The following is a 108,557-nucleotide window of genomic DNA, read 5'->3' as shown; positions in this document are numbered from 1 at the left end:
GGATGGGGTGACATTGATTCCAGAAGGACGGGCAAGAACCTGCTCACTGTTGATCTGGAACTGTCCTGAGTGCTCCTTGATCCCATCATTGTAGGTGTACTGATAGGTGCCTGTGACGGGGGGCGTGTCCACATTGAAAGTCATGGAACGGTTGGTTCTGGGATTGAAACTGTTGACAAAGGTCTTGTTGTCGTTCCAGCCGGAAGGTCCAGTGATCACGAAATTTTTCTGGGTGGTGCCTGCAGGAGGCAGGGCTCCCACATAATTGATGCGGAAAGCTGTTCTGGATACAGGGAAGATCTCATTGTTGCTCTTGGCAAAGTCTTCAGAGGTCCCGCCTGCCATCTTGAAGGTGCTGGGAATGCCCAGGGTGTAGGTCTGGTTCACTTCTCCCTGTTCAAGCAGGGGATTCAGGTCTGCCATGCAGCCAATCACGTAATGCTGCTGAAGATTGACAAAATAAGGGTGCAATTCCGTCCAGCCGTTGGTGACGTTGTACATGCGCAGGTCACTGGCATTTTCAGTCTCTGCTGGGAAGGAGATTTTCATGCGAAAACCTGTTTCACACCCGGGAAGTTCTGGCAGGTTGACTTCCTGTTTGTTGATGGCAGGTCGGGTGGCAACACTGCCCACTTTGATGCGCAGGGCGGTGAACCCACCCGAAACCCCTGAGGGGGGATTCCCAGGGTTGGTTTTGACAATGGAAACGATGGCATCCTTGGCGAGTTTGTCTTTGTCAATTTGCAATTCACCATCGGTGCCAGCAGTGACAGTGCCAGGCTGGCCTTTTTTGATGAGTTCTCCAGCGGGTGGGGGTGGGGTCTGGGGGGAACATGCGGCCAGGGCCAGGGCTCCAAGTGCAATCCATGAACGGTATTTCATCTCCATCCTCCTGTTTTCACATTTTTCTTATTATGATCCTTTTTCGTTTTCATCATGTGACGGCAGTCGTAGCAAAAACGCTTTTCTGTGCATTGTGGGCTGTGAAGCGAAAGAATCAGGTAAAGTGGGCCTCAGATTCAGATGAATGGCCTACAGATTCACATTGTCAGACCCGGCATGCAGACCCTGATTCAGGACACTGGGCGCTCTGGGTATCGGCAACACGGCATTACCCCAGGGGGAGCAGCAGACTTCTACAGTTTTCACATTGCCAACCTGCTGCTTGGCAATTCTCCAGATGCTGCAGCCCTGGAAGTGACGCTGGGTGGCCTGCTTCTGGAGGCCCTGCAAGATGGCGTGGTTGCTGTTGCAGGCACAGGGGCACAGGTCCGGGTGCATGGAAAGGTCCTCAAGGGCCAGCGCAGAATCCAACTGCATCAGGGCGACCAGATGGAAGTGGTGTATTCACCCGCAGGTGCCCGCACTTATGTGGCTTTTGCAGGTGGTCTGGATGTTCCTGCAGTTCTGGGAAGCCGCAGCACGCACACCAGAAGTGGCCTGGGTCCAGCGCCCGTCCATGCTGGAGTGACCTTGCAGGCGAAACAACCCAGTCCACACCTGAACACACGGGTGGTTGTGCCTGCCTTCCCTCTGCCTGCTTTGCTGCCCATTCGCGTGCTCAGAGGGCCTGAGTGGGAAGAGCACCATGCGTTCCAGCAGCCTTTCAGGGTCACGGCCCAGTCGGACCGCATGGGCATTCGGCTGGAAGGTCCACAGGTGCAGCTTCAGCGCAAAGCAGAAATGTACAGTGTGGCCGTGATGGCCGGAACCGTACAACTTCCCGCCGGAGGACACCCCATCATCCTGCTCAGTGACGCCCAGACCACCGGAGGATACCCCAGGGTGTACCAGGTCATTCAGGCCGACCTGTGGAAACTGGGGCAGGTGCTTCCCGGGCAGCAAATACAATTCTCGGAAGTGGATTTTGAGGCTGCAGAGAAGGCCCTGATTGAGCAGGACAGACAGCTTCACACCCTCGCTCGCACCTTGCAGTTCTACCGCTGAAGGTGCTTTTCGGCCCATCTCAGGGTAAAGTCTCAGCATGGACCTGAACTGCGACCTTGGAGAAGAGGCCCCTTTTGACCGTGAATTGATGCCCCTGATCACCAGTGCCAACATCGCCTGCGGATTTCATGCAGGAAACCCATCCCTGATCCGTGAAACGGCCATGCTGTGCCTGGACCACGGGGTGCATATTGGCGCACATCCTGGATTTCTGGACCGTGAAAACTTTGGACGGCTTGAACAGCCGGTCACCCCTCAGGAGGTCTATGACCTCGTGACGTTTCAGGTGGCCGGGATGCTGGGCATCCTGAACCCACTGGATTTGCCCCTCCACCATGTCAAGCTGCATGGTGCCCTCTACAACCAGACGGCCAGAGACCTGAAGTTGGCGCGGGCTGCAGTGCACGGCATTCTGGAACAGCATCAGGATGTGATTTTTTACGGTCTGGCAGGCAGTGCCCACATCCAGGCGGCCAGAGAGATCGGCATGCAGGTGCACCAGGAGGCCTTTCTGGACCGCACCTATCAGGACGATGGCACCCTGACCCCCAGAAGTCACCCCCGTGCCCTGCATGAGTCCACCGAAGCCGCACTCCGGCAGGCCCTGGAGATTGCCTCGGGATCGGTCACCACCCTGAGCGGAAAAACCATCCCACTGCATGCAGACACCCTCTGTGTGCACGGGGACGGACCCCATGCACTGGATTTTGCCCGGGAACTGCGGGCCACCTTTCAATCAAGAGGCATTGGTATTGGGTCTTAGGCCCCTAAAGAAAAAACCGCTGCGCTGTTAGGATGAGAGCTATGCCGATCTCTGACCTCTTCCAGCTGGCCCTGCGCGGCCTCACCCGCCGGGCGGTAAGAACCACCTTGACCGTTCTGGGCATTGTTGTGGCGGTGGCCAGCATGGTGATCTTCCTTTCCCTGGGGGAGGGCATCCGCAGGGTGTTCACCCAGGAACTGGGCAACATTGGCCCGGACGTGCAGATTTCACTCAACGGAATTGAGGAGGGTCTGCCCCGCACCCCCGACCTGCCCCAGTCGCTGGTGCAGAAAGTGCAGGACCGCAAGGACGAATGGGGCATCCGCAGCATCATTCCGGTGGTGATCTCTGCCAGGGGAGGATTTGACCCACGCCAGTCCTTCCTGATTTACGGTTACCCGACCGCAGAGAACGTGCTGGACATCTCTCCCGGGGTCAAAGTCAAAGAGGGGAGACTGCTGGGTGCAGAAGATGAAGGCAAACTCGTTGCGGTGCTGGGAAGCAAGGCCGCCGAGAATGCGGGACTGAAGCTCGGGCAGGACGTGCGTTTCAACCGCCGCAGTTTCTTCAAGGTGGTGGGCATCCTGCAGGAAGAAGGTGGATTCACCGACTCCTTCATTTTCGTGCCCAAATCCACCTTGCAGAAAGCCATGGGTGTGGAGGACCAGATTTCTTTCATTGCCATCAAACTGAATGATCCCTCCAAAGCGCGCAGCACCGCAAAAACCATTTCTGAGACGCTGGATGTGGAGGCCCAGACCCAGTCGGACTTCCTGAAGGTGCTGGACCGTGCGGTCAGCATCAGCGATGCCGTGCGCTTCGGAATCAGCCTGATTGCCCTGATTGTGGGCGGGCTTGCCGTGGCCAACACCGTGATGATGGGCGTTTTCGAGCGCACCCGTGAATTCGGCACCATGCGGGCCATCGGGGCCAAACCGGGCTTCATTCGCAATCTGGTGCTCCTCGAAAGCCTGCTGCTGGCCTTCATGGGGGGCATCGGCGGCATTCTGCTGGGTTTTGTGGGGATTCAGGTGGTCAACCTCTACACCCAGAACCTCGCCAACATCAGTGCTGCTGCCCTCACGCCCAGGCTCACCCTGCTGGCTTTTGCAGTGAGTTTCGCACTGGGGCTCCTGTCCGGTCTGCTTCCGGCCCGCAGTGCAGGCCGCATCGTCATCACCGAAGCCCTGGGGAGGAACTGAATGCTTCGCGTCGAGAACCTCAGCAAGATCTATCCGTCTGGAGACAGCAAGGTTACGGCCCTCGGTGGGGTCAGTTTTGACTTCGAGGCAGGCCGGGTGACCGCCATCATTGGCCCATCGGGCAGCGGCAAAAGCACCCTGCTCAACCTGCTGGCCGGATTTGACCGCCCGAGCAGTGGCCGCATCCTGCACGACAGCACCGAGATCTCGAAACTCAGTGACGCCGAGCTTGCAGACTACCGCCTGCGGCATTTCGGGTTTGTCTTCCAGAACTACAACCTGGTCAGCATCCTGAACGCTTCAGAGAATGTTGAGTTCCCGCTCACCTTGCAGGGGGTCCCCAGGGCAGAACGGACCAGACGCTCAAAAGCCCTGCTGGAGCAACTCGGGCTCGGTCACCGCCTGACGCACTACCCTTCGCAGCTTTCTGGAGGAGAGCAGCAACGGGTCGCCATTGCCCGTGCCCTCATCACCAACCCTTCGGTGATTCTGGCGGATGAACCCACCGGAAACCTCGACACCCGAACAGGAAAGAGCATCCTGGACCTGCTTTTGAAACCCGCCACCGAGGGCAAAACAGTGGTGCTGATCACCCATGATCCTGCAGTGGCCGAACTGGCCCACACCATTTTGCGCATCCGGGACGGTCAGGCCCTCACCGGCGAATTTTGATGAGACCGTGAAAAACAGTGCCTGAAGGCAGATCCCATCTGTCCTGAAGTCTCGTTTCCTACTCTGGAATCATGAGGGCCTACCTGAAAAGCTTCTGGATGTGGAGCATCCCTATCGCATGGCTGCTGCTGGAACACCTGACCATGCGAACCCGGGTGCGTCTTGAAGTGCCCTTCCTGGCAGGAGGACAGACCACCGTCAGCTTTTATGGTTTTCCCCTGCCCTTTCAGCATTACAGCATGATCAGTTCCAAGACCTTCAACGTTTACCTGCTGCCTTTTGCGCTGGACCTGCTGGTTTACCTGGTGGTGGTGGGCCTCCTGACCTACCCCCTCAGACACTGGATTTCACGCATCTATGAACCCTACCGCTACGGCATTTTTCTGTTTTTGTGGGCCTGGGTCCTCTGGACGGTCTTCGTGAACCACTCGCTGGATCACCTGGCCCTCACCCCCAAATACCAGATTCTGCAGGTGATGGACCAGGAGTTTTACATCGGGGTCCCCAGAGGGCACTGAGTCAAATGTGCACAGCAGAAAAAGGCCTGAGCATTTGCTCAGGCCTTTTTGGATGGGTAATGGTCTACTGTTTCGTTCTGATCACGAATTTCTGCCCAGTCCAGCTCAGAGAGAACATCCGCTCGTCATAACGGTTCCAGACTTCCACAGCATTTCCCTCCTCGGGCATCTGCAGGTGGTAATCGAGTTCCTCGCCACCTTCCGAGGCGGTTTTTCCGGTGGTTTCCATGTAGGCTTTCGCCAGAACACTTGAGGTGAGGGCAGGGAGCAGGCTGTCTGTGCGGTCCTTCCAGACTTTGCCCTGCTTTTCGACCACCAGGATGGTGGTGTCGCATCCCGGCACGTAACAGTGCTGTTTTTGCACCAGAAACACCCTTCTGCCTTCACTGGAGTTGAAAGCCCGCAGGGTGTAGCTGGTGCTGGACCCGGGCTGGACCACGAAGACGCTGAGGTACTGGGTGTTGACGTTTTTGCGGACTTCGATGTTGGCTTCTCCCCAAGGCATCTCCCGCTTTTCTGTGCGCTGGGTGCTGCCGATGATCTGTTCGCGGGGAAGCCCGGGCTGGGCTTCCAGCATTTTTTCGGGAAGTTCCAAAAAGGCCTGGAAGACACTTGGAGCAGAAGATGTGGCAGGCAGGCCGTTGGAGAGGAGCAGCATGGAAATCACGCTGAGGGGGCGTTGCATATCCCCAAGTCTATTCCTGACGCCCCTGGTTTTGCGTGTGCAAATCCCGTCATGGACCTTAAGAAATGACAGGAAGTGCTCTAAAACGCTCAGCTCAAGTTCAGATGACTGGACAGGAAAGCGCCTGGATTGGGCTGTTTCTCTGTCAGGCAGAGGCTTCAGGAGACGTTGACCAGAAAGCGGTGCCATCCGGTGGAGCCACCCGGAAGGGGGTCGGCTGTGGCCTCGGTCTGCAGTTTTCCGGCAGCGTAGGCCCGCACCACCACCTCATGGATGCCTGTTTCTGGGGTCCAGGGCAGGGACCACAGGGTCCAGGCATGAACGGAGCGTCTGGCAGAAAGTTTTGCCTCCTGCCAGTTTTTGCCCCCATCCACAGACACCTCAACTTTCGTGATGGGAACCCTGCCTGCAAAAGCCACCCCTTTCATCAGGATTTCCTGACCGGCAGGGACAGGTTTTCCTTCTTCTGGAAAATCAAAACGGCTGGAGGGTTTGATCAGGGCTTCTTTGTCCCAACCCCTCTGGCTCCAGTAGGAGGGAATGTCGGTTCTGGACAGTTCAATTTCGGTGATCCAGCGGGGCTGTTTCATGCCATACCTGCCCGGAATCAGCACCCTCAGGGGAAACCCGTGTTTCGGGGTCAGGGGTTCACCGTTGATGCTGTGGACCAGCAGCACGTCCTCTTCATGGGCCTCCCCGAGGGGCAGCGACTCGACGTACCCATCTGCAGCTTTCCAGATGATGAATTTCGCTCCCTGCTTCACGCCCACCTGGTTCAGGAGGTCCCGCACGGTGAAGCCCGTCCAGATGGCGTTTCCGATCAGGAAACCCCCCACAGGATTGGAGATGCAATTCAGGGTCAGTTCCAGGTCCCTCTGTTGAAAGCGTTTGAGGTCATCAAGGCTGAAGTTTGTCGGGCGCTCCACCAGACCTCCCACTTTGAGGGTCCAGGCCTGCGCCTCGATCACCGGGTCAAAGCCTTCCAGATTCTTGCTGACGTAATAGAGGTCCTCTTGCGAAACAATCCCTTCTGGAAGTGCAGAGCCTGCTTTGAATGCAGAGGCACTGGTCTGGTCGGTGCCCTGCAGGACATTTTTGAACAGGCCTCCTGTCGCGCCCAGCGTCAACAGGGCAGACCCGGCACCCAGGGTGGTCAGGGCCTTCCTGCGCCCCTGCTCAAAGCTGCGGGTTGCAGGTTGCAAGGCCAGACGGACCAGCAAGTAAAGCAGGGCATGGGCCAGTGCCCAGGGGAAAGGAACCAGGAGCACCAGAACCAGCAGAATCACGGTTGCAGCAAGGATGGGAGAGAGAACCCCAAGCAGGGAAAGCCCACCAAGCCACATCAGCAGGACCCCCACAAAAGCTGCAATTTTGCCTCCCTGACCGACCCCGAGCAGGTCGTGGATCAGGTTGAACATGACAGGTGTTCCCAGAAACTGGGTGATGCGGTCAAAAATCACCTGTGGAGGATAGGGAAGTTGCCCCCACACCCTGCCTGCCAGACCAAGCACACTGAAAATCACCGCTGCACTGAAACCCGAAACAAACCGATGCATGCACACCCCGATACAGATCAGGGCCAGGGAGTGCCCCTGACCCAGGAAGGTAGGACGGTTTTTGCACCGTCGGATGAATTGCTGTTGGATCACTTGCCAGACATGGAGCCCATCACCACTTTGTCCTCAGTGGCCACAAGGTCAAAAGCCTGGGTGCCTGTGCCGCCCACCAGACCCACAGCGAACACACTGTAGGTCTTGCCTGCATTCACGCTGATTCCACTGAGGTTTTTCACCACAGGGGTGGTTTTCATGGCCGGCACGATGTTGAGGTTCACACCCATCGGGCTCACCATGGCCTTGAACATGCGGCCATAAGACAGGTTGGGCACGATGCGGGCATTGTCATAATCGGGAGCGATGGCGTCCACCCTGGGGCCGTTGGGGGAGAGGTGGAAGACGTTCACCTGGGCCTTCTCCTTGTCCATGTTCAGGCTGTTGGCCACAAAGATCTTGGGTTTCAGGGTCTTCAGGTAACCGATGGCGGCCACAGTGTAGTACTTGCCTGCCCTGAGGGTCACATCCCCTTCAAAGACCTTGGCATTCTTGTCGCCCGCAGCGGTGATCACCACGCGGTGCTTCCCTGCGGGAACATCACCATAGGGGGTCACGGCCTTGAAAGGAGCATTGCTGACGGTGCGGGTGCCGTCCACATACACGTCCACTGCAGGAGCATCAGGAACCGCGTGAACCACGCGCACAAAAGCGTTCATGTCGGCGGCAAATGCAGTCATGCCAAGGGCCAGAGCAAAAGTGGTGGAAACGGTCAGAAACTTTTTCATGGTGTTCTCCTTTTGAAGCTGCCTCCAGAGACAACAGTTCACCTGCCTGAGAGATCCACATCTTCAGGGGCCCTGGTCTGCCTGTGCAGTTTCGGTGAGGGGTTCCCTCACGTGTGCTTCTGATGACTGATCTGCAGGTCTGGTGGATTTGGATGCATCAGGAATTTTGAACTGAGTTCAGAGTTTTGAACGGCTTGAGGCTTTCACCTTGCCCCCGCCTTTTGCCCGAATGCGCTACCATGTTGCACATGACACCCCGGGTCATTGCTGAAATTCACCTTGCCCATCTGCACGCCAACCTGCAGGCCCTTGCCAGACATGCAGGGTCTTCCCATGTGTTGCTGCCCATCAAGGCCAATGCGTACGGCCACAGTGCTGCATTGGTTGCACAGCACACCAGCGACTGGAAGCTGATCTGGGGTTATGCGGTGGCGGCACCTGAAGAGGCCCTGGAAATCCTGCCCCTCACCCGCAAACCGGTGGTGCTCTTCACCCCCTCTGCACTGGATGAATCTGCACAACTGGCCCGCATGGGGGTGAGGCTCACCATCAGCAGCCTGGAAGAGTTGCTGTACCTGCCTGCCGGGTCCCGCATCCACCTGAAGGTGAACACGGGCATGAACCGACTGGGCATGCGGCCCGAAGAGGTGGTGCGCGTCGCCCAGACCGCACAGCATCGGGGGGTGATTGTGGAGGGGGTGTTCTCTCACTTTGCCAGTGCGGATGCACCCGAACCGGAGAGCGCCAGACAGCAGCTTGCACTCTTCAGGGAAGTCAGGGCAAGTCTGGAACAGGCAGGACTGCCTGGCCTGATTTACCACATGAGCAACTCCGCTGGCATCGAGGCTTTTGGCCCAGAGGCGGCCTTCAACCTGATCCGCCCCGGAATTGCAGCTTACGGATTCACCACCCGACCTGAAGCAGGCGTGCCGCTGAAGCCCGTCATGCGCCTGATGGCCCGCATCGGTTACCTGCACACCATGCACCCCGGAGAAAAAGTGTCTTATGGTGAGCTCTGGACAGCCCAGCGGGAAACCCTGGTCGCCACCTTGCAAATTGGTTACGCAGATGGTTACCCCAGATCGGCCACCGGGCATGCCAGAGCCAGGCTGGGCAGCGACTGGCGCGACATCATCGGGCGCATCTGCATGGACCAGTGCATGATGGATGTCACCGGCCTGAAAGCGCAGGTCGGAGATTACGTCGAGGTGATGGGTTTCGATCAGGTGACCGCGACCGATCTGGCACCGCACGCCAACACCATCGAGTACGAGGTGCTCACCGGAATCAATGCCAGAAGGGTGCAGTACCGGGCGATTCCTGCACCAGAACATGTGCAGATCCCATGACCACTTATGTGCTGGCCCTGATTCCCCCTGAACCCATTTACGGACAGGTGCTGCAGTATCAGCTTCAATACAAGAGGCCCAACATGGAGCCCCACATCACCATCAAGTTTAAAGCAGGCCTCACAGACGATCTGGAGTGGCTTCCGAGGGTGCGAGAGATGTGTGCAGAGGTGAAACCTTTCTCGGTGCACCTCTCAGGCACCCGCACTTTTGGCAGACGGGTCCTGTTCTGGGATGTGGTGTCCCCGGGTGCAAAAGACCTCCACCTGAAAACCCTGCAGGCGGTGGGGCATCCCCCTCAGACAGACCTGTTTGAAGGAGAGGCCTACCAGATGCACATGACCCTCCTGTATGACCCGAAACCTGTTCAGCTTGCAGAGGCTGCGGACCTTTTCCGGGAGGCAGACTTCACCGCCACATTTCTCCGTCTGGCAGTCAAGAAACCCCACGGCAGATATGAGACTGTGGAGGATCTGCCTTTTCTGGGGTGAAGGGAAAAGCCGAGGGCAAAGAAGTCCGGGGTCATGTCTTTGCTCAGCCAAACAAAGCGCAGGGTTGCTGAAAAAATGAAAAGGCCAGAAGCAACATCTGGTCCTTTCCTGTCTAAACTTTTTTGTTTTGCTGATGGCTGAAAGCCGACCGCTCTCAGAGCTGAACGGTCTGCTGCTCGGCCACAGAGGCCGCGAAGCCATTTGCAGCCCGTTCCAGCATGGTCCAGACCACCTGGAAGTCCTCATCGGTGCCGTAGTATGGGTCAGGCACAGCACCCTTGCCGAGAGGATCGAAATCCCGGATCATTTTCACACGGGCTTTTGAAGTGGTGGGTTGCAGTTTCTTGACGGTTCTCAGGTTCTGCTCGTCCATCACCAGAATGTGATCAAAATCGGAGAAGTCCTGTGCAGAAAGCTGTCTGGCCGGGTGGGTCAGGGCGATGCCGTGATCTGCAGCCACCTTGCGGGCCCTGGGGTCCGGCAATTCCCCGAGGTGCCAGTCTCCGGTGCCAGCACTGTCCACTGTGGCTTCGATTCCAGCGTCCTGAAACGCTTTGCGGACCAGCACTTCGGCCAGTGGAGAGCGACAGATGTTTCCAAGACAAACCGTAAGAACCTTCATGCTTTCCTCCCTCATACAGGCGGCAACCTGTTTCAACGCCCATGAATTTTAAACGCTTCCAGAAGGAAGCGCATATTCATGCACCTAGAGCACCCTGATCGAAAGGGTTCAATTCGCTTGAAGTGCAGCCAAACGTCCTGGCCTCCATCGGTAAAATAATCAGATTGCTCGAAAATATGGCATTTGCCCAGCCACAATCCAGAAGGAACCATCATCTGCTGCACACAGAAGAATCCCTCCTGATGTGCCAGAATGAGGCCGATGATTGTCTGCATTGGAGACCTACACGGAAGATACGACATCCTGGAACAGATCCTCAGGCATTACCCCGAAGACACCCATTATGTTTTCCTGGGCGATGTGATTGACCGTGGCCCCCAGAACCGGGCCGCCATGAAAGCCGTGACCGAACTGCACCAGCAAGGTCGGGCCACCCTGATCCGGGGCAACCACGAAGAAATGGCCCTCATGCCATACAGGCATTACCAGAAATACCTTGAGAGCAAGAACATGCGGGAGTACCAGCAGGCTTTCGAAAGCTTCCGCAACTGGCGTGAGGCAGGCGGGGAGACCGTGATTCGTGAGTATGAGCGGTTCACCATCGAAAACTACCCTGAAGACCTGCTGGAATACCTGCAACTCGGGCGCATTGCCATGTTCTCAGGTCCAGAAGGCATCACCGATTACCCCCAGCAGGGAAGTGTGCTGCTCTCCCACGCTGCCCCTCCACACGCCAGAGGCAATTACAGCCCTGAAGATGTGGCCCTTTGGATTCGTCCCTATGAAGGCCCATTCCCCTTGCCAGAAGGGGTGATCATGAGCATTCACGGTCACACCCCCACCTTGGAGCCCGTGATGTTTGGCAAGCACCTGTTCATCGACACCGGAGGGTACAACACAGGCCGCATCTGTTGCGTGCGTCTGGACGGTTTTGATCCCCAGTCCCCAGAGATCAAGGTTTTTCAGGGTGCCATGCGAAAAACCGGGAAGCTCCACCACTTCGGGCGTCCGGTGCAGTACCAGACGGTGCGGTTGTAAAAGAATGCCGAGAGCCCATGTTGTGTAAGCAAATTCACCCACTCGCTTGTTTTTGCGTTCCCCTCACACTATGATGGGGGCAATGTTCAGTCACAGTGTTTACAACCTGCTACTACACCGTCAGGGGTAAACTGGCGAACATTGACCTATGCCAATACACCCCGAAACCCTTGCAACAGGTTTCGGGGCTTTTCGTTGGACGAAGGAGGAACGAAAAGATGGGTATGACGATTGCAGAAAAGATTCTGGCCGCCCGAAGTGGGAATGAGAGTGTGGTTCCCGGGCAACTCATCATGTGCGACACCTCATGGGTGCTCTGCCACGAGATCACCACCCCCGCAGCCCTGCGCATGCTGGAAGAGCGCGGGATGGACAAGGTGTTCAACCCTGACCAGATTGTCGCGGTGCCCGACCACTCTGTGCCTGCCATGAACATCAAGGCCGCCAAGATGTACCAGAAGCTGAAAAGCTGGGTGCACGAGAAGGGCATCAAGCACTTCTTCGATGTGGGCCGTGGCGGCATCGCACACGTGGTCCTCGAAAACACTGGCCTCGTGAAGCCCGGCGACACCCTGGTCTCCGGGGACAGCCACACCTGCAATGCAGGAGCCCTTGGCGCATTTGCCACGGGCGTGGGTTCCACCGACCTTGCTGGAGCGATCTACTCCGGTAAAGTCTGGTTCAAGGTGCCCGAAACCATGCTGATCAAAGTCACCGGCCAATTCAAGCCCGGTGTGACCCCCAAAGACCTTGTGCTTGAAGTCATCAAGCAAATTGGCGCAGACGGCGCAAACTACATGGTGATGGAATGGGTCGGCGAAACCATCGACAACATGGACATGGAAGGCCGTTTCACCCTCACCAACATGGCCATCGAAGCAGGCGGCAAGACCGGCATCGTGGCCGTGGATGACGCCACCCGCGCTTACCTCGCTGCCCGTGGCGTGACCCCCGACCAGTACACCGAATACCAGTCCGATTCTGACGCCAAATACAAGGTCGTCATTGAAATCGATGCAGGTGCTCTGGAGCCCACTGTGGCTTACCCCCACATCCCCTCCAACGGCAAAGTGGCCGGAACCGACAAAATTGCTGTGACCCACGCTTACGTGGGAAGCTGCACCAACGGACGCATCTCCGACCTCCGTGAAGTCGCCGCCATTCTCAAAGGCCGTAAAGTGGCCGATGGGGTGCAGATGATCGTGGTGCCCGCCACCCAGGCCATCTGGAAACAGGCTGCACAGGAAGGCCTGATGGAAATCTTTGTGGACGCCGGAGCCAGCGTGTCTTACCCCTCCTGCGGAGCCTGCCTTGGCATGCACTCCGGGGTGCTCGGTCCGAACGACGTGTGCATCTCCAGCTCCAACCGCAACTTCGTGGGCCGCATGGGTGACCCGAGCGCCCAGATTTACCTTGCCAGCCCCGCAACAGTGGCTGCAAGTGCGGTGAATGGGTACATCAGTGATCCCCGCGACTTCATTGGTGCGGGTTCCGCTGCAGACTGAGCTGGATTTGAGCTTGTTGTTCTTCTCAGCTGACGGCTGATTGCTGACAGCTGACCGCTTTCTCAAGGAGTTATCAATGCCGAAAGTGCATGTATTTGGTCGTGACCACATCAACACCGACGAAATCATCCCTGCCCGCCACCTGACCACCGACGTGGAGTCCGAACTGGCAAAGTATGCGATGGAAGATTATGACAAAGACTTCGTGAAGCGCGTACAGCCCGGTGACATCATCGTGGCCGGAGCCGACTTCGGTTGCGGAAGCAGCCGTGAGCACGCCGTGTGGGCCATCCGTGGTGCAGGTGTGGCCGCTGTGCTGGCCCCCAACTTTGCCCGCATCTTCTACCGCAACGCCATCAACAACGGCTTTTTGGCACTGGAATGCGAGAACATTGTTTCTGCTTTCCAGGATGGGGACGAGGCCGACCTGGACCTCAAAGCGGGTGTGATCACCAACAAGCGCACCGGTCAGGTCGTGACCTTCGTGCCCGTGCCCCAGTTTGCCCTCGATGTGCAGAAATCGGGTGGCTGGCTTGAGTACATGAAAGAGACCTTCAACTGAATTTTTTCGGGGCGCTTTGATTGCGCCCCTCTGTTTTAAAGGAGGTGCAAATGCCCAAAATTGTTGTTCTGCCCGGTGACGGAATCGGCCCCGAGATCGTCGCCAGTGCCATTGAAGTCTTGAAAGTGGTCGCCCCTGACCTCGAATACGACGAGCACAAATTCGGTGGAGCGTCCATCGATGCTTATGGTGAGCCTTTCACGGCTGCCACCCAGGAAGCTGTGAAGAATGCAGATGCAGTGCTGCTTGGCAGCATTGGTGGAGCCCAGGATTCCCACTGGAACACCCTGCCCCGTCACTTGCGCCCTGAGTCCGGTCTGTTGGCCCTGCGCAAAGCCCTTGGGGTGTATGCCAACCTGCGTCCCATCAAGGTTTACGAGGGCATGGAGCACCTGTCTCCCCTGAAGCCCGAACTGGCCCGTGGGGTGGATGTGCTGGTGGTTCGTGAACTGCTCGGGGGCGTGTACTTCGATCCTGAACGCTGGATCAACGAGATGGAAGGCTTCAACGCCATGCGTTACAAGAAGCACGAAGTCGAGCGCATTGCCCGGGTGGCCTTCAAGGCCGCCCAGGGTCGCCGCAACAAGGTCACCAGTGTGGACAAGGCCAACGTGCTCGAGGTCAGTGAATTCTGGCGTCGTGAAGTGGTCAGGGTGCGTGAATCAGAATACAGCGATGTCGCTCTGAACCACGAGTACGTGGACAGTGTCGCCATGCTGCTGGTCACCAACCCCAGCCGTTATGACGTGATCGTCACCGAAAACCTCTTCGGAGACATCCTCTCTGACCTGGGTGCGGTGCTGCCCGGCTCTCTGGGCCTGATGCCCTCTGCCTCTCTGGGCGATGGTGCGGGTCTTTACGAGCCCATTCACGGCTCTGCGCCTGACATTGCAGGTCAGGGCATTGCCAACCCCACCGCCACCATCCTCAGTGCTGCCCTGATGCTTCGCTACAGCCTGAACCGTCCTGAGGCTGCAGACCGCATTGATGCAGCCATCCTGCGCGCCCTCAACGAGAACCCCACAAAGGACCTTGGAGGCAGTGCTGGAACCCAGGAATTCACCCAGACCGTCCTACAGTTGCTGAAGGAGACCGTCTCCGCGTAACAGGTGCTGTTGACCTGCGGTGGCGAGTCTCAGGGCTCGCCATCTTTTTTCTTTTTGCGGCGTTTCTCCAGCAGTGCCCGCTGGTCGTGCTCATTGAAACGCTTCGGGGTGGCAAAAAAGGTGGTGACCACCCAGATGAACCCCACGGGCAGCACGAGCGCAAGTCCCAGCAGCAAGAACGCCTTCAGATCAAATTCCATGCTTCAAGCATAGCTTTTTCTCTCTGACAGACTGTCTCAAAAAAGAATGTGACCGTTCAGAAAGGACATCCCATGAATCCCAAAAGCACCGTTGAAGAAATCCGTGCCCGTTTTGACACTGATGTCGAGCGCTTCTCAAACCTCGACACTGGACAGGCCAGTTCCATTGATGCTCCCCTCAACATGGACCTGATCACCCGTGCTGCAGGGACCATGACCCCCCATGCAAAAGATGTGATGGACATTGGGTGTGGGGCAGGAAACTACACCCTTAAGTTTTTGCAGGTGGTTCCCAACTGCAATTGCACCCTCATTGACCTTTCCCAGCCCATGCTGGACCGGGCAAGGGAGCGTGTTGGAGCAGTGACTTCGGGCCAGATCACCTGCATTCAGGCAGACGTGCGGGAACTTGACCTTGGGAGGGAACGTGTCGATGTGATCATGGGTGCAGCGGTCTTCCACCACCTTCGCACCGATGAAGAGTGGGAGCAGGTTTTCCGCCAGTGTTTTGATGCCCTGAGGCCTGGAGGGTCCTTCTGGATTTCGGACCTCATTGAGCATTCGATTCCTGCGGTTCAGAGCCTGATGTGGGAGCGGTATGGAGATTACCTCACAGGGCTCAAGGATGAGGCCTACCGGGACCATGTTTTCAATTACATCGCCCAGGAGGACACGCCCAGACCCCTGATGTTCCAGATCGACATGCTCCGCAAGGTGGGTTTCCGTGAGGTGGAGATCCTGCACAAGAACAGTGTGTTTGCTGCCTTTGGTGGCGTGAAGTAACAATCAGCTTCTTTAAAAACCTCCTGTGTTTTGCAGGAGGTTTCTTCTTCAGCCAAATTGCCATTCTGCAGGTGCATGGATGGGAGGGTGCAAGAGGTCCATCCATTCATCTGTCTCTGCGTACTGCAAGATGGCATTGTTGCGGTAAGACAGGAAACGCTGGAAGTACCGGGTCAGAAACACGCGTTCTGCAGCGCTGCCCATGAAACCCAGCGGAAGTTTAAACTCAAAAATCTCTTTCATCTCAGTTTCGCCATTTTTCAGAATGCGAAAGCGGTGCTCATGCTTCAGGGACTTGAAAGGGCCACTCACCAGCTCACTGACAAAATAATAAGGTCGCTCCAGACGGGTCACGCGGGTGCTCAGCGTGAAAGGGAGGCCGAAATGGGTGGCTTTCCAGGTGACATCCTCTCCCAGGCCGATCAGGCCACTGGTCCTGCCTGCGATGGCCCTTTCACGGGTGTGCGCAGCACCGATCATGTGAAGATCAATGCTGCGACTCAGATCGAACACCACGTCGATCGGTGCATTGATGGTGCTGCTCAGGATGATGGTGGGCATGCCTCAGCGTAGCATCAGGAAACGCACAAAAATCTTAAAGCCAGCTGAATGGAAAGGGTCCCAGAACAGGAAAATTGCATGACAACAGAATTCCATGGACGAATTTTGTTGATGGACTTGCTTCCGGTTATGATGGTTGCATGCAAACCGTCACTGAACTCAGAGAACATTGCCTCAGCAAACGAGGCACCACAGAAGATTTTCCATTCGGATTTGAAACGCTGGTGCTCAGGGTCAGGGGCAAAATTTTCGCCCTCACTGACATCACCAAGGACCCCATTTCAGTGAACCTCAAATGCAACCCTGAACGGTCCATCAAACTCAGGGAAGAGCATCCAGACCACATCCTGCCGGGTTGGCACATGAACAAACGTCACTGGAATACAGTTTTGCTGGACGGCACCCTTCCAGAAACCCTGATCCAAGAACTGATCGACCACTCTTATACGCTGGTGGTGCGCTGTCTACCAAAACAGGACAGAGAAGATCTGGGAATGCTGGTGCCTGCCCAGATTGTAAGTGACTGATTCATGTGATCCGGTCACTTTCACTAGACTGATGCCATGCCTGAGAAACAAGCCCCTGCCTGGATTCGCCCCCTGTGGATTGCAGCAGGCTTCATCTGTGTGGGCCTGGGATTTGTGGGTTTTTACGCCCCTGGTATGCCGGGGACAGTGTTTTTTCTGCTGGCCGCAGCATGCTTTGCTCGCAGCAGCCCCAGATTTCACGCCTGGTTGTTGAATTTGCCCATCGCTGGCCCCCTGATCCGGGACTATCAGGCAGGCCTGGGCATGCCCAGACGGGCCAAAGGGCTTGCCATCAGCATGATTGTGCTCTCCTGCCTCATCAGCAGTGTGCTGGTCCACGGACGAATCCTCAAACGCACGGGGAACCCCGATTACGCCCTGCTGATTGCAGCCTGCATTGTCGGGCTTGGACTTGTGGGGATCTGGTACATCAGCCTGAAAGTGCCCACCCGCGAAAACGTCATTGCGAACTGAAACCCACCAGGGGCACCAGAAAAACCGCATTGTACGCCGCATGAATCGCCACGGCATTCAGGAACCCCATGCGGTGTCTGACATAGCCGAACGTCAGACCTGCCAGAAATTGCGGGATCACCAGCAGCAGCATCGTGAAGACATTCAGGGATTTCAGCCCTTCATTGTAGTTGCTCAGGTGGACCAGGGCAAAAATGAGAGCGAACAGGTAGAACATCACAGGGAACGCCCTGCGCCACACGTCCCTCAGCATGTCCTTGTAATCGTAATGCAGCCCCAGGATGCCCAGCACAAAGAGGCCCATCCCGAAGGCGATCACCACCTGCATCCACAGCATCGACTTGAAGGCCCAGCCCAGCAACACCAGCATCAGGCCACCAGGAATCAGATACCGGGACCGGTAAGGCCCGATGGGAAGCCGGAAGATCACCTCCTCCACAAAAGCTGCCCCCAGAATGGTCCAGATCAGACCGGACTGTTCTATCATCTTGCGAACGTCGTTGTCATCGGCAAGCTTTTCAAAATTGGGAATCAGAGCGTTTGGAATCAGGAGCGAAAGAAACGACAGCAGGCACTGAAACACCAGCAGCAGGAAAAAGGTGTGGTTCAGATGCAAAACAGGTGTTTTCTCAAAAGAGGGCCGCAGCAAAAACTGCCACCATTCGCGGATGGGCTGGAACATGGTGGTTTCATCTTAGCTGAGAGCCGAGGGCCAAGGGCCGAGGGCAGCACCTGAAAGCTTTTGCATCAGCGAACAGTTGACAGCCTGCCCTGGCTCCAGCACTGTATGCTCTGGGCTCTGGGCTCTGGGCAAAAGCAAAGCCCCTCCAGAAATCTGGAGAGGCCCACCTTGCTTAAACTCTTAAAGTGTTCTGTTCCTGTACCGCCCAGCAAGCTCCTGCACCAGTTCGGCCAGAGGGACGTTCTTGCGTTCCCCCTTGTGGCGTTCACGGACGCTGAGCTCCTGCTTCTCGGCTTCCTGATCGCCCACGATCAGCACGAAGGGCACCTTGCGGAGTTCAGCGTTGCGGATCTTGGCGTTCATGCGTTCGCCGCCATCGTCCACTTTTGCGCGGAGGTCGTGCTTGCGCAGCTCTGCCTCGACCTGCTGGGCGTATTCGAGGTGACGGTCTGCGATGGGGACCACGCGAACCTGCTCGGGGGCAAGCCAGAAGGGGAAATCTCCGGCGCAGTTCTCGATCAGGAAGGCGGTCATGCGTTCCATCGTTGAGATGATGCCCCGGTGGATCATCACGGGTCTGGAGCGGCCCGATTCCTCGTTCACGTATTCGAGTTCAAACTTCTGGGGCAGCAGGAAGTCCAGCTGAACGGTGGAAATGGTCTCGTCCTTGCCCAGGGCACTCTTCACCTGCACGTCCAGCTTGGGGCCATAGAAGGCTGCGTCGCCGGGAGACTCGTAGTATTCGAGACCCATGTCGTCCAGGGCCTGACGGAGCTGTGCCTCGGCGCTGTTCCACATTTCATCGTCCTGGAAGTACTTTTCGGTGTCTTCTGGATCGCGCAGGGACAGCCTCCACTTGTACTCCTTGAAACCCAGAATCTCGTACACGTCACGCACCAGTTCCACGACTTTCTTGAATTCCGCCTGGATCTGGTCGGGGCGCACAAAGATGTGGGCGTCATTCAGGGTCATGGAGCGTACGCGGCTCAGACCGGTGAGTTCTCCAGACTGCTCGAAGCGGTACATGGTCCCGAGTTCGGCAATCTTGATGGGGAGGTCCCGGTAGGAACGCTGGGTGTGCTTGTAGATCTGGATGTGGTGGGGGCAGTTCATCGGGCGAAGCACCAGTTCTTCCTGGTCGATCTTCATCACCGGGAACATGTCCTCCTGGTAGTGGTCCCAGTGCCCCGAGATCTTGTAAAGCTCGGTCTTGGCCATCTGGGGGGTGTACACGTGCTGGTAGCCCTGACGCAGCTCCAGATCCACAATGAAGCGTTCCAGTTCACGGCGGATGGTGGCCCCGTTGGGAAGCCACAGGGGGAGACCCGGACCGATCACTTCACTGGTGAAGAACAGTTCCAGGTCCTTGCCGATCTTGCGGTGGTCGCGGCGCTTGGCCTCTTCCAGCATGTGCAGGTAATTGTCGAGTTCCTGTTTGGTCCCGAAAGCCACCCCGTAGACGCGCTGCATCATGGGGTTCTTTTCGCTGCCCCTCCAGTACGCCCCACTGGTGGACATCAGCTTGAAGTGACGGGGAATCACGCCCGTTCTGGGCACGTGAGGGCCACGGCAAAGGTCCGTGAAACCCTCCTGCACGTAGAAGGTCAGCACTTCGTCTTCGGGAAGGTCGTTGATCAGTTCGACCTTGTAAGGGTCATACCCGAATTCCTGCAGGGCCTCAGCGCGAGTCACTTCCTTGCGGGACAGTTTCAGGTCGCGGGTGATGATGTCGTTCATGATCTTCTCGATTTCGGGAAGGTCTTCTGCCCTCAGGGGTTCGGGAAGATCGAAGTCATAGTAAAAGCCGTTCTCGATGGCGGGTCCCACACCCATCTTGATGGTGTTTGCTTCATGACCACGGGCACCATAAAACTCGCGCACCGCCTGGGCCATCACGTGGGCCAGGGTGTGGCGGAAGAAGCCAGGGATTTCCTCGATGTTCTTCTTGGTGACGATGCTGACATCGGCACCATCTTCAAGAGGGGAGAGCAGGTCTTTCAGTTCACCCTGAACCTTGATGGCAACAGCATCCTGCGCCAGTCTGGGACCGATGGCCGCAGCCACCTCCAGACCATTTGCGGCATGGTCAAATTCCAGTTTTTTTCCATCGGGGAGCACAACGTGCATGGGTCACGACCTTTCAGAATCAGGGACTGTGTGGATGTCAGTCTTTCAGCAGTCCATTCTACGGGCTTCAGGTGTCTGGGATGCAAACTCACCCTGACAACCGCTGGCTTCTATTCTTCTGTGGTGGGGGAAATAAAAAGTCTACCGCCTAAGCGGTAGGGGTTGTGGTGGTCACAGTGCACAGTCTGATGTCTGGGGATTGTGCAGGTGCCTTCATGGGAAGCAGTTTAACAGAGAAGGTTCAAATTGCAAAGACACAGAACTCCAGTTTAGAGCTCTGCTGCACCTAAAAAAGCAAAGGGAATCCCACGGCTCCCTTGATGCTCTGGTAAATCCCCCACATCACCCAGCCCACAGCAAGTGCAGCAACCAGGGCACTGCACACCTGAATGTTGGCAAAAGCACGGGCATTTCTCCCACGGGCGGCCAGAAAACTGAACAGCAACATGATGATGCCCAGCAACCATCCTGCGTAGGGGTGCAGAAAAAGCATGCTCTGCAGCTCAGGACTCAGGTTCTGGCCGGCCTTGCGAACGAACCCCACCCACTTTGGCAGCTCAATGCTGTACCACCACAGCACCAGACCCCACACCAGAACATTGCATAAAGCACTGACGATTCTCTGTGCATTCGATGATCTTTGAGGCGTACCCATCAGTGACAGTTTGGCACAGGATGGTGAAAAAAAACCATCAGGAGGGAGCAAAAGGCAGAAAGCAGAAGGCAGAAAGCCATCCTGTAACTGCTGCCTGGTTTTTGCTGTTCCTGGGTGGTGTCTGCTCCCTTACAGCTTCAGGACCCTCCACTCCTCATCCAGGTATTCACCGTTTTGTTTGACGGCCTGTTTTTCAATGCCGAAGATTTCAAATCCGAGGCGGGTGTAAAGCTTCTGGGCAGCAACCTGGGTGTGGCTGACCCCAAGCTGGATCTGTTCCACATCCCCATAGCTGCGAACACGCTCAATCAGGGTTTCCATGAGTTTTCGTGCGACCCCCTGTCCTCTGGCTTCTGGGGCAACATACACGGCCACCACCTTCCCCTTGTGGCGGATTTTGGGATGGCTTTCCCTGATGAAGGTGCACATGCCCACCAGTTTTTCATCCAGGAAGGCACCCAGTGTGAATTTGCCGTCTTCTTCACTGGAGAGCTGTCCTTCAATGGTTTCAAGGGGCATTTGACGGTACTGGTCTGGGTCGACCAGAAACGCATTGGGATCATGGGTGAGGGCCTGGAGGCGCAATTCACGGTAGATGGGGGCATCACTGGCATTCAGAACACGAATTTCAGGCATTGAAATCCACCTCGAAGTAAGGATGATCGGGGTGTGAGTTTTCGACTCCAGTCACACCCAGTTTTTCGTAAAAAGGGATGGCACCTTTGCTGGCATACCAGTAGAAATAACGCACAGAGCGGGATCTGGCCCATTCCCTGGCTGCCTCCACCAGGGCTTTTCCCGCGCCCTGTCTGCGGTGTTCTGGGAAGACAAAAAGATCATGCATCTTGCATTCGCGGTGGGTGTCTCCAGAACGGAAATCGGTCCCATAGTCCTGTCCTGCTGTGTAACCAATGATCTTCCCATTCTGTTCGGCACCGAACAGAAACCAGTCTTCCCGGAAGCAAAACATTCGAAACCGTTCATGCACCTGTTCTTTTGAATCGATGTGTTTCATTTCTTCGAGCATGGGCCAGATGTGGTCAAAATCATCGGGATTCAATTTCCTTACGGTGATCATGCCGAAAAGCATAGACGGATGTGGTGTGTTCCACATCCGCCATCTGGACGTTGCTGTTTGGCAAGTCACTTGTGAGTTACCCCAAAAGCATCAATCTCGCTGTGAACTGTTCACTGTAAACTGTGAACCTCCCAAACGAGGTTTCCTGCGAGGAGTCCTGACTCCACTTACTGCAGTCCGACGCGTTTCAGGTAGGTGTCCAGTTTTTCCCGTGAAAAACGGCTCATGGACTCAGCCACGCCGTTGTACTCCAGGGTGGGAACGCTGCGTTTGCCCCCATTGACCTGCATCACGTAATCTGCCGCTCCTGCAACCGTTTCAATGTTGATTTCCTCAAAAGGAATGCCTTTTTTCTGCAGGACGGCCTTGGTGACGTGGCAATCGGGGCACCAGGACGTGGTGTACATCTTGATCATCTTGAACCTCCAAACAGTCGTGCGAGCAGGCTCAGCACCACACTGACCACGATCATACTGGTGATGGGAACAAACACCGTTACGTTGTCACTTTTGTAGCGGATGTCTCCCGGAAGGTGACCAAACCAGCTGAGGGCTTTTGGAAAATACACCCACAGCACCCCCAGTCCCACCAGAACCAGACCGATCACAATCAGTGTTTTGCCCATTTACTCCTCCTGCAGCCCTTCGATCACCTGTTCTGCATTCTGCAGCCATTTCAGGTAAAGCTCTTCCAGCTGAATGCCGAATTTCAGGGTGAGGTACTGCAGCTGATGCGCACGTTTCAGGGGATCTTGCGGGCGCTTTTCAAATCCCTGCTCGAAGTAATCCCTGATTGCAAAATACTCGTTCAGGCGCTCACTGTGCTGTTGTTTCTGATACCGAATCTGCTTGAGGATTTCTTCATTTGTCAGGCCATCTGAAAAATACAGCTGCATCAAAAAAGGTTCTTTGAAAACAGGAAGCTCCTGGGGTTCCCGCAGCCATTTCAGCAGGACCTCCCGGCCACTGTCGGTCAGATGGTAAACCTTGCGGTTGGGTTTGCCTTCCTGGATTTCAAGGTCACTTTTGATGTGGCCTTCCTGCTGCAGTTTCTCGAGGGTGCGGTAAATCTGGGCCTGGTCGGCACTCCAGAAGTAGCGCACGCTCTGGTCAAAGCACTGGGTTTTCAGGTCGTATCCGGTGAGGGGTTCAAAGCTCAGAAAGCCGAGTATTGCGTGGGGCAGTGCCATAGGTCTCCTTGACAGGGTCCAGCTTACCCTGTACTCTGAATTTATCATATATATGACTTTACATATATATGACTGCGAGGAGGACTCATGGTTCACACAGAGCGCATCACCACCGAGATCACCGAGCCCATCACCGTGTTCCTGATTGGCATGCGGGTCAACAAACTGCTCCCCTTCAGCAAATGGTGGAAAGTGGCCATGGCCATGCCCCCCATGATTGCAAGCCTCATGAAACACCCCGAAAAAGGCATGCTCCACGCCGAAAGCTTCTTCCGTTTCGGCCCAATGACCACCATCATGGTCAGTTACTGGAAAAGTCCGGAACACCTCGAAAACTTCGCCCGCAACCCCAGCGACCCTCACTTTCAGGCATGGCAGGACTTCTACAAACTGGTGGGAACAGATGGCAGTGTGGGCATCTGGCACGAGACCTATGTGATTGAACCAGGTCGGGTCGAATGCGTTTATGCCAACATGCCCATGTTCGGACTTCTGGGAGCAACCAAAAATGCCATCCCCGCAAAGGGGCACCGCAGCACATTCAGAAAGCGCCTGCAGGGCAAAGAAGCCGTCACGGGTCACTAGCGTCAGGGGTGGGCTTGCAAAAAGATGGAATTGCATGTACCATACTTAACGCTTGGCGTTGTAGCTCAGCTGGTTAGAGCGAACGACTCATAATCGTTAGGTCCGCGGTTCAAGTCCGCGCAACGCCACCAGAATCCCGGAAGGAGAAATCCTCCGGGTTTTTTGTTTGACTTTTGTTTCTGTTGTCTTCTGGTAACCTTTTGACAACCCTTGATTCCATAGAGTGGAAAAGATCTGCAAGGAGTGTGCGATCAAAATAGATCCCCAGGGCAACCTGGGGCTTTTTGATGTTGTGCCCCGGAGCATGCAGCATTTGCAGATGTTTCTGAATTCAAACTGAAGAACTCTGACGGAATTCTGACAGGACATATGAAAGGTTTTTAACAGACATTTTGAGTCATTTTGTTTTCTGAACGGTGTTTTACCTGGATGTGGTCGGCTGGAATTCAAGATTTTCACCGAAGAAAGCTGCAATACTCCTGAGTGCAAACTGAAGTCAGTCCATTTGTGGCTGTGCCATCATGATTGAACTCTGGAGTGACGCATGGAACATTCCTTTCAGGGACAGCAAAATTCAGCAGCGTATCTGATCCGGGACCCCCTGACCGGAGCCTATTCAAGAGGGCTGCTGGAATCCCGTTTGATTGAAGAAACCGCCCGTTCCGGGCGTGAGAAGATCCCCCTCACCCTGTGTGTCTTCACCCTTGACCGTTTTCAGACCCTCAGAGCGCAGTGGGGGCCAAGGCGTGTGGACCAGATTTTGCGTGAACTCACCAGCCTTGTCCAGAAGAAAATGCGCAGTTCGGATGTGCTTTTCCGGTCTGGTGCAGAGGAATTTGTTTTGATGCTGCCCTCAACCAGCAAGAAGAACGCCATTCAGGTCTGTGAACGCCTCCTTGAACGGGTGGCAGTGCATCCCTTTGCTGGAGAACCTGTGCTTTTTCAGTCCATCAGTGTGGGTCTGGCCTCTTACCCTGAAGACTCGGGGAGGGTCAGTGAACTGATGCAGGTGGCCCGCAAACGCAATGCCTGGGCCAGCGAACAGGGCAGAAACCGCTTCGTCACCGAAGACCTGCGGGATGTGCCCCTGGTGCATTTCGATCACCTGACCCATCCCATCGAGAGGGAAGACCACCTGGAAGCCTTCCAGGCCTTTCTGGACATGCTGGAGATCAAACAGAAGGGCCTTTTCACCCTGGCCGGACAGCCTGATTCTGGACGCAGCTTTTTCCTGAACTACCTTGCCCAGACTGCGCGTGCTCAGAATTACGCTGTGTTGATGCTGACCCCTTCGGAAAGCCTGCAGGCCATCCCGCATGGCGTGCTGCAACAGGCCAAATGGGACCACCCTCTGCCTGTGCATGAAGGCCCTCGCTCGGTGGTTGCGGCCCTGCAACAGGGCTGTCAGGGCAAGATGGGGCTGATCATCACCATTGACGAGGGTACGCTGCTCGACCCCACCACCTGCCGCACCTTGCAGCAGATTCTGGATGGGCTTTCCTTGCCTGTGGCCCTGATGATGTCCTGTGGCATCAAAACCCTGCTCAGTCCTTTTCAGGTCCCACTGGAAACCCGGGTGTCCCTGACCCCCCTGAGCCGGGAAGGCATGAAAGCCTGGCTGACAGAGGTCCTCAACTGGGAAGCCCCCTTCCAGTTGCAGGACTGGTGTTACCGGCAATCGGATGGATACCCTGGCCGGGCGAAAAAGACCCTCGGTCTGCTGATGTCGCAGGGAGTGCTCAGACCTCTGCATTCAGGGTGGGAACTTGCTTCTGGCTGGGAAACCCGTCTGGACCAGTGGCAGAACCAGTGAGACCAAAAGATCAAGAGCCCCGATCAGGGGCTCTTTTGCGTTCAGAAAGCTGTGGTTGGCGAAAGAATGCTGAACCTCAAAGGAGAATCAAACGTTTCGGTCCGCCATGCCCTGGCAAAAGAGAACTCTCCTTTGCTGAAAGCAATTTACCAGCGACCGCCGCGAGAAGGGGTGCGCTCAGCCTGCACAGGAGCAGCCTTGGTCACAACCACGTTTTTGGCCTGGGGACCTTTGCCGTTCTGGCCGGGTTCGATTTCGAAGCTGACTTCGTCACCTTCGTTCAGTTTGCGAAATCCCTTGGTGTTGATTGCGGAGTAATGTACGAAAACATCCGGGTTACCGGGGTGCTCAATGAATCCGAATCCTTTTTCCGCGTTAAACCACTTGACTTTACCTTCTGCCATACTGCTGACTCCTACATCCCGTTAAAGTGATAACCCGGTGCTGAACCCGACTCTGGGGCGCATACACCCTTTCGGCTACCTTAGGGACTCCCTCATTATGCTCACGCAATGTCTACAAGTCAATTTGCGCCGTCACCGTGCAACTGGCCCGATCCGTTACACTGGGGGCATGAATGCTGTTTTGGGAGCAGGTGGACTGGTCTTTTCCGACCAGAATCAGGTCTTGATTGTGCAATACCAGGATGGCTCCTGGACGTATCCCAAGGGCCACATTGAGGAGCATGAAGAGATGGAGGTGACCGCCTGCCGAGAGGTCCTGGAAGAGGCAGGGGTTGAGGCCACCATTGAACGGAAACTCGGGGTAAGTCAGTATGTCAACCATAAGGGAATTCCCCGAGAGATTCACTGGTTTGTGATGCGTGCAGCTTCCACTGAAGTTCAACTGGAAGACACCTTCAGGGCAGGTGGGTTCTATGAGCCCGGAGAAGCCCTGGGGTTGCTCAATTTTGAAGAGGACCGCCAGCTGTTGCGTGAGGCGATCGGGTTACAGGAGGCTTGAAGGGTGCCATTTTATGAACTTGCAGGGGAGAAGCCCAGAATTGCAAAATCCGCCTGGATTGCTCCCTCTGCAGATGTAATAGGAAAAGTGATCGTGCATGACCGGGCCAGTGTGTGGTTCGGTGCAGTCCTCAGGGGAGATGTGGAATCCCTGACCATTGGAGAGGGCAGCAATGTACAGGATGGGGCAGTGCTGCACAGCGACCCTGGTTTTCCCTGCGTGCTGCACCAGAACGTGACCGTGGGCCACCGGGCCATCATCCACGGAGCCACCCTGCATGAAGGCTCACTGGTGGGGATGGGGGCGATCATGCTCAACGGGTCCAGCCTTGGAAAGGGTGCCATGCTGGCTGCAGGTGCCCTCCTGCGCGAAGGACAGCACGTCGAGGATGGTATGCTGGCTGTTGGAGTTCCAGCGAAAGTCATCAAGGTGGCCCCTTCTGCACAGAATGCCGCCCGTTATCAGGAGAATGCCCGGCGTTACCAGGACACCTGTGTGAAGCTGGATGAGGTCCCAGAACCATGATCAGGCGCATCGCGGGACCTCCCCGTCCACCCAGACGCAAAGTCCCCAGACCCACGGAGAATCGTATGACCCACACCCTCACCCCCATGTTCCCTGAAGCCCTCCCTGTGCTGGCCCGCCTGCTCCCCGAAGGGGAAGCCAGATACCTCGGACTGAGTGCCAGCTTCTGTGACCTGCATGCCTTCCTCAGGCACCTGCACGACAGCAACTGGTACGGCTACCTTCATGTGACGCTGGGTGAACAGAGTGTGTACGTGCTGGTCTTCGAGGGCCGCATCATTGCCGCTGCCTCCGGGACCCAGGTGGGCGAACTGGCCCTGGGAGAGATGCTGCAACTCTTCACTGCAGGGGCCGTCCTGAATGCCTACCAGATCGATCCCAACGTGACCCATGCCCTGGCAGGAGTGAGTTCACGGGTCTGGAAAGTCACCCCCACCGACAACTTTTCCGGTGTGCTCGTCGAGCAGGGAAGCTGCATCCTGATGATGGATGGCAAGATCCTGGGCCGTCTGCAGATCGAGGTTGGAGAAACCGGCGTGTTTCCGGCCCCCCTGCGTCCCCAGACCCTGATTCTGCCCAAACCCCTCGCTGGATGGGCCCACCAGCACTACCCGGTGACCCTGCGAGGTCGGGATGCCCTGAGCCCCATCACCCCCACCCACCAGAACTTCCGCAAGAACCACGGTCAGATGGGCGTGGATTTCCTCAAGGGCCTGGGACAGGAACTGACCCCTGCCGAGTACAGCCTCAGAAACGACATCCCATTGCATGACCTGGAGCCCCTGGTGCAGAGCTGGCTCAAAGACGGATTCATCAAAAACAAATGACCACCATCAGTTTCGATCTGGATGGTGTTCTGATCCAGAATCCCTTTGGGACGGGTGTAGTCCCTTTTCTGGCCCGCCACGTGCACAGGCACTCGGGCCACGACCAGGATTTTGAAACCTTCAGGCAGCAGTTCCGGAAGCAACTGAACCAGGGCTTCTCGTCTCGCGTCATGGCAGGAAAGCATGTGGATGCTTTCGACTGGGACGCCATCACCCTGGAAGTGGCCCTCAATTACGGCCTGAGCACCATTCCAGATGTGTCCCAGGTGGTCAGGGACCACTGCACCCCCGACCACATCCACCTGCTTTCAGGGGCAAAAGAGGGCCTGCAACTGCTCAAAGACGCAGGATTGAAACTGATTGTTGCCACCAACGGTTACTCCAGATATCAGGTGCCTGTGCTGGACGCCCTGGGAATCCTGCCCTTCTTCGATGAGGTGCGTGCCCCGGAAATCCACGGTTACGCCAAACCCCAGCCCGAATTCCTGTCCGGTGTGGATGTCCACATCGGAGACAAACTCTGTCACGACATTCTGGGGGCCAACAGGGCAGGCATCCGCAGCGTCTGGATTCACCCTGAAGCCAAACCCATAGAAGTGGCCCTTGAGGAAGAAGACCTGCGCAGGTTTTTCAAAGATGCCCTGCCAGAAGAATGCACCCCCTCTGCGGTGGCGCGGGATGCACTGGAAGCGGCAGAGAAGGTGCTGGAGTTGCTTTAAAGCCCCACCCGCTCCAGTTCTTTCCTGGCCTCTTCAATGACTTTGGCGTAAGCCTGTTCATAGGGCAGGTGCAGGGTGGCTCCGGCGGCGGCGTAGTGGCCCCCTCCACCGCAGGCAATGGCGATGTTCTGTGCGCTGGCCTTGCCTCTTGAGCGGGCACTGATCTTGATGTGGGTGCCGTAGTCCTTGAACATGATGGCCAGTTCGGTGCCCTGGGCGCTGCGGATCATGCCCACGTAGGATTCCACGTCTTCCCAGCTTGCCCCCACGCTTTCCAGCATGCTGGAACTCACGTGGGCGGTGACGCACAGGTCGTTCAGTTCGTACTTCATGGATTGCAGGACCAGAACCAGAAGCTGGTAATAGCGTTTGGGATGCTGGGCGAGGCTTTCGTTCACGAAGCTGACATCTGCACCTCCCCCAATCAGTTTTGAGGCGGCCATCAGGACTTCGGGGGTGGTGTTGGAGAACTTGAAGGAACCCGTGTCGGTGATGATGCCCGTCAGGAGCGGATTGGCAATGTCAGCGTCCCATTCAAGCTCCAGGATTTCCACCAGATCGGTGATGATCTGGGCGGTGGCGGCCTGAGAGGGGCACACGAGGTTCAGGTTGCTGTTGCGCTTGTTGGTGCCGTGGTGATCGATGTTGATCACAAAGCCCGAGAAGTTTTCCAGTCGGATGCCCTCCACGCGGTTCACATCGTTGTTGTCGACATCCAGGATCACCACCACGGTGTCTTCTGGCAGGTGGGAAACAGGGGGCAGGATCTCATTTTCCTGAACCAGAAATTGCAGGTACTGGGGCACAGAAGCGTAGGTCTGTGCGGTCTTGCCCAGTTTCCTCAGGGCACGCTGCAGGCCCAGGCAGGAACCGATGGCGTCCCCATCTGGATCAATGTGTGCAGCAATCGCAACGGGCAGGGTGTTTTCTTTGAGAAATGTGGCAATCTCCTGCAGGGTGCTCTGGTAGTCGGAGTTGCTTTCATTGGCGGCCTTGTTCATGGTTGCAGTATAACGTCTCAGATTTTGGTCAGCGTGTGCCGGTACCGCTGTTACCTCTGGAGTGGTAGAGTGTAGGAAATGCACTTGAAATTGAACCTGGCTGCCCTGACATCCACCGAGCTTGAGCGCCTGCTTGGCATGGACGCCTCACGCGGGGTGATGTCTGAACTGAGTGCAGCCAAATTGGTCGGCAAGGCTTTTCCCTATGTTTTCAATCCTCTTGAAGAAGTTCAGGCCCTTTCCACCCCTGAGGAGACCCTGCAATGGTCGCAGGAACTTCAGGACCTGGGGTTCACCTGCCACCCCCTTCAGCTCGACACGGGATTTTTCAGGCATCTGCATCAGGTGCCTTTTTCAAGTGAGCTGATGGTGGTGACTGCAAGCTGGACCCCGCAGGGCAACGCCCATCTGGAAGCTTTTTCGGTCCTGAAAGATCCCGTGGCTGGAATCAATGCGGTGGTTACCACCAGTGCGCCGCACGTGTTCCCCCTCGAATTCAGCGAGGTGATCTCCTACAAGCAGGTGGCGCTGCCCACCCCCCATTTTCTGGAGGGGCACCAGCAGCATGTCAAGCAATTTGGCAGGCCGCTTAAACAAAACCATGCGGAAGATCCCCTCATGGTGCTAAGGTTGGTGCGTGACCTCTGCGCCAGAGCCTGGCTGCGGCGCGGTGTGCTGCTCGACGAAAGTGCACCCCAGGCCCGCAGAGGACCGTAAACCTGCCCTGCGCCCGGAATCAAACCGGCAGGTTTTGGGAGCCCGCATGAAAGCAATCACCTTCGACTGGGGTGGCGTCTTCACCCAGAACACCTTTGATGGCCGTTCCACCCAGCGCATCGCTGACCGTTACAACCTGGACCTTGAAAAAGTCCGTGCCGTGTATTTTGCCCATGTGCACCAGCTTGAACTGGGCAAATGGAACCTGGAAACCTTCTTCGAGAACCTGATGAAAGAAGTGGGCTTCACTGCCCCCCTCGATGAAGTCATTGAACTCTACCTGGGCAGTGTGCTCGAAAACCCTCCCATGTACGAATTCCTGCCCACCATTCCCGAAAACTTCAAAGTGGGCCTCCTCAGCAACAACTATCCTGTCCTGAGTGACCGCCTGAAGGCCGACCCCCGCTGGTCCCGTTTCGATGCGATGGTCTACAGCAACGAGATCGGAGCCAAGAAACCCAGCCCGGAATCTTTCAAGGCGCTTGTGGAAGCCACAGGTGTGTCTGCAGAGAACAGCATTTTTGTGGACGATGTGGAGGAGAACCTGGTGGCTGCCCGTGCACTGGGCTTCAGCACCATCCTGTACCACTACTCCGAGCATGACCGTTTCCTGAAGGAGCTTGAGGCGTGGATGAACGCCTGAACCCACCAAACAGCGAATCGCGTCTGGCGATCCGGTTGCTGCAGGGGTACCTGTGGTACCCGAAGAGCGCCCCTCTGGACCTCTCCAGTTACCTTCCTGAGACCCTGGAAGGGGCAAGCCTCCTCTGGGATGAGATGCAGGCCCCATTCGCCTTCTTCGAGAATGGGGAACTGACCTCCACCCAGCATTTCTTCCAGTTCACAGCCCTGCGCATCTATGAAGGGCAGCCTTCGAATGAGGAGCTGCATGAGCATGCAGAGCGCCTCAGCGTGGCCCTGAACCCTCTGCTGAATGCCACCCCTGCAGGCGTGGGCTGGCAGCTCTGGGAAGACCTCAGGCCTCTCTAGGCAGAAAACACAACCACCTGTGGGGATGGGCCGCTGGCTCATCCCTGCATTTCTGTGGACTGGGGAGGGTGTTTCCCGATCCACACCTTCACATCAAAATTTTGATAAAATTTTCCCATGCGATGGCTGGAACTCTATGATGTAACAGATTCACACCCGAGGCTGTTTGACTCTCCAGAGACCGCAGTGCGCTACCTGCGGGTGCACGAAAGGCTGGCTCCAGAGCAGCAGCAGTACGTGCTGGACACCCTGAGCCAGCAGAACCGCTGCGAACTGAACCCACCCGTGACCCGCAAGAGTTACGTGCTGAAGTTCAAGGAATAACCGTGCGTTTTGGAATGCTGATCTACCCGGGCGTCAGTGAGTACGAACTGGGGGTCTTCACCAGTGTGCTCAGTTACGCCAGACAGGCCCGCACAGACATCGAAATCTGCACCCTGGCCCGCACCAGAGGTTCCATTCAGACCAGTGGAGGTCTGGTGCTCACCCCGCACTATGCCTTTCCCTCTGCCCCGGATTTCACCGTGCTCATGGTGCCCGCAGGCAACCAGACGCAGAAACATGCCCGTGACCCCCTCACCCGGCAGTACCTGCAGAACCACCCCACCCATTACGCTGCTGTGGGCTCAGGGATCATTTTTCTGGGAGAGGCAGGCCTTCTTCGCAACAAGCAGGTGTCCACCTCCACAGAACTGGAATCCCTGGTCTGGGCCTATGAACCGCTCGATGTGCAAACCGAATCCTTCATGACCCTGGACGGCAACTATTTCGCCGAAAGCCAGGGACAGGTGCTCTCACTGGCCTTCTCGGTGGTGGAAGACCACTTTGATGCAGGCATTTACTCGCTGGTGCGTTCCCGATTCAGTGCAGGCTGAGCTGCACCATCAGGCGTTCCAGTGTGCTCACAGCATCCACCCCGCGCTTCATGGCGAAATCTGCTTCCAGAATGCGTTCCAGATGCAGCCGGATGCGGTTTTCATTGAGTTTTCGGGCCACTTCCAGGGCCTTCTTGGTGGGGAAGGGTTTGGTGCCCAGCCTTTGTGCTGCATCATTTTCGTGAATGCCAGGGTTCTCCTGACGCAGGGCCACACATTTTGCCACCAGGCTGTACTGCCAGACCACCGCACCGAGCAGCTTGAAGGGATCTTCCCCTGAGGCCATGAGGCGGTCCAGTTGGGCCAGAGCTTCTCTGGTGTTCCCCGCTGTGGCGGCCCCAAGCATCTGAAATGAATCCCCCGGAGGGGTCAGATTTACGGTCTTGCGGACCAGATCCACATCCACCTTGCCATCGGCAATCAGGGTCAATTTGTAGAGCTCACTCTCAATGCTGGCCAGATCCGACTGAAACACCTCTGCAAGCCACAAAGCAGCTTCTTTGTCCAGTTGCAGTTTGTGGATCTTGGACCGCGCCATCACCCAGCCAGCAATGTCCCCGGTCTTGGTGGGGGAGGGAAGGGCAAAATGCTGCCCCAGCTTCTCATACGACTTGATGCGGGTGGCAGGCGCTGCAGGATCGATGATCGCCACCACAGCGTCAGACTTCCCGCACACCTCAATCACGTCTTTGGGGTTCTTGATCCCCTCAAAATCCAGAATCACGCCACTGGCTCCAAAAAGGCTGCTCTGCAGGTGAGGAAGCACCGCTTCCACACTGATCTCCTCGACCGAAAGTCGGGTCACATCCCGGTGGTTCAGGCCATGTTTCTGCACTTCGCGCCTGAGGGCATCTTCGATCAAAAAACGGTGGCCGGAGAAAGCGAGGATCATGATGGTAAGAGTTTACAGCGATCAACGATCAGCCGTCAGCTGTCAGCCAAAAGATGATTGGATGCTTGATTTCCCTGAAGCTGAAAGCCTGCGCAGAACCTGAGTTTTGAGATTTGGTGCTTTTTGAAAACCTTGTGTGTGTAACTGAATCATTGAAAGCACTCACGAATTGGAACATCCAATGCTGTCGTGCTGAACAGAAAAACCACATGTTTTGACAGGGCTGAGGGCTGAGGGCTGACAGCTGATGGCTCAAAACCCCTCTTGGTAGTAAGATGGTTCACGGACTGGCGCATGTGCGCCTGATGGCTCGATGCAGACCCTTCCCATGTTCGGGGACCGTAAGGCTCTGAAGGTTCGAGACCATCACATAGGAGGATTTGTGAAACAGATCTACGATTACACCCGCGATCACATGCAGAAAGCGCTGGAAGCGCTGGAAAGCAACCTGTCTGTGCTGCGCACTGGCCGTGCAAATCCCGGGATGCTCAAGAAAATCACCATTGAGTATTACGGCACCACCATGCCCCTTGACCAGGTGGCCGGAGTCACCACCCCCGATGCCCGCACCTTGCTGATCACCCCCTGGGACCGTGGCGCCCTGAACCTGATCGAGAAAGCCATCCGGGACTCCGATCTGGGCCTCAACCCCAACAACAAAGGGGACGCCATTTTCATCCAGGTGCCCACCCTCACGGAAGAGCGCCGCAAGGACCTCGTGAAAAATGCCAAGGCCTACGCCGAAGAAGGCCGCGTCTCTGTGCGCAACATCCGCAAGAAGGCCCTGGAAGAAATCAAGAAGCTTGAGAAGACCACCGGCGAAGACGAGATCAAGCGCGCCCAGGAAGAAGTGCAGAAGATCACCGACGAGTTCATCAAAAGGGTTGATGAAGTCCTTGCCAAGAAAGAACACGACATTCTCAACTGAGGTGTTGTCGAGATGGAAGGTTGCCCACAGCGACCTTCCTTCTGCTATAACGAGGCATTCATGACTGAAAACGCCAAGCCCACCCCCAGCAAACCTCCAGAAAGCATGCAGTCCAGGGTGTTCTCCGGTCTGGCCGCGTTTTTTCTGATTCTGCTGGTGCTTTATCTGGGCACCTGGGCCCTGTTTCCAGTTCTGATCGCTGCAGCCCTGATTGCCATGCATGAGTTTGCCAGCATGCTGCGCAAAAGGGACGTGGATGTGCGCTACAAGACCCTGATGGTCTCGTCCATCCTGATCATCCTGGCGAGCAGCACCCGCCTTCCCGAAGTGCCCTGGATTGGCGGAAGCTGGCGTGAAGTGGCCTTAACCGCAAGCATCCTGACCATCATCATCATGGAGGTGGTGGAGCCTGGAGAACGCCCCCTGGAGCGCATTGTGTACAGCCTCTTTGGTCTGCTGTACATCCCCTGGCTTCTGGGGTATTTCCTGCTCCTCCGGGAAACCCCAAACATGCAAGATGGTTTCGGTTATCTGGTGATGCCCCTGATTGCCTCCTTTGCCACCGACACCGGAGGCCTGTTCTTCGGACGGCTCTTTGGGCGCAGGAAACTGGCACCGGACATTTCCCCCGGAAAAACCGTGGAAGGGGCCATCGGAGGCATCGCGTTCAGCTTTGTGATGGTTTTCGGGTTCGGACGGATTTTTGACACCTTCCTCTTTGGACTGAACGTCTGGGATGCCCTGCTCTTTTCCCTGCTGATTTCGAGTGCCGCACAACTCGGGGACCTCGCAGAGAGCCTCCTCAAACGCGCCCTGAACGTCAAAGACTCTGGAAACTTCCTGCCAGGTCACGGGGGCCTGCTGGACCGCTTGGACAGTTTGCTGTTCTCGGTGCCGGTGGCTTATCTGTTTGTGACGATGGTGGTGACGAAGTAAAGCCGAGGGCCAAAAGCAAAGGGCCGACGGCAAACTGCCCAGCGTTTGCTTTTGCTGGAGTACAGAATTTTGTGCTCTTGCGGTTTGTTCTGACGGATTTGCCTCTGGCTTGACACATTGGCTGGCCTTGACTCACGATGCTCTCGGCCCTCGGCAAACCCTCTCACACGCGCAGCACACCTGAGTGTGTCACGCTAAAGGCAGTGTGGCTATGCATACCCTCAGCATCCTAGGTTCAACAGGGTCCATCGGCACGCAGTCGCTGGAGGTGGCCCGCAGGCGCGGTTACCGCATTCTGGCGCTTGCAGCAGGTCGGAACCTTTCCCTTCTTCAAGAACAGGTTCGGGAGTTTCGTCCCGAACTGGTCAGTGTGGATTCCAGTGTCTATCAGGAGGCAAAAGACCTCCTGCCTGAAACGCGTGTGGTCACCGATCCTGGCGAGGTGGCCGCTTTCCCCGCAGAGATTGTGGTGGGGGCCATTCCGGGACTTGCAGGGCTTGCCCCGACCCGGATTGCACTGGAGCGTGGTGCTGCGGTTGCCCTCGCCAACAAGGAGAGCATGGTGGTGGCTGGTCCCCTGATGTGGGACCTGGTGGGCCAGTCTGGTGGCCGAATCTCGCCGGTGGACAGTGAGCACAGTGCCCTGTACCAGTGCCTCGCCGGAGAGCAACTTTCCGAAGTGCGCGAACTGGTCATCACGGCCTCTGGAGGGCCTTTCAGAACAGGTCCGGAAGACCTCTCAGAAGTGACGCCGGAAATGGCCCTCAAGCACCCCACCTGGGCGATGGGGGCCAAGGTGACCATCGACAGTTCCACCCTGATGAACAAGGGGCTGGAGGTCCTGGAAGCCCATTACCTGTATGGCCTTCCGCTGGAGCAGGTGGGGGTGGTGGTGCATCCACAGAGCATCATCCATGCGCTGGTGCGTTTTCAGGATGGGAACCTCAAAGCCCACCTGGGACCACCCAACATGCAGCTTCCCATCCAGTACGGAATTGATGGTGCTCCGCATGGGATGCGTTTCGCCGGGGATGTGCATGCTGCGCCCCGTCATCCGGCTCCTTTCACAGACTTCCCTCTGGCCCGCACGCTGGAGATCTTTGAGCCGGACCGGGACCGCTTCCCCTGCCTGGATCTGGCTTATGCAGCAGGGCGCATGGGCAAGGTGGCCCCGGTGGTGCTGAATGCTGCAGATGAAATCGCAGTGGAGGCCTTCTTGCAGAAGAAAATCCGTTACACCGACATCGCCAGGGTGATCGAGCAGGTCCTGCAGGAATGCCCGGACCAGAAGCTCGGCTGGGATGCCATCTTTGAAGTGGATGCGTGGGCACGGACCCGCACCCGGGAGTTGTTATGGGACTGATCATCTGGTTGATTGTCATTCAGATCGCCGTGATCCTGCACGAGGGGGCGCACTACCTGGTGGCCCGCATGCAGGGCGCGAAGGTCTCGGCCTTCTCGGTGGGCATGGGGCCCATCATTGCGAAGTTCAAAGCTGCGGGCACCGAGTGGAGGCTGTCTGCACTGCCCATCGGTGGGTATGTGCTCATCGATGACCTCGGGCCGGAATCCCTGGAAGGCCAGAGCAAGTCGCGCCTGACCCCCTGGGGCAAGATTGCGGTGCTCTTTGCAGGTCCCCTCTCCAACTGGCTGCTGGCGATTTTGCTGATGGCAGGGATCTTCAGTTCTCAGGGGGTGCCCCAGACCGATTACAGCAAGGCTGAAATCCACAGGGTGCTGCCCGGTTCTGCCGCCGAGAAAGACGGCATCAAAGAAGGGGACCTGCTGGTCGCCATTGATGGCAAACCCCTCCCTGAACAGGAAACCGTGGATGGGGAACCCCGCATGGGGTACATGAAACTGCAGGACGCCATCCGCAGCAAGGAGCCCAACACCCTGACTTTTCAGCGGGGCAATACCACCTATGACGTGAAGCTCTCCTTCGAATGGAAGGCCGGGGCACGCTACGGGGTTGAGTATTCCCCCAAACAGAACGTCAAACCTGTGCCCAATTATTTCGCTGCCCTCGGAGAGGCCTGGAACCAGTCCATCAAGATTGTTCCTCAGGCCCTGCAGAGCTTTGCAAAAGGCATCACCCAGACCTTCACTGCCCCCCTGTCCCCGAGCAGTGAGGTAGCAGGTCCTGTGGCAAGTGCCCAGGCCGCAGGAGCCCTGGCCAGAGAGGGTGGCCTGTGGGGTGTGCTGACCTTCGCCACCCTGGTGAACATGAGCCTTGCCATCTTCAACCTGATTCCCATTCCCGGACTCGATGGTGGGCGCATTCTGCTGGTCGTCATCCAGCTTCTGATGCGTCGTCCGCTGCAGCCTGCCCATGAGGCCATGATCAACTTCACAGGTTTTGTGTTCCTGATGGTCTTCATGATGCTGGTCTTCCTGGGAGACATCATCCGGGTGATTCCCTGAAGTCTGGAAATGCTGTGTTACAATCACTCCATAAGCGCCTGAAAAAGCCTTCCTGCACCCTGGCGATGGTGCTCTCAATCGCCTGTGAGCCCTGGAAATCATGCCTGAACTGACTGTTGTGATCCCTGCCTACAACGAAGAAGACACCATCCGGGAAGTGGTTGGTGTTGCCCGAACCTACGCCCCGGTGATCGTGGTCTGCGATGGCTGCTCGGACCACACCGCAGAACGTGCCCGACAGGCAGGTGCCACCGTCATCGAACTGAACCCCAACCAGGGCAAGAGCCAGGCTTTTTATGAAGGGGTCAAGGCCGCCACCACAGACGTGATCCTCAGTCTGGATGCCGATCTGGTGGGCCTCACCACCGAACACCTTAAGACCCTTGCAGATCCCGTGCTGCAGGGTCAATATGACATGACCATCGGGGTGTTTCAGGGCGGAGGGGTCCTGACCGACTTCGGCAACCGGGCCACCCCCTACCTGAGTGGGCAGCGTGCATTTCGCCGGAACTGGATGCTCTCTGTTCCGCGCCTCACCGAGGAGCGCTGGCCTGAGCCCGCCATCACCGAGCACCTGAAAACCTCGGGCATCCGCTGGGAGTATGTGTCACTGCCGAAAGTGCGTCAGGTCATGAAAGAACAGAAGCGGGGCCTCCTGGAAGGGGTCAAGCACCGCATGAAGATGTACAAGTCCATTCTGGACTTCCAGACCAAGAAGAAATAAGGACAGATTGCCCTGCTGGGCCTGGATTGAGCGTTTGAGGTTGCCGAGGCCAGATCCTCCGTCCCCCTTAAGGGACGGGGGATCGTTTCAGCTGGAAGCCATCCCAGACGCCTCATAAGCCCTTTCTTCCTTAAGAGGGGACAGTTCCGAGTGACGTGAGGAACTGGGGATCTTATTCGTCCATCCCCAGTTCCGTCCCGCGCTTGGTGGCTGCAATTACGGCTTCGATGGCAGCGGCACGGAAGGTGTAGCGCTCGATCTGTTCCAGACCCGCAATGGTGGTTCCGCCTGGGCTGGCCACTTCATCTTTGAGGATCGCCGGGTGGGCTTTCTGCAGCAGGAGCTCTCCGGTGGTGATCAGCAGTTTGGCGGCCAGTTCGTTGGCCTGTGAGCGAGGAAGACCGACCCTCACCCCACCATCTGCCAGAGCCTCAGCAAAAACGGCAGCATAAGCTGGACCAGAGCCCACCATGCCCGTGAAGGCATTGAAGAGGTTCTCAGGAATGTCGTAGACGCTGCCCACACTGCTGAACAGCTCATGCCCGAAGGCCAGATCGCCGTACTCACTGGCTTCCTTTGTTCCGGTGACCGCACTCTGGGACTTGCCGATGGTGGCCCCAAGGTTGGGCATCACCCGGACGACCCGTTTGGTGCCAAGCCTGCGGGCCAGCACGGTGGTGCTGATCCCGGCCATGGTGGAGATGTAACCCACGCTGGGTCGGGCCAGGTCATCGGACAGTTGCAGGAAGTGACGGGGCTGCAGGGCCAGCAGCACACGCTCGGCCTGTCCCAGTTCGCTCATCTTCATGGGCCGGACGCCGTACTTCTCGACCCATTTGTCCACAATGCTGGGGTTGTGGTCGATGATGCCGATTTCAGAGGTCTTCAGCAGTCCCTTGGAGATGACGCCCTCCATGACGGCCCCGCCCATTTTGCCCACACCTACAATCACCAATTTCATAGATGGAAGTGTAGCACCGGAGGGGGGAGACGCGGGTTTTGGCTGTCTATTTCGGGGTTGTGGGGAAGGAGCCGAGGGCCAAGAGCCCAGGGCCGAGGGCACAAGACAGCAAAAGCTGATGCCTCTGGGCATTGCTGCAAAAGCAGGAGGTCTTGATTTGCAGTGTCACCAAAGCAATGTTGCTTGACAGAAGATTTGAAATGTAAACACGAGGCTCTCGGCTTCCTTCCCTTGATTTCCCCAATCGCCCGCCCATAGTATGGAGGGCATGTCGAAGACCCGAGTTGCCTTCCAGGGGGTTCCTGGCGCGTACAGTGAGATTGCTGCCCTCAACAGCACCGAAGGTGAGATCGAAGCCGTAGGGTATTCTTCTTTCAATGAAGTGTTGAATGCCGTGATGACCGGAGACTGTGATCTGGCGGCCCTGCCTGTGGAAAACTCTCTGGCGGGCACCGTGATTCCCGCAGCCGATGAACTGGCCCAGAGCGACCTTCATGCCATCAAGGAAGTGATGGTGCGGGTGCACCACCAGTTGCTGGTGCTTCCCGGGGTCAAACTGGAAGACGTTGAACGGGTGTACAGCCACCCCCAGGCCCTGGCCCAGTGTGATGGGTACTTCAAGAAGCATGGTCTGAAGCCTGTGGCGGCCTACGACACTGCAGGAAGCGCCAAGGACCTTGCGGCTTCAGGTGACCGCCATGCGGCCAGTGTGGCCTCTCGCAGGGCGGCAGAGCTGTATGGCCTGGAGATCCTGGCTGAGAATATCGAGGACGAGGACTTCAACACCACCCGTTTCCTGGTGATGTCCAAGAACCGCAATGAAATTGAGGCGGGCAAACCTTACAAGACCAGCATCATTTTTGCAGTGCGCCACCAGCCTGGAAGCCTGCTGGACTGCCTCGCCGTTTTCCGGGACCATGGGGTGAACCTGTGCCGCATCGAGAGCCGCCCAAGGCGCGACAAGCCCTGGTCCTACCTGATGTACGTGGATTTCGAGGGGCACACCCTGGACAGTGAAGTGCAGGCCGCCCTGGCCCAGATGATGCACAGTGCCAGTTTCCTGAAAATTCTGGGGTCCTACCCTTCAGCCACAGTGACCCTCTAAAGGCAGTGGCTTTGTAGAGGTTGAAAGTCAGAGGGGAAAGCGAAAGTGCTTTCCCTTTGTTGTTATTGTTGAGCCGTGTCGGTAGAGGTCGTCTGGGCAGGTTCAATTCTGGGGGGAGGGGGTGTTTCCACCCGTTCCAGGGTCTTGTTGCCTGCAGAGTCGATGGCAGAGACGGTGGTGTCCTGGGGGGGAACCTCGGCGTAAAAGGGCACCTCTGCACCTGCGGTGACCCCGATGGAGACGCCGCCCACCAGCACATCCTGCACCTTCACGTTGTCCTTGACCACACCCTCAATGCGCATGGTGTTGAGGTCCCGGTCCACCCGTTTGATGGTGATCTGCGGGGCCTTCTGGTCCACCCGGATGGGGAGTTCGAGGCGGGTTTTGTTGTTGCTGCTGTCAGACACCTGAATCACGTAAGAAGACACAGAGGTTTTGCCATCGGTCTGAAAGCTGAAAGGCACGATGCGTTTGCCTTTTTTGCTGGCGTACCCTTTGACGGTGAACAGTTCGGTGTCATTGATTTTGATGGACTGCACCCCGGCCTCATCAAAAGCGTACCCTTTCACCAGGGCCTTCCCGGCTCTGGTGATGGCCCCCGAGGAGGGTTCCTGCAAGATGATCTGTGGAGTGATGCCGTCACTGTTGCGGGTGCAACCTGTGAGGACCAGCAGCAGAAGAAAGGCAGATCGACGCATTGGCACGAGTATACCAGAGCTCACTTCTGGGACAGGTGTGTGTACATGAGTTCCCCTGCCCCTTCAAGGTGTTCGCGCATGGCCTGTTCGGCTGCAGTGCCATTGCCCTGCAAGATGGCTTCCACAATGCGGTGGTGCTCGGCAGTGCCATCGTGCAACCGGTTGGGGAGCAGGCTTGAAGCGGCAATCACCTTCTGGATCTGTCCCCTGAGGGTTTCAGCAGTGCGAATCAAACGCTGGTGGCCACTGCCCTCCCAGATGGCCTGATGCATGTCCAGATCGGTCTGGCTGTACAGGGAGATGTCCTCCTGGTGTTCGGCCTGGGCCATGCGGTCCATGATCTTCTGGAGTTTTTTCAGGGTGGGTTTGTGCTGTTTCTGGGCGGCCAGTCGGGCACCCAGCCCTTCCACCACGGCGCGCAACTGATAGATTTCCCGCACGTCTTCGGCTTCCAGGCGCGGAATGAAGTACCCCCGTCTGGGAATGGCTTCCACCAGACCTTCATGGTGGAGGGCGGCCAGGGCTTCCTTGATGGGGGTGGCAGACACCTGGTATTGCTCTGCCAGGGCCTGAACCACCAGTTTGCTTCCAGGGGCAATCTGGTTGTCCAGAATGGCTTTGCGCAGCAGCAGGTAGGTTTCATGGTTGATGTTGTTGCGCTTCAGAAAACCAGCAGGCATACCGAGATTCTACGCATTTCTGCGCAGCCACACAAGATTTTGGATTTAAAATCAGCAGAAAGCAGCTCCCGGAGGAGCTGCGAGAGAACATGTTTCTTATGGGGCAGGAGGTGGGCAGAACCCCATGTGCTCATCGTGCGACACATAGTAAGCGTGGATGTCGTAGTGGGGTACAGGATAACCATCATGGCCCTGGGGCAGGAACTCAATGTCCACGTGATTGATTTTCAGGAACCACTTGGGTGTTTTCAGCACGTCCACCCAGGATTTGCCTGCAATGAAGTCCGCATGGGAGGGCATGATTTCCACAAAGACCAGAGACCCATCCAGAACTCCATAAATGGGGCCGAGGGGCAGGTCCTGGGGCCTGGCCCAGTGCTCACCCATGCCCGGAACACACTCAGAGATCTTGATGGTGCCTTCAGGGAGGCCCAGGCGCATGGCGGTTTCTGCCATCTCGGCCATCTGTTCCTCGGTGGGGGCAGCAGGAGCAGGCATGGGGTGTCCTTCCATACTGTCCTGGGCGAATGCCTGTGTTGCAAACAGAAGTGCTGCAGTCAGTAAGAACTTCTTCATGTTCCTCCTCAGCAGGAAAAACACCCGGGCACCTGACAACAGAGCAAGCCTCTGCTTCAGATGGACATTCGGGTTTCTCCTTATTCTCTATCGTAACCGAAGACACAGTGCTTGTGAAGAAATGGTGAGGATGTGTGTCTGCCACGTCCAGAGGGGTTCCCTTGGGAATCTTCTCATGGACGTTAAATTGGTCATCTTTCTTCCAGAAGCAGACCCCTCAAACCCTCAGACTGGGCATCATGGAAGACATTGCCACCTGGATGTGGGTTCTGGGTGCGATTGTGACCATCATCATCATGGCTGCCATCGTGTCCCGCACCCGTCCGCCCAAAAGACCCGATCCACCGAACCAGTCCCAGTCGCAAGACAGGTGACTCAAGGACAGAAAGCAAAAAAGAAGCCCTGAGAGTACCTCAGGGCTTCTGGTTCTGTTGGTGGAGGCGAAGGGATTCGAACCCTTGACCCCCTGCTTGCAAGGCAGGTGCTCTCCCTCTGAGCTACGCCCCCAATCAGCGAAGAGAATAGTAGCAAATAAACGGCGTTCTGTAAAGCCCTGCAAAAGGGGCAGAAGGCAGAAAGCAGCGATCCAGTGCGAAGCAGGCCGTCCTGCAAGCACGTTTTTAGGTCAAGACAGGGCCAGGGGCCGAGAGCAAAAAGCAGAAGCCAAAAAGGCTTTGTGACATGCTTTGAGATCAGGAGGACGTTTTCTCGCAACCACCATACAAATATAAAGATCTGATGATTTCTGGAATGCGAAAGGATTCAAAATCTTTTGCCCTCGGCTCTCGGCATCTCTCCCCTTCAGCCTCACTTCAGCCAAACCCCATCCCAGTCAACAATCCCGTGGGATATCTGACGGAAATGTTCGGAAACTGTAAGCGCTTTTCTGGCGTTTGTACGTGCTATACGCAAAGTCTGCAATTGGTGTTAGACTGATGTTCGCATGAGTAAGTCCGTTCACACCCCAGACTGGGTCAAAGACGCTGTCTTCTATCAAATCTATCCTGACCGCTTCGCGAAATCCTCTCGCGTCCAAAAAGCCAACAACCTGCAGCCCTGGGGTGACACCCCCCATCCCCACAAGTACCAGGGAGGAGACCTCCTCGGCGTGGTTGAGCACCTCGACCATCTGGTGGACCTTGGCGTGACCGCCATCTACTTCTGCCCGATTTTCCAGTCGGCGAGCAACCACCGCTACCACACCCACGACTACTACCAGGTGGACCCCATGCTGGGTGGCAACGAAGCCCTGAAAGAACTCCTTGACGAAGCCCACAAACGTGGCATCAAGGTGGTTCTGGACGGGGTGTTCAACCACTCCAGCCGTGGATTCTTCCAGTTCAATGACATCCTGGAAAACGGCCCGAGCAGCGCATACGTGGACTGGTTCCACATTCATGGCTGGCCCCTCGACCCTTACGGCAGCGGTCCTGCCAACTATGAGGCCTGGTGGGGCATGAAAGCGCTCCCGAAATTCAACACCAACACCCAGGCGGTGCGTGAATTCCTGTGGGATGTGGCAGAGTACTGGGTCAAATTCGGCATCGACGGCTGGCGTCTGGACGTTCCAAACGAAATCGACGATGATGCTTTCTGGCGGGAGTTCCGCCGCCGGGTGAAAAACGTCAACCCTGAAGCCTACATTGTTGGTGAAATCTGGGGCGACGCCACCCGCTGGCTGCAAGGCGACCAGTTCGACGCAGTGATGAACTACCTCTTCACCCGTCCAGCCATCGGTTTCTTTGGTTCCCGCAGCCTCGATTACGAGCAGGTCCGTGGCACAGGTTATGAGCACATCGACACCATGGACGCCCAGGCCTTCGCTGGCCACATGCAGCACATCCTCACCATGTACCCGAAAGAGGTGGTGCTGGCACAGCTGAACCTGCTGGGCTCCCACGACACCCCCAGGTACCGCACCGTGACCGGCGGAGATGAAACCGCCTACCAGATGGCTGTCCTCTTCCAGATGACCTACCCTGGTGCCCCCTGCATCTACTACGGAGATGAAGTGGGCCTCTCTGGCGGCAAGGACCCCCTGTGCCGTGGCGCTTTCCCCTGGGACAAACCCGAAACCTGGAACCGCAAGGCACTGGACTACACCAAGAAAGTGGTCAAGGCCCGCCTGAGCCATGCTGTGCTGCGCAGGGGAGATTTCAAGGTTCTGTACGCCCAGGGCGATGTGCTGGTTTACGAGCGCACCCTAGAAGGTGAACGTGCTGTGGTGGTCATCAACGCCAGCACCCGCGAACAGCAGGTGCCCCTGGACCTCAGTGGCGAATATCTCGAAGTGATCGGAGACAACCGCGTCAGGCTGAACGGTCAGATCACCATGCCTGCCCGCACCGGGTATTTGCTGGTCTGAGACCATAAAATCAAAAAACCCTCCAGATCTGGAGGGTTCTCTGTAGGGGTGGGCCGCTGGCTCACCCCCTCGTTTTGAAAGTCACCGCACCTGCGTCCCTGAAGGCATGTCCAGAGAGGTGCCCAGCAAATCCAGTTCGCCTTTGTCGTTCTCTGCAGCCAGGATCATGCCCTGGGAGACAATCCCGCGCAGCTTGGCGGGTTTCAGGTTGGCGACCAGCACCACCTTGCGGCCAATGAGTTGCTCGGGAGAGAACCACTTGCGGATGCCAGAGACCACCGTGCGGGTCTCATTGCCGAGTTTCACGGTCAGTTTCAGCAGTTTGTCGGCCTTCTCGATGGTTTCGGCATGGATGACTTCCACGATGCGGAGGTCCACCTTTGCAAAGTCATCAATGCTGATTTCAGGCAGGGTTTCGAATTTCTCCTCGACCACTTCCTGCACCTGAGGGGTTTCCACTTTCGGGGCCTCCTGAGCGGCCTGCTGTTCTTTCTCTTTCAGGCGCTGTTCCAGTTTGGGGAAGAGCACCTCACCCCCGACCAGTTTGGTGCCTGCAGGATACAGGCCCCATGCCCCTTCCAGTTTGTACTGGGCATCGGGCAGGCCGATCTGGGCACGCAGGGCCTTCATCTTCTCGGGCATGACGGGTTCCAGCAGGACACTGGCGACCCGCAGACCCTCAATGATGGTGTACAGCACAGCGTCCAGACGGTCGTTCTGCTGTTCGCGTTGCAGCACCCAGGGCTTCTGCTCTGCAATGTAGCGGTTCAGGTCCTGCACAAATTCCATGCTGGCTTCCAGGGCCTTCTGGATCTTCAGTTCACGGACCAGGGCCAGCACCTCAGCAGGGAGGGCCGTGGCACGGGCGGCAATGCCTTTTTCGCGCTCGGTGAGGGCAGAGGGGTTCACATGGGGCACCACACCACTCCGGTACTTCTCGACCATCCCGATGGAACGGGACAGCAGGTTGCCGAGGTCATTGGCGAGGTCACTGTTCATGCGGGACTCGATGATGTCGTTGGAGATGATGCCATCCACCCCAAAAGAAATCTCGCGCAGAAGGGCATAGCGCAGGGTTTCCTTGCCAAATTTGTCTGCGGCCTCCAGAGGGTCCACGCCGTTGCCCAGCGATTTGCTCATCTTGCGGCCATCGGCACCCAGCAGGTAACCAGACACATTCAGACGCTGGTAGATGGGCACGCCCATGCTCCTGAGCATGGTGGGCCAGAAGACGGCGTGAGGCTTCAGAATGTCCTTGCCGATCACATGCCAGGCCACAGGCCAGAACTTCTGGTAACGTTCACCCTCAGAGTAACCCAGGGCAGACATGTAATTGATCAGGGCATCGAACCACACGTAGGTCACGTGGTCGGTGTCCCAGGGCAGCTCAATGCCCCAGGGAACGCGGGATTTGGGTCTGGAGATGGAAAGGTCCCCGATGGGCTCGCGCAGCATGCCCAGCACCTCATTGCGGTACCCGGCAGGCTGAATGAAATCCGGGTTCTGCTCGATGTGGCTGATCAGCCACTCCCGGTATTTGTCCATGCGGAAGAAGTAATTGGCTTCACGGCGCAGCTCAGGTGGACCTGCATCTTCGGGGAGCTTCCCATCCACGAGTTCCTTCTCGGTGACGAAACGCTCCTGGCCCACAGAGTACAGACCTTCGTATTCAGCGTAGTAGATGTCACCAGCGTCATAAACGGACTGCAGGATCTGCTGAACGACTTTCTTGTGGCGGGCCTCGGTGGTGCGGATGAAATCATCCGGGTGGGCTCCCAGCACCGTCCAGGCTTCCCGGAACTTCATGGAAACCATGTCGGTGAAGGTTTGGGGATCAAGCCCTTTGGCCGCAGCAGCTTTGGAGACCTTCTCACCGTGCTCGTCGGTCCCGGTGAGGAAGTAGGTGTCCCATCCGGCAAGCCTGTGGTAACGGGCCAGGGTGTCGGCCACGGTGGTGGCGTAAGCGTGGCCCATGTGCGGCTCGCCATTCACATAGTAAATGGGCGTCGTGACGTAGAATCTGTCCATTGTTTCTCCTTACACAAAAAAAAGCGGGCGCACAAGCGCCCCCAAGCCCACGAAACGGATGTTTACGGGATCAGGGGAGGGTGTTGTGGCATTCGCCATGAGATCATGATGGTGATTATACCCGCTGGGGGTGTGTGGGTAAACCATGGGCTATACCGCTTAGGGCAGAAGGCAGAAGGCAAAAACTCATGGCCATGCCTTTGCATTTGGAGCGGTCAGGTGTTTTTGAGGAAGCACTGCCTGGAGAACAGAAAGAACAAATTGTTGACCAACAAACAAAGCACAATAAAGGACTTGAAGCCTTCGTCCTTCTGCTTTCTGCCTTCTGAACCAATAAAAAATGGCGCTAAAAGCGCCATTTTTTATTGGTTCATCTCAGTCGTTGCTGCGTCCGCCACCAAACAGGCGAAGCAGGAACAGGAAGATGTTGATGAAATCAAGGTACAGGGTCAGGGCACCAAAGACAGCCAGTTTTTCTCCCATGTCCGTCTGGGTGATGCCTTCGCCACCAGAGAGGGCCATTTCCTTGAGTTTCTGCATGTCGTAAGCGGTCAGGGCGCAGAAGAGGATCACGCCGATCACGCTGATGACCATGCTGAGGGCAGACCCACCGATCCAGATGTTGGCGATGCTGGCGATGATCAGACCGATGACACCCATGAAGAGGATGGTGCCAAAGCGGCTCAGGTCCATCTTGGTGGTGTAACCAATGACAGCCATGGTCCCAAACATGCCTGCTGCGGTCACAAAGGCGGCAGTGATGTCAGAGCCTGCGTAGCGGAAGAAAATTCCAGAGAGGGTCAGACCGGTCAGAACAGCGTAACCGGAGAACAGGATGCCTGCGGTGGCTCCACTGATGCGGTTGATCATGAAGCCAAGACCAAAAACCACCCCGAGCTGCAACAGAACCAGCATCAGGTAGTTGCTGCGCACGAAGGTGAAAAGGCCTTCATTGGAGGCTGCAAAGAAGGCGGTGATGGCGGTCATCACCAGTCCGGCAGTCATCCAGGAGAAGGTGCGTCCCAGGAAGTTCCTGAGGGTGACACTTTGCGATTGGGTGAGTGAGTACATGAATCCTCCTTTTAGGTGTGTTCCCTGACTTCCATTATAGGTTTCTCTGGGTGTTCAGATTGTGAAACCGTGAAGCAGGTCACTTGAGATTGTAGCGTTCGTAGGCCACCATCCAGGTGCGCTCCCTGAGCAGGGGCATGATGGCAGCAAGCACACTTTCACTGTCTTTCATGTCGGGCAGCACCATCTGTTTGGGGGTTTCCAGCAGGTAGGCCGGGGCATTCTCTGGGAGGCCTGCCAGTTTGCGGGCACGCTGGATGCCGTTTTCCAGGGTTCCAAGTTCATCCACGAGGCCGTTGTCCAGGGCGTCCTTGCCGCTCCAGACCCGCCCTCGCCCGAGTTCATTGACCCGTTCTTTGCTGAGGTTGCGACCTTCTGAAACGCGGGTGGTGAAGAGGTCGTAGAAGTCCTCTGCCCCTTTTTGCAGGAAAGCCCGTTCTTCTTCAGTCAGGGGGTGTGCGGTGTCGAAACTGTCTGCCAGACGTCCCACTTTGATGCTTTCGGGATTCAGGCCGTATTTGGCATTGAAGCCTTGCAGGTTGGGTTTTCCGGAAATCACTCCGATGGAACCGGTGATGGTGGTGGGTGCTGCGATCACATGGTTGGCGTGGGTCAGCACGTAGTAGCCTCCGGAGGCAGCCACATTGCCCATCACAGCCACCACGGGCTTTTTGGCCCGGATGCGTTCCACTTCATGGCTGATCAGGTCGCTGGCCAGTGCAGACCCTCCACCCGAATTCACGAAAAGCACAATTGCTTTGGTGTCCTCGTCTTTTTCGGCAGTTCGCAGGGAACGGATGATGCTTTCGCTCCCAGCCATCTGCTCACCAAAGATGGGGAGGGGGATGGGAACATGGCGGGAGTGTCCTGGCACGATCATGCCTTCCAGGGAGACCACAGCCACCTTGCCTCCCTGTTCAGGCATCAGGGGGAGTTTCAGGAAACGGGAGGCCTGATTGAAAGGCTGGTGTTTCTTGCTGTACAGCACGTCCTCATAGGCGATGCGGTCCACCAGACCGTGCTGTCTGGCCTGCTCTGCGTTGGTGATGCCTGCGTCGATGGCTTCACGGACCTGCGCTTCAGAGAGGTTGCGGCTCTGGGCTACGGCCCGGACAAACTCTTCCATGAAACGGCTGACCAGCAGGGAACGCTGTTCCCTTTCGTATTCGTCCATGTGGTCATCGGTGAAGCGGGTGTAGGCGGTCTTGTATTCCTTGATGCGCACCACTTCCATCTCGATGCCGAGTTTCTGCAGGGCATCTTTGATGTAGGTGACCTGTGAGTGGAAGCCCAGCAGGTAGAATTCGGCGCTCGGGGGCACCACCACTTCGGTTCCGGCAGAGGCCAGATAGTAATCCATCATGTGGACGCTGTTGACCACCGAATAGACGGGTTTCTTGCTGGCGAGGCGCTCGATGGCTTCCCGGAGGGCAAAGGCAGTGGCCAGACCGGCCTGCACCCCTCCGAAACGCAGCACCACCCCTCTGAGCCAGTCGGCGTCTTCGAGCAGTTTCAGTTTGCGTCGGAAGACCGAGACACCCTGGGGCTCCTTGCGGGTGATGATGTTCAGAGGACTTTTCTCAGGGAATTCGGGGAATTCGCCCTGCACGTCCAGAATGACCCAGCCTGGTTTTTCACCGAGGTCTGCAATCTGGTGCTGGACCCCGGCCACAAAGTTGTAGATTTTGTTCTGAATTTCGCTCTTCATTTCCATCCAGTATTACGCGTTTTGGTGAGGAGAAGTTGCATCAAAGGCAACAGAGGAGTGAAGCCTCAGGCACAAAAAAAGGCGAGCCTGGCTCGCCTCTGAAACATCTTTGCTCAGTGCTGGTGTTCAGGGTGGGGGTCCCGGTCCAGCCATTTTTCTTCGATTTCGTGGTGACGCCATTTCAGGTGGACATGTTGGTCCACATGGTCCACTGCGCTCATGGGAATCCAGTGGTGCTTGCCACTTTCGTCTTTTGCCACTTTGATGAAATCCCGGTCCATGTGGTCCACCACGCCATGGGTGTTGCCATCGGCGCAGAGGATGGGCATGTGTTCGCGAATCTGTTCGGTTCCGTACATGTTGCCTCCTTTTGAAGTTGAGTGGATACATCCAAATGAGATTGAGTTCGCCTTGCTCGTTCTCAGGGTAGTTCCAGGTCCTTAGGTGGGCCTGACGGGCATGTGAATGCAGATTTAGGCTCCCTTTAAGAACTTCTTGTGCCAGAAACACAATGTCCGGTTTCTGCCCTTTCAGGCAAAATTCTTCTGCATGAGAAGCAAATCCCTTGAACCAGGTCAATATATGACAGAAATGTGCAGTGTCGTGAAAAAAACGTCATACAATGGGAGCATGCACTTTCAACTCAGTGATGACAGCCAGCTGATCCTCTCCCATGTGCGGGAATTTGCCCAGCACGAAATCGCTCCTCTGGCTGCCCAGTATGACCGCTCGGGGGAATACCCCTGGGAACAGCTTCGCAAACTGGCCGACATGGGCCTTCTGGGAGCCACCATCCCCGAACAGTACGGTGGTGCCGGTCTGGACTCCGTGACCTACGCCCTGTGCCTGGAAGAAATCGCCGCTGCAGATGCCAGTGTTGCCGTGATCATGAGCGTGCAAAATGGACTCCCTGAGCAGATGATCCTCAAATTCGGCACCGAGGAACAAAGGCAGAAGTTCCTGAAACCCCTTGCCCTCGGAGAGAAAATAGGGGCTTTCTGCCTCACCGAACCCAATGCAGGGTCAGATGCCGCAAGCCTCAGGCTCCATGCCCAGAAGGACGGCAACGAATGGGTCTTAAACGGCCAGAAAGCCTGGATCACCTCTGGGGGGCAGGCAGACACTTACATGGTGATGGCCCGCACCTCTGGCAGTGGAGCCAAAGGGGTGACCTGTTTTGTGGTTGAGAAGGACACACCGGGACTCTCCTTTGGCAAGCCTGAAGAGAAGATGGGACTGCATGCCGCACACACCACCACCGTGCAGTTCGACGATGTGAGCATCCCGGATGCCAACCGCATTGGAGAGGAAGGTCAGGGCCTGATCATTGCCCTCAACAGCCTGGATTCCGGGCGCATCGGGATTGCCATGCAGTCCATCGGAATTGCCCGTGCGGCCCTGGAAGCTGCAGCAAAATATGCCCTCACCCGTGAACAGTTCGGCAAGAAGATTTCTGAATTCGAGGGCGTTTCCTTCAAAATTGCAGAGATGGCTGCCCGCATAGAGGCTGCCCGTCTGGTGGCCCTCAAAGCGGCATGGTTGCGAGACCAGGGCAAAAAACACACCAGGGAATCGTCCATGGCGAAATTTCTGGCCTCTGACGCTGCGGTCTATGTGACCCGGGAAGCCGTGCAGATCTTCGGTGGCAACGGGTACAGCCGTGAATACCCTGTGGAGCGGTATTATCGGGATGCCAAGATCACCGAAATCTATGAAGGCACCAATGAGATTCAGAAGCTGGTGATCTCCCGACATGTGTTTGGGGAGTTCAGGGATTGAGTCTAGACTCAGTTCAAAAAGTTCGCTAAACTTAGACCAAGTACAAAACGGAGGGCTTTGATCAGCATGGATTTCAACCTGAGTGCCGAACAGAAACAGCTGCAGGCCATGGCAAGGGATTTCACCCGCAACGAGATCATCCCCATTGCTGCAGAATACGACCAGAAAGAAGAACTTCCCTGGGAGATCGTCGAAAAGGCTTTTGAACTGGGACTCCTCAATGTGGGCATCCCCGAGCATGCCGGAGGTCTGGGCCTCTCCATGCTCGATGAAGTGGTCATCGGCGAAGAACTGGCTTACGGCTGCATGGGCATCTACACCATCCTGATGGCCTCAGAACTGGGCATCACGCCCATTCTGCTGGGAGGCACCGAGGAGCAACAGAAACGCTTCCTGGCTCCACTGCTGGAAAAGCCCTCTCTGGCCGCTTTTGCCCTGTCAGAACCCAACAACGGCAGTGACGCTGCAGCCATGAACACCACCGCTGTCCTCGATGGGGACGAGTGGGTCATCAACGGAACCAAGATGTGGATTTCCAATGGTGGGGTTGCAGAGGTCACCGTGGTCTTCGCAACGGTGGACAAGAGTGCAGGGCACAGGGGCACGGTTGCCATCGTGGTGCCAAAAGATGCCCCCGGACAGAGTTACAACAAGATCAAGCACAAGATGGGGCAGCGGGCAAGCCTGACCAGCGAACTGGTCTTTCAGGATGTGCGGGTGCCAAAAGACCACATGCTGGGTGGCCCCGGAGATGGCTTCAAGATTGCCATGAAGACCCTGGACAAGACCCGCATTCCGGTGGCTGCAGGTTCGGTGGGCATTGCTAGACGTGCCCTTGAAGAGAGCATCAAGTATTCCCGTGAACGCAAGGCTTTTGGTAAACCCATCTCGGAGTTGCAGGCCATTCAGTTCAAACTGGCCGAGATGGCCATGGGTATCGAAACCGGACGCCTGATGACCTACAAAGCCGCATGGCTTGCCGACCAGGGGCAACCCCACGGCATGGAAAGTGCCATCGCCAAGGCTTACTGCTCTGAAATGGCTTTTGATGCAGCCAATGAGGCCATTCAGGTGCATGGGGGCTATGGATACGTGGGTGAGTATCCTGTTGAGAAGCTCCTCAGGGATGTCAAACTCAACCAGATCTATGAGGGCACCAACGAGATCCAGCGTGTGGTGATTGCCCGCAACCTGCTGCGGTAAATGAAAGCCTGAGAACAGGTCTGGCCGGGCAGTCCTGTACACTGGGAGAAGCACCAGACCTGTTTTTTCAGATGGAGAAAGTCGATTTTGCTCTGCGAGATGGAGCCATTTGATTTTCTCACCGTTGCGGAATAAAATTATACCGAGTACAAAACGAGGAGTGCCAACGATGAACATTCTGTGCGTGATCCGCCAAGTGCCGGACGGCGAAGCCAAACTTCGCATCAACAACTCAAAAGTCGACCTTGAAGGCGTGACCGTCATCATGGACGGCATGGACGAATACGGTGTGGAACAGGCCCTGCGCCTGCGGGAAAGTGGAGCCAGTGTCGAGCAGATCATTGTGCTCGCCGTGGGACCTGCCCGCAATGAGGACGCCATTCGCACCGCCCTGGCCATGGGTGCAGACCGGGCCATCCATGTGGAAACCAGCGAGTACCTGGACCCCATCGCCCTGAGCAAGATCGTGGCCCAGGTGGCCCAGGAAGAGAACGTCAGCCTGATCTTCACCGGTGGGCAACAATCCGACTGGGACTCCCAGGCTTTAGGGGCCTCCACTGCAGAGCGCCTGTCCTGGCCCCAGGTCACCTGGACCAACGCCCTCGAACTGTCGGGTGAAACCCTCAAGGGCAAGCACGACATCGACGAGGGAGCAGAAACCTTCGAAGTCGATTTGCCTGCAATCATCACCACCCAGCAGGGCCTGAACGACCCCAGGTACCCCACCCTGCCCAACATCATGAAAGCCAAGAAGAAAGAGCTGCGCAAGGACACCCTCGACAGATATGGTGTTCAGGCGAAGATCCGGCACGTCTCCAGCAACATTCAGGTCAAGGAACGTGCAGGCAAACTGATCGATGGTAAGGACCCCCAGGCCGCAGCCGCCCAGCTTCTGGAACTGCTGCGCAATGAAGCGAAGGTGATTTCATGATTCTGCTGGTTGCAGACCACAACAACGGCAAACCCTCCAAGATGGCCCTGGAACTGGTGCAGGCCGCCCGTGATCTGGGCCGTGAGGGTCCCATCACTGCACTCGTTCTCGGTCAGAACCTGACTGCGGTTGCCAATGAGCTGTCTCAGTACGTTGAGCAGGTGCTGGTTGCAGACCTGCCCCAGCTTGCAAACTACAACCCCGAGATCTGGGCTGCTGCCGTGACCCAGATCGCTCAGGAAGGGGAGGCCCACACCATCCTGGTGGGAGCCAGCCGTTCTGGCCGGGAATACAGCGCCCGTGTGGCCGTCAAACTGGATGCTCCCCTTCTTGAGGATGTCATCAAGGTGCAAGACCAGGGAGGGGCTCTGCAGGGCACCAAATACGCCTACCTGGCCCGCGTGACCGAGGTGTACGAGTCCAGTGCTCCGGTGACCGTGGTCAGTGTAAAACCTGGCGCTTACAATCCAGCTTCACCTGCAGGCAGTGCAGGCGAGCAGTACGATGTGGAGCTGGAACTCCCCACCAGCAGAACCCGGTCCACCGGCAAGGTGATTGAGAAGACCACCCGCGTTCCCCTCACCGAGGCGGACATTGTGATCACGGGTGGCCGTGGCGTGGGAAGCCCTGAGAACTTCTCCAGCCTGATTGAAGGTCTGGCCGACAATCTGGGTGCAGGGGTGGGAGCCACCCGCGCCGTTGTGGACGCTGGCTGGAGGCCTTACGGCGAACAGGTGGGCCAGACCGGGAAAACCGTTGCACCCAAAGCCTACATTGCCATTGGCGTCAGTGGGGCCGTGCAGCACCTCTCCGGGATGGGCAAGAGCAAGTATATCGTGGCCGTCAACAAGGACCCTGAAGCCCCCATCTTCAAAAATGCGGATTACGGCATTGTGGGCGACCTCCATCAGGTGATTCCTGCCCTGATCGAAGCCACCCGCAAGTAAGAAGCCAAAAAACACCGGCCCTTGAATAGAGGGCCGGTTTGCTCTGGATAAAATGGGAAACGATACGTGAAAATCTGGTGTCAACGCCTTGCCGTTGAAGGAAGCCAGAGGTTGCGACTGGATTCTTCAGGTGGCCAGGGACCCAAGGAGTGTGGTGCATGGTCAACATCAAAAAGGGCAGCTCTGAAGGCAACCGATCTCCAGAAGCATCAGCAATCTGGTTGCTGACGAAATGATTATTTCATGTTCATCTTTACATTGCTGTGACCAATATGAGTCACATGAGTTGGGGATTGTTTGTAAAAATTTCTTTATAAACTTTTGAAGGGTGATTGCTCATCAATACCATTGTCTTGAGAAACTTAAAAGATTTAAGAAATTAAAGGAGATGGAAGAATGACCCACCTCGAAACAAAACTGGCTCAGCTTTCTCCACTGCTGCACCAGTGGTACACCCCGGAAAAGCTGAAACACAACCTTGAGGAAGCGTTGCAGGTTGAACTGGACCGCCTGCAAAATCTGGAATTTGCGAAGGACTTTCATGACCATTGCCAGGTCCCTGGCAGTGAGCCAGCAGATTACCTCAACCGGTGGATGGGGGAGACCCTGATCGGGATTCGTTTCAGGGCACTGGACCTCAGCCGTCCCTTTGTGGATGTGATTTTGATGCCACAGTTGCCTGGAGATGCAGCAGGATTTCTGAAGGTGGCCAGGCAGGCGGCCACAGCCTGTGCCCTGTTTCAGCCAAAACATGCCCGGTTTTTTGTGCCCTCCCACATCGACCTTGGGCCACTGCCGGAGGGGTTCTTCTGGGAGAAGCGTTATCTGGCCCTGCCCATTCAGGAGGCCAGACAGTTGCCTCTCCCTTCCCGGCACGGGGACATCACCTTGCAACGGCCAGCAGAACTGGATTTTTATGAGGCTTACACGCAGATTTACCAGGACATTGCTGCTGTTCACCCGGACCATCCTGAGTATGCCACTCCAGAATCCAGAGAAGACCTGCAGGATTTGCTGGAAGAGGGAACCCTCTATCAGGTGATGCATGAGGACCAGTGGATCGGGGTTGTGGCTGCAACCCGATCTGCCGAGGAAGGTCTCAGTGGTTTTGTGGTCACAGAGATGCTGCTCAGGCCTGAATTTCAGGGAAGGGGCCTTGGGGCAGCCGCGCAGCGTCACCTCATTGAGAACCTTCCAGCTCTGGAAGACGACGTGCTGTTTGGGACCATCGACTCCAGAAACACCTCTGCCATTCGCGCAGCCCTCAAAAACCACCGCAAAGACATTGGCGGATACCTCTGGGTTAAGGTCTGATCACTTTTGAAGTGTTGTCTGCACTGAAAACACTTGATCTGGTTGGGCTCCGACTGGTCCACCGGGAAATTGAAGTTGGATGACCAGACCCCGGGAAGTGTTTAAGCCGTTTCTCCTACCAGACATTAAGCCCTCTTCTGCCCTCTGGTAGGCTTTTTCTTTCATGTGCAGGGTGCTGGGGGTCTGGTACTTTGAAACACGGAAAGTTCATGTAACGGTCAGGGCTCAAAACCCCTGCTGGCGCATGCAGCCCTGCTGTCCTTGCGTACCACATGCTGCTTTCCAGAGGTGATGGCTCAGTCTGGTAGAGCGGATGGAGTGTCCATCAGGTCGAAGGTTCAAATCCTTCTCACTTCACCACGGATACGCCTGGCGGTCAGGCAACGAACTTGGGGTTCGTCGGGTTTTCCCACCGTAGGTTCGACTCCTACATCCAGCTTTGGTTTTAGCTCAGAGGTAGAGCGTCCGATGTCCAATCGGATGGTCGCGGGTTCGATCCCTGCAAGCCAATCCACACGACTGGAAATCGTGCTTTTTTTGTTCGAAGTTTCCGGAGGGTCCTGGTCTGCCCTCTTCTCGCTGCGCTTTCCTCTCCCACAAGGAGAGGTGGGTCAAGCGAGGAGAGGTGCAAAATCCCTCCACCTGCATTGCGCAGGCTGGGTTCCGCCACGTCCAGGCAGGTTGCAGGGTGTGGGTGAGGAAAAGCAACCGCCGCAACGTGTGTGCAACCCATCTTCCATGCAGGGGAGGTCCAGCCTTCCGGAAGCCTTTTTGTGCCCCACAAACCGAGAGATCATTTTGATTCCATCCGGGTGAATTTTGCGCCCGCCCGGATGCCTGAAAGGAGGTGCGCAGAGCATGAAGACCATCGAGAAGTCCCTGTTCACAACCAAGGTGAGTGTGAAGCCCTTTGAAAGGGTCCTGCTGTATCACCGAGACCGTCTGGTCCGCATTCTGACAGGAGGGGAGTACACCTTCTGGGGACGTCAGTACAGCACGGAAGTGTTCAACGTCAACCAGCCCCTCTTCAAGCATGCTTTGCAGGATTACCTGCTTGCCGAGCGCACCGACCTTGTTCGTGAGTTCTTCGAGGTGGTTTCCACTTCAGACCAGCAGATTGCTGTGGTGACCCGCAACCAGGACCTGCTGGATGTGGTGATGCCCCGCAACGTGCAGCTGTACTGGAAGGGATTCAGCCCCCTGAGCGTCGAACTGATCGAGGTAAAGGGTGGAGTGACCCTGCCTGCGGACCATCTGCTCCTGACCCAGAAGTACAACGCTGTGCTGACCCGCGTGTTCACCGATGTGAACACTGGCGACAGGCAGTTTGCACTGGTGGAACGTGCAGGTCACCTCGCAGATATTGTGCTGCCCAGGGAGCGCAAGCTGTACCTGCATGAAGCCCTCAGGACCACGGTGACTTACCAGGCCCTCAGGCAGAGTGTGGACCAGACCACGCAGGATGTGATCCGCACATCCCATGCAGACTGGCTCTCCCTGTTTGACGCCTACCAGCTTTCTGACACCGAGATTGGCGTGGTGCGCCACAACAACAAGGTGATCGACGTGCGTGGATCGGGCCAGAGCCTGATGTACCTGAAGGTTGCCCATGTGGAGGTCGAGATCCTGAGCATCCGGGACCAGTTCGAGCTGACCCCTGAGCAGTACGACGCCCTGAGAACTGCGGATGTGGCCGTACGCACTTACGCCATCGACGAGATCGAGGTGCCCGAGTACCACCTGGGGATGCTGTTCGTGGATGGAGCCCTGAGCCGTGTGCTGCCTGCCGGACGGTACGCTTTCTGGAAGTTTGGCCGCGCTTACCGGGTGAAGCTCAACGATCAGCGTTTGCAGACCCTGGAGGTTTCTGGACAGGAAATCCTGACCCGTGACAAGGTGGCCCTGCGCCTCAACCTGACTGCCGGGTACCGCGTGACCGATGTGCTGGAAGCCACTTCCCGATTCTCTGACATCGAGCAGTACCTCTACCGTGAACTGCAGCTTGGTCTGCGTGCAGCCGTGGGAACCCGCTCCCTGGACGAGTTGCTGGAAGACAAGGGGGTTCTGGATGCCGTGGTGATCCAGCACATCCGGAGCCGCACCGAAGGCATGGGGATCGTGATGGAATCTGTCGGGGTGAAGGACATCATCTTGCCCGGAGAGATGAAGACCATCCTTGCCCAGGTTGTGCAGGCTGAGAAGTCTGCCCAGGCCAACGTGATCCGCAGGCGTGAGGAGACCGCTGCCACCCGAAGCCTGCTGAACACCGCAAAGGTCATGGAAGACAACCCTGTCGCCCTGCGCCTCAAGGAGCTCGAAACCCTGGAAAGGGTCACCGAGAAGATCGACAACATCAGCGTGTATGGTGGGCTGGATGGGGTGTTGAATGACCTGGTGAGGATTCGCAAGTGAAAAAAAGGAGCCTCTCAGGGCTCCTTTTTGATTTTGCTTTTCTCAGCCTTCTTCGCCAGCGATCTGGTACTCCTGCAGGTCCCCTTCACCGAAATGCAGGGTGGCGGTGTAGGTGGTGTTGGTGCTCAGGTTGGTGAGCATCACAGGCAGGATGTCCTCTTCGCCTCTGGGCACCAGGGTCACCCCTTCGGCCTGGATTTGATCGCCTGCACTGAAACCTGGATGGTTGCTGCTTTCCACGGTCCCGAGGCGCACATTCTCGCGCTCATCGCGGGGGGATACGGTCAGGGTGTAATGGGTGGTTGTGGTCATGTTTTCGAGTCTAGGATGCCTGCCCTTTTTTGAGGGTGTGATCCGATGCTGAACGTCACTCCGGGCAGGGTGAACGCAAAGTCGCTGATGGGTCGATGTCATTGCAGAAAGCCGTCAGCCATCAGCTTTCAGCCGTCAGCATCAGACACAACTTCGCTTTCACTTCAGCCAGAAAAAACAGCTGATTTGTTCTCCAGTACAGTGCACATCTCTGTAGCCTGTTGCGAAAGCATCAAACAATCTTTTGCTGACAGCTGACCGCTGATCGCTGATCGCTCCACGTCGTTGGAATGGTCAGATTTCGTGCCTCCCTTGCTCTCCAAGGGTGCATCAGGTACAGTTGCGTGCTCTATTATGTTATAAGCTAAATTCTATGGAGAGTTACGACAACAGAGACCTCTGGATGACCCGGCTCGACCCGGCATTCGAGGAAATGGTGACCTTCTTCGAGTTCCACGGGGTGCAACTGCGCTGGCTGGATGAAGTGGAAGAGGTCATGGAAGTGGGCGAGGAAACCTCCACCTTCGTGAATGGTTTCTGCGCCTTCCACCAGGGCAAACTGCTCGCCTCCTGCCAGGGGGGAGACTTCAAGAACCGCATCCACGAAACCCTCAAGGAAGTGGCCCTCAGGTTCACCGAAATGGGTTACCGGGTGCCCGGATTCCGCTTCGGACTCGCTGGCTGAGACCTGAATATTTCAGCCCTCAGAATTCTTTCTGAGGGCTTTCTGTTGTTGCCTTGTTATTGAACCGCTGGAATGTCCATCACCGGATATTGTCCGGATTCTGCATCCTGCAAGCCCTCCTGCAGGGCGTACCTCAGATGCTGGTCCAGTGCCTCCAGAGCAGCCAGGCGGTCAGTCTGCTGCAGGAACGCTCTGGAGAAGCGCAGGATGACTCCTCTTGCCTGATCGGTGACTCCATCTTGCACAGTCAGGTCCATGTGGCTGTCAGAGAGGTGGGTGGACACTTCGTAATTGCTGTCGTTTTGAATGATGTGCCGGACTTCCTGGGCCAGAAAATCCGCTGTGTTCTGGTCAAATTCCATGCCCGCAGTCTAGGAGATCTGCAAGACTGGTTCTGTGGAAAATGCTGAAAAGGGGAGAGGCGAGCCGACGGCCCGCCCCTACAGATGACAGGTTAGGTTTCAGAAGGTCAGAACACCACAAATTTGTGCTGGACCTTTTTGCCCTCGATGGTGAGCCAGGCCATGCTGATGGGAAGGTTAAACCGCTTGGGTCCCACAGATCCGGGGTTCAAAAAGAGCACCCCATCTTTCTTTTCAGCAATGGGGATGTGGGTGTGTCCTGAGAGGATCACATCGAACCCGGCCTCTTCAGGTTTGAGATCCAGTTCTTCGAGGTTGTGCAGCATGTACAGCCACACCTCCCCGAGTTTGATGGCGTGGGTGCGTGGCAGGTGCTTGTAAAACCAGGGGTCGCGATCCACGTTGCCGCGCACGGCGTACATCGGGGCGATGGTGGAGAGTTCTTCGTGAATTTCGATTTTGCCCACATCTCCTGCATGCAGGATGAAGTCGGCACCTTCAAGCTGGGCTTTGACCTCGGGTCTGAGGAGCCCGTGGGTGTCAGAAACAATCGCAATACGCATAGTCAGGTCCGTTCAGACCCAAGTCTACTCGAATCTCCATCATGTAAAGTAAAATTGAGCGGTGACATTTCGCGGCTTTCAAGCGCAGTGATCGTGCCACAACGTGTAGGGTTTGGGTTTGATGTGGAGGTCTGAGGAAATCAATGCACATTCTGATCACAGGCGCATCAAGCGGCATTGGTCTGATCACTGCTGAGGCCCTGCTGGAAGCCGGGCACCAGGTGACTGTGGCTGCCAGACGGTACAACCGTTTCGCCAATCTGCAGGCCATGTACGGTCCAGAGTACCTGCTGGCTGTGAAAGCCGATCTGCGGGTGGAAGCAGAACTCGTCAATCTGGCCCGTGAGGCCAGAAGCATGTTTGGTCCCGTCGATGTGCTGATCAACAATGCCGGGGTGAGTCGAGGTCCTGGCTGGCACGAGGATGCCCGGGCGATGGATGTGTTGCAGCTCAACCTGATGGCTGCAGTGCGCCTGAGCCAGCTGGTGCTGCCAGACATGCTGGAGCGCAAAAAGGGACACATCATCAACATCGGCTCGGTGGCAGGTCATATTCCGGTCAGCACCCTTTATTCGGCTTCGAAGTTCGGTTTGCGGGGGTTCAGTCTGGCCCTGCGCAGAGAACTGCTGGGAACCGGAGTGCATGTTTCGCTGATCTCCCCCGGGTTTGTGGAGACCGAAATGACCGCCAGACGCAAGGTGCCCAAAATACCACCGGGCAAAGTGGCGGAACTGGTCCTCAGGCTCATGCAGCACCCTCGCCCTGAAGTGGTGATTCCTGCATACTATAAAATACTGATTGGTCTGGAGCATCTGTTTCCTTCCCTGGTGGACCGAATTGTGCGGGGCCGCCAGAAGTTTGAAACAAACTGATATGATCACCTCATTAAAGGAGCGTTGAGCGTGCTGGAAGTGCTGCAAATGGGAAGCCGAGCCTGGAGTGAACCTCGCACCGTCCGGGTGTTTGTTCCAGATCAGCTGAATCCCAGGGAAGCCCGGGTGCTGGTGATGCTGGACGGTCAGAATGCCTTCGACCAGTCCACGGCATTCATTGATTCATGGAATGCCCACCAGGTGCTGCAGGCCCGTGCCATGAAAGGGGACGCTTTCGCCATTGTGGCCGTCAACAACGCGGGTGAAGCCCATGCCCGTCTGCACGAATACAACCTGAAGAAGGGTGCCCCGGCCCTCGGAGAGGCCATCTTCAGCGATGTGCTTCCCAGAATTGGCCGTGAATTTGGCCTCAAAATGCATGGCCAGAACATTGCGGTGATGGGGGCGGGTCTGGCAGGGGTGTGCTCGCTGTACCTCGGGCTCCGCTACTCTGTGGCCCTGACCGCCTGCATCAGCCCGTCTTTGTGGGTGTGGGGGGCAGATGTGAATGCATTCGTGCACGCAAGCCATGGCAACAACCGCATCTACCTGGACACCGGCACCCATGAGGCCGGAGCACACGCCCTCAACCAGGAGAACCTCAAAAAGGTGCGTTCACTCCGGGAAGACCTGATTCGCGCAGGCCATCAGGTGGCCTACCAGGAAGTGGCTGGAGGCACCCACTCTGAAAAACACTGGAGGCAACGCCTGCCCACCGTGCTGGACGCCTTCATGAATTTTGAAGAAGTGTCCAGAGCGATGCATTAAAAGTTGACAGTTGTCAGTTTACAGTGGACAGTTCAGGGAAAGATCAGAGGGCACCTGAAGAGACATGGTCGCCTTTCTCTGCGAATTGAGCAAAGTTTCATGGCCTGTGTCGACCATTGGCTCAAAAATCTCGCTGTAAACTGTCCACTGTAAACTTCTCGAGCCAGCATCTCCCTTTCGTCGTGCCGATGAACTGCTTCAGGCTTTCTCTGGCCGGTAGATGGGCATGGGCTCTCCGTAAATCTGCTGGTAGATGAAATCCAGCCGTTTCACGTAACTCCAGGCCGTGACGGGGTGCATCTTGACCTCCAGATGCCGCTCGATCCATTCGGAGATGCTGTTGGCGGTCCAGCGGCCGCCCCCGGGAGGGGCAGCGAGCAGGGCCTGCTGCAGGGATTCTGCCTGCTCGTCAGAGAGGGCTTTGCGTTTGCCCCCAGGGTTGTGCCGGTGTCCGTCCATCAGGCCGTTGGGACCCTCCTGGTTCCAGCGGTGCACGATCTTGCGCACCCACACCTCGGTGAAGCCTGTGATTTCTGCAACGTGTTGCACGGTGAAATCGGGGTGTTTGCTCATCAGCCAGATCACCTGCCATCGCATCTTCTCCTTGATGGAGGGGCAGTTTTTGTAGCGGTGCTGGATGTCACGCAGGGGAAGGTGAGGCTGGATTTTCAGGGGACGTTGTGGCATAGGGCCTCCAGGACAGGCAGATCGGGGACAAAAACACGCACCCCGGACTGGATCAGGGGTTCAGAAGTTGTAACTATGATGAATAATTATCTTACACAATAGCTCAAAAATCAATGGGAGCGCTTCAATGGGGTTGGTGCGGATGAGGCCTGACCAGGGGACCAGTCTCTTTGCAGAAGCTTCAGCGATCAGCAAAAAGCACCTGAAGGGCCTGGGCATGATTCATGGCAGACTTCAAAGCATCTGGAAGGGTGAAACATTTCAGGTGAAAGCACAAAAAAGCCCTTCCTGCAGGAAGGGCTGGAAAGCACCAGAATTCAATCGAAGTGCACAGCTTTGATGGTGTATTTGATGGTCATCTTCTCATTGGGACGCACCACCACCACATCACCGACATTTTTGCCCAGCAATTCCTGGCCCAGAGGGCTCTGGTCGCTGATTTTCTTCTTGAAGACATCGGCCTCGTAAGCACCGACGATTTCCAGGGTCTGGGTTTTGCCCTTCTCGTCTTCGATTTCGACTCTGGCACCCAGGGCCACACCACTTCTGCGGCTGGCTTCCACCTTGTACTTCACCTTGGAGAGGTCCAGGCTGGAGCTTTTCAGTTCGGTGAGGTCCTCGACCACCACCACAGCTTTGCTGACCAGTTCTTCAAGTTCAGCAATCTTGGCCTCGTTCTCGGACTGCAGCATGCGTGCCTCATCGTAGGCAGCACTTTCCCGGAGGTCGCCGTCTGCGATGGCCTTGCCCATGTAATCGCTGATTTCGGGGCGGCGGACTTTCTTGAGGTAATCGAGGTCATTGATGAGCTTCTCGTAGCCCTTGACGGTGATTTCGTGTGTTTTGGTCATGGTTGTCCTTCTTCTTCAGGTTTTTCAGGAGACAACGCGAGTGAGATCCACTCGCGTTTGTCTGAGAATGCTTATTTTACCAGCTATTGCTGGAGGTGAGCATGAGACGCAGCTCATGTGCGCTGGTGGCGCTGGAAATCGCCTCATCCAGGGTGATGTGCTGGTTCTCGTACAGGTGCACGAGGTGCTGGTCGAAGGTGTGCATGCCGCGCAGGTTGTCCTCGGCCAGAGCGTCCTTGATGAGGGGGGTTTTTTCCTCGTCGCGGATGTACTCGCGGATGAGCGGGGTGTTGATCAGGGCCTCGTAGGCCAGCACGCGGCCTTCGCCGGTGGCCTTGCGCAACAGGCGCTGGCTGATGATCCCGATCAGAGAATCTGACATCTGGATGCGGATCTGTTCCCGTTCGTGCGGGGCAAAGAAATCGATGATGCGGTTCACGGTGCGCATGGCGTCCTGGGTGTGCAGGGTGCTCAGCACCAGGTGTCCGGTCTGGGCAGCCGAGAGGGCCGCCTCCACGGTTTCCTTGTCGCGCATCTCCCCGATCAGGATCACGTCCGGGTCCTGACGCAGGGCGTACTTCAGGGCACTCTTGAAGTCCGAGGTGTCCTGCCCGACCTCGCGCTGCACCACAATGCTCTGGTGGTTCTTGTGCAAAAACTCGATGGGGTCCTCAATGGTGATGATGTTGTACGCAAAGTGGCGGTTGATGTAATCCACCATGCTGGCCAGCGTCGTGGATTTCCCGGACCCGGTGGGACCCGTCACCAGAATCAGGCCACGGTCCTGGTTCACGTACTCTTCAAGCAGGGAGGTGGGCAAACCCAGGGATTCAAAGCTCGGGATGTTGTTGTGAATCACCCGCATCACGATGCCCACGCTGCCACGCTGTTTGAACACGTTGCAACGGAAGCGGCCCACACTGGGGAAGGAATACCCGAAGTCCATCTCGAAGCGGTTCTCAAACTCGGCCAGCTGGCGTTCGGTCATCAGTTCCTTGATGATGGAGCGCATGTCGTCAGGGGTGAGGATTTTGTCACCGAAGCGGGACAGATGACCGTCAATGCGGGCGATGGGAGGAGACCCGACGTGCAAGTGAATGTCGGAGGCTCGCCGTGAGATCATTTGGATAGCAAGTTCACCAATCATAGCAGTCCCATATTGTCGATCAGGCGCACGTTGAAGAGACGTGCTGCCACGAGAAGCCTGTGGTCGCGTTCGCCTAGCACTTCGACCTGTTGCAGGGTCGCTGCATCGACCAGTGTGAAGTACTCCAATTTTAGCTCTTCTTCGCGGGCTAAAACCACCCTCCCGGCCTCAAGGATGGCTTCAGCGTTGCGCTCACCTTGCTGAAATGCTGCCCTGGACGCCATCAAGGCCCGGTAGATCACATCTGCTCGACTCTTTTGTTCTGGGGTGAAATAGCTGTTGCGGCTGCTCATGGCAAGACCGCTCTCTTCCCGCAGGGTGGGGCAGGCCACAATGCGGGTGGGGTGATTGAGGTCCCGGACCAGTTGCCGGATCACCGCCACCTGCTGAAAATCCTTCTCACCAAAATAGGCCGACTGGGCACCCACGATGTTCAGCAGCTTCAGCACCACTGTGGCAACGCCCGAGAAGTGGCCGGGTCGTTTTTCCCCTTCCAGGGGCAGGGCTGCCCCTTTCACCTCAATGCTGGTGGCAAACCCTTCTGGATACATCTCACGCACATCCGGCGCAAAAATGAGGTCTGCCCCTGCTTCCTGAGCAATCTGCATGTCATGTTCAAGGTCTCTGGGATAACTGGCGAAGTCCTCGCTGGGACCAAACTGGGTGGGATTCACAAAAATGCTGAGGACCACCGTCTGGTGGTCCTGCCGGGCCTGCCGGATCAGGCTGGCGTGGCCCTGATGCAAAAACCCCATGGTGGGCACAAAACCCACGCTGGTCTGACCTTGCAGGAGCTCACGCAGAGCGGAAATGGTGTGGACGACTTGCATGCTGATTCATGATACCGGGTTTGTTCTGACGGAAGTCTGGCATTGCTCACAGCAAGGGGAGGAGCCATCAGCGGTCAGCGGTCAGCTGTCAGCTTTAAAGAGGAGGAGAAACATGAATCAAGCCCTGAAATGTTCAGGGCCTGGGAATGAAGACAGTTTTAAGCGTTGTGGAGTTTGATGATATGAATGCTTGAAATGAGGTTGATGTTCAATTGCTTTTGAAATGCTGACTGCTGATGGCTGATCGCTGACGGCTATTAAAGATTTTCCTGGGGCAGCAGCATCCAGAGAATCAGGTACACGGCGGCCAGAATGCCTCCGCTCATCAGGGTGATGACAGCGAAAACGATGCGCAGGATGTTCACGTCCATGCGGTAGTAACGGCTGATGCCACCGCAAACCCCGGCAATCATCCGCTCGGTTCTGGAGCGCCTCAGGTCTCCGAAGAGTGGGGGAAAGGTCTTCTCGCCACCCATGGGGGCTTCAGGGAGCAGAATCCAGGCGGCAATGTAAGCAAGCAGGAGGACGCCTCCCACGGGGTAGTAAATGGCGAGCAGGGCCACGGCGATGCGCAGGATGGCAGGATTGATGTTGAAATAATTGCCCAGTCCACCCATGACGCCCGCAAGAATGCGGTCCTGTCTGGTTCTGAAAAATTTCTTCTGGTCCAACATGGTCTCGTTCACCTCTGATCAGGAATACGGCCTGTGGTTCCAGAAGGTTCCCGGGCATTTTGGCCTCTTTTGCAGGAACAAAAAACCCCTCTTCCAGCTGGAAGAGGGATGCCGGGATCAGCGTTTACAGCCCGAAACGGGCGTAGATGGCGTCCACTTCCCTGAGGTACCAGTCCAGGTTGAAAGCAGCATCAAGCTGTTCGCTGGACAGCGGCATCTCGCTGTCTTTTTCGAGGAGTTCACGCAGGGGAACGCCCGTTTCCCAGGACTCCAGGCTGTTGCGTTGTACGATGGCATAGGCGGTTTCACGCAGCATGCCCGTGTCGATCAGTTTGTGCAGCACCCGCTGGGAGAAAATCAGGCCACCGAGGGCATTCATGTTCTGCAGCATGCGCTCGGGGAAAACCACGAGGTCTTTGAGGATGCGGGTCAGGCGACGGGTGGCAAACGTGGCTGCTGCTGTGGTGTCCGGCAGGATCACCCGCTCTGCACTGGAGTGGGAGATGTCCCGCTCGTGCCACAGGGCGATGTTTTCGAGGGCCACCTGCAGGTTGCCGCGCATCAGGCGGGCCATCCCGGTGATGTTCTCGCAGCCAATGGGGTTCTTCTTGTGGGGCATGCTGGAAGAGCCTTTTTGACCCTTGGCGAAAGGCTCCATGGCCTCACGCACTTCGGAGCGCTGCAGGTGACGGATCTCCACTGCAATCTTTTCAAGGGTGGCCCCAAAGATCGCCAGGGCGCTGAGCACTTCGGCAATGCGGTCCCTGCTGAGGGTCTGGTTGGTGACTTTGGCAATCTCCCATCCCCAGGAGGTGGCCACATGCTCTTCGACTTTGGGACTGACGTGGGCAAAAGTGCCCACAGAACCGGAGAGCATCACCACACGCACCTGCTTGCGGGATGCTTCCAGGCGGTGCAGGTCACGGTCCAGGGCGCTCATCCAGTTGAGGAACTTCAGACCGAAGGTCATGGGCTCGGCGTGAATGCCGTGGGTGCGCCCGATGCAGGGGGTGTGCTTGTAGGCCACCGCCTGGTCCCGGCACACGTCGCGCAGGTCCTGCACGTCCTTGATGATGATCTGCAGGGCCTCATCCAGAATCAGGTTCTGGGCGGTGTCCACCACGTCGGTGGAGGTCAGGCCCAGGTGGATGAAGCGGGCATTCTCGCCATAACGCTCGGTCAGTGCAGTGGTGAAGGCCACGATGTCATGACGGGTCACGTTTTCGATTTCGGCCACCCGCTCTGCGAAGGCTTCATCCAGAGGGTCGGTCTGGGATTTGCTGAGCAGGTCTTCATAGGCTTCGCGGGGAACTTCTCCCAGTTCCACCCAGGCACCCACAGCTTCAAGTTCGACTTTCAGCCAGGCCCGGTAACGGTTGGCCTCGGACCACAGGGTTTTCATTTCTTGGGTCAGGTAACGGTCAATCACCCTGTTAATGTACCGTATCTGCCGTGCGGCAGCATGTCACTCTTTTAGGCAGCTCAGGGTTTCGCGACCTGTGGCTTTTTGTCTTTGCCTTCATCCGGGTTCTGTACGCCCACATAGAGCACCTTGATGTTCGGGCTGGTGAGGACATCCGCTGGCACGTAGGCATTCCAACCTTTGTTGAAGGGAATGGGTTCAGGCATGCCCACATACCGGGCCAGTTCATTCTGGTAGGTGGAGCAGTAGTAGGTTCCAGGGAAACCCGTGAAGTCGTAATAGGTGTTTGCAAGCTGCCGGATGCGGTACCCCATGCGCCTCAGTTGCTCGGGGGTGGTGCCATCGTCCAGAATCACCACGGCGTGGTAGTCATACAGGCGCTTCAATGGGTGAAAGCCGTTCAGCATGAAAAACTCTCGGGCTTCTGCCAGAGTGTCATCGTCCCACTTTCGGGTGATGTGAGAGCAGGGACCCCAGGGTTTGAAAAACACGGTCTTGTCACTGCAGGCCAGAATCAGGCTGCCATTGGGTGCTTTCCTGAGGGCTTCTGGAATGTCCATCCAGCGGGTGCGGGGCACCTTCTGCTGGGTCAGAAGCTGGTGTGGAAGGATGTCCTGAATTTCGTCACTGACCTGAAAATGCACATCTCTCACGCCCTGTGTGGGGGTGACGAACATGCAGGAGGTGAGTCCTGGAACAATCAACAGCAAAAGGGTCCATTTTGAAAAATTCATCTTTACCCCCAGTTTATGGGGTGCAGGTCAGGAATGTGGTGAGCACGGCCCATTTGACCAGACACCTGCCCCTCCATCAGATGCCCGGATGACATCTGAGGGGTTAAGCTGACCCCATGAGCAAAGAGCTGAACCGTTTTCTGGATGTGGCCATTGAAGCAGCAAGAAGCGCCGGTGCCATTCACCTGTTTTACCGGGATCAGGATTTTGGTGTGTCCAGCAAAAGCAATTTTTCGGATCTGGTCACCATTGTGGACAAAAAGTCCGAGGAGAAGATCCGGGAAGTGATCCTGGGCCAGTTCCCGGACCACGCCATTCTGGGTGAAGAGATGGGCCAGAACCGTGAAGCAGAGCACCTGTGGGTGGTGGACCCTCTGGATGGCACCGTGAATTATGCCCACGGTTTTCCTTTCAGCTGTGTGTCCATCGGGCTGGAGATTGGTGGGGTGCGCAGTGTGGGGGTGGTGTTCGATCCGAACCGGAGTGAACTGTTCACTGCGATCAGGGGGCAAGGAGCATTCCTGAATGGTCGCAGGATTCAGGTGTCCTCGACCCCCGACCTGATGTCCCCGGCTTTGCTGGCGACAGGTTTTCCTTATGATGTGGCGAGTGACCCCACCAACCTGGAAAAGTTTTCGCGTTTCCTGAAACTGGGACTGCCTGTGCGCCGTCCTGGTGCTGCAGCCCTGGACATTTCCTATGTGGCCTGTGGCAGGCTGGACGGCTTCTGGGAGTACAAGCTGAACCCCTGGGATGTCAGTGCTGCCCTGCTGATTCTGGAAGAGGCTGGAGGAGCCTTCAGTGCCATGTCGGGAGAGGCCTTCCGGTATGGAGACCCACTGGTGCTCAGCAATGGCAGAATCCAGCAGCAGATCCTTGAGGTGCTGAAATAGCTCTCAGCGATCAGTGGTCAGCTTTCAGCAAAGAAGGCAGCCCATCTGCGCTTGCCATAAGAGGAGTTGATCCTTATGGAAACTTCACAACATTCTGCATTTGAAGCCACCCTTCCCCATTCCCGAGAATGGTACCAGGCTCTGGCATCCAACCAGGGCCAGTACGCCTACCCCTGGAAGCAGGTGCTTTCTGCTCCGGGAGGGGAAGACTGGTTTTCCCATCTGCTGGAGCAGAGCCTCTCTTCAGAGAAGCGTGTGCTGGAAGCAGGCTGTGCCCATGCTCCAGATGCCCGTCGGTTTGCCCATCTGACCGCTTCATGGACGGGCTATGACTGGATGGAAGGATTTCTGGTGGAGGCCAGGAAGCATGTACCCGGAGGGCATTTTGTCTGCTGGGATGGGAAGTCGGATGTTCCTGATGGTTTAAAGGGAGCCTATGATGTGCTGGTGTCCAGAAGAGGTCCGACCAGCTTTCTGAACCACATCAAAACTTTTGCCGCTCCCGGGGCGCACATGCTTTGTGTTTATCCCACAGAGGACATCCGCACAAAAGTGTTGCACCAGCTGGAGCAGGTTCAGGCAGATGTGCTGGGAGAATGGACCTTCAGGACCAGAGGATTTCTGCCTGAGTTTCAGGATTTCCTGCTGTACCAGCGCTGGCATGGAGATTCACATTCAGAGGCAGAGCTTGAACAGACCTGGGACAGCCAGGCCACACCTGCAGGTTTTCCCATTCTGGAAGAGCGCTATGTGGTTCAGGCCCGGATGGGCTGACCCTGATACACATCGGGTGAAAGGCAGCCATTAGAATTCTCCTGTGCTGAGAGCCTACACCCCTGCCCACATTGTTTTTCCGCTTCCCGAAGGCCACCGTTTTCCCCTGTACAAGTATGCGGGGGTGCGGGACCGCCTGCTCGGGAAGCTTCCCATTTTGAATGCTGAACTGCTGCCCTGGGACCTGGCCGCCACGGTGCATGACCATGCTTACCTGAACCGCTGGCGTTACGGCGAGATGAGCCGCCAGGAAGAACGGGAATATGGCCTTCCCTGGAGCGTGCAGGTGGTTGAGCGTGCCAGAGCTGCAGCAGGAGGAACGCTTGCAGCAATGCAAGACGCACTGAACACCGGATGGGGCATCAATCTGGCCGGAGGGACCCACCATGCCTTTCGGGACCGGGCAGAAGGATTCTGCCTGCTCAATGATGTGGCCATCTGCACCCATCTGGCCCTGAAAGAGGGTCTGGCAAAGAGGATTCTGGTGCTGGATCTGGATGTGCACCAGGGGAATGGCACAGCCAGCCTGCTCTCTTCATTTTCGGAGGTCTTTACCTTGAGTGTGCATGGAGAGCGAAACTACCCTTTCAGAAAGGAAAAAAGCTCTCTGGACATTGGGTTGCCTGATGGGGTGACGGATGTCCATTACCTTAATGTTCTGGAAACGCAGGTGAAAGCAGCCCTTGAAAGCTTCAGACCCGACCTCATTTTTTATTTGGCCGGTGTGGACGTGCTTTTCAATGACCGCTTCGGGCGTTTTGCCCTGACCCTCGAAGGGGTGGGGGCACGGGATGCCTGGGTGTTTCGCTGGTGTTTTGGGCATGGAATTCCAGTGGTGAGCACCATGGCAGGCGGTTACAACCGTGATCCAGAAATGACTGTACAGGCCGCTGCCCAGACGATTGAGGTCGGACTTTTCCTGAAGTGAGGCTGCATGGGGACTGAAGCGAAGCTTAGTCAAATCTTGTACACAGCTGAAATTTCCCATCTGGGTCGAAATATTTTTGATTCATTCTGAGTAAAATGAAAAAACCTCCAAGAGATTTCCGGGGGCTTTGTGTGTATAATTGCTATTGAACAGTAGGTTTTGCTTATACTGAATGACAAAGCTGTACAAGGTTTGTTCAACTTCAAGCACGATTCGGGCACACAGCCCAGGGAGGGTTAACCATGAAAACTTACGGATCTTACACAATGGTGGACGTACACGGACAGGGCCGCCCCCTGCGTCGCGGAGACACCCTGTACTACACCGGAGACGCCAGCCCCAGCCTCTACAGACTTGAAAAAGGCCTGCTCAGGGCCGTCCGTCTCACCCCCCAGGGCCGCAACCTCACCGTCCGTCACATCCAACCCGGAGACATCTTCGGTGAAGAAGCTTTGCACGGCCTTCAACGCTCCCACCAGGTGATTGCCCTCACCGACGCTGTGGTGCACCCCATCTACCCCCAGGAACTGCAAGGCGAAGCCCTCTGGGAAGTGCTGCAGAGCCTCAGCTCCCAGCTCCAGCGCGTCATGAACGACGGTGTGCACATCCAGGACGGTGAACTGCGTGAACGCATCGCCCGTTACCTGCTCAACCTCGCCGACTCCTCCCTCGGTGGGGAAGACTCCGAAGGCGTGCGCTTTGTGCGTGCCACCCACGAACTGATTGCAGAAGGCACCGGAGCCACCCGCGAAAGCGTCTCCAAACTGATTGGTGAAATGCGCGACGATGGCCTCCTGAGCCCCGCCTACCGCTGCATTGCCCTCACCAACGAAGCCGACCTGCGTGCCATTGCTGGCTTATAATCCCCCCATTTCAGCTCCATCCCTCTGAGATTCAAGCCCACCCGAACGCCAGTGGACTGGGTCCGGACGCCAGAAGCCGCATTTCAGGTGTCTCTGATGAGGACCCGCTCCCAGAGCCGAGAGCACTGGACCTTTCTTCAAGCCTCATCTCAAATCAGACAAAAAGCATTCACAACAGAACCCCGGGAGACACCCCGGGGCTTCTTTTTGGTGGTTGCAATTTAAAAGTCTGTCCAGATGTGTCAAACCTGTGCTGCAGGAGGCAACCTTTTGGGTTCCCTGAACTTGATGTTCTCCCACTCTCCCTCTTCAATGACTTCCAGATTCGGGTTGAGGTCTCTGAAGTGCTGCACCACCCTCTGCACCAGATCGTCAGGTGTGCTTGCTGCAGACGTGATGCCGATGCTGTTCACCCCTGAGAAATCGATGGTTCTGACATCTTCATCGGTTTCCAGACGGTGTGCGCGGCCACACAGGGATTCGGCCAGTTCCAGCAGGCGCATGCCGTTGCTGGAGTGGGTGCTGGTCAGGACCAGAAAGGCCTGCACATGGGGAGCAATGTTCTTCACGGCATCCTGCCGGTTTTTGGTGGCGTAGCACAGGTCATCACTGGGCGGAATCACCATGTTGGGGAAACGGCTTTTCAGCACCTCGATGGTTTTGTACACATCATCGACATTCAGGGTGGTCTGGGTGAGGACCACCACCCGATCTGGATCGGGCACGGTGACGGTGTGGGCATCAGACATGCCCTTGCTTTCCTTGCCCAGCACAGCAACAACTGTGGTGACCTCAGGGGCTTCTCCCTGGGTTCCAATCACCTCCTGGTGCCTGGCACTGTCTCCAATCAACAGGATGTGGTACCCCTCACGGGCGTATTTTTTGGCCTCAGTGTGCACCTTGGTGACCAGGGGACAGGTGGCATCGATGGTGTGAAGGCCCATCTCTGCAGCCCTCTGGCGCACCACCGGACTGATGCCGTGGGCACTGAAGACCACGGTGTCCCCCTCTGCAGGAAGCATGGGCAGACCTTCAAGGTCCTCCACGAAGTGCACACCGTACTGGTCTTCGAGGCGTTCCACCACGGTATGGTTGTGTACGATGCTGTGGTACACCGTGACGGGTTTTTCCAGGGATTGCGCTGCTTTTTCCACGGCCTGAATGGCCATCACCACACCTGCACAGAAGCCTCTGGGCTTTGCGAGGTAGATCCGCTCTATCATGTCCACAGTCTATGCAAAAAAGGCCACTTCAAGGGTGAGCCTCGCCAGTTTTAGGGTCGGGTCTGCTGCCTTCTTTTCCGAAAGCCTCCACCTGCGCCGTGATGTCGATTCTTTCGGTGCGTTTCTCTGCAGGAGCAGGAACTTCGATTTTTCTGCGGTTGATGCCCAGCACCACTCCGGCAATGCCCAGCAGAACCAGCAACCACCAGGGCCTTTTCATGGGGCCTCTTTCAGCAGCCCCAGACGGCGGGCCAGCTCGTCTCCAATGATGTACTCGTCCTCATCGACTTTCATCAGGGAGCACTTGCGGGGCAGGTAAAAAGCTTTGATGACCTCCCAGGCCTCATCCTCATCTTTTGCCTCGTAGCCCAGGTCCTCGATGGTTTCCATCAGCATGCCATCCAACTCTTCGCTGCGCAGGGCTTCCAGGTGGCCACTGAAAACGTACAGGTCCACGGGCTCATCGGTCTTTTTGGGCTTGATGTCCTTCTTGAACACCAGTTTTTCATCCCGTTCCACCAGAGAGGACAGCAGGGTGTCCAGTTCCTGGCGAGAAAGCACAATTACAGGTTCTTCCATAGCTGATTGCATTTTACTGGAGAAGCCGGGGGCCGAAGGCCTGTATCCACATCTGTAGGGGCGGGCCGCTGGCTCGCCCCCGATGGCATGAATCCAAAACAAGATCCTGTTCTCCATGCTCCACAGACAAAAGGCGTACAGTGAAGAAAGAGTTCAACATTCCTCACTTCTCTGCTCTGAGAAATGAAGCATGATGCAGTACATCTGACGCTGCATTCAATGCGCATCGTTCACGGAGGTCAATATGAAAGCGTTTTGGACCCTGTTCCTCTGGCTGGTCAGCCTCAGTGCTTTTGCCCAGAGTGGAGGTGGTTTCGGAGGATCTGCGCCCAGTTCGGGTGGAAGCTCGGGGGGAGGCTTTGATGGGGGTGGAGGATACTCCGGTGGGGGGTATTCCGGTGGAGGTTATTCTGGCGGCTATGGTGGTCCCATCTTCATCGGTGGTGGTGGGGGAGGAGGCCTTTTCACCATCATCTTTGTCATTGTCATTGCCATGGTGATCATGTCCGCCATGCAGAAAATGCGCAAAGGTGGAGCCGCAGGGGTGGCAGGAGGGTACGGTCCTCAGGCGCAGGCCCTCAAAGTTCAGATCCTGCTGGCCGAGGGGGACGAGGTGAAACGGGCCATGCAGCACATCGCCCAGACCGGAGACACCTCCAGTGCGCAGGGTCTGGCCCGCATGCTCAACGAGGCGGCACTGAATGTGCTCCGTCACCCGGACCGCTGGATGTACGCCTACATCGATGCTGCCACAGGACATCAGGCCCAGATGGATGGGCAGGTGGGGGCCTGGGCAGCAGAGGCCCGCAGTGATTTCACCGAACAGACCACCAGCAATTACGGCAAATTCCAGCGCACCACCTCCAACCAGGAAAAAGGAGGGTTCTATCTGGCAGTGACCCTGATGGCAGCTTCCAGCAGCCTCCCCCAGATCAGCAAGGAGGTGACCCCCCAGAATGTGCAGCAGGCGGTCACCACACTTGCCAGCCTGTCCGGGGTGGGTCTGGTGCGCATTGATGTGGTATGGAGTCCCGATCAGGAAGGGGAATTCCTCACCGAGGACGAGGCCCTGATGAAGTACCCTGAACTGACCAAACTTTGACCTGTGGTCTCATGGACCCTCTTCAGCACTGGAGAGGGTTTTTCGCTGTAACAAACGTTACACATGAGGATTCCATTTCCGATTCATGAGCCTGCGTTAACAAGCCAGCCCGCTTTGGCACGTATACTGTAGGGCAGCATGGGCCGCATTGACGGAAAATACGAAATTGTTCAGGAACTCTCCAAAGAAACCCACTCCACGCTCTACGAGGCCACCGGACCCGGTGGGGAGTTGGTTCGTGTGGACTGGTTCACCATCGTGGACCCGAGCACCCGCACCCTGTTCCTGAAGTACCGCACGGCACTGAAAGGCAGCGAAAGCCCCCTCCTGCAGGATGTGGTTTCCAAGCCTGGAGCCTACTACACCGTCTGGAAGACCACCGAAGTCGATCCCATCGAAAATTTCCTGCAGGCACACGTCAAGGATGCTGCTGCAGTCGAAGCCCTGATCACCCTGGTGCAGGTGCTGACCGAACAGGGCTTTGCCGCCCAGGATGCCGACATTGGTCTTCTGGATGGCAAACCTGTTTTGAGAGGCCTGAAATTTGTTGAGCGTCCCATTGAGGAGGTGCAAAGGCTGAATGCCGAGTTCCTCAAGCCCTTGCAGAGCTCCAAGGTGCGAGCCACCAAACCCAGAAAGCCAAAACCTGTCAGGCCTCGCCTGACCATCTGGGGATGGCTGCCAGGCCTGCTGTTTTTGACCCTCACAGGCTACGTGATGAGCAAGGCCACCCAGTCTTACCTCAACCCCCCCATCTTCACTGTGCCTGATGTGACCGGCAAGAGCATCACCCAGGCAGCCACCGCAATGGTGGATGCGGGTTTTCGGGTGGCCGTGGTGGATGGGGAAGAGCCAGGGATTGCCATTGGAACTGTGATTGAACAGGACCACAAAGGCGGGACCAGTTTGAACGTGAACCGTCTGGTGACGCTCACCGTGAACAATCCACCCCCCCTCAGTGTTCCCAAGATCACGGACATGACGGTGGGCGAAGCCACCCGAACCCTGCAGGAAGTGGGGCTCAAGGTCGGTGCGGTCACCACCTCTCCACCCAATGACCTGACCCTTCCCAAAGGGTCCATCATTGCGCAGGACCCGGAGCCCGGAACCCAGGTGGGCAAGGGAAGCACCATCAACATCCTGATCTCTGGTGGCAAAAAGGTGAAAGAAACCTTCCTGCCCACCCTCAAGGGCATGACCTTTGATGAAGCCAAAGCAGAAGTGGAGAAGGCCGGTCTGGTCCTCAACAAGGTGCAACAGATCACCAGTGAACTCCCTGAAGGTACCGTCATTCGCCAGACCCCGGACGAATACAAAAAAGTTCCTGTCGGATCTCCGGTGACCATCTACATCTCCAGGGCTCCCATTGTGGCACCACCTTCACGGGACAATGGGCAGACCAGAGTAGGCCCCATTCCTCAGCCTGCCCAGGAACCCACAGGCGGCACCACTGACCCCGGAGAAACCACAGGCGGCACCACCGACCCCGGAGAAACCACAGGCGGCACCACTGACCCGGGAGGAACGGGCACCGAGACCCCTGACCCTGGCACCCAGACCCCTGAAACCCCTGAAACCACCCTCAAGAAGTTCCAGTACGTTTTCCCAAGCGATCTCGGTCCTGGCGTTGCAGAACTGAGGGTCCAGGACGAGACCGGGGAGAAGAGCATTGTGAAGATTCCCGATGCTGCAGGCACCTCAGCAGACATCGAGGTGAACGTGACCGGAAATGCGGTCTTCAACCTGTATCTTGATGGTCAACTGGTCAGCAGTTTCGAACGCTGAATTTTTGTGATTCTGTGAGCCTCTCTGTCTTCAGAGAGGCTGTTTTGCATGGGAAGTTCACTGGTGAACTGGCTTCCTTTGTCGGTGGGCAGGTGTATTAGACTGTCCCTGTATGCAAGCGTACCTGGATTATGCCGCCACCACGCCAATGAGCCCCACCTCCCTGGAGGCCTTTCAGAAAGCAGCGCAGGTGCTGGGCAATGCCAGCAGCGTGCACCGCGCCGGACAGCATGCCCGTGAGTTGCTGGAAGAGGGACGGGTGATGCTGGCAGAGAGCATCGGTGCGCATCCGCTGGAAGTGATCCTCAACTCGGGAGGCACCGAAGGGGACAACCATGTGTTCTGGAGTGTCTCCCGGCAGTTTGAGAGGGGACACATCATCACCAGCAGCATTGAGCACAGTGCGGTGCTGGCCCCTGCCCGTTTTCTGGAAGCCACCGGGCGTTTCGAGGTGACTTACCTGCAGCCAGACCGTTATGGCCGCATCTTCCCAGAGCAGGTGGAAGAAGCCCTCAGGGAAGATACCGTGATGGTTTCGGTCATGCATGCCAACAATGAAGTGGGAAGTGTGCAGGACATCCGCAGCATTGCAGAAGTCTGCCGGGCCAGAGGTGCACTGGTGCACACGGATGCTGTGCAGTCTCTGGGCATCCTGCCTGTGGACGTGCATGCATGGGGAGTGGATTTTGCCTCCTTCAGTGCCCACAAATTCTATGGACCCACCGGAGTGGGCATGCTTTATGTGCGCAGAGGACTGGAACTGACCCCCCACATGATGGCCGGGCATCAGGAAAAGGGTTTTCGGGGAGGCACCCACAACGTCAGTGGGGTGTACGCCGCAGGTGTTGCTGCCAGAGAAGCAGTGGCCCTGCAACCTGAGACCCACACCCGGCTTCAGCAACTGAAAGACCGCCTGCAGCAGGGACTTGCCTCCTTGGAAAACATCAGCTTCAACCATGCGCCTGATTCCAGTCCCAAAGTGCTCTCTGTAACGGTGCATGGTGCAGATGGAGAGGCCCTCCTGATGAATCTTGATCTGGAAAGTGTGTATGTCTCAGCAGGAAGTGCCTGCTCTGCGGGAACGATGCAGGCAAGCCATGTGCTGCTGGCTCTGGGCCTCAGTGAAGAAGATGCCAAATCCAGCCTGCGTTTCAGCCTGGGACGTGGAGTGACAGAAGCAGAGATTGATTTCGCCATTGAGGGTTTCAAAGCAGCGGTCTCCAGAAGCCGTTTCTGATGCCTTCCTGGACCCCGGACCAGAACCCTTCGTTCTGGTCTTTTGTTGATGGAAAAACGACAATTTTTGAACAGGCACTTCATTGGTTCGTGACACCTTCTGAAATAAAATAAGTAGATTCCCTATGTAGTACTTCTGGTCATGGTTGTGTCAGAGATCCTGATTTACAATCGGACTAGAACGCGCAAGAGTTTCCCTTTAAAATCCATCCACCCATCAGGGTGATTGCACCAGGAGGTCCACATGGTACGTGCTGCTGGATGGTTTGCTGTTCTGGTTGGTATGCTGGTTGCCTGCAATTCTGCTCCCACCCCACCCACTGGAGGTGTTTTTGATGGCCTGGAGTGCGGCAAGGTTCGAAATGCCAGTGGTGACATTGTGGGCACCACCCGCGACAACGATTGCGGAGGGGGCATCAATGACCCGCATTACACGACTTTCGATGGCCTCTACTATGACTTCATGGGTGTGGGTGAATTTGTCTTTGCACGCCTGAAAGACACGCCTGACCTGCAGGTCCAGACCCGCATGTCCCCGGTGGGAGACCTGAGTGTGGCAAGCCTGAACACCGCTGTGGCAGCCCAGGTGGGGCCAGATCGGGTGATGGTGGCCCTCCTGAAAACAGGCAAGACCGAAGTGCGGGTCAATGGCACAATCAAAACCCTCCTGGCTCCACTCAAACTTGCAGGTGGGGGAGAGGTCAAGCGCTTCCCATCAGGAGACGTGATGGTCACCTGGCCGAACACCAGCACCACCAGCAACCAGGACCGCCTGTACATTGAGATCCCCGGCAATTACCTGAACGTGTACCTGCAGGTGTACAAATCCCACTACAACAAACTTGAAGGCCTGCTCGGAGATGCCGATGGTCTGCCCACCAACGACCTGAGGGTTGCAGCAGGAAGTGCTCTGGACACCACCCAGGTCACGTTTGACCAGATGTACCAGGATTTTGCTGGCAGCTGGCGCATCACCGATCCTGCAAAATCACTTTTCACCTATGACTCAGGGCAGGGGCCATCCACGTTCAATGATGCTGGCAAGCCCACCCAGTTCATCACGGTGTCTGACCTGACCACCGAACAGAAGGACAGGGGTGTGCTGGAGTGTGCTTCTGTCAAAGGACAGGTGCATGAGAACTGGTACAACGCCTGTGTGCTGGATGTGGGCCTGAGTGGAGACACCTCTTTTGTGAAGGGCCTGAGCAGCAACCTGAAACTGATGGATGTGACAGGAAAAGTGCAGATCAAGAAATAAACCCTCAAAGGCAACAGACAGGAGGAAAAATGTCCCCCTTCCAGAAGAAACACTTCGCTGGAGGGGGATTTTTGCCCCTGGGTCCTGCTGGGCATCAACAGTAGGATGTGAAAACAAGGAGGTGAAACATGCGCAAAACTGTACTGTTGCTGATCGCCCTGTCCAGTGGACTGGTGCTGGCTGCAGATCCCAAAGGCAACGCTGCCAGTGGAAAAACCCTGTACTCCTCCACCTGCCAGATGTGCCACGGAGACAAAGGACAGGGAATGGTGGGTCCCAAACTGGCAGGAACCCTGGCCAAATGGAAATTTGCTGACTTCAAGAAGACCCTGGTGAAAGGGGTGAATCCCAGCAAGAAAACGCTGGCGGCCACCATGCCCAGGTATGACAAAACGCCTTTTATGGGCACAGGCAAACCCCCAACGGACCAGCAGATGGCCGATGTGCTCGCTTACATCAAAACCCTGAAATGATCCAGACTCATCTCACCCGGAACGTCCTGTTCCGGGATTTTCTGGTTTCGTGGAACTGCACCAGAAGCCTTATATGCAATAAAATGTCTTCCATATGCACATTTCTCTGGAAACCCTGATCGCAATGTATGAACGCAACAACCTTTTTCTGAAACGACACCTGAATGCCTTCAACCATTCAGGAAACCTGGCGTCAGCTTTCGATGGAGGTCCAAATGCCCACTGGATTCTGGGCCACCTGATCAAAAGCCGCACAGATTTCCTGCTGGAATGGAGGGCTCCTGCTGTCTGGTCTGCAGAAGAATGCAGGCCGTTTGCTGCTGGAGAAGGACCCTCAGGTCCAGACACCCCTGTGACCTGGGAGAAACTGCTGGAGGTCTGGGACCGGACCCACCAGTGTTTCATGGAGGCCCTGTCCAGTTTCACCCCTGAACGTCTGCAAGAAGAGGTTCGTCCTGGGAAAAACTGGACGATGATGCTGGAATTTTTCAGCTGGCATGAGGGGTACCACATCGGTCAGCTTGCCTTGCTGAAACGGGGCAAGGGGCCTGTGGCCTGAATCAGCCGTCCCGAAGGCCCAGCACGTCCAGAGCACTTTCATGGTCTGGCGCAATCAATTCTCCCAGACCGCAGACCACCAGCCAGACCTCGGGTTGCTGTTCCCGGGTGGGGTGGTCCGGGAAGTGACGCCAGAAATCCTCTCCCAGGGCTTCAGGGGTGTTGGGCAGCAAGAACAGGGTGCCAGAAGGATATTCCTCAATTTTCAGGGCCAGTTGACGGTACCGTTCCAGATCTGCTTCCTGCTCCTGTTGCCACCTGTGGACTTTCTCGGCATGCTTCTGGGAGACAAGCTCAAGGAAGTCTGCAGTGTCTTCCATCAGGTGTGTTTGTGCCAGGGCGGACAGCCAGGTCCACAGGTCCTGATCAGGTGTCGCAGGACATGCAGCATTCAGGTCATCCTGCCCAAAATGCTGTCCGCCTGCTGCAACCACCGAAATGGTGACATGCACCCCCTCCAGCCTCCAGCGGTAATCGGAGAATTCCAGCAGCAATGTCAGGTCAGGACGCTGGTACCTGAGCACGAGGTCTTCTGCTCCCTGCTCCGGCTCAGATTGCACTGTACGGCTGTAGCCTGCTGTGCGCAGAAGGTCCAGAGCCATGCATGCCTGCTGGAGCAGGGCTTCGGGGTCAGGGGAAGCATAGAAGTCATGGCCAGACATGGGTACTCCACAGTGTACCTGCAGTTGGGAAAGAAAGCCTCACGACATGCAAAAAGACCCCCGAACATTCAGGGGTTGTGGCGGATGATACCGGGCTTGAACCGGTGACCTCTGTCGTGACAGGACAGCGAGCTGACCTCTGCTCCAATCATCCGTGGCGGATGGTGAAGGATTCGAACCTCCGGGGCTGTAAACCCATTTGCCTTCCTTCAAATTCACAGAAAACTGATGGGTCTGAACAGTCGTACCTTTCTATTCGCTTTGCTCAGGTCAACCTCCGTTGACCGAAACGGTACAGCAAGCAAACACAATAAACCACTCTGACAACCATCCAAAAAAAACAGTGGTGATGACAGGATAGAGAGAAGCAATGCGTTCCCGCGTCTGATTTACAGTCAGGTGCCCTGCCAGATGGGCTTCATCACCATGCGTGGGGTTGTTTTGGCCCTCTGGAAGCTTTTTCAAGCTTCCAGAACATCGGGGCTGTGGATTTTCAGGGCACAAAAAAAGCTGATCCCTGGGTGTCTTTGGCACGGGAGTAAGGATTCGAACCTTAACTGTCTGAGTCAGAGTCAGATGTCCTGCCGTTAGACGACTCCCGTAGGCACAGGGATCAGCATATATGATTCTAATGCCTGAACCATCTGCTGTAAAGCTCAGGCAAAACCGCTTACCCACAGGGCATTTTTCAGGCTTTCTGGCGGATTTTGAGCCTGAAAGTCATGCCCGTTGGGTCAGAGTACGGACCCAGTGACAGTTTTCTGCTGCATCCTGACCTCTTTCTCCAGCTTTGACCATCCTGTACAGTGTGGGGCATGATTGCTGGCCTGATTCATCAACCCACCTGTTCGGATCTGCTTTCCTTTTTTGTCGGTCATTTGCATTCTGGGCGACTGGTGCAACTGGTGGGGGAGTGCGAGATCAGTTATGCAGGTCGGGCTGCGAGTTATGCAGAGGCCGGGAACTATCTGGTGATTGTGAAGCCTGATGGCAGCATCCAGGTGCAGGGGGCAAAAGGGGTGAAGCCTGTGAACTGGCAGCCCAAAACCGATCACATTTCGGCTTCGCTGGAGGCTGGAATGGTGGTCCTGACCGCAGAGCGCAACAGTCCGCCCGAAGTGGTGAGGGTGGTGTGTCTGGACCCCCATCTGGTGTTCGCTGCAGAGTTTTCGCAGGAATACGGATTTGTGCTTTCGGGATCTGAGGCAGAGATGCGCAAGACCCTGAGGAAAAAACCGGACTGCATGGAACCCGGACTGTGCATTCTGGAGGAAGAACTCCTGACGGATGCTGGAGGGGTGGACCTCTTCGCCCGTGACAGTGAAGGGCGTCTGGTGGTGATTGAACTCAAGCGGGCCAGAGCGACCCATGAGGCGGTGTTTCAGCTGGACCGTTATGTGAAACTGACCCGCGAGCAGACAGGACAGCAGGTGCGGGGCCTCTTGGTGGCCCCCAGCATCACTTTTCCTGCACTGGAACGCTTGCAGGCTCTGGGCCTGGAGTTCTGTGAGATGACGGCCCTGCCTGTGCTGGAAGAGGACATGCAGCTCAGTTTGTTCGATTTCTAGGATTTGATTCAGAATATGGGAGGCAGTCCTGCAGAGGGCTGTCTTTATTTTTTTAAAGAAGCTTAAGTTTGAATAAAATTTCAGGACAACTGTCTAGAACACTAGATTTTTTTCATTGACATGAATCTTTATTGACTATACTTGCATAGATCTTCGATTGCCAGAAACCAGATAAAAATTGTATATTGTATACAATATGAACTTTGAGCGCCCCCAACTGATCCGTGACGAGATCTACCAGTTGCTCCGACACCAGATCCTCTCTGGCGGAATTCAGCCCGGTGCCCGCATCGCCGAGATTGAACTCTGCGAAAGGTTCGGGGTGTCCCGCACCCCCATCCGTGAGGCCATCCAGCGTCTGGTGCAAGAAGGCATGCTGGAAGCCAACGCCAACAAGAGCGTGCGTGTGCGTGTGCTCTCTGCCGAAGAGGCCCGCCAGAGCTATGAGGTGCGTGAAGCCCTCGATGGTCTGGCTGCAGAACTGGCGGCCCAGCACTACACCGAAGAGGATGCAGCCAGCCTGAGAGATGCCCTGCATGACCTCAAACAGGACCGCGACGATTACCGGGAGCAGACCCGTCTGGACCTGCTCTTTCACCGCAAAATTGCCCTGGCCAGCCACAACCAGATGCTGGTGCAGGCCCTCAACAACCTGGAACACACGGTGGCGATCATCAAGCACATGACCGGCACCTACAACCTGATGCCCGAGACCACCGTTCAACACGAGGCCATTCTGGATGCCATCTTGCAGCGGGACGTGAAAACTGCGGGTCAGCTCGCCCGCGATCACGTGCGCTTCTTCGGGGATCTGGTGGTTCAGCAACTGCATGAAATGACCCGCAACTGATCCCACAAAAAGGGTTCTCAGAGTTCATATGGAGGTTAGGAAATGGATTTGAATCAGGTGTACCGCAACACCGTCCTGAGCGTGGCCAACAACAAGACCGTTCAGGACATTGTCAAGCAGCGAGCATGGAGTGTTGCAAAACGTTTTGTCGCTGGTGAAGAGCGCCAGACCGCCATTGCAGCGGTCAAGGACATGGAAAAAGTCGGTGTGCATGGCATTCTCGATCTTCTTGGAGAGTTCGTCGACACCGAGGCCAAGGCCAACGAATTTGCAGATGAAATCATCCGGCTGCTGGATGCCGCCGAAGGCCAGGGTTTCCCGATCTATGTGGCCATCAAACTGTCCAGCGTCGGTCAGAAAATCACCCTGGCCAATGGTGAGAACCTGGGGATGGTCAATGCGCGCCGCATCCTGAAGCGTGCAAAAGAACTGAATGCTTTTGTGGCCCTCGACATGGAAGACCACCCCCTCGTGGACCTCACCCTGGAGCAGTTCAGAACCCTGGTGGGTGAATTCGGGAACCAGACGGTGGGAACCGTTCTTCAGGCTTACCTGTACCGCACAGAGCAGGACCGTGCTTCTCTGGATGACCTGAAACCCAACCTGCGCATTGTGAAAGGGGCCTACCTTGAGCCCGAGTCTGTGGCATACCCCAACAAGCGGGATGTGGACCTGCAGTACCGCCGTCTGGTCTACCAGCACCTGAAAGCCGGGAACTACTGCTGTGTGGCCACCCACGACGAGAGCATCATCGAAGACGTGAAGCGCTTTGTGCAGATGAACAAAATTCCCTACAGCCAGTTCGAGTTCCAGATGCTCTACGGAATCCGCCGTGACCTGCAGGTGCAACTGGCAAAAGAGGGCTACACCGTTCGGGCCTACATTCCTTATGGTTCCGACTGGTACGCCTACTTCAGCCGCCGGATTGCTGAGCGCCCTGCCAACGTGATGTTCGTGCTGCGTGGCATGCTCAGAGGATGATGGATTTTTGGTCCAAGATTGTATACAATATCCAGTATACAATCTGCTGCCGCAGAATCCTGTTGACCTGTCTTCCGTGTTGGGCGAGCCCTAGGCCCGCCCCTGCCCCTCTCTGACCCCTTGAGAGGCCAAAGGAGCCCCCATGCTGAAAATTGGACCCTTTCAAACCGAATCCTTCATTGACTACACCAAGCCTGAAAACGTCAAAGCCCATCAGGACGCCCTGAAGAAAGTCCGTCAGGACCTGGGCAAGACCGTTCCCCTGATCATCAACGGTGAGCGCATTTTCACCGAAGAGAAACTGACCTCCATCAACCCCTGTGACATTCAGGAAGTGGTGGGCTACTCCTCCAAAGCCACCATCGAGCACGCTGAACAGGCCCTGCAAGGCGCATGGGAAGCTTTCAGCTGGTGGAAAAACTGGACCATGGACGCCCGTGCCCGCATCCTGATCAAAGCTGCAAAACTGCTCAGAGACCGCCGCCATGAGTTCAATGCCCTGATGGCCCTGGAAGCAGGCAAAAACTACGCCGAAGCCGATGTGGAAACTGCAGAAGCCATCGACTTCCTGGAGTACTACGGACGCCAGGCCGACAAGTACGCCCATCCTGCAGAAACCTTCCCTTACCCCGGTGAGGAGAACGAACTGCACTGGATTCCCCTCGGTGTGGGTGTGTCCATCAGCCCCTGGAACTTCCCCCTGGCCATCTTTGCAGGCATGCTGACCGCTCCCATCGTGGTGGGCAACACCATCATCGTGAAGCCCGCCGAGGACACCAGCCTGATTGCTGCGAAATTCATCGACCTGCTGATTGAAGCTGGTCTGCCTGCTGGTGTGGTCCAGTTCCTGCCCGGCGTGGGCGAAGAAGTCGGGGATTACCTCGTCAAGCACGCGAAAACCCGTTTCATCACCTTCACGGGCTCACGTTCTGTGGGTCTCTACATCCATGCCGAGGCTGCCAAAGTGGTCAAAGGCCAGAAGTGGATCAAGCGCACCATCATGGAACTCGGGGGCAAAGACGCCATGATCGTCGATGAAACCGCCGATCTGGAAAACGCAGTGACCTCTGCCGTTCAGAGTGCTTTTGGCTTCAACGGTCAGAAGTGCAGTGCCATGAGCCGCCTGATCCTCGTCGATGCCATCCATGACGAGGTGCTGGCCAAATTTGTCGAGCGCACAAAAGCCCTGACGGTTGGCAATGCAGAAGACAACAGCAACGTCACTGCTGTGGTGAACGACGAGTCCTTCGAGAAGATCCAGAAGTACATCGAAATCGGCAAGACCGAGGCCAAACTGGAAACCGGTGGCACTGCTGACGGCAGCAAAGGCTACTTCATCCAGCCCACCATCTTCTCTGGTGTGGACCCCAATGCCCGCATCGCCCAGGAAGAAGTGTTCGGACCCTTCGTGGCCGTGTTCCGTGCCCGTGACTTCGACCACGCGCTGGAAATTGCCAACAGCACCGAGTACGGCCTGACTGGTGGCGTGCACTCCCGTGACCGTGCCCGTCTGGAAAAAGCCCGCGCAGAATTTGAAGTGGGCAACCTCTACTTCAACCGCAAAATCACCGGTGCTCTGGTGGGTGTGCAGCCCTTCGGCGGGTACAACATGAGTGGTACGGACTCCAAAGCTGGCGGTCCCGACTACCTTGCCAACTTCCTGCAACTGAAGACCGTGACTGAGCGGTTCTGAGTTCCAGCGGTTTGAGGCCCCTGCAATGCAGGGGTTTTTTGTTGCGGGGAATGGCGGGCCGAGAGTACCCATACAGAACACAAAATTGTTGAGGCGAGGTGGGGGATCTATGGGTTAAAATCCCCCATATGAAAGCCGTCCTCTTCCATGCCTTTAACACCCGCCCTGAGTACACCGATGTTCCCGATCCTGTGGCCCGTCCTGATGGGGTGGTCCTGAAAGTGGAGGCCACCGGGGTATGCCGCAGCGACTGGCATGGCTGGGTGGGGCATGACAGAGACATTGTTTTGCCCCATGTGCCCGGGCATGAACTCGCTGGAACGGTTCTCGAGGTTGGCAAGGACATCCGCAACTGGAAGGTCGGGGACCGGGTGACCCTGCCTTTTGTGTGTGGCTGTGGTCATTGTGGGGCGTGTCAGTCGGGCAACCAGCAGGTCTGTGACCACCAGTTCCAGCCCGGATTCACCCACTGGGGCTCTTTTGCGGAGTACGTGGGGATTCACTACGCAGACCAGAACCTGGTGCGCATGCCGGAGAGCATGGACTTTGTGACCGCTGCCAGTCTGGGGTGTCGTTTCGCCACGTCCTTCCGTGCTGTGGTGCACCAGGGCAGGGTCAGAGGGGGAGAGTGGGTGGCTGTGCATGGCTGTGGGGGTGTGGGCCTTTCTGCCCTCATGATTGCGAAGGCTCTGGGCGCGGCAGTGGTGGCCATTGACATTGATGACCAGAAACTGGAGTTTGCCCGTGCACTGGGCGCAGATGTGACCCTCAACAGCAAAAACACTCCAGACGTGGTGGAGGTCATCCGTGACCTGACAGGTGGAGGAGCCCATGTCTCACTGGACGCCCTGGGGCATACCGTCACCTGCTTCAACTCCATCGCCTGCCTGAGGACCAGGGGTCGTCATGTGCAGGTGGGTCTGATGCTTGCAGAACAGCAACATCCACCCATCCCGATGGACCGGGTGATCGCAAAGGAACTCGAAATCTACGGCAGCCATGGCATGCAGGCCCACGCCTACCCTGAGATGCTCCGCATGATTGCACAGGGCCTGCTGAAACCAGAATTGCTGATTGGCAGGCGCATCACCCTGGAAGAATCCATTGATGCCCTGGTGCACATGAACACTTTCGCAGGCACGGGTGTCACCGTGGTGGACCGCTTTGCATCAAGCCTCTGAAAAGGATCACTTTTTCCCTGAAAGCCCCCTGCTATTTTGTGGATGTTTCTGGTGGCCTCAGGGCTGATGGCTGACCGCTGACCACTGAGTGCTGGATTCAATGTTTAGTGTACCTGCTACATTTTTTGCAATGCTCAGGTAAAATGGGGGGGTGCTTACGGAACTTTCACAAGCTTATGGACCCCTGGAATTCATACAGGAAAGTAAGCACAGCCTGACCTACCGCACCGGACGGTATGTCCTGAAGCTGTACCGTGAGAAGCATCAGGCGGCTTTAGAGGCCGACAACCTGAAGCGTGCCGGTCTGGGCCATCTGGTCCATGAGGTGCGCATCACCGATGAGGGAGAGTTGCTGGTCACCCACCGCTTCCCTGGGCTTCCGGTTACAGCGCACACCCTCAGAAGTGCTCTCCCAGAGCTGAAGCGGTTTCTGGACACCTTGCACCAGCAGCGTTCAGGAGAGAGGGTGGAACTTGCTTCTGTAGAACGCAAACTGACCCAGTTTCAGGACATCCGTGACCCTGAAAACGAATTTCTGTTTGTGGTGCTGGAACGGGCTCTGGAACAGGGTCTGCTGGAAACCGAAGGCATGTTCTGCCATCTGGACCTGTGGAGCAACAACATCCTGGTCAGCGATGACGGGGAAGTGCTGGTGATCGACTGGGTGAGGGCACAGTTCGATGACCCGATGCGGGACATTGCCCTGCTGAAAGCTGGAACCCTGGACCTCCTGCCAGACCATGAAGCCTTGCAGGCCGCTCTGGCCTATGTGCGCACCCCTGCAGAGCAGGAACGCTTCAAGGCCTACCTGGCCCTGACCTACCTCAACGACCTGCACTGGATTCCCCGCAACACCCCGCACACGGTGGCCACCGAGCTCCCATTCAAGCTGGAACGGGCCCGTCACTCGCTGGGGGTTCTGGCCGAGTTTTGAGGTTTTCTTACCTCCTCAAAAACCAACTGGCTTTACACTGAACACATGACACCTGAATCTGTGGCCCGTCTGGTGCAACAGAAACTCACCCCTGGACTGCTGGTGTACCTGCAGCCTGTGATTCTGCTTTTCATGGCTGGAGCTTTTTTGCAGTGGTCCACTGCGGTGGCCATTCCCCTCAAATTTCTGCTGGTGGCCTTTGGGGTGGTGGCGCTCGGCATCAGCCTGTTTCTGGTGATCTGGGTGATCCTGATGCACCGCTGGTCCAAAGAAATTGCTGTTCTGATGGAGCAGCGTGCCTTTGAAACTGTGAACCACAGTTATGGCAGATTTGCTTTTTCGCGCAGAGAGAAAGAGCATTATGCCCCCCACTTCGGTGAAATCCCCCGATGAGTGGATGGGTCCAGGCCTGAAATGTCCTGCCTGGTGCTGGCTGCTGATCGCTGACCCCTGACTGCCTCAAAAAGGTGTGAATTTCACAGGGACCTTCCTGTTATGATTGATCTCGATATGGTCACTGTGGTCAAGCACCCCCTGGTACAACACAAACTGACGCTTCTCAGAGATGAAAACACCGGAGTCAAGGACTTCCGTCAGCTCGCAGCAGAAATCTCCACCCTGATGGCCTATGAGGCCATGCGCGATCTGGAACTTGAAAACGTCACGGTGAAAACCCCCATCACCACCTCCGAGTTTCCTGTGCTCTCTGGCAAGAAACTGGCCCTCATTGCCATCCTGCGGGCCGGTCTGATCATGGCAGACGCCATTGTGCAACTGATTCCCGCTGCCAAAGTGGGTCACATCGGGTTGTACCGTGATCCTGAAACCCTCAAGCCTGTCGAGTATTACGTGAAGCTGCCCCAGGACATTTCCGAGCGCCGAGTTTTCGTGCTTGATCCGATGCTGGCCACCGGAGGGAGCGCCATTGATGCGATCCGCACCCTGCAGGCCAGAGGGGCACAGAACATCAAGCTGATGAGCATTCTGGCTGCTCCAGAAGGCATCCGTGCCGTAGAAGAAGCCTGTCCTGATGTGGACATTGTGGTGGCGGCAATCGACTCCCACCTCAATGACCACGGTTACATCGTTCCCGGTCTGGGCGACGCTGGAGACCGCATTTACGGGACCAAGTGATCTGAGTGATGGATTTTCTGCATCAACTGGGAATTGCCGATCCTCTTGGCAAGGGGCCGGTCAGTGTGCTGCTCACCTTTCTGGTGGCCTGGTTTTTGACCCAGCGCTTCATGCCCAGGGTGCGGGAGTTTGCCATCAAGGTGGGCTGGGCGGACATGCCCAACGAGCGTCGCCTGAACAAGGAACCTCTGCCCAACGCCGGAGGACTTGCCATTTTTGGAGGCTTCATTGCTTCCATTGTGGTGGCCTGGGCTTTGCGCCCCATCCTGATTGAACACCTGCAGGTGCAGGTCCTGGCCATTCTGCTCGGGGGTGCCCTGCTGGCTTTTACCGGTTTCATTGATGACCAGTTCGAGTTGCCCCCCCTCTTTCGCATGGTGGTGCAACTGATTGCCGCTGCCCTGCTGGTGGTCAACGGTCTGCACATCGATCTGGGTGTGGTGCCCTGGTTCAGGGACCTGCTGGGAGACAGCATCGGGATCTGGAACATCATCATCACCCTGGGCTGGATCATCGGGATCACCAATGCCGTGAACCTGATGGACGGGGTGGATGGGGTTGCCGGAGGCATTGGTTTCATTGCCTCCATGGTGCTGATTGCGGTCAGTGCCCAGTCTCCAGACCGTGCTGCTGCCGTGATCATTCTGGCTGGACTTGCGGGGGCTGTGCTGGGTTACCTGCGGTACAACTTCAATCCCAGTCAGATCATCATGGGAGACACCGGAGCCTACCTGATCGGGTACACCCTGGCTGCGGTGGCCCTGCTGGGAACGCTTCCCGAGAGCCAGAACCCCTCCCTGATTGCCCCCTTCCTTTTCCTGGCCCTGCCCATTCTGGACACCACGCAGGTGTTCATTGGCCGGATTCGCAAAGGGAAGAGTCCCCTTAAACCCGACAAGACCCACCTGCACCACCGCCTCTTGCAGCGCACTGGAAGTGCCCGTACCACCTCGGTGATCATCTGGGGCATCACCCTCACCCTGAACGTGATTGGCATGGTGGCCCAGGGGATTTCTCCGATGGTGATTGCCGTGACGGTGCTGATCATCGCTGGCGCTCTGGGCTGGGTGGCCTACCGCCGTGTGCGTGCTTTGAACAAGGAAAGGACATTGAATTGATGCGTGTCGTTGTTGCATTTGGTACCCGCCCCGAGGCCACCAAAATGGCCCCTGTTTATCAGGCCCTGCACCTCCAGCCTGGCATCACCCCACTGATGCTGGTGACCGGGCAGCATCGCCAGCAACTGGATGATGCCCTTGCTGTGTTTGGGCTGACCCCTGATGAAGATCTGGATGTCATGACCGATCGCCAGACCCTTCCTGGTCTGGTGGCAAAGATTGTTCCTGCAGCTGCCCAGAAACTGAAAGAGATGCAGGCCGATTATGTGCTGGTGCATGGAGACACCACCACCACCTTCTGTGTGGCCCTGGCTGCTTTTCTGGAAGGGATTCCGGTGGGGCACGTCGAGGCTGGCCTTCGCAGTGGCAGCATGCGAGAACCCTTCCCTGAAGAGGCCAACCGGAAACTCACAGATGTGTTGACCGATCTGGATTTCGCTCCCACCACACTGAGCCGCGAGAACCTGCTCAAAGAGGGCAAAAACCCCCAGGGCATCATCGTGACGGGACAGACAGCTGTGGATGCCGTGCGTCAGGTGGCTGCACGTTCAGGACTGCGCCCGGAGTGGCAGGGCAGGAAATTGGTGACCATCACCATGCACCGTCGCGAGAACCTGCCTGTGATGTCTGATCTGGCAGGGGTGCTGCGAAAGGTGGCTGAGGCCCATCCAGACCATCACTTTGTTTATCCGGTTCACCTCAATCCTGCGGTGCGAGAAGCTGTCTATCCTGTGCTGCAGGGCCTCCCCAACATGGAATTGACCGAACCTCTGAACTATGCAGACATGGCTGCCCTGATGCAAGCCAGTGAACTGCTCATCACCGACAGTGGTGGTCTGCAGGAGGAGGGGGCAGCCCTGAACGTGCCTGTTGCTGTGTTGCGCAATGTCACTGAGCGTCCTGAAGGCCTGGAAGCAGGGGTGTTGAAGCTTGCAGGAACAGAGCCAGAGTCATCCTACAGGGTGCTCTCCGGGTTGCTTTCCAGTCCTGAGGAGCTCAAATACATGCGCACCCGTCCCAATCCATACGGGGATGGCCTGGCCAGCCAGCGCATTGCTCAGGCGGTTGCCTGGCGGCTGGGTCTGGCTGAGCGGCCAGCGGACTGGGGCACTGTTCTGGAGCACTCCTGATTCGTAAGGGTTTTCCCCAGATGCCCCTCAGGAGTTTGCCTTAGCTTCTCTGCTTTGTGACCAGACCCCGCATACTGTAGGTATGCCATTTTGCTCTCTCTTCAAGTCTCTGCCATTGGTTTAGACTTGAAGAGCGTTTTCATTTCGTTGACCTGTAGGAGCGCCCATGAACCCGAGTGGAGTCATCAAAGCCAAATGGTTCACTGCCCTGGCCGTGTTGTTTGTGATGGTGGTGGGCGGGGTGATCGTTGGCCTGTCTGAAAAGCAGGCGTTCGAGATGGACCGCAGAATCGTCCAGCAGCGGTCCGATGAGCAGATTCGTGCCCTGCAGCATGAACTGGAGAACTCCATTTCTGCGGTATACGCTCTGGCTGCTGTGGTGCGGCAGAACAAAGGAACGGTGGATGAGTTCTATCCTCTGGCCGAACAGATGCTGCAGGTCTATCCGGGCATCCGTGCCCTGCAACTTGCCCCTGAAGGCATCATCCGTTACACCCACCCGTACCTGAACAATGACGCTGCTTTTGGCCTGAACCTCTTCACCGATGAACGCACCAAAGTGTACTCCGAGCAGGCGGTGAAGACCCGCAAACTCACCCTGGCAGGCCCTGTGGAGTTGATTCAGGGCGGGCAGGGTCTGGTGGCCCGCAACCCTGTCTTCTTGCAGGATGGGCGCTTCTGGGGCTTCGTACAGGTGGTGCTGGATCTGCCCCAGCTTCTCAGGCTGGCGAACCTCTCCCTGCTGGAACAGGAGGGGTACAGCTATCGACTGACCTTCACCAATCCCAACAACGACCAGCAACAATCCATTGCAGCCTCCCAGAGCCCTCTGACAGATCACCCTCTGGCAGTGCCCATCCAGGTGCCCAATGGGAAATGGATGCTGGAAGTCACTCCCGCCCAGGGGTGGCTGGACGCCACGGCCATCCTGCTGAAAAGCATTTTTGTGCTGGTGCTTTCTGGGATGGTGGGCCTGCTGGTCTGGCTGATCATGCGTCAGCCCCTGAAGCTCACCCAGATCGTGATGGAACGCACCCAGGAACTGGGAGAATCGCTGGCCCTGCTGGAAGCCATTTTTGATGCCACCAGCGATGCCATGCTGGTGGTGGACAGTGGGGGCCGCATGGTGACCTGCAACACCCAGTTTCTGACCCTGTGGGGGATCTCCAGGCAGGAACTGCAGAACTACGGGAATCTGGCTTTGCGGTACCCTCCCATCCTCAAGCAGATCAGCGATTTTGAGGCTTTCCGGGAGGTGCTGCAGGAATCCCTGCGCTCCCCTGAACGCACACAGAGTGACCTGATCTATCTGGAGAATGGTCGGGCACTGGAATACATCTCCAAGCCTTACTACCTGCACCAGCAGATCCGTGGGAAACTCTGGGCTTTCCAGGACGTTACACAGCGCCGCAGGGCAGAGGAGAGGGTCAGAACACTGGCTTACTATGACCGTCTGACCCTGCTTCCAAACCGCGCCTACCTGGAAGAAAACGGCCCCAGACTCCTGCAGGAGGTGCACGAGAGCAATGGCACCCTTGCTTTTCTGTACCTTGATCTGGACAATTTCAAAACCATCAATGATTCGCTTGGCCCCAACATTGGAGACCGGGTGCTGCACTATTTTGGCCAGCGCCTCAAGCAGGTGCTTTCTGTGCGGGACCAGCTCATTCACCTCAGTGGAGATGAATTTGTGCTGTTGATGCCCCACATCACCCCCCAGAAGGTGCAAGACACCCTGCAGGAGATCATCGAACTGACCCGGCAGCCCTTTGCCATTGAGGGCAAGCAACTGCTGGCCACACCCAGCATCGGGGTGGTGTTCTACCCGCAGGACGGGACGGACCTCGATACCCTGATGCGCAATGCAGACACCGCCATGCACCAGGCCAAAGCCACCGGGCGCAACACCTACCAGATCTTCACCCCAGAAATGAGCAAAGCGGCCACCGAACGCCTGCAGGTGGAAACCGACCTGCGGCAGGCCATTGAAAACAATGAGTTCATCGTCTTTTACCAGCCGATCATCAATGCGCAGACCGGAGAGTGCATAGCTGCAGAAGCCCTGATCCGCTGGCTGCATCCTGAGAAGGGCATGATTCCCCCCATCCGTTTCATTCCCATTGCTGAATCCACGGGCCTGATCCTGCCCCTTGGACGCTGGATTCTCAATGAGGTCTGCCGCCAGAACCATGAGTGGCGTGAAAACGGTCAGCCCATGATCCCGATTGGCGTGAACTTCTCTGCCCTGCAATTCAGACAGAATGATGTGCTGGACACCATCCAGGAGGCCCTTGAGCGCTTTGATCTGCCTGCCCAGTACCTGCAGGTGGAACTCACCGAGAGCCTGGTCATGCAGGATGTGGAAAAAACCACCCAGATCCTGCACGACCTCAGTCGTCTGGGGGTCATGAGCGCCATTGATGACTTTGGGACAGGGTACTCCAGTCTGGCCTACCTGAAGCGTTTTCCCATCCGCAAAATCAAGATTGACCGCTCATTCATCCGGGACCTCACCCATGACCCGGACGATCAGATTCTGGTGAAGGCCATGATTGATCTGGCCCGCAACATGCATCTGCACGTGGTGGCGGAAGGGGTTGAAGACGAACAGCAACTGCAGGTCCTGCGCAGCATGGGGTGCCATGAAATCCAGGGGTATTTGATCAGCCGCCCAGTGCCAGCAAAAGAATTTCAGCAGTTTCTGGGGAACCTCAGCACGGCCCCCAGTTTCAGAAACAAGCTGGATTGAGCCAGAGCAATGCAGAACACGGCACCGCAGCACTTCAAAGGTGGGATTTCCTGCTGTGCTATGTTGGTTTCTATGCTCCGCCTGATCATCAACCCCCATGCCTCCAGAGGTCACCTTGAAGACAAGCTTCCCCGCCTGCTTGCTGCCTTGCAACAGCGGGGTATGCGTTTCTCCCAGCATGTGACCCGACACCCTGCAGAGGTGTTTCAGGTGGCGCAGGGCTGGGACCCATTAACCGACACCCTGCTGGCTGTGGGCGGAGATGGCACGGTGCAGTCTGTTGCAAAATTTGCTGTTCAAAAGGGTTTTCAGATGGGCATTGTCCCTTTTGGCAGCGCCAATGACTTTGCAAGCTGTCTGGGATGGAGCACCCAGCCTGATGAGGCCCTGCGCCGCCTGACAGAAGCAGTGACCCCTGTAGATCTGGGGGTCATGGGTGAAGAAGGCCTGTTTGTGAACGGCCTGGGCATGGGCTTTGACGCTCTGGCCGGGAAGCTCAGCTATGATGCTCCCGCGTACCTGACAGGGATGCCTCGCTACCTCTGGGCGGTAGGGAAGGCCCTGAAGCAACTGCAGAATTTGCAGGTGCAGATTGTGGCAGATGGGCGTGAAATCTACGCTGGCCCTTCCTTTCTGGTGTCAGTGATGAACTCCACCCGTTATGGCGGTGGGTTCAAAGTGGCCCCCCAGGCCCATCCCGCAGATGGCCTGCTGGACATCGTGATTGGCAAAGAGATCAGCAAAAGCACCCTCGCTGCAGTGTTGCCTCTGGTGGTCATGGGCCAGCACACTGCCCTGCCTTATGTGATGATTGCACGGGCCAGAGAGGTCACCGTGCGCTGGGAACGGCCCCAGGTATGCCACCTGGATGGCGAGATGCTGCAGGACCGCACCGAATGCCAGATTTGCATTCAGCCTGCCGTTCTGCAGCTTCAGGGCCGCCTGAAAAACTACAGCTGATCAGACTTTTCTGCGCAGGAACACACCAATGCCGAAAGACAGGGCACGGGCAGGTTGCACCACCAGCCTTTTTTCCCAGATCATGCCTGCGCTTGAGCCCCCATCAAGCAGAATCACATCCTTTGCCTTCATTTTCATCATGATCTTGCCGACCTCTGCAAGGGTGAGCGCCTGAGGACTGGTGATGAAGATCAGGTACTCGTTGTTGACAAGGCCCACAGCACTTCTCTTGGCCCTTCCCCACACGGCAGGGTCACGGTAGCCCTCCACCCTGGGCTGGATCACCAGACGCCCACTGCGGACCACGTGAGGCCCGGTGGCAATCACCGTTTCGTAGCCTTTCCAGGAGCCAATCCGGTCATGGATGCGGGCCTTGTTGTCAGCGGTGAGCGACAGTGCTGTCTGAATGCGTCCAGAGGCCAGCTGGCGGCCCTGAAACACCAGGTCTCCCGCAGGAATGTAAGACTGTGGGTGAAAATAACCGCCGTTGATGGCCGCCACCAGTTCGGGTTGCTGGGCCAGATAACGCAATCGGGCCCCTCCATGCCCCAGACCTGCAGTGGGCAGCAGGGGACTGATCTTGACCCTGGGATGGGCCAGATTCACATGGATGGCGTAAACAGGCACACCCAGAACCTTTTTGCTGGACATCGCCACCGCAAAAGGCAGGGGTGGGTTTCTGGGAACAACAACTTTCTGCACAGGTTTTCCACTGACCTTCAGTTTCTGGCCTGAGTAAATGGTGTTGCTTTTCAGATGGTTGATGGCCTTCAGGCGGTCAACCGTGATTTTGTGTTTCTGGGAGATGCTCCACAGGGTGTCTCCTCGCTTGACGGTGTAGGTGCTGGCCGCCATTGCAGGGCTCAGGCAACCCAGGAGAAAAACGGACCACAGAACATGCCGAAGAGGTTGACGCATGGTTCCCCCATTCAAGCCAGCAGCAATGAAGTTTGTGTTGATGTGCACTGGCTGTTCCGTCAGAACAAGCCTGATGATAGCAAAAGCAAAGTGTGGATTGAACGTAAAAATTAAAAACAGATTTATCTGCCTTTCAAAATTCAGTCAGCTTACAAAGAAACATGAAAATCGGTCATGCATTGAAATCATGTCTGCTTTAGGATAATTGTTTACCTCAAATGAAATATGACATTTCGTACAGATTGGGTTCAGTTGTTTCACTGCAGACCTGCTGACCCTGGACTGTAAATGTTGCCTGCTCCCTTTTCAGCCCCCTGCCCTGCATAATGCTGGGTATGGACCGGTTAACCCGACTGCTGGGCATGCTCACCTTACTGATGGGAACAGAAAGAATCACCGCTGCAGAGCTCGCTGAACGCTTTCAGGTGTCCAAAAGAACCATTTATCGGGACATTGCTGTGCTTGAAGAAGCCGGAATTCCCGTGGTGCTCTTCCCTGGCAAGAGTGGCGGAATTGGGGTGATGGAAGGGTACGCTCTGGACCGCACCATCCTCTCGCAGAGTGAGGTGCTGAACCTGATGCGCCTGATGAACAGTTTTGTACAACTTCCCATGGGGATGGAGCAGGTCCAGATCTACGAGAAACTTCAACTGCTTTTGCGCAAGAACCATCCTGAAGGTCAGCCTGCAGGAATGCAGGAGATCGTGATTGACCACACCTCCTGGAGTTCCACGAGCGTGGACCTGGAGAAGCACAACCTGCTGCTTCAGGCCATTCGCAAGAGACAGAAGGTGAAGTTCCAGTATCACAAGCCCACCAGCGAGCAGCCCGAGGAGCGCACGGTGGAGCCATACTCCCTGATTCTGAAAACAGGCTACTGGTATCTGCTGGGATTCTGCTGCAGCAGGCAGGACTTCAGGCAATTCCGGTTCAGCCGGATCGGTCAATTGCAGGAGCTTTCAGAATGCTTTGAACCCAGAGCCGTCCCGCAGGAGATGCTGAACATTCAGGAGAACTGGTTCAGGCGCACCCCTCCCATTCAGATCAGGTTCGCTGTGGACCGGGAAGGCATTCCCAGAATCACCGAATGGTTTGGGGTGAATGCCCTGAAGCACCGGGAGGAGGGCCGGGCCATTTTTGAGTTCTCCGCTCCCGAAGATGAATGGCTTTACGGGCTCCTGCTGCAGCTTGGAGATCAGGTGGAGATTCTTTCCCCGCCCCATCTGCGTGATGTTATTTGCCAAAAAGCCCTGAGGGTTTATGAGCGGTACCAAAAGTTGACATCCTGATGTCACACCCTGCAGGTACAGTGAATCCAGAGAGGAAAACGCATGACACAGCAACTGGATTACACTGCATCTCCTGCAAAAGACATTCTCCACCATCTTTTCCACTCGGGTTCGTTCATGAATCCTGCTGCCCTCCTGGAAGGCCTCACCCCTGAGCAGGCCAGCACACGCCCTGAAGGCCTGCCGCACTCCGTTGCAGAAGTGGTGGCCCACACCCACTTCTGGCTGAACTGGGTGGTGAACATTGCCCGTGGGGGCACCCCGATTCCCACCCCACATGCAGCAGTGGGATGGCCAGAGGTCGATGCTGTCGGCTGGGAACAGCTCCGGGCAGACTTTCTTGAGGTCATGGGTGCTCACCAGACCTTCACCCAGCAGGAACTGGACCGTCCCCTCTTCACCACACCCCACTACGGCTGGGAGAAGCACTCTGTTGGGTCTGCTCTCGCAGATCTGGCCGTCCATACCGCACACCACCTTGGGCAGGTCGTGACCATCCGCCAGGCCCTGAAGCTCTGGCCTCCACCTGCCGGGCCTTACACCTGGTAAAATCCCCCCTTTAAAACCCTTTTCCCATTTCGCCCACCTTTTATTCAAGGAGGTTCCCATGACCATTGCCACAGAAACCCGCACCCAGCCCCTGAGCGAACTGCTGTTCTCCGATCTGGATCAGGAATTTGCCACCACCCGCAAATTTCTGGAGCTCATCCCCATGGAGCAGGCAGACTTCAAACCCCACGAGAAGAGCTTCAGTCTGCTTCACCTTGCCAACCACCTGGCAGGGTTTCCCACCTGGGGCCTGGAGACCCTGAAGCTGGATGTGATCGATTTTCAGGAGCAAGGCGAGCCCCCAAAACCCCTCACCACCAGAGAGGAACTGCTGGAACTCTTTGACCGTTCCCTTGCTGAATTCAAAGAGACCCTGAAACAGAGTTCTGATGAGCATCTCAACTTTGTCTGGACCATGAAGTCTGGCGATCAGGTGTTCCTGCATCATCCCAGATGGCAGGTGCTCCGAACGGGCATCATCAGCCACATGGTGCACCACAGGGCACAACTGGGGGTCTACCTCAGGCTGCTGGGTGTTCCCGTGCCCCAGTCTTATGGCCCCACAGCAGACCATCCGTAAAGATTTTCATCAGGAGGCTCCTTCGGGGGCCTTTTTCTTTGTGGGGTGGAGGGAAACTCGGTAAACTGTTAACGATGAAGAAGGCAGAGTACCAGAGTCTGGCTGACGCCGCAGGATTGCACCATTATTTCGAAACCAGCTGGGAACTCTACTGGAAGCATGGCAGAGGGCCAACCCCCAGGCAGTCGCCAGAGGACCTGATCGAGGCGTATTACACTGCACGGGACCTGTCTTCCACCTTCAGGCACAAGATCGAGGACATCAGCGAAACCCTGAAGGTCCGCACTTCCATGCGCCCACAGGGCATCAAAAGCCCGAGCCGCATTCTGGAGAAGATGAAATCCCACCCTCCAGGCCAGCGCAGGGTCCCCAACGACATCCTGGGCAGCAAACTGACCTGCAAGAGCATCCAGAGCATGTACGAGGTCGCAGAGAAACTCCCCAGGTACATCGAGGTGGTTCATTTTTCGGACCGGGTGATCCGGCCCCACCAGTCCGGTTACCGTGACCTGCAATTTCTGGTGGTGGTGGAGCCTGAGTCCCGTCACATTGGTGAGGTGAAGATCGTACACGAGCAGCTGGACGCGCTTGACCAGTATGAGCACCGCATTTACGAGATCACCCGCGAGATCACCGCAGAGTTTCGCAGCAAAGAACTCTCTCCGGTACAGCAGCGCATTCTGGAAGAACTGGCCCGCGCAAGTGATAATCTATATGCCTGGCTCTGGAAGGACATCCTGAGCAGGGAAGAACACCTCTGATGCGCTACTACCTGTACGGACACACCCCTGTCAAACTGGAAACCACCACTTCGGGCAGCCTGAAGGTGCTGGTGTTCAACCCCAAGACCCGCAGTTTCTACCCGGACTGCACGCTCTACCCGGCCATTCTGTTTGGCAGAGGAGACGAGATCCGGCAAATCGATGAGGCAGAGTTCAGACAGCTGACTGCCTGAGGCATTTTGCCCTGGAACCCGGGATCTTCCCGGGTTCTTTTTGTTCTCAGGTCAGAATGCATCATGGTCTTTACGCTCCTCTCATATTATGTTATAATTGAAAAGTAGTCGATGGATTTCGCATAGATTCCCCAGCTGTTTCAGAAAGGACAGAATGATTGAAGTTGCCCAGCAGCTCCGCAAGGAGTCCCTGCCGTCTTTGACCATTGTCGGGCTTGAGATTGTCGCACCTCCACAGGATCTTGGAAAAGCCGTTCCAGAGGCCTGGGAGACCCTGATTCGAAGAGAAATGGAAATCCAGTACCCTGCAGAAACCGGCATTTATTATGGTGCCTTTCGGGAAAAAGACCATCTGGCAGGTGAAGACGCTTTGCACCATTATGTGGTTGGTCTGGCTGTGCTCCATCTTGCCAGCGTTCCCGAAGGCATGGTCTCCGTCCAGATCCCTGCTGCCGAATACATCACAGGAGCAGCCCAGGGCGGCCCGGAAAGCATCGCAACCACCTATCAGGTGCTGCACCAGTGGTTCAGAAAAGAACAGCTTCCACGGCTCCCAGAGGCTTATGGATTGGAGCGCTTCGACTTCTTGCGCCAGAGTGTGCTGCCCCCCTACACCCATTTTGATTTCGACATCTCTCTACCCTTTCACATCCTTCCCCAACCCCATCAGGAGGAATCATGATCACAGGCATCAGTCACATCACCCGTTACGTGCAGGACGCAGAAGCTGCCCTCAGGTTCTACACCGAAGTGCTGGGCTTCCAGAAGTGCGCAGACATGGAAGTCGGGCCAGGAATGCGCTGGCTCACCGTTCAGGCCCCCGGTCAGACCGGCGTGGAACTGGTGCTTTTCGAACCCCGCGTCTGGCTGAAAGATGAAACCCAGCTTGCCCAGGCAGAAGGCATGCTGGACCATCAACCCCAGCTGGTTTTTGCCACCGAAGACATCGACGCTGCACTGGTCCGCCTGAAAGATGCCGGTGTGCAACTGGACACCCCAGAAGTCAGGGACCTTCCCTGGGGCCGCGACCTGGAATTCCGTGACCTGACGGGAAGCTCCATCAATCTGGTGCAGGCCAAGCCCATGCCCGTCTTCCAATAAGACCCTGTTTCAAATTTTAAACCGATTCTGATTGAGTTTGAATTTTGATGGCAGATGAATCTGGAAGGGTTTTGAGTTGTTTTTTGCTGGTGTTTAAAGGTGAGTCACGCAAAATTTGCATTTGAGTGCTTTATCTTCATGAAACATGCTTCTTGTTTTATTTCCAATTCCCACCCCCTGAAAACCTCAGGGGGGTGATTTTTTCAGGAGGTCTTTCCCGATGGCCTGACCAGTCCTGAATTGAACGCATACACCACTGCTTCAGCCCTGTCCCGGACACCCAGTTTCTGGAAAATGCGCGTAACGTGCGTTTTCACGGTGGCTTCGCTGATGGCCAGGACATCTGCAATCTCCAGATTGTTTTTTCCAGATCCTATATGCTTCAGAACCTCAATCTCACGCTCGGTCAGGTCCTCAGGCAGTGGGGCCTTCTGATGCAACCCCTGGAAGGTGGAAAGAACCCTCTGGCTCACCGCAGGATCAAGCCACATGCCTCCCGAGGCGACCGTCTGGATGGCCCGCAGCAAATCCTCAGGTGCAGCATCCTTGAAGATGAACCCTCTGGCCCCATGCTGCAAGGCACCAAGCAAGGCAGCGTCCTCATCAAAGGTGGTCAGCATCAGCACATGGGCCGGGTGTCCAGAAGCCCTCAGCTGCTTCAGGGCTTCAATGCCCCCAACCTGCTTCATCCGCACATCCATCACCACCACCTGAGGCTGGGTGCGTTCTGCCAGGGCCATCACCTCCGAGCCATCGCTGCACTCCCCGACAATCTGACAGTCCACATCCTCATCCAGAATCAGGCGCAACCCTGCCCGCACCAGGGCCTGATCATCCACCAGCAGCAAACGAATCATCCTCTTGCACCCTCTACAGGAAGATCGATCTTCAGGACCCACAGGCCCTGATGAACCCCAAAGCTGAGGCTGCCATGTCTCTGGTGGGCACGCTCCTGCATCCCTTTCAGACCAAAACCTGTGCCTTGCAAGTGGTCTTTTCTGACAGGATTGCTGACCAGCAATTGAATCTGCTGGTTCTCAAGGGTGAGCTGTACACAGACCGTTCCATCCCCATGCTTGCTGGCATTGGTGAGGGCCTCCTGCACCATCCGATACAGGTCCAGTTCTGCTGCTGCGGGCAACTCTGGCAACACATCAGCCTGCCAGTCCAACTGCAGCCCTGCCTGCCTGAAGCTTTCCACCAGTTGCGGCAGGTCGGACAGTCGGGGGAGGGGAGCCTGTCCGGTTTCTCCAAGCAATCCCACGGTTCTGCGGAGTTCCATCATGCTCTCTCTGCCCAGGGCCTCTGCCTGCAGGAGGGCCGTGCGTGCCTTTTCAGGGTTCTTTTCAAGATGCATTCTTGCCCCCCCGATGTGCAGCAGGGTGGTGGTGAGGGTGTGGCCCACCACATCGTGCACCTCCCGGGCAATCCGCTGCCTTTCCTGTTGTTCTGCCTGCAATTTCAATTGCTCCTGTGCCGCCATCAATTGCGCGACAGCCTGATTGCGCTCCCTCAGCAACTCGCCCACCAGACCCCCTGCCACCACGCCCAGAATCCGTGAAAGGGCATCAGCAAACTCCCCATAAATGAACATCACCAGCACAAAACTGAAGAGCGAGAACAGCCCAGCACCAATCACCTGTCTGCGGGTCCCCACCAGGGCCACCCACAGCATCATCACCGCCATCAGGGCAGGGGAGAGGGCATCCCTGCCGATCAGGACCAGCACAAAATTGGTCAGGATCACTCCAGCTGCGAACACCAACACAGGAAGCACTGGCCTGCCCACATGCCCAACCCACACCCCGAACTGCACCACCAGAAGCGAGAGCAGCAGAACAGGACTGTGGGAGAGGTCTCCCAGAATGCTGTTTCTCCTCTCCTCGTCCAGAAAGACCGTGCCCAGAACGCCTGCAGCCACTGCACCCAGAAACCACAGGCGGGTCACGGCACTTGGCAGCTCAGGTCGCATCACGCTCAGAATACCTCAACTTTGCAGCGGGCAGCTTGCGTTGTTTCCGGGCAAGATACACCCCGAAAAAAGGACGCAGGAAAGGCACCCGAACCACCAGATCACTGAGGAGAACCGTCAGAACGCCAGAGACCAGCAAGACAGAAGCGTAACCCAGACCCACATTCAGGTTCCACTTGAAGACCACATAAGCCACCACCACGACCACGGTCTGGTGCCAGATGTAAAAGGGGTACACCCGCTCACGGCCCCACCTGATCCAGGCCGCCTCCATGGTGAAAATCCTGGAGGCCAGCCCCAGAATGGCAATGAGGCCAGCCCACTGGTTTACGGCCCTCAGGGCCATCCAGATCAGAAACTCTGCAGAATACGGCTCAAAACTCCCCTCATGCATCCCCATCAGCCACAGGGGCGCAGTGATGGCCAGCAGCAGGCCAGCACGTTTCCAGTTCTTTTCCACCTGCTCCTGCAGCCTTGCAGACCCGGTGATCCAGAAGCCAAAGCAGAACAGAGCGCCATAGTGAAAATTGTTTGCCCAGTCATGAAAGAAATCCTGCTGGGTCGGGAAGGCACCCCGCAGGGTCACATCAATGACCACCAGCAGCAGTCCCATCTGCCAGAGGTTCCAGCGGGGCATTCCTGCACTGCGCCAGCGTTGCAACAAAGGCACCAGCACCACGCTGAACACAAACAGGTAGAACAAAAACCACAGGTGATGCCAGCTGAGGTCCCCTTCCGGGTAAGGCACAAAATTCCGCTGGAGCATGAACTCCCACAAAGTCCCGGAGAAATTCACTGCACTGATCCGGTCTGGATTCTCAGGGGTGATGCGCTCAATGTAGATCTGGGGAGGCACAATCACAAAAATCCCAAAGATGAGCGGCAAGAAGAGCCTGCGCACCCGGTCCCAGATGAAACTCCCGGAGGAGCGCTTCTTCAGGGCAAAATACGTGCCTGCCCCCGACACCAGAAACAGGAGGGGCAACCGCCACATGGTCAGCACATCGTTGAACAGCTGAACAGCAAAGGAAAGCTCAGGGCTCTTGACGTGCCAGGCCTCAAAATCAAAGGCCCTGCCAGAGTGGTACACCAACCCCAGAAACACCGCAATGATCCTCAATGCGTCCAGATAAATCAGCCTTGATGCAGGTTTTGTCTCCATGAGGACAGCGTAGAGAAAAGCCTGTTTTCTGGCGTCCAACCAGAGGGGGAGAGCGGATCAGACTGCAGGAGGACTCAGGTATCCCTGATGTGCTGTGCTGCCTGCTGATACGCTTGCAGGAGTTTCTGTCTTTCCAGAGGACGTGTATTGAAATTTGTTGGACTCGGATGACCGACTTCCAGAATTTTATGGGCTTCCTGCACCTTGTACGGCAACAGTTTCCACCCTTCCTGAGCAGCTTTTCCATGCAAAACCACCACCTGCAGTTCTGACAGGAGGGGCAAGAGCAAACGGAGTTCCTGCATGCCCAGGTTCAGTTCCTGCCTGTTGGGTTTGCGAACCTCATGCAGGTACCAGGGCACCACATTCCAGCACATCACCTGACTTCTGGGAAGATCGGCCTCCTGCAAAGTCAGAAACACATTCTTTGCGGTCTGGTCATTGTTGTCACAGGAGATGAAGCCACTGCCCTTGCCTGCTGACGCTTTTGGACCAGGGGACTCGAGCAACAGCAGCACCTGTGTGTGGACACCTCCTGAAAAGGGATCGAAAAGCGGGAGCTGAACCTCTGGAAGCTGCAGCAGCTTTGCCAGAGTAGCCTTCCTCTCTTGAAGCCAGTCCACCAGGGGAGCCACATGAGGCAAGTCAAGTGCTGCTGTGCGTTCTGCAATGGCCTCAGGGGATTTCAGGGAGAGGGGAGAGGAGGGAGGAGAAAACATGGCTCAGGGTAGCACGATCAAAATGACCCGATCAAAACGGAACACCCCCGAAGAAACCTTCGGGGGTGTTTGCACTCCGGTGTGGATCGAAGTTCCTCAGCAGTTCATCAAACAGGTGTTCAAGAGCACTGAGGGAACCACTCGCTCGGTGACCCGAGCAAAGGGTTATTTGACTTCGACTTTGGCGCCAGCAGCTTCCAGAGCAGCCTTGACTTTCTCGGCTTCTTCTTTGGAAACGGCTTCCTTGATGGCGCCACCTTTTTCGGTGAGGTCTTTGGCTTCTTTGAGGCCCAGACCGGTGATGGCACGCACTTCTTTAATGACGTTGATTTTGTTGGCGCCAGCGTCCACCAGCACAACGTCAAATTCGGTCTGCTCTTCTTTCACTTCAGTAGCAGCAGCTCCGCCACCGGAGACGGCGACAGCAGCGGTGACGCCCCACTTCTCTTTGAGGGTGTCGATCAGGTCGGCGAGTTCGAGAATGGTGGCCTGTTCCAGCAGTTCGATGACTTGGTCTTTGTTAAGAGCCATGATGGTTCCTCCAGGGAAATGTCGCTACGCGACAGAGAGAGTTCTTGGTGTGACGGACTGAACAGTGCTTACGCAGACTGTTCGAGCTTCTCTTTGTAGGCTTCGAGGATGCCCACGAAGTTGGACATGTGGCCAGCAAGCACGCCAACGAGTTGAGCGCGTTGATCTTGCAGGGTGCCCAGAGAAGCAATCTTGGTCACGGTGTTGGCGTCGATCTTGACGCCGTTGAGCAGACCGGCCTTGGCGGCAGGAATGCCTTTGTCGTTGCCTTTCGCGGCATCGGCGAGCACCTTGGCAGCTCCGGCGGGGTCCTTGTCGGCAAGAACCACAGCGCTGGGGCCGTGCAGGATGTCGGCGAAGTCATGTCCGCCGTCTTTAAGTGCCAGACGAACGAGGGTGTTCTTGGCGACGATCAGCTGGCAGCCTTTCTCGCGCAGTTCTCTGCGGAGTTTGCTGATCTGACCGGCGCTCAGGCCCTGGTAGTCAACGACGTAGAGGGTTTCTACGCCACTTAAGGACTCGCGGAGCGCGGCGAGGCTGGTGATGTTACGGGGATTCGCCACTGTTGTCTCCTTTGCTACTCGGGGACAAGGGTGCTTTGCACCTTCAAAAACTTCCGTGTGCAGGAGTGACCCACACACGGAAATCCGTTCTTGTCACTCGGCAGGATCTTTAAACCTTGGCAGGTCCCTGCTGTCTTCGTTGCCAGATTGTGAAGTGCAATTGCACCGGGGTGCCTTTTGGGCGGGTGGAGCAGGGTGAGCCAGCGGCCCACCCCTACATGGGTTTACTGCGCGCTGTAGGCCAGAGCGATGGAAGGACCCATGGTGGTGGTCAGGTACACGCTTCTGATGTACACGCCTTTGGCAGCGGCGGGTTTTGCGCCTTCCAGGGCAGTGAACAGGGCACGGGCGTTTTCCACCAGCTTCTCGGGGGAGAAGTCAGCTTTGCCGATGGGCGCGTGAACCACACCGGTCTTGTCGTTGCGGAACTCGATGCGTCCAGCTTTCAGGCCTTTGACCATGCCAGCAACGTCGAGACCGACGGTGCCGCTCTTGGGGTTGGGCAGCAGGCCACGGGGACCGAGGATGCGGGCAAGTTTCTTACCCACTTCGGCCATCACATCGGGGGTGGCGACCAGGGCGTCGAAGTCCATGAATCCACCGACGATGCGGTCGATCAGTTCTTCTGCACCGAAAACGTCGGCTCCGGCAGCTTCAGCTTCCTGGAGTTTTTCGCCTTTGGTGATCACAGCAACGCGCACAGAGCGACCGGTGCCGTGGGGCAGGGCCACAGTGCCACGGACGTTCTGGTCGGACTTGCGGGGGTCAATGCCCAGACGCAGGTGCACTTCCACGGTCTCGTTGAACTTGGCGCTGGCAATTTCCTTCACCAGTGCGGTGGCTTCTTCGATGGTGTATTGCTTGTTGCGGTCCACTTTGGAGACCAGAGCGTTGTAGCGCTTGCCGTGCTTAGGCATTGGGGGCCCCCTCGATGGTGACGCCCATGCTGCGGGCGGTACCCATGACGATCTTGGCGGCGGCTTCGAGGCTGCCAGCGTTCAGGTCGGGCATTTTGGTTTCAGCAATTTTCAGCACTTGATCGTAGCTGAGTTTGCCGACTTTGGCTTTGTTGGGGGTGGCGCTTCCCTTGGCAATACCACTGGCCTTGCGGATCAGGTAGCTCATGGGAGGGGTTTTGGTGATGAAGGTGAAGCTGCGGTCCGCGTAGATGGTGATTTCCACGGGGATGATGGCGTCGCCCTTGTCCGCGGTGGCAGCATTGAACTCTTTGCAGAAGCCCATGATGTTGGCGCCGTGTTGACCGAGAGCGGGACCTACTGGTGGGGCAGGGGTTGCCTTACCAGCAGGAAGCTGAAGCTTCACAAATCCGGTGACTTTTTTCATTCTGTTCCTCCTTAGCTCCCCTCAGGCCCTGTGCTGTTGGGTCACAGGCCCGTGGGTGAAACGCTAAGCTTTAAGACTTCTGTACCTGTGCGAAATCCAGTTCGACGGGGGTTTCACGCCCGAAGATCGAGACCAGCACCTTGACTTTGGAGCGTTCCAGGTTCACTTCTGCGACCACACCAGTGAAATCACTGAAGGGGCCAGCCGTGACGCGAACCATGTCTCCATCTTTGAAAGCCACTTTGGGTTTGGCTTTCTCCACCTTCTGTTTTTCCGCCACGCCCACGCTTTGCAGCAGGCGATCCACTTCCTCAGGGGAGAGGGGAACCGGACGGGTGGCCGTGCCCACGAAACCTGTCACACCAGGGGTGCCGCGCACCACTTCCCAGGACTCGCCCAGTTCTCCGGGGTTGTACGGATCATCGACATCCATCTGGACGAAGATGTATCCGGGGAAGAGTTTGCGTTTGACGGTTTCTTTCTTGCCGCCTTCTTTGATCTCAACGGCTTCTTCGGTGGGCTGGAGCACCTGAAAGATCATCTGCCCCCACATGCCATAAGCTTTGGCACGCTTCTGCAGGTTGTCTTCGACGCGGTCTTCCTGACCGACGTATGTGTGAACGGCGTACCATTCGATGCTCATTTCAGTAAGGCTCCCATGCCGAGGTGGAAGAGACGGTCCATGCCCCAGATGAGCAGGGTCATGAAGATCACGAAGATGAAGACCGTTTGGGTACCCTCAAGCACCTGGACACGCGTGGGCCAGTTCACTTTTTTCAGCTCTTCACGAGCTTCCTGGAAGTACCGAACGATCCCTTGCATGATCAGATCTTCTTTTCTTTGAAGGCGACGTGCTTTTTAGCAACGGGGTCGTATTTTTTCAGCTCAAGCTTGGCCTGGGTGTTGCGGCGGTTCTTGGTGGTGGTGTAATAGAACCCGGTGCCCGCAGTGGACTCCATCTTGATCTTGATGCGTGGACCTTCTTTGGCCATGGTGACTTTCTCCTTTCGTTTGCCCTCAGGCAAACTCCCAGTCCTGCACCTGCTTGATGCAAGCCGTCTGGTGTCGGGTCTGCAGAGCAGACAACAGTCCCGATTATTTCATGGATTGGATGCAATTGCAAGGTCTACAGGGCGGTCAGCGTTCAGCCATCAGCATTCAGCAAAAGGCTGTGTGAGAACATTGAATGCTCGTGATCCTGGGTTCAGGGGTTCAGCTCAAAAAGGGATGGCAGCAGTGTTTGGACCAGAAGAATCGCAGCCCTCTGTTGAAACAGAGGGCTGCTTGCATCAAGTGGGTTTCGATGGTTGCTTCTGGCACCCAGGACAGGGTCAAAGGGTTTTCAGTTTCCTGACTCCAGCGATGATCAGGGCGACACCCAGCCACAGGTAGGTGACCATGAAGCCACCAAATTTCAGAGCAGCAAAGCTCGAGTACATCAGAGCCCCAGGTTCAGAAAGATGCTGTGGGTTCTGGAGCAATACAAAAGAAGCCAGATTCTCCAGCACATCGAAGAGGGGCGCAGCCAGAGCAATGCCCATCATCACCTGTCCAGCTTTTTTCAGTTTGCTGGAGTTCTGGAAGGCTTTGATGGGCAGCAAAGTGAGGCAGTAGTGCAGCAGAAAGACACTGAGAATAAAGAAAAAGTCGACGTACTGGGTCAGCCAGTACAGGGAAAGGGTGTTTTTCTGCAGGAGCACCTGATAATAGCCCGTCAGTTTTGCAGCACTGAAAGAAAGCTGTCCAACGAAGTAAGGAACAGGAAACTGACTGAGGGTGTAACTGTAAGTCAGCACCTGGTTGCAAAGGGTGTTGAAGATCATGGCTCCAGCGGTCCAGAGGGCGAGGGCTTTAAAGGGTTTCTGCTGGTTCTGGGTGAGTGCGTTCATGGTGGGCCTCCTATGTATTCCTTGGAATATATGTTATATTCCAAGGAATACAATTGTCAAGAGGTGTCCATGCGTTCATCTGAAAATCCTGTCGAAACCCATCCCGACCTCTATGGTGCCCTGATCCGCGAGATCAGCATCATCCATCAGCAGTTCAGCACCAGAGCCAATCAGGACCTCAAAAACCTGAACCTCAACTTCTCACAGCTCAGCCTGCTCTCGCACATGATGTTTCTGAAAACCCCTGCCAGCATCACCGAACTGGCAGACCAGATGGACCTCAATCAGCCTGCCGTCACCAAAATGGTGCAACACCTTGCGGAGCAGGGCTGGATTGAAATGCAGCCTTCACCGGAAGATGCCCGCAAGAAGTATGTGGTTTTGAAAGAAGAGGGGAGAGGGGTGTTCATGCAGGCCCAGCAAGCCCTCTTCCCACTGTTGCAGCTCAGCTTTGATGGCATGGCCTTGCAGGAGGCGCACTTGACCCTCCACCAGTTGCAGCAGATCCGCAAGAATCTCGCCAGAAAGCTTTAACCTGCAGATCCATCAATGAACCTTGCCCAAAACAAAAAACCTCCCCGAAGGGAGGTTCAAACTTTTAGGGTTTGGATTACTCGAGGACTTTGGAAACGACGCCTGCACCGACGGTACGGCCCCCTTCGCGGATGGCGAAG

Annotated in this window: 126 protein-coding genes and 7 tRNA genes (1 of these 133 running past the window's edge); 76 read left to right on the top strand and 57 right to left on the bottom strand. The window is 56.5% G+C overall.

Annotated elements, in window-relative coordinates; all coding sequences use genetic code 11:
- Nucleotides 1–882 carry the 5' portion of a hypothetical protein gene (locus tag DC3_RS15075; protein ID WP_146885686.1) on the bottom strand. Its footprint begins 279 nt before the window's first position, so only the first 882 of its 1,161 coding nucleotides appear in the window; the start codon lies at nt 880–882; its stop codon lies beyond the left edge, outside the window.
- 141 nt (nt 883–1,023) lie between these two features.
- Here DC3_RS15075 and DC3_RS15070 point away from each other — a divergent pair, with 141 nt between their 5' ends.
- From DC3_RS15070 to DC3_RS15050, 5 genes are all read left to right on the top strand, one after another.
- Nucleotides 1,024–1,947, top strand: coding sequence for a 5-oxoprolinase subunit C family protein (locus DC3_RS15070; protein WP_146885684.1), 924 nt, complete (start codon nt 1,024–1,026; stop codon nt 1,945–1,947).
- A 37-nt stretch (nt 1,948–1,984) separates the two neighbouring features.
- Nucleotides 1,985–2,710: a 5-oxoprolinase subunit PxpA gene (locus tag DC3_RS15065; protein ID WP_146885682.1), complete on the top strand. Its 726-nt coding sequence runs from the start codon at nt 1,985–1,987 to the stop codon at nt 2,708–2,710.
- Between the two features lie 41 nt (nt 2,711–2,751).
- Entirely contained in the window at nt 2,752–3,912 is a 1,161-nt protein-coding gene (locus DC3_RS15060) for an ABC transporter permease (RefSeq protein WP_146885680.1), read from the top strand.
- Nucleotides 3,913–4,584 carry an ABC transporter ATP-binding protein gene (locus tag DC3_RS15055; RefSeq protein WP_146885679.1) on the top strand — a complete coding sequence of 224 codons (672 nt, stop codon included), beginning with the start codon at nt 3,913–3,915 and terminating at the stop codon, nt 4,582–4,584.
- 71 nt (nt 4,585–4,655) lie between these two features.
- The gene (locus DC3_RS15050; RefSeq protein ID WP_146885677.1) at nt 4,656–5,102 is read left to right on the top strand and encodes a hypothetical protein; all 447 of its coding nucleotides are present in this window, start codon (nt 4,656–4,658) and stop codon (nt 5,100–5,102) included.
- Between the two features lie 64 nt (nt 5,103–5,166).
- On the opposite strand, the gene DC3_RS15045 is transcribed toward DC3_RS15050, so the two are convergent.
- The 3 genes from DC3_RS15045 to DC3_RS15035 form a co-directional block, all read right to left on the bottom strand.
- On the bottom strand, nt 5,167–5,787 hold the full coding sequence (locus tag DC3_RS15045; RefSeq protein WP_146885675.1) for a hypothetical protein: 621 nt from the start codon (nt 5,785–5,787) through the stop codon (nt 5,167–5,169).
- Nucleotides 5,788–5,945: 158 nt separating this feature from the next.
- Entirely contained in the window at nt 5,946–7,343 is a 1,398-nt protein-coding gene (locus DC3_RS15040; protein ID WP_146885673.1) for a molybdopterin-dependent oxidoreductase, read from the bottom strand.
- 89 nt (nt 7,344–7,432) lie between these two features.
- Nucleotides 7,433–8,125: a DUF4397 domain-containing protein gene (locus DC3_RS15035; protein ID WP_246130684.1), complete on the bottom strand. Its 693-nt coding sequence runs from the start codon at nt 8,123–8,125 to the stop codon at nt 7,433–7,435.
- Between the two features lie 248 nt (nt 8,126–8,373).
- Here DC3_RS15035 and alr point away from each other — a divergent pair, with 248 nt between their 5' ends.
- Together alr and DC3_RS15025 are read left to right on the top strand one after the other, a co-directional pair.
- Complete coding sequence (gene alr, locus DC3_RS15030; protein ID WP_146885671.1) at nt 8,374–9,474, top strand: alanine racemase; 1,101 nt, start codon at nt 8,374–8,376, stop codon at nt 9,472–9,474.
- A complete protein-coding gene (locus tag DC3_RS15025; protein WP_146885670.1) occupies nt 9,471–9,965 on the top strand; it encodes a 2'-5' RNA ligase family protein in 495 nt (164 codons plus the stop codon). The genes alr and DC3_RS15025 overlap by 4 nt, the downstream gene beginning before the upstream one ends.
- 154 nt (nt 9,966–10,119) lie before the next feature.
- Here DC3_RS15025 and DC3_RS15020 read toward each other — a convergent pair whose 3' ends face one another.
- Nucleotides 10,120–10,587 carry a low molecular weight protein-tyrosine-phosphatase gene (locus DC3_RS15020; protein ID WP_146885668.1) on the bottom strand — a complete coding sequence of 156 codons (468 nt, stop codon included), beginning with the start codon at nt 10,585–10,587 and terminating at the stop codon, nt 10,120–10,122.
- A 261-nt stretch (nt 10,588–10,848) separates the two neighbouring features.
- Here DC3_RS15020 and DC3_RS15015 point away from each other — a divergent pair, with 261 nt between their 5' ends.
- The 4 genes from DC3_RS15015 to leuB all read left to right on the top strand — a co-directional run bounded on the left by DC3_RS15015 (nt 10,849) and on the right by leuB (nt 14,798).
- Nucleotides 10,849–11,625, top strand: coding sequence for a metallophosphoesterase (locus DC3_RS15015; protein ID WP_186816055.1), 777 nt, complete (start codon nt 10,849–10,851; stop codon nt 11,623–11,625).
- 218 nt (nt 11,626–11,843) lie between these two features.
- A complete protein-coding gene (locus DC3_RS15010) occupies nt 11,844–13,130 on the top strand; it encodes a 3-isopropylmalate dehydratase large subunit (RefSeq protein WP_146885664.1) in 1,287 nt (428 codons plus the stop codon).
- Between the two features lie 76 nt (nt 13,131–13,206).
- Nucleotides 13,207–13,692: a 3-isopropylmalate dehydratase small subunit gene (locus tag DC3_RS15005; protein WP_146885662.1), complete on the top strand. Its 486-nt coding sequence runs from the start codon at nt 13,207–13,209 to the stop codon at nt 13,690–13,692.
- Between the two features lie 50 nt (nt 13,693–13,742).
- On the top strand, nt 13,743–14,798 hold the full coding sequence (gene leuB, locus DC3_RS15000) for a 3-isopropylmalate dehydrogenase (protein ID WP_146885660.1): 1,056 nt from the start codon (nt 13,743–13,745) through the stop codon (nt 14,796–14,798).
- A 29-nt stretch (nt 14,799–14,827) separates the two neighbouring features.
- Here the strand turns inward: leuB and DC3_RS29210 are convergent, their stop codons facing one another.
- Complete coding sequence (locus DC3_RS29210; protein WP_186816054.1) at nt 14,828–14,998, bottom strand: hypothetical protein; 171 nt, start codon at nt 14,996–14,998, stop codon at nt 14,828–14,830.
- A gap of 72 nt (nt 14,999–15,070) precedes the next feature.
- Between DC3_RS29210 and DC3_RS14995 the strand changes: the two genes are divergently transcribed.
- A complete protein-coding gene (locus DC3_RS14995; RefSeq protein ID WP_146885658.1) occupies nt 15,071–15,781 on the top strand; it encodes a class I SAM-dependent methyltransferase in 711 nt (236 codons plus the stop codon).
- Nucleotides 15,782–15,829: 48 nt separating this feature from the next.
- Here the strand turns inward: DC3_RS14995 and DC3_RS14990 are convergent, their stop codons facing one another.
- The gene (locus tag DC3_RS14990) at nt 15,830–16,342 is read right to left on the bottom strand and encodes an SRPBCC family protein (RefSeq protein ID WP_186816053.1); all 513 of its coding nucleotides are present in this window, start codon (nt 16,340–16,342) and stop codon (nt 15,830–15,832) included.
- Nucleotides 16,343–16,482: 140 nt separating this feature from the next.
- On the opposite strand from DC3_RS14990, the gene DC3_RS14985 reads away from it, so the two are divergent.
- A complete protein-coding gene (locus DC3_RS14985; RefSeq protein ID WP_146885657.1) occupies nt 16,483–16,869 on the top strand; it encodes an MmcQ/YjbR family DNA-binding protein in 387 nt (128 codons plus the stop codon).
- A 36-nt stretch (nt 16,870–16,905) separates the two neighbouring features.
- Nucleotides 16,906–17,343 (top strand): YbaN family protein, encoded by a 438-nt coding sequence (locus DC3_RS14980; RefSeq protein ID WP_146885655.1) that lies wholly within the window; start codon nt 16,906–16,908, stop codon nt 17,341–17,343.
- On the opposite strand, the gene DC3_RS14975 is transcribed toward DC3_RS14980, so the two are convergent.
- The 8 genes from DC3_RS14975 to DC3_RS14940 all read right to left on the bottom strand — a co-directional run bounded on the left by DC3_RS14975 (nt 17,330) and on the right by DC3_RS14940 (nt 23,074).
- A complete protein-coding gene (locus DC3_RS14975; protein ID WP_146885653.1) occupies nt 17,330–18,025 on the bottom strand; it encodes a CPBP family glutamic-type intramembrane protease in 696 nt (231 codons plus the stop codon). The genes DC3_RS14980 and DC3_RS14975 overlap by 14 nt on opposite strands.
- Nucleotides 18,026–18,205: 180 nt before the next feature.
- The gene (gene thrS, locus DC3_RS14970; protein WP_146885651.1) at nt 18,206–20,152 is read right to left on the bottom strand and encodes a threonine--tRNA ligase; all 1,947 of its coding nucleotides are present in this window, start codon (nt 20,150–20,152) and stop codon (nt 18,206–18,208) included.
- 286 nt (nt 20,153–20,438) lie between these two features.
- On the bottom strand, nt 20,439–20,807 hold the full coding sequence (locus tag DC3_RS14965; protein WP_146885650.1) for a hypothetical protein: 369 nt from the start codon (nt 20,805–20,807) through the stop codon (nt 20,439–20,441).
- 129 nt (nt 20,808–20,936) lie between these two features.
- Entirely contained in the window at nt 20,937–21,443 is a 507-nt protein-coding gene (locus DC3_RS14960; protein WP_146885648.1) for a GNAT family N-acetyltransferase, read from the bottom strand.
- Nucleotides 21,436–21,885 (bottom strand): GNAT family N-acetyltransferase, encoded by a 450-nt coding sequence (locus tag DC3_RS14955; RefSeq protein ID WP_186816052.1) that lies wholly within the window; start codon nt 21,883–21,885, stop codon nt 21,436–21,438. Before DC3_RS14955 ends, DC3_RS14960 begins: the two co-directional genes overlap by 8 nt.
- A 167-nt stretch (nt 21,886–22,052) precedes the next feature.
- On the bottom strand, nt 22,053–22,301 hold the full coding sequence (locus DC3_RS14950; RefSeq protein WP_146885644.1) for a glutaredoxin family protein: 249 nt from the start codon (nt 22,299–22,301) through the stop codon (nt 22,053–22,055).
- Complete coding sequence (locus DC3_RS14945) at nt 22,298–22,510, bottom strand: DUF2905 domain-containing protein (protein ID WP_146885642.1); 213 nt, start codon at nt 22,508–22,510, stop codon at nt 22,298–22,300. Before DC3_RS14945 ends, DC3_RS14950 begins: the two co-directional genes overlap by 4 nt.
- The gene (locus DC3_RS14940) at nt 22,511–23,074 is read right to left on the bottom strand and encodes a PadR family transcriptional regulator (protein WP_186816051.1); all 564 of its coding nucleotides are present in this window, start codon (nt 23,072–23,074) and stop codon (nt 22,511–22,513) included.
- 87 nt (nt 23,075–23,161) lie between these two features.
- Between DC3_RS14940 and DC3_RS14935 the strand changes: the two genes are divergently transcribed.
- The 3 genes from DC3_RS14935 to DC3_RS14925 all read left to right on the top strand — a co-directional run bounded on the left by DC3_RS14935 (nt 23,162) and on the right by DC3_RS14925 (nt 25,472).
- Entirely contained in the window at nt 23,162–23,659 is a 498-nt protein-coding gene (locus DC3_RS14935) for a DUF4188 domain-containing protein (protein WP_146885639.1), read from the top strand.
- Between the two features lie 54 nt (nt 23,660–23,713).
- A tRNA-Met gene (locus tag DC3_RS14930) sits at nt 23,714–23,790 on the top strand.
- A gap of 413 nt (nt 23,791–24,203) precedes the next feature.
- Entirely contained in the window at nt 24,204–25,472 is a 1,269-nt protein-coding gene (locus DC3_RS14925) for a GGDEF domain-containing protein (protein WP_146885637.1), read from the top strand.
- 146 nt (nt 25,473–25,618) lie between these two features.
- On the opposite strand, the gene DC3_RS14920 is transcribed toward DC3_RS14925, so the two are convergent.
- Nucleotides 25,619–25,876: a cold-shock protein gene (locus DC3_RS14920; RefSeq protein WP_034346155.1), complete on the bottom strand. Its 258-nt coding sequence runs from the start codon at nt 25,874–25,876 to the stop codon at nt 25,619–25,621.
- Between the two features lie 169 nt (nt 25,877–26,045).
- Between DC3_RS14920 and DC3_RS14915 the strand changes: the two genes are divergently transcribed.
- The 4 genes from DC3_RS14915 (at nt 26,046) to DC3_RS14900 (ending at nt 28,506) form a co-directional block, all read left to right on the top strand.
- Nucleotides 26,046–26,435, top strand: coding sequence for an NUDIX hydrolase (locus tag DC3_RS14915; RefSeq protein ID WP_146885635.1), 390 nt, complete (start codon nt 26,046–26,048; stop codon nt 26,433–26,435).
- 3 nt (nt 26,436–26,438) lie between these two features.
- On the top strand, nt 26,439–26,960 hold the full coding sequence (locus DC3_RS14910; RefSeq protein ID WP_146885633.1) for a gamma carbonic anhydrase family protein: 522 nt from the start codon (nt 26,439–26,441) through the stop codon (nt 26,958–26,960).
- A 65-nt stretch (nt 26,961–27,025) separates the two neighbouring features.
- Nucleotides 27,026–27,787: a hypothetical protein gene (locus DC3_RS14905; RefSeq protein ID WP_146885632.1), complete on the top strand. Its 762-nt coding sequence runs from the start codon at nt 27,026–27,028 to the stop codon at nt 27,785–27,787.
- Nucleotides 27,784–28,506, top strand: coding sequence for an HAD family hydrolase (locus DC3_RS14900; RefSeq protein ID WP_146885630.1), 723 nt, complete (start codon nt 27,784–27,786; stop codon nt 28,504–28,506). The genes DC3_RS14905 and DC3_RS14900 overlap by 4 nt, the downstream gene beginning before the upstream one ends.
- Here the strand turns inward: DC3_RS14900 and DC3_RS14895 are convergent.
- Nucleotides 28,503–29,507 (bottom strand): DHH family phosphoesterase, encoded by a 1,005-nt coding sequence (locus tag DC3_RS14895; protein ID WP_146885628.1) that lies wholly within the window; start codon nt 29,505–29,507, stop codon nt 28,503–28,505. The genes DC3_RS14900 and DC3_RS14895 overlap by 4 nt on opposite strands.
- A gap of 78 nt (nt 29,508–29,585) precedes the next feature.
- Between DC3_RS14895 and DC3_RS14890 the strand changes: the two genes are divergently transcribed.
- From DC3_RS14890 to DC3_RS14870, 5 genes are all read left to right on the top strand, one after another.
- The gene (locus tag DC3_RS14890; protein ID WP_146885626.1) at nt 29,586–30,224 is read left to right on the top strand and encodes a hypothetical protein; all 639 of its coding nucleotides are present in this window, start codon (nt 29,586–29,588) and stop codon (nt 30,222–30,224) included.
- Between the two features lie 46 nt (nt 30,225–30,270).
- Nucleotides 30,271–30,867, top strand: a complete 597-nt coding sequence (locus DC3_RS14885) for an HAD family hydrolase (RefSeq protein ID WP_146885624.1) — start codon at nt 30,271–30,273, stop codon at nt 30,865–30,867.
- Nucleotides 30,852–31,214, top strand: coding sequence for a DUF3208 domain-containing protein (locus DC3_RS14880; RefSeq protein WP_246130682.1), 363 nt, complete (start codon nt 30,852–30,854; stop codon nt 31,212–31,214). Before DC3_RS14885 ends, DC3_RS14880 begins: the two co-directional genes overlap by 16 nt.
- Nucleotides 31,215–31,331: 117 nt before the next feature.
- A complete protein-coding gene (locus tag DC3_RS14875) occupies nt 31,332–31,538 on the top strand; it encodes a hypothetical protein (RefSeq protein ID WP_146885622.1) in 207 nt (68 codons plus the stop codon).
- A gap of 2 nt (nt 31,539–31,540) precedes the next feature.
- Nucleotides 31,541–32,089, top strand: coding sequence for a DJ-1/PfpI family protein (locus tag DC3_RS14870; RefSeq protein ID WP_146885621.1), 549 nt, complete (start codon nt 31,541–31,543; stop codon nt 32,087–32,089).
- On the opposite strand, the gene holA is transcribed toward DC3_RS14870, so the two are convergent.
- The gene (gene holA, locus DC3_RS14865) at nt 32,076–32,981 is read right to left on the bottom strand and encodes a DNA polymerase III subunit delta (protein ID WP_307724742.1); all 906 of its coding nucleotides are present in this window, start codon (nt 32,979–32,981) and stop codon (nt 32,076–32,078) included. The two genes, DC3_RS14870 and holA, sit on opposite strands and share 14 nt — an antisense overlap.
- Before the next feature lie 415 nt (nt 32,982–33,396).
- Here holA and frr point away from each other — a divergent pair, with 415 nt between their 5' ends.
- From frr to DC3_RS14840, 5 genes are all read left to right on the top strand, one after another.
- The gene (gene frr, locus DC3_RS14860) at nt 33,397–33,909 is read left to right on the top strand and encodes a ribosome recycling factor (protein WP_307724744.1); all 513 of its coding nucleotides are present in this window, start codon (nt 33,397–33,399) and stop codon (nt 33,907–33,909) included.
- 60 nt (nt 33,910–33,969) lie between these two features.
- Nucleotides 33,970–34,845: a phosphatidate cytidylyltransferase gene (locus tag DC3_RS14855; RefSeq protein WP_146885617.1), complete on the top strand. Its 876-nt coding sequence runs from the start codon at nt 33,970–33,972 to the stop codon at nt 34,843–34,845.
- A 211-nt stretch (nt 34,846–35,056) separates the two neighbouring features.
- Nucleotides 35,057–36,208 carry a 1-deoxy-D-xylulose-5-phosphate reductoisomerase gene (gene dxr / locus DC3_RS14850; RefSeq protein WP_146885615.1) on the top strand — a complete coding sequence of 384 codons (1,152 nt, stop codon included), beginning with the start codon at nt 35,057–35,059 and terminating at the stop codon, nt 36,206–36,208.
- Nucleotides 36,199–37,269 carry a M50 family metallopeptidase gene (locus DC3_RS14845; RefSeq protein WP_146885613.1) on the top strand — a complete coding sequence of 357 codons (1,071 nt, stop codon included), beginning with the start codon at nt 36,199–36,201 and terminating at the stop codon, nt 37,267–37,269. The genes dxr and DC3_RS14845 overlap by 10 nt, the downstream gene beginning before the upstream one ends.
- A gap of 100 nt (nt 37,270–37,369) precedes the next feature.
- The gene (locus tag DC3_RS14840; protein ID WP_146885611.1) at nt 37,370–37,993 is read left to right on the top strand and encodes a glycosyltransferase family 2 protein; all 624 of its coding nucleotides are present in this window, start codon (nt 37,370–37,372) and stop codon (nt 37,991–37,993) included.
- Between the two features lie 172 nt (nt 37,994–38,165).
- Here DC3_RS14840 and proC read toward each other — a convergent pair whose 3' ends face one another.
- Nucleotides 38,166–38,954 (bottom strand): pyrroline-5-carboxylate reductase, encoded by a 789-nt coding sequence (proC, locus tag DC3_RS14835; RefSeq protein WP_146885609.1) that lies wholly within the window; start codon nt 38,952–38,954, stop codon nt 38,166–38,168.
- A 268-nt stretch (nt 38,955–39,222) separates the two neighbouring features.
- Here proC and pheA point away from each other — a divergent pair, with 268 nt between their 5' ends.
- Nucleotides 39,223–40,059, top strand: coding sequence for a prephenate dehydratase (gene pheA, locus DC3_RS14830; RefSeq protein ID WP_146885607.1), 837 nt, complete (start codon nt 39,223–39,225; stop codon nt 40,057–40,059).
- 62 nt (nt 40,060–40,121) lie between these two features.
- On the opposite strand, the gene DC3_RS14825 is transcribed toward pheA, so the two are convergent.
- The 3 genes from DC3_RS14825 to DC3_RS14815 form a co-directional block, all read right to left on the bottom strand.
- Nucleotides 40,122–40,757 carry a hypothetical protein gene (locus DC3_RS14825; RefSeq protein WP_146885606.1) on the bottom strand — a complete coding sequence of 212 codons (636 nt, stop codon included), beginning with the start codon at nt 40,755–40,757 and terminating at the stop codon, nt 40,122–40,124.
- 20 nt (nt 40,758–40,777) lie between these two features.
- A complete protein-coding gene (locus tag DC3_RS14820) occupies nt 40,778–41,437 on the bottom strand; it encodes a GntR family transcriptional regulator (protein WP_146885604.1) in 660 nt (219 codons plus the stop codon).
- 96 nt (nt 41,438–41,533) lie between these two features.
- Complete coding sequence (locus DC3_RS14815) at nt 41,534–42,013, bottom strand: hypothetical protein (protein WP_222594773.1); 480 nt, start codon at nt 42,011–42,013, stop codon at nt 41,534–41,536.
- 239 nt (nt 42,014–42,252) lie between these two features.
- Here DC3_RS14815 and DC3_RS29985 point away from each other — a divergent pair, with 239 nt between their 5' ends.
- Complete coding sequence (locus DC3_RS29985) at nt 42,253–42,387, top strand: hypothetical protein (protein WP_281292536.1); 135 nt, start codon at nt 42,253–42,255, stop codon at nt 42,385–42,387.
- A 58-nt stretch (nt 42,388–42,445) separates the two neighbouring features.
- Here DC3_RS29985 and DC3_RS14810 read toward each other — a convergent pair.
- Nucleotides 42,446–42,520 (bottom strand) — tRNA-Ala (locus DC3_RS14810).
- Between the two features lie 436 nt (nt 42,521–42,956).
- Here DC3_RS14810 and DC3_RS14805 point away from each other — a divergent pair.
- Complete coding sequence (locus DC3_RS14805) at nt 42,957–44,378, top strand: glycoside hydrolase family 13 protein (RefSeq protein WP_146885602.1); 1,422 nt, start codon at nt 42,957–42,959, stop codon at nt 44,376–44,378.
- An 81-nt stretch (nt 44,379–44,459) separates the two neighbouring features.
- Here the strand turns inward: DC3_RS14805 and metG are convergent, their stop codons facing one another.
- Nucleotides 44,460–46,406: a methionine--tRNA ligase gene (metG, locus tag DC3_RS14800; protein ID WP_146885600.1), complete on the bottom strand. Its 1,947-nt coding sequence runs from the start codon at nt 46,404–46,406 to the stop codon at nt 44,460–44,462.
- Between the two features lie 188 nt (nt 46,407–46,594).
- On the opposite strand from metG, the gene DC3_RS29205 reads away from it, so the two are divergent.
- Complete coding sequence (locus DC3_RS29205; RefSeq protein ID WP_186816050.1) at nt 46,595–46,735, top strand: hypothetical protein; 141 nt, start codon at nt 46,595–46,597, stop codon at nt 46,733–46,735.
- Between the two features lie 46 nt (nt 46,736–46,781).
- Here DC3_RS29205 and DC3_RS14795 read toward each other — a convergent pair whose 3' ends face one another.
- From DC3_RS14795 to DC3_RS14785, 3 genes are all read right to left on the bottom strand, one after another.
- A complete protein-coding gene (locus DC3_RS14795) occupies nt 46,782–47,477 on the bottom strand; it encodes a Bax inhibitor-1/YccA family protein (protein ID WP_146885598.1) in 696 nt (231 codons plus the stop codon).
- Between the two features lie 79 nt (nt 47,478–47,556).
- Entirely contained in the window at nt 47,557–49,185 is a 1,629-nt protein-coding gene (gene sppA, locus DC3_RS14790) for a signal peptide peptidase SppA (protein ID WP_186816049.1), read from the bottom strand.
- Between the two features lie 113 nt (nt 49,186–49,298).
- On the bottom strand, nt 49,299–49,544 hold the full coding sequence (locus DC3_RS14785; RefSeq protein WP_146885594.1) for a DUF2171 domain-containing protein: 246 nt from the start codon (nt 49,542–49,544) through the stop codon (nt 49,299–49,301).
- 271 nt (nt 49,545–49,815) lie between these two features.
- Here DC3_RS14785 and DC3_RS14780 point away from each other — a divergent pair, with 271 nt between their 5' ends.
- From DC3_RS14780 to DC3_RS14745, 8 genes are all read left to right on the top strand, one after another.
- Nucleotides 49,816–50,964 (top strand): acyl-CoA dehydrogenase, encoded by a 1,149-nt coding sequence (locus DC3_RS14780; protein ID WP_146885592.1) that lies wholly within the window; start codon nt 49,816–49,818, stop codon nt 50,962–50,964.
- A 66-nt stretch (nt 50,965–51,030) separates the two neighbouring features.
- Complete coding sequence (locus DC3_RS14775) at nt 51,031–52,167, top strand: acyl-CoA dehydrogenase family protein (protein ID WP_146885590.1); 1,137 nt, start codon at nt 51,031–51,033, stop codon at nt 52,165–52,167.
- A 169-nt stretch (nt 52,168–52,336) separates the two neighbouring features.
- Nucleotides 52,337–53,098 (top strand): electron transfer flavoprotein subunit beta/FixA family protein, encoded by a 762-nt coding sequence (locus tag DC3_RS14770; RefSeq protein ID WP_146885588.1) that lies wholly within the window; start codon nt 52,337–52,339, stop codon nt 53,096–53,098.
- Entirely contained in the window at nt 53,095–54,045 is a 951-nt protein-coding gene (locus DC3_RS14765) for an electron transfer flavoprotein subunit alpha/FixB family protein (protein WP_146885586.1), read from the top strand. Before DC3_RS14770 ends, DC3_RS14765 begins: the two co-directional genes overlap by 4 nt.
- Before the next feature lie 396 nt (nt 54,046–54,441).
- Nucleotides 54,442–55,359 (top strand): GNAT family N-acetyltransferase, encoded by a 918-nt coding sequence (locus tag DC3_RS14760; RefSeq protein ID WP_146885584.1) that lies wholly within the window; start codon nt 54,442–54,444, stop codon nt 55,357–55,359.
- Between the two features lie 285 nt (nt 55,360–55,644).
- Nucleotides 55,645–55,719, top strand: a tRNA-His gene (locus DC3_RS14755).
- A gap of 79 nt (nt 55,720–55,798) precedes the next feature.
- Nucleotides 55,799–55,873 (top strand) — tRNA-Gly (locus DC3_RS14750).
- Nucleotides 55,874–56,217: 344 nt separating this feature from the next.
- Nucleotides 56,218–57,771 (top strand): slipin family protein, encoded by a 1,554-nt coding sequence (locus DC3_RS14745; RefSeq protein ID WP_146885582.1) that lies wholly within the window; start codon nt 56,218–56,220, stop codon nt 57,769–57,771.
- Between the two features lie 42 nt (nt 57,772–57,813).
- Here the strand turns inward: DC3_RS14745 and DC3_RS14740 are convergent, their stop codons facing one another.
- Entirely contained in the window at nt 57,814–58,083 is a 270-nt protein-coding gene (locus tag DC3_RS14740; protein ID WP_146885581.1) for a hypothetical protein, read from the bottom strand.
- Between the two features lie 373 nt (nt 58,084–58,456).
- Here DC3_RS14740 and DC3_RS14735 point away from each other — a divergent pair, with 373 nt between their 5' ends.
- Nucleotides 58,457–58,768: a hypothetical protein gene (locus DC3_RS14735; protein WP_146885579.1), complete on the top strand. Its 312-nt coding sequence runs from the start codon at nt 58,457–58,459 to the stop codon at nt 58,766–58,768.
- Nucleotides 58,769–58,824: 56 nt separating this feature from the next.
- Here the strand turns inward: DC3_RS14735 and DC3_RS14730 are convergent, their stop codons facing one another.
- Both DC3_RS14730 and DC3_RS14725 read right to left on the bottom strand, forming a co-directional pair.
- Nucleotides 58,825–59,130: a hypothetical protein gene (locus DC3_RS14730; protein WP_146885577.1), complete on the bottom strand. Its 306-nt coding sequence runs from the start codon at nt 59,128–59,130 to the stop codon at nt 58,825–58,827.
- A 107-nt stretch (nt 59,131–59,237) separates the two neighbouring features.
- Nucleotides 59,238–59,693: a metallophosphoesterase family protein gene (locus DC3_RS14725; RefSeq protein ID WP_146885575.1), complete on the bottom strand. Its 456-nt coding sequence runs from the start codon at nt 59,691–59,693 to the stop codon at nt 59,238–59,240.
- A gap of 143 nt (nt 59,694–59,836) precedes the next feature.
- Between DC3_RS14725 and DC3_RS14720 the strand changes: the two genes are divergently transcribed.
- Both DC3_RS14720 and DC3_RS14715 read left to right on the top strand, forming a co-directional pair.
- Nucleotides 59,837–60,565: an SDR family NAD(P)-dependent oxidoreductase gene (locus DC3_RS14720; RefSeq protein ID WP_146885573.1), complete on the top strand. Its 729-nt coding sequence runs from the start codon at nt 59,837–59,839 to the stop codon at nt 60,563–60,565.
- 30 nt (nt 60,566–60,595) lie between these two features.
- A complete protein-coding gene (locus DC3_RS14715) occupies nt 60,596–61,333 on the top strand; it encodes an alpha/beta hydrolase (protein ID WP_146885571.1) in 738 nt (245 codons plus the stop codon).
- Nucleotides 61,334–61,531: 198 nt separating this feature from the next.
- On the opposite strand, the gene DC3_RS14710 is transcribed toward DC3_RS14715, so the two are convergent.
- From DC3_RS14710 to DC3_RS14680, 7 genes are all read right to left on the bottom strand, one after another.
- Nucleotides 61,532–62,020 carry a helix-turn-helix domain-containing protein gene (locus DC3_RS14710; RefSeq protein ID WP_146885569.1) on the bottom strand — a complete coding sequence of 163 codons (489 nt, stop codon included), beginning with the start codon at nt 62,018–62,020 and terminating at the stop codon, nt 61,532–61,534.
- 317 nt (nt 62,021–62,337) lie between these two features.
- Nucleotides 62,338–62,871 (bottom strand): GreA/GreB family elongation factor, encoded by a 534-nt coding sequence (locus DC3_RS14705; RefSeq protein ID WP_146885567.1) that lies wholly within the window; start codon nt 62,869–62,871, stop codon nt 62,338–62,340.
- Nucleotides 62,872–62,947: 76 nt separating this feature from the next.
- Nucleotides 62,948–64,018 (bottom strand): type IV pilus twitching motility protein PilT, encoded by a 1,071-nt coding sequence (locus DC3_RS14700; RefSeq protein ID WP_146885565.1) that lies wholly within the window; start codon nt 64,016–64,018, stop codon nt 62,948–62,950.
- The gene (gene panC / locus DC3_RS14695) at nt 64,015–64,848 is read right to left on the bottom strand and encodes a pantoate--beta-alanine ligase (RefSeq protein ID WP_146885555.1); all 834 of its coding nucleotides are present in this window, start codon (nt 64,846–64,848) and stop codon (nt 64,015–64,017) included. Before panC ends, DC3_RS14700 begins: the two co-directional genes overlap by 4 nt.
- A 257-nt stretch (nt 64,849–65,105) precedes the next feature.
- Nucleotides 65,106–65,522 carry a PspC domain-containing protein gene (locus tag DC3_RS14690; protein WP_146885553.1) on the bottom strand — a complete coding sequence of 139 codons (417 nt, stop codon included), beginning with the start codon at nt 65,520–65,522 and terminating at the stop codon, nt 65,106–65,108.
- Between the two features lie 124 nt (nt 65,523–65,646).
- On the bottom strand, nt 65,647–66,951 hold the full coding sequence (gene purB, locus DC3_RS14685) for an adenylosuccinate lyase (protein WP_146885551.1): 1,305 nt from the start codon (nt 66,949–66,951) through the stop codon (nt 65,647–65,649).
- Nucleotides 66,952–67,004: 53 nt separating this feature from the next.
- Nucleotides 67,005–67,679: a hypothetical protein gene (locus DC3_RS14680; protein WP_146885549.1), complete on the bottom strand. Its 675-nt coding sequence runs from the start codon at nt 67,677–67,679 to the stop codon at nt 67,005–67,007.
- 116 nt (nt 67,680–67,795) lie between these two features.
- Between DC3_RS14680 and DC3_RS14675 the strand changes: the two genes are divergently transcribed.
- The 4 genes from DC3_RS14675 (at nt 67,796) to DC3_RS14660 (ending at nt 71,137) form a co-directional block, all read left to right on the top strand.
- Nucleotides 67,796–68,572 carry an inositol monophosphatase family protein gene (locus DC3_RS14675; RefSeq protein ID WP_146885547.1) on the top strand — a complete coding sequence of 259 codons (777 nt, stop codon included), beginning with the start codon at nt 67,796–67,798 and terminating at the stop codon, nt 68,570–68,572.
- A 75-nt stretch (nt 68,573–68,647) separates the two neighbouring features.
- Nucleotides 68,648–69,346: a class I SAM-dependent methyltransferase gene (locus DC3_RS14670; RefSeq protein WP_146885545.1), complete on the top strand. Its 699-nt coding sequence runs from the start codon at nt 68,648–68,650 to the stop codon at nt 69,344–69,346.
- 43 nt (nt 69,347–69,389) lie between these two features.
- On the top strand, nt 69,390–70,274 hold the full coding sequence (locus tag DC3_RS14665; protein ID WP_146885543.1) for a histone deacetylase family protein: 885 nt from the start codon (nt 69,390–69,392) through the stop codon (nt 70,272–70,274).
- Between the two features lie 242 nt (nt 70,275–70,516).
- Nucleotides 70,517–71,137 (top strand): Crp/Fnr family transcriptional regulator, encoded by a 621-nt coding sequence (locus tag DC3_RS14660; protein WP_146885541.1) that lies wholly within the window; start codon nt 70,517–70,519, stop codon nt 71,135–71,137.
- Nucleotides 71,138–71,379: 242 nt separating this feature from the next.
- Here the strand turns inward: DC3_RS14660 and ispH are convergent, their stop codons facing one another.
- Genes ispH through DC3_RS14645 form a run of 3 tightly spaced genes read right to left on the bottom strand, consistent with a single transcriptional unit; the run spans nt 71,380 to nt 72,939 of the window.
- Nucleotides 71,380–72,360, bottom strand: coding sequence for a 4-hydroxy-3-methylbut-2-enyl diphosphate reductase (ispH, locus tag DC3_RS14655; protein WP_146885539.1), 981 nt, complete (start codon nt 72,358–72,360; stop codon nt 71,380–71,382).
- A gap of 28 nt (nt 72,361–72,388) precedes the next feature.
- Entirely contained in the window at nt 72,389–72,580 is a 192-nt protein-coding gene (locus DC3_RS14650; RefSeq protein WP_146885538.1) for a hypothetical protein, read from the bottom strand.
- Entirely contained in the window at nt 72,577–72,939 is a 363-nt protein-coding gene (locus DC3_RS14645; RefSeq protein ID WP_246130676.1) for a hypothetical protein, read from the bottom strand. Before DC3_RS14645 ends, DC3_RS14650 begins: the two co-directional genes overlap by 4 nt.
- A gap of 244 nt (nt 72,940–73,183) precedes the next feature.
- Between DC3_RS14645 and DC3_RS29980 the strand changes: the two genes are divergently transcribed.
- The 6 genes from DC3_RS29980 to DC3_RS14615 all read left to right on the top strand — a co-directional run bounded on the left by DC3_RS29980 (nt 73,184) and on the right by DC3_RS14615 (nt 79,352).
- The gene (locus DC3_RS29980; RefSeq protein ID WP_146885534.1) at nt 73,184–74,041 is read left to right on the top strand and encodes a DUF1517 domain-containing protein; all 858 of its coding nucleotides are present in this window, start codon (nt 73,184–73,186) and stop codon (nt 74,039–74,041) included.
- Between the two features lie 138 nt (nt 74,042–74,179).
- Nucleotides 74,180–75,826 (top strand): PASTA domain-containing protein, encoded by a 1,647-nt coding sequence (locus tag DC3_RS14635; protein WP_146885533.1) that lies wholly within the window; start codon nt 74,180–74,182, stop codon nt 75,824–75,826.
- Between the two features lie 112 nt (nt 75,827–75,938).
- Entirely contained in the window at nt 75,939–77,063 is a 1,125-nt protein-coding gene (locus tag DC3_RS14630) for a cysteine desulfurase family protein (RefSeq protein ID WP_146885531.1), read from the top strand.
- Between the two features lie 243 nt (nt 77,064–77,306).
- Nucleotides 77,307–78,320 (top strand): VWD domain-containing protein, encoded by a 1,014-nt coding sequence (locus tag DC3_RS14625; RefSeq protein WP_146885529.1) that lies wholly within the window; start codon nt 77,307–77,309, stop codon nt 78,318–78,320.
- Between the two features lie 128 nt (nt 78,321–78,448).
- Entirely contained in the window at nt 78,449–78,793 is a 345-nt protein-coding gene (locus DC3_RS14620) for a c-type cytochrome (protein ID WP_146885528.1), read from the top strand.
- A gap of 94 nt (nt 78,794–78,887) precedes the next feature.
- Nucleotides 78,888–79,352, top strand: coding sequence for a DinB family protein (locus DC3_RS14615; protein WP_146885526.1), 465 nt, complete (start codon nt 78,888–78,890; stop codon nt 79,350–79,352).
- A 1-nt stretch (nt 79,353) separates the two neighbouring features.
- Here DC3_RS14615 and DC3_RS14610 read toward each other — a convergent pair whose 3' ends face one another.
- The 4 genes from DC3_RS14610 to DC3_RS14600 form a co-directional block, all read right to left on the bottom strand.
- The gene (locus DC3_RS14610; RefSeq protein ID WP_146885524.1) at nt 79,354–80,013 is read right to left on the bottom strand and encodes a hypothetical protein; all 660 of its coding nucleotides are present in this window, start codon (nt 80,011–80,013) and stop codon (nt 79,354–79,356) included.
- 78 nt (nt 80,014–80,091) lie between these two features.
- Nucleotides 80,092–80,167 (bottom strand) — tRNA-Asp (locus DC3_RS14605).
- Nucleotides 80,168–80,357: 190 nt separating this feature from the next.
- Nucleotides 80,358–80,439 (bottom strand) — tRNA-Tyr (locus DC3_RS29200).
- A 102-nt stretch (nt 80,440–80,541) separates the two neighbouring features.
- Nucleotides 80,542–80,615: transfer RNA gene (locus DC3_RS14600), tRNA-Gln, on the bottom strand.
- A gap of 213 nt (nt 80,616–80,828) precedes the next feature.
- Between DC3_RS14600 and nucS the strand changes: the two genes are divergently transcribed.
- From nucS to DC3_RS14540, 12 genes are all read left to right on the top strand, one after another.
- Nucleotides 80,829–81,581, top strand: coding sequence for an endonuclease NucS (gene nucS / locus DC3_RS14595; RefSeq protein ID WP_146885522.1), 753 nt, complete (start codon nt 80,829–80,831; stop codon nt 81,579–81,581).
- 196 nt (nt 81,582–81,777) lie between these two features.
- On the top strand, nt 81,778–82,431 hold the full coding sequence (locus tag DC3_RS14590) for a GntR family transcriptional regulator (RefSeq protein ID WP_146885520.1): 654 nt from the start codon (nt 81,778–81,780) through the stop codon (nt 82,429–82,431).
- Nucleotides 82,432–82,473: 42 nt separating this feature from the next.
- On the top strand, nt 82,474–83,412 hold the full coding sequence (locus DC3_RS14585; protein ID WP_146885519.1) for a proline dehydrogenase family protein: 939 nt from the start codon (nt 82,474–82,476) through the stop codon (nt 83,410–83,412).
- A 142-nt stretch (nt 83,413–83,554) separates the two neighbouring features.
- Nucleotides 83,555–85,105, top strand: a complete 1,551-nt coding sequence (gene pruA / locus DC3_RS14580; protein ID WP_146885517.1) for an L-glutamate gamma-semialdehyde dehydrogenase — start codon at nt 83,555–83,557, stop codon at nt 85,103–85,105.
- Nucleotides 85,106–85,233: 128 nt separating this feature from the next.
- Nucleotides 85,234–86,286: a zinc-dependent alcohol dehydrogenase family protein gene (locus DC3_RS14575; protein WP_146885515.1), complete on the top strand. Its 1,053-nt coding sequence runs from the start codon at nt 85,234–85,236 to the stop codon at nt 86,284–86,286.
- Between the two features lie 151 nt (nt 86,287–86,437).
- The gene (locus DC3_RS14570) at nt 86,438–87,220 is read left to right on the top strand and encodes a phosphotransferase family protein (protein ID WP_146885513.1); all 783 of its coding nucleotides are present in this window, start codon (nt 86,438–86,440) and stop codon (nt 87,218–87,220) included.
- 45 nt (nt 87,221–87,265) lie between these two features.
- Nucleotides 87,266–87,613, top strand: a complete 348-nt coding sequence (locus tag DC3_RS14565) for a hypothetical protein (protein ID WP_146885511.1) — start codon at nt 87,266–87,268, stop codon at nt 87,611–87,613.
- Between the two features lie 117 nt (nt 87,614–87,730).
- Nucleotides 87,731–88,354, top strand: coding sequence for a uracil phosphoribosyltransferase (gene upp / locus DC3_RS14560; RefSeq protein WP_146885815.1), 624 nt, complete (start codon nt 87,731–87,733; stop codon nt 88,352–88,354).
- A gap of 8 nt (nt 88,355–88,362) precedes the next feature.
- Nucleotides 88,363–89,472, top strand: a complete 1,110-nt coding sequence (locus DC3_RS14555) for a glycosyltransferase family 4 protein (RefSeq protein ID WP_146885509.1) — start codon at nt 88,363–88,365, stop codon at nt 89,470–89,472.
- Nucleotides 89,472–90,602 (top strand): non-hydrolyzing UDP-N-acetylglucosamine 2-epimerase, encoded by a 1,131-nt coding sequence (gene wecB / locus DC3_RS14550; RefSeq protein ID WP_146885508.1) that lies wholly within the window; start codon nt 89,472–89,474, stop codon nt 90,600–90,602. Before DC3_RS14555 ends, wecB begins: the two co-directional genes overlap by 1 nt.
- Nucleotides 90,603–90,768: 166 nt before the next feature.
- A complete protein-coding gene (locus DC3_RS14545; RefSeq protein ID WP_146885505.1) occupies nt 90,769–93,351 on the top strand; it encodes a bifunctional diguanylate cyclase/phosphodiesterase in 2,583 nt (860 codons plus the stop codon).
- A gap of 72 nt (nt 93,352–93,423) precedes the next feature.
- Nucleotides 93,424–94,311 (top strand): diacylglycerol/lipid kinase family protein, encoded by an 888-nt coding sequence (locus tag DC3_RS14540; protein ID WP_186816047.1) that lies wholly within the window; start codon nt 93,424–93,426, stop codon nt 94,309–94,311.
- On the opposite strand, the gene DC3_RS14535 is transcribed toward DC3_RS14540, so the two are convergent.
- A complete protein-coding gene (locus tag DC3_RS14535) occupies nt 94,312–95,229 on the bottom strand; it encodes a phosphodiester glycosidase family protein (protein ID WP_222594772.1) in 918 nt (305 codons plus the stop codon).
- Nucleotides 95,230–95,564: 335 nt separating this feature from the next.
- Here DC3_RS14535 and DC3_RS14530 point away from each other — a divergent pair, with 335 nt between their 5' ends.
- The 7 genes from DC3_RS14530 (at nt 95,565) to DC3_RS14500 (ending at nt 99,703) form a co-directional block, all read left to right on the top strand.
- The gene (locus DC3_RS14530; protein ID WP_186816046.1) at nt 95,565–96,518 is read left to right on the top strand and encodes a helix-turn-helix transcriptional regulator; all 954 of its coding nucleotides are present in this window, start codon (nt 95,565–95,567) and stop codon (nt 96,516–96,518) included.
- A 42-nt stretch (nt 96,519–96,560) separates the two neighbouring features.
- A complete protein-coding gene (locus tag DC3_RS14525) occupies nt 96,561–97,067 on the top strand; it encodes a DinB family protein (RefSeq protein ID WP_246130675.1) in 507 nt (168 codons plus the stop codon).
- A 58-nt stretch (nt 97,068–97,125) separates the two neighbouring features.
- Nucleotides 97,126–97,647, top strand: a complete 522-nt coding sequence (locus tag DC3_RS14520; protein WP_146885499.1) for a DinB family protein — start codon at nt 97,126–97,128, stop codon at nt 97,645–97,647.
- A gap of 74 nt (nt 97,648–97,721) precedes the next feature.
- Entirely contained in the window at nt 97,722–98,408 is a 687-nt protein-coding gene (locus DC3_RS14515) for a nucleotidyltransferase family protein (protein WP_186816045.1), read from the top strand.
- Complete coding sequence (locus DC3_RS14510) at nt 98,408–98,602, top strand: hypothetical protein (RefSeq protein ID WP_146885495.1); 195 nt, start codon at nt 98,408–98,410, stop codon at nt 98,600–98,602. The genes DC3_RS14515 and DC3_RS14510 overlap by 1 nt, the downstream gene beginning before the upstream one ends.
- A gap of 154 nt (nt 98,603–98,756) precedes the next feature.
- Complete coding sequence (locus tag DC3_RS14505; RefSeq protein WP_146885493.1) at nt 98,757–99,284, top strand: GyrI-like domain-containing protein; 528 nt, start codon at nt 98,757–98,759, stop codon at nt 99,282–99,284.
- A complete protein-coding gene (locus DC3_RS14500) occupies nt 99,281–99,703 on the top strand; it encodes a VOC family protein (RefSeq protein WP_146885491.1) in 423 nt (140 codons plus the stop codon). The genes DC3_RS14505 and DC3_RS14500 overlap by 4 nt, the downstream gene beginning before the upstream one ends.
- A gap of 203 nt (nt 99,704–99,906) precedes the next feature.
- Here the strand turns inward: DC3_RS14500 and DC3_RS14495 are convergent, their stop codons facing one another.
- The 12 genes from DC3_RS14495 to DC3_RS29195 all read right to left on the bottom strand — a co-directional run bounded on the left by DC3_RS14495 (nt 99,907) and on the right by DC3_RS29195 (nt 107,883).
- Nucleotides 99,907–100,560, bottom strand: a complete 654-nt coding sequence (locus DC3_RS14495) for a response regulator (RefSeq protein ID WP_146885489.1) — start codon at nt 100,558–100,560, stop codon at nt 99,907–99,909.
- Nucleotides 100,557–101,675: a sensor histidine kinase gene (locus tag DC3_RS14490; protein WP_146885487.1), complete on the bottom strand. Its 1,119-nt coding sequence runs from the start codon at nt 101,673–101,675 to the stop codon at nt 100,557–100,559. Before DC3_RS14490 ends, DC3_RS14495 begins: the two co-directional genes overlap by 4 nt.
- Complete coding sequence (locus DC3_RS14485; RefSeq protein ID WP_146885485.1) at nt 101,665–102,837, bottom strand: acyltransferase family protein; 1,173 nt, start codon at nt 102,835–102,837, stop codon at nt 101,665–101,667. Before DC3_RS14485 ends, DC3_RS14490 begins: the two co-directional genes overlap by 11 nt.
- A 74-nt stretch (nt 102,838–102,911) precedes the next feature.
- Nucleotides 102,912–103,556 (bottom strand): uracil-DNA glycosylase, encoded by a 645-nt coding sequence (locus DC3_RS14480; protein WP_146885483.1) that lies wholly within the window; start codon nt 103,554–103,556, stop codon nt 102,912–102,914.
- A 165-nt stretch (nt 103,557–103,721) separates the two neighbouring features.
- The gene (gene rplL / locus DC3_RS14475) at nt 103,722–104,087 is read right to left on the bottom strand and encodes a 50S ribosomal protein L7/L12 (RefSeq protein ID WP_146885481.1); all 366 of its coding nucleotides are present in this window, start codon (nt 104,085–104,087) and stop codon (nt 103,722–103,724) included.
- Between the two features lie 68 nt (nt 104,088–104,155).
- Complete coding sequence (rplJ, locus tag DC3_RS14470; RefSeq protein ID WP_146885480.1) at nt 104,156–104,650, bottom strand: 50S ribosomal protein L10; 495 nt, start codon at nt 104,648–104,650, stop codon at nt 104,156–104,158.
- A 224-nt stretch (nt 104,651–104,874) separates the two neighbouring features.
- The gene (gene rplA / locus DC3_RS14465; protein WP_146885478.1) at nt 104,875–105,567 is read right to left on the bottom strand and encodes a 50S ribosomal protein L1; all 693 of its coding nucleotides are present in this window, start codon (nt 105,565–105,567) and stop codon (nt 104,875–104,877) included.
- Nucleotides 105,560–105,994 (bottom strand): 50S ribosomal protein L11, encoded by a 435-nt coding sequence (gene rplK / locus DC3_RS14460; RefSeq protein ID WP_146885476.1) that lies wholly within the window; start codon nt 105,992–105,994, stop codon nt 105,560–105,562. Before rplK ends, rplA begins: the two co-directional genes overlap by 8 nt.
- Before the next feature lie 70 nt (nt 105,995–106,064).
- Entirely contained in the window at nt 106,065–106,637 is a 573-nt protein-coding gene (gene nusG / locus DC3_RS14455) for a transcription termination/antitermination protein NusG (protein ID WP_146885475.1), read from the bottom strand.
- Entirely contained in the window at nt 106,634–106,816 is a 183-nt protein-coding gene (secE, locus tag DC3_RS14450; RefSeq protein ID WP_146885473.1) for a preprotein translocase subunit SecE, read from the bottom strand. The genes nusG and secE overlap by 4 nt, the downstream gene beginning before the upstream one ends.
- 2 nt (nt 106,817–106,818) lie before the next feature.
- Complete coding sequence (gene rpmG / locus DC3_RS14445; protein ID WP_146885471.1) at nt 106,819–106,986, bottom strand: 50S ribosomal protein L33; 168 nt, start codon at nt 106,984–106,986, stop codon at nt 106,819–106,821.
- 339 nt (nt 106,987–107,325) lie between these two features.
- Complete coding sequence (locus DC3_RS29195) at nt 107,326–107,883, bottom strand: hypothetical protein (RefSeq protein ID WP_186816044.1); 558 nt, start codon at nt 107,881–107,883, stop codon at nt 107,326–107,328.
- A gap of 69 nt (nt 107,884–107,952) precedes the next feature.
- Here DC3_RS29195 and DC3_RS29190 point away from each other — a divergent pair, with 69 nt between their 5' ends.
- Nucleotides 107,953–108,417, top strand: coding sequence for a MarR family winged helix-turn-helix transcriptional regulator (locus DC3_RS29190; protein WP_186816043.1), 465 nt, complete (start codon nt 107,953–107,955; stop codon nt 108,415–108,417).
- Nucleotides 108,418–108,557 lie beyond the last annotated feature (140 nt).

Origin of the sequence: Deinococcus cellulosilyticus NBRC 106333 = KACC 11606 (assembly GCF_007990775.1) — a bacterium.
Taxonomy (GTDB): Bacteria; Deinococcota; Deinococci; order Deinococcales; family Deinococcaceae; genus Deinococcus_C; species Deinococcus_C cellulosilyticus.
This window is presented reverse-complemented; position numbering and strand designations above follow the sequence as displayed.

Bases quoted from the DNA above. Each gene is read 5' to 3' on its own strand.
- panC (WP_146885555.1), bottom strand. From the start codon at position 64,848: ATGCAAGTCGTCCACACCATTTCCGCTCTGCGTGAGCTCCTGCAAGGT.
- DC3_RS14770 (WP_146885588.1), top strand. From the start codon at position 52,337: ATGAACATTCTGTGCGTGATCCGCCAAGTGCCGGACGGCGAAGCCAAA.
- DC3_RS14940 (WP_186816051.1), bottom strand. From the start codon at position 23,074: ATGGCACTGCCCCACGCAATACTCGGCTTTCTGAGCTTTGAACCCCTC.
- DC3_RS14965 (WP_146885650.1), bottom strand. From the start codon at position 20,807: ATGGGTACGCCTCAAAGATCATCGAATGCACAGAGAATCGTCAGTGCT.
- leuB (WP_146885660.1), top strand. From the start codon at position 13,743: ATGCCCAAAATTGTTGTTCTGCCCGGTGACGGAATCGGCCCCGAGATC.
- DC3_RS14990 (WP_186816053.1), bottom strand. From the start codon at position 16,342: ATGCCCACCATCATCCTGAGCAGCACCATCAATGCACCGATCGACGTG.
- DC3_RS14905 (WP_146885632.1), top strand. From the start codon at position 27,026: ATGACCCACACCCTCACCCCCATGTTCCCTGAAGCCCTCCCTGTGCTG.
- DC3_RS14705 (WP_146885567.1), bottom strand. From the start codon at position 62,871: ATGACCAAAACACACGAAATCACCGTCAAGGGCTACGAGAAGCTCATC.
- proC (WP_146885609.1), bottom strand. From the start codon at position 38,954: ATGAAATTGGTGATTGTAGGTGTGGGCAAAATGGGCGGGGCCGTCATG.
- DC3_RS29195 (WP_186816044.1), bottom strand. From the start codon at position 107,883: ATGAACGCACTCACCCAGAACCAGCAGAAACCCTTTAAAGCCCTCGCC.
- DC3_RS14700 (WP_146885565.1), bottom strand. From the start codon at position 64,018: ATGATTGGTGAACTTGCTATCCAAATGATCTCACGGCGAGCCTCCGAC.
- holA (WP_307724742.1), bottom strand. From the start codon at position 32,981: ATGATCCTCGCTTTCTCCGGCCACCGTTTTTTGATCGAAGATGCCCTC.
- DC3_RS14540 (WP_186816047.1), top strand. From the start codon at position 93,424: ATGCTCCGCCTGATCATCAACCCCCATGCCTCCAGAGGTCACCTTGAA.
- DC3_RS14725 (WP_146885575.1), bottom strand. From the start codon at position 59,693: ATGCGTATTGCGATTGTTTCTGACACCCACGGGCTCCTCAGACCCGAG.
- DC3_RS14820 (WP_146885604.1), bottom strand. From the start codon at position 41,437: ATGCCTGCTGGTTTTCTGAAGCGCAACAACATCAACCATGAAACCTAC.
- DC3_RS15070 (WP_146885684.1), top strand. From the start codon at position 1,024: ATGAATGGCCTACAGATTCACATTGTCAGACCCGGCATGCAGACCCTG.
- pruA (WP_146885517.1), top strand. From the start codon at position 83,555: ATGCTGAAAATTGGACCCTTTCAAACCGAATCCTTCATTGACTACACC.
- DC3_RS14895 (WP_146885628.1), bottom strand. From the start codon at position 29,507: ATGAACAAGGCCGCCAATGAAAGCAACTCCGACTACCAGAGCACCCTG.
- DC3_RS14495 (WP_146885489.1), bottom strand. From the start codon at position 100,560: ATGATTCGTTTGCTGCTGGTGGATGATCAGGCCCTGGTGCGGGCAGGG.
- rpmG (WP_146885471.1), bottom strand. From the start codon at position 106,986: ATGGCCAAAGAAGGTCCACGCATCAAGATCAAGATGGAGTCCACTGCG.
- DC3_RS14505 (WP_146885493.1), top strand. From the start codon at position 98,757: ATGATTGAAGTTGCCCAGCAGCTCCGCAAGGAGTCCCTGCCGTCTTTG.
- DC3_RS14780 (WP_146885592.1), top strand. From the start codon at position 49,816: ATGCACTTTCAACTCAGTGATGACAGCCAGCTGATCCTCTCCCATGTG.
- DC3_RS14720 (WP_146885573.1), top strand. From the start codon at position 59,837: ATGCACATTCTGATCACAGGCGCATCAAGCGGCATTGGTCTGATCACT.
- rplL (WP_146885481.1), bottom strand. From the start codon at position 104,087: ATGGCTCTTAACAAAGACCAAGTCATCGAACTGCTGGAACAGGCCACC.
- DC3_RS14805 (WP_146885602.1), top strand. From the start codon at position 42,957: ATGAGTAAGTCCGTTCACACCCCAGACTGGGTCAAAGACGCTGTCTTC.
- DC3_RS14565 (WP_146885511.1), top strand. From the start codon at position 87,266: ATGACACCTGAATCTGTGGCCCGTCTGGTGCAACAGAAACTCACCCCT.
- DC3_RS14510 (WP_146885495.1), top strand. From the start codon at position 98,408: ATGCGCTACTACCTGTACGGACACACCCCTGTCAAACTGGAAACCACC.
- sppA (WP_186816049.1), bottom strand. From the start codon at position 49,185: ATGAAGAGCGAAATTCAGAACAAAATCTACAACTTTGTGGCCGGGGTC.
- thrS (WP_146885651.1), bottom strand. From the start codon at position 20,152: ATGCACGTTGTGCTCCCCGATGGAAAAAAACTGGAATTTGACCATGCC.
- DC3_RS15060 (WP_146885680.1), top strand. From the start codon at position 2,752: ATGCCGATCTCTGACCTCTTCCAGCTGGCCCTGCGCGGCCTCACCCGC.
- DC3_RS15025 (WP_146885670.1), top strand. From the start codon at position 9,471: ATGACCACTTATGTGCTGGCCCTGATTCCCCCTGAACCCATTTACGGA.
- DC3_RS14615 (WP_146885526.1), top strand. From the start codon at position 78,888: ATGCACATTTCTCTGGAAACCCTGATCGCAATGTATGAACGCAACAAC.
- DC3_RS14765 (WP_146885586.1), top strand. From the start codon at position 53,095: ATGATTCTGCTGGTTGCAGACCACAACAACGGCAAACCCTCCAAGATG.
- metG (WP_146885600.1), bottom strand. From the start codon at position 46,406: ATGGACAGATTCTACGTCACGACGCCCATTTACTATGTGAATGGCGAG.
- pheA (WP_146885607.1), top strand. From the start codon at position 39,223: ATGTCGAAGACCCGAGTTGCCTTCCAGGGGGTTCCTGGCGCGTACAGT.
- DC3_RS14525 (WP_246130675.1), top strand. From the start codon at position 96,561: ATGACACAGCAACTGGATTACACTGCATCTCCTGCAAAAGACATTCTC.
- DC3_RS14985 (WP_146885657.1), top strand. From the start codon at position 16,483: ATGCAAACCGTCACTGAACTCAGAGAACATTGCCTCAGCAAACGAGGC.
- DC3_RS14675 (WP_146885547.1), top strand. From the start codon at position 67,796: ATGAGCAAAGAGCTGAACCGTTTTCTGGATGTGGCCATTGAAGCAGCA.
- DC3_RS15055 (WP_146885679.1), top strand. From the start codon at position 3,913: ATGCTTCGCGTCGAGAACCTCAGCAAGATCTATCCGTCTGGAGACAGC.
- DC3_RS14845 (WP_146885613.1), top strand. From the start codon at position 36,199: ATGGGACTGATCATCTGGTTGATTGTCATTCAGATCGCCGTGATCCTG.
- secE (WP_146885473.1), bottom strand. From the start codon at position 106,816: ATGCAAGGGATCGTTCGGTACTTCCAGGAAGCTCGTGAAGAGCTGAAA.
- DC3_RS14620 (WP_146885528.1), top strand. From the start codon at position 78,449: ATGCGCAAAACTGTACTGTTGCTGATCGCCCTGTCCAGTGGACTGGTG.
- DC3_RS14935 (WP_146885639.1), top strand. From the start codon at position 23,162: ATGGTTCACACAGAGCGCATCACCACCGAGATCACCGAGCCCATCACC.
- DC3_RS29980 (WP_146885534.1), top strand. From the start codon at position 73,184: ATGAAAGCGTTTTGGACCCTGTTCCTCTGGCTGGTCAGCCTCAGTGCT.
- nucS (WP_146885522.1), top strand. From the start codon at position 80,829: ATGATTGCTGGCCTGATTCATCAACCCACCTGTTCGGATCTGCTTTCC.
- DC3_RS14555 (WP_146885509.1), top strand. From the start codon at position 88,363: ATGGATTTTCTGCATCAACTGGGAATTGCCGATCCTCTTGGCAAGGGG.
- DC3_RS14545 (WP_146885505.1), top strand. From the start codon at position 90,769: ATGAACCCGAGTGGAGTCATCAAAGCCAAATGGTTCACTGCCCTGGCC.
- DC3_RS14885 (WP_146885624.1), top strand. From the start codon at position 30,271: ATGAAAGCAATCACCTTCGACTGGGGTGGCGTCTTCACCCAGAACACC.
- DC3_RS15015 (WP_186816055.1), top strand. From the start codon at position 10,849: ATGATTGTCTGCATTGGAGACCTACACGGAAGATACGACATCCTGGAA.
- DC3_RS14760 (WP_146885584.1), top strand. From the start codon at position 54,442: ATGACCCACCTCGAAACAAAACTGGCTCAGCTTTCTCCACTGCTGCAC.
- DC3_RS14960 (WP_146885648.1), bottom strand. From the start codon at position 21,443: ATGCCTGAAATTCGTGTTCTGAATGCCAGTGATGCCCCCATCTACCGT.
- DC3_RS14660 (WP_146885541.1), top strand. From the start codon at position 70,517: ATGAAAACTTACGGATCTTACACAATGGTGGACGTACACGGACAGGGC.
- alr (WP_146885671.1), top strand. From the start codon at position 8,374: ATGACACCCCGGGTCATTGCTGAAATTCACCTTGCCCATCTGCACGCC.
- DC3_RS14500 (WP_146885491.1), top strand. From the start codon at position 99,281: ATGATCACAGGCATCAGTCACATCACCCGTTACGTGCAGGACGCAGAA.
- DC3_RS14855 (WP_146885617.1), top strand. From the start codon at position 33,970: ATGACTGAAAACGCCAAGCCCACCCCCAGCAAACCTCCAGAAAGCATG.
- DC3_RS14520 (WP_146885499.1), top strand. From the start codon at position 97,126: ATGACCATTGCCACAGAAACCCGCACCCAGCCCCTGAGCGAACTGCTG.
- DC3_RS14690 (WP_146885553.1), bottom strand. From the start codon at position 65,522: ATGTTGGACCAGAAGAAATTTTTCAGAACCAGACAGGACCGCATTCTT.
- DC3_RS14480 (WP_146885483.1), bottom strand. From the start codon at position 103,556: ATGTTTTCTCCTCCCTCCTCTCCCCTCTCCCTGAAATCCCCTGAGGCC.
- DC3_RS14680 (WP_146885549.1), bottom strand. From the start codon at position 67,679: ATGAATTTTTCAAAATGGACCCTTTTGCTGTTGATTGTTCCAGGACTC.
- DC3_RS14710 (WP_146885569.1), bottom strand. From the start codon at position 62,020: ATGCCACAACGTCCCCTGAAAATCCAGCCTCACCTTCCCCTGCGTGAC.
- DC3_RS14625 (WP_146885529.1), top strand. From the start codon at position 77,307: ATGGTACGTGCTGCTGGATGGTTTGCTGTTCTGGTTGGTATGCTGGTT.
- DC3_RS14980 (WP_146885655.1), top strand. From the start codon at position 16,906: ATGCCTGAGAAACAAGCCCCTGCCTGGATTCGCCCCCTGTGGATTGCA.
- nusG (WP_146885475.1), bottom strand. From the start codon at position 106,637: ATGAGCATCGAATGGTACGCCGTTCACACATACGTCGGTCAGGAAGAC.
- DC3_RS15065 (WP_146885682.1), top strand. From the start codon at position 1,985: ATGGACCTGAACTGCGACCTTGGAGAAGAGGCCCCTTTTGACCGTGAA.
- DC3_RS14650 (WP_146885538.1), bottom strand. From the start codon at position 72,580: ATGAAAAGGCCCTGGTGGTTGCTGGTTCTGCTGGGCATTGCCGGAGTG.
- ispH (WP_146885539.1), bottom strand. From the start codon at position 72,360: ATGATAGAGCGGATCTACCTCGCAAAGCCCAGAGGCTTCTGTGCAGGT.
- DC3_RS14955 (WP_186816052.1), bottom strand. From the start codon at position 21,885: ATGATCACCGTAAGGAAATTGAATCCCGATGATTTTGACCACATCTGG.
- DC3_RS29985 (WP_281292536.1), top strand. From the start codon at position 42,253: ATGGAAGACATTGCCACCTGGATGTGGGTTCTGGGTGCGATTGTGACC.
- frr (WP_307724744.1), top strand. From the start codon at position 33,397: ATGCAGAAAGCGCTGGAAGCGCTGGAAAGCAACCTGTCTGTGCTGCGC.
- DC3_RS14535 (WP_222594772.1), bottom strand. From the start codon at position 95,229: ATGCGTCAACCTCTTCGGCATGTTCTGTGGTCCGTTTTTCTCCTGGGT.
- DC3_RS15040 (WP_146885673.1), bottom strand. From the start codon at position 7,343: ATGCATCGGTTTGTTTCGGGTTTCAGTGCAGCGGTGATTTTCAGTGTG.
- DC3_RS14825 (WP_146885606.1), bottom strand. From the start codon at position 40,757: ATGCGTCGATCTGCCTTTCTTCTGCTGCTGGTCCTCACAGGTTGCACC.
- DC3_RS14670 (WP_146885545.1), top strand. From the start codon at position 68,648: ATGGAAACTTCACAACATTCTGCATTTGAAGCCACCCTTCCCCATTCC.
- DC3_RS14730 (WP_146885577.1), bottom strand. From the start codon at position 59,130: ATGGAATTTGACCAGAACACAGCGGATTTTCTGGCCCAGGAAGTCCGG.
- rplA (WP_146885478.1), bottom strand. From the start codon at position 105,567: ATGCCTAAGCACGGCAAGCGCTACAACGCTCTGGTCTCCAAAGTGGAC.
- DC3_RS14795 (WP_146885598.1), bottom strand. From the start codon at position 47,477: ATGTACTCACTCACCCAATCGCAAAGTGTCACCCTCAGGAACTTCCTG.
- DC3_RS14490 (WP_146885487.1), bottom strand. From the start codon at position 101,675: ATGCGACCTGAGCTGCCAAGTGCCGTGACCCGCCTGTGGTTTCTGGGT.
- DC3_RS15050 (WP_146885677.1), top strand. From the start codon at position 4,656: ATGAGGGCCTACCTGAAAAGCTTCTGGATGTGGAGCATCCCTATCGCA.
- DC3_RS14635 (WP_146885533.1), top strand. From the start codon at position 74,180: ATGGGCCGCATTGACGGAAAATACGAAATTGTTCAGGAACTCTCCAAA.
- DC3_RS14945 (WP_146885642.1), bottom strand. From the start codon at position 22,510: ATGGGCAAAACACTGATTGTGATCGGTCTGGTTCTGGTGGGACTGGGG.
- DC3_RS14925 (WP_146885637.1), top strand. From the start codon at position 24,204: ATGGAACATTCCTTTCAGGGACAGCAAAATTCAGCAGCGTATCTGATC.
- dxr (WP_146885615.1), top strand. From the start codon at position 35,057: ATGCATACCCTCAGCATCCTAGGTTCAACAGGGTCCATCGGCACGCAG.
- DC3_RS14585 (WP_146885519.1), top strand. From the start codon at position 82,474: ATGGATTTGAATCAGGTGTACCGCAACACCGTCCTGAGCGTGGCCAAC.
- DC3_RS14815 (WP_222594773.1), bottom strand. From the start codon at position 42,013: ATGAAGAAGTTCTTACTGACTGCAGCACTTCTGTTTGCAACACAGGCA.
- DC3_RS15010 (WP_146885664.1), top strand. From the start codon at position 11,844: ATGGGTATGACGATTGCAGAAAAGATTCTGGCCGCCCGAAGTGGGAAT.
- DC3_RS14890 (WP_146885626.1), top strand. From the start codon at position 29,586: ATGCACTTGAAATTGAACCTGGCTGCCCTGACATCCACCGAGCTTGAG.
- DC3_RS14995 (WP_146885658.1), top strand. From the start codon at position 15,071: ATGAATCCCAAAAGCACCGTTGAAGAAATCCGTGCCCGTTTTGACACT.
- DC3_RS14530 (WP_186816046.1), top strand. From the start codon at position 95,565: ATGGACCGGTTAACCCGACTGCTGGGCATGCTCACCTTACTGATGGGA.
- DC3_RS14610 (WP_146885524.1), bottom strand. From the start codon at position 80,013: ATGTCTGGCCATGACTTCTATGCTTCCCCTGACCCCGAAGCCCTGCTC.
- upp (WP_146885815.1), top strand. From the start codon at position 87,731: ATGGTCACTGTGGTCAAGCACCCCCTGGTACAACACAAACTGACGCTT.
- DC3_RS15005 (WP_146885662.1), top strand. From the start codon at position 13,207: ATGCCGAAAGTGCATGTATTTGGTCGTGACCACATCAACACCGACGAA.
- DC3_RS14575 (WP_146885515.1), top strand. From the start codon at position 85,234: ATGAAAGCCGTCCTCTTCCATGCCTTTAACACCCGCCCTGAGTACACC.
- DC3_RS14785 (WP_146885594.1), bottom strand. From the start codon at position 49,544: ATGTACGGAACCGAACAGATTCGCGAACACATGCCCATCCTCTGCGCC.
- DC3_RS14975 (WP_146885653.1), bottom strand. From the start codon at position 18,025: ATGTTCCAGCCCATCCGCGAATGGTGGCAGTTTTTGCTGCGGCCCTCT.
- DC3_RS14950 (WP_146885644.1), bottom strand. From the start codon at position 22,301: ATGATCAAGATGTACACCACGTCCTGGTGCCCCGATTGCCACGTCACC.
- DC3_RS14915 (WP_146885635.1), top strand. From the start codon at position 26,046: ATGAATGCTGTTTTGGGAGCAGGTGGACTGGTCTTTTCCGACCAGAAT.
- DC3_RS14515 (WP_186816045.1), top strand. From the start codon at position 97,722: ATGAAGAAGGCAGAGTACCAGAGTCTGGCTGACGCCGCAGGATTGCAC.
- DC3_RS29190 (WP_186816043.1), top strand. From the start codon at position 107,953: ATGCGTTCATCTGAAAATCCTGTCGAAACCCATCCCGACCTCTATGGT.
- DC3_RS15045 (WP_146885675.1), bottom strand. From the start codon at position 5,787: ATGCAACGCCCCCTCAGCGTGATTTCCATGCTGCTCCTCTCCAACGGC.
- DC3_RS29210 (WP_186816054.1), bottom strand. From the start codon at position 14,998: ATGGAATTTGATCTGAAGGCGTTCTTGCTGCTGGGACTTGCGCTCGTG.
- DC3_RS14645 (WP_246130676.1), bottom strand. From the start codon at position 72,939: ATGGAAGAACCTGTAATTGTGCTTTCTCGCCAGGAACTGGACACCCTG.
- DC3_RS15035 (WP_246130684.1), bottom strand. From the start codon at position 8,125: ATGAAAAAGTTTCTGACCGTTTCCACCACTTTTGCTCTGGCCCTTGGC.
- DC3_RS14775 (WP_146885590.1), top strand. From the start codon at position 51,031: ATGGATTTCAACCTGAGTGCCGAACAGAAACAGCTGCAGGCCATGGCA.
- DC3_RS14875 (WP_146885622.1), top strand. From the start codon at position 31,332: ATGCGATGGCTGGAACTCTATGATGTAACAGATTCACACCCGAGGCTG.
- DC3_RS29205 (WP_186816050.1), top strand. From the start codon at position 46,595: ATGGCCATGCCTTTGCATTTGGAGCGGTCAGGTGTTTTTGAGGAAGCA.
- DC3_RS14735 (WP_146885579.1), top strand. From the start codon at position 58,457: ATGGAGAGTTACGACAACAGAGACCTCTGGATGACCCGGCTCGACCCG.
- rplK (WP_146885476.1), bottom strand. From the start codon at position 105,994: ATGAAAAAAGTCACCGGATTTGTGAAGCTTCAGCTTCCTGCTGGTAAG.
- DC3_RS14590 (WP_146885520.1), top strand. From the start codon at position 81,778: ATGAACTTTGAGCGCCCCCAACTGATCCGTGACGAGATCTACCAGTTG.
- DC3_RS15020 (WP_146885668.1), bottom strand. From the start codon at position 10,587: ATGAAGGTTCTTACGGTTTGTCTTGGAAACATCTGTCGCTCTCCACTG.
- wecB (WP_146885508.1), top strand. From the start codon at position 89,472: ATGCGTGTCGTTGTTGCATTTGGTACCCGCCCCGAGGCCACCAAAATG.
- DC3_RS14630 (WP_146885531.1), top strand. From the start codon at position 75,939: ATGCAAGCGTACCTGGATTATGCCGCCACCACGCCAATGAGCCCCACC.
- DC3_RS14920 (WP_034346155.1), bottom strand. From the start codon at position 25,876: ATGGCAGAAGGTAAAGTCAAGTGGTTTAACGCGGAAAAAGGATTCGGA.
- DC3_RS14840 (WP_146885611.1), top strand. From the start codon at position 37,370: ATGCCTGAACTGACTGTTGTGATCCCTGCCTACAACGAAGAAGACACC.
- DC3_RS14740 (WP_146885581.1), bottom strand. From the start codon at position 58,083: ATGACCACAACCACCCATTACACCCTGACCGTATCCCCCCGCGATGAG.
- DC3_RS14900 (WP_146885630.1), top strand. From the start codon at position 27,784: ATGACCACCATCAGTTTCGATCTGGATGGTGTTCTGATCCAGAATCCC.
- DC3_RS14485 (WP_146885485.1), bottom strand. From the start codon at position 102,837: ATGGAGACAAAACCTGCATCAAGGCTGATTTATCTGGACGCATTGAGG.
- DC3_RS14745 (WP_146885582.1), top strand. From the start codon at position 56,218: ATGAAGACCATCGAGAAGTCCCTGTTCACAACCAAGGTGAGTGTGAAG.